We start from the raw sequence: 107,505 nt of genomic DNA, 5'->3' as shown, positions 1-107,505 counted from the left end.
CCGGTTCTTCCAGATGGACGAGAAGACGACGCTCAAGACGTGGACGGTGATGGAGACCCTGCTGGGCACCATCGGCTTCCTGCTCGCCCTGGTGCTCAGCCTGCTGCTGTGACCGCACGCCCCGTCGCACCGTCGCGACGGGCGGAGTGCTCGGAGGGGACCACCATGAACCGGGTCGCACGAATCGCCACTGCCGGCCTGTCCGCGGTGGCCGCTGTCGCCGCCCGGGACCTGCTCCAGCGCCAGCACACGCTGCTGCGCAACTTCCCGGTGATCGGGCACGCGCGCTACCTGCTGGAATCCATCGGGCCCGAGCTGCGCCAGTACCTGGTCGCGGGCGACAACGAGGAGCGGCCGTTCACCCGTGACCAGCGCCGGTGGGTGTACGCGTCGGCCAAGGCGCAGAACAACTACTTCGGTTTCGGCACCGACAACGACCTCGAGTACACGGCCGGCTACCCGGTCATCAACCACCGCACGTTCGGTCGCGCGGTGCCGACGTCGCACGTGCAGGCCGGCCACCGGGTGGACCTGCCCTGCGCGAAGGTCCTCGGGGCCGCGCGGGGAGGGCCGGGGCGTTCCGCCCGGCCTCGGTCGTCAACATCTCCGCGATGAGCTTCGGCTCGCTGTCCGGTCCCGCCGTCGAGGCGCTCAACCGCGGCGCCGCGCTGGCCGACTGCCTGCAGAACACGGGGAGGGCGGGATCTCGGTCCACCACCGGCACGGCGGGGAGCTGGTGTTCCAGATCGGTACCGCCTACTTCGGGTGCCGGGACGAGCTCGGCCGCTTCGACCTCGACCGGCTCAAGGAACGAGTCGCCAGCGCACCGGTGCGGGCGCTGGAGATCAAGCTCAGCCAGGGGCCAAGCCGGGCCTCGGCGGGGTGCTGCCGGGCGTCAAGGTCTCGGCGGAGATCGCCTCGGCGCGGGGGTGCCGGAAGGCGTCGACTGCGTGAGCCCGTCGCGGCACGCGGAGTTCGACGACGCCGACGGCCTGCTGGACTGGGTGGAGCTGCTGGCGGCGGAGACGGGACTGCCGGTGGGCATCAAGGCGGCGGTCGGCGACATGCCCTTCTGGGAGGAGCTGACCGATCTCATGGTCGGCACCGGCCGCGGCGTGGACTTCGTGACGATCGACGGCGGGGAAGGCGGCACCGGCGCCGCACCGCTGCTGTTCACCGATTCGGTCTCGCTGCCGTTCCAGCTCGGCTTCAGCCGGGTCTACGCCGAGTTCGCGCGCAAGGGCCTGCACGACCGCGTGGTGTTCGTCGGCGGCGGGAAGCTCGGGTTGCCGGACAACGCGACCGTGGCGTTCGCGCTGGGCTGCGACATGGTGAACGTCGCGCGCGAGGCGATGCTGGCCATCGGCTGCATCCAGGCCCAGAAGTGCCACACCGACACCTGCCCGGTCGGCGTCGCCACGCAGAACACCTGGCTCACCCGCGGGCTGGACCCGGCGCTGAAGTCGGTGCGGGCGGCGAACTACGTGCGCACCCTGCGCCGCGACCTGCTGCGGCTCGCCGAGGCGTGCGGCGTCGAGCACCCGGGGCTCATCGACGCGGACGTGGTGGAGATCCTCACCGGGCGGACGGCGTCGCGGCCGCTGCGCGAGGTGTACGACTACGAACCGGGCTGGGGCCTGCCGTCGGCGGCCGACCGCGCCGAGATCGCCCGGATCATGAGCGCCGAGGCGCCGGAGGGTGGTTCCGCGCCGCCGTCCCCCGACGCCATCGACTGAGCCGCAGGTACAGGCATAGGTACCTATACCTGCGTCTCAGCGCCCAGAACGCAGGTATAGGTACCTATGCCCGGGGCCTGGGGTGGGTCAGGCCCCGGTGCCGGTGCCGCGGAGGAGGTCCTCGAAGGACGTCGTCGGGTCGGCGAACGGGTCCACCCGGCCCGAGCTCCCGGCGCGTCCGCTGACCAGGTCGGCCAGTTCGCCGGCGGCCCGCTCGATGCGACCGGCCAGGGCACGGTCGATGCCACCGGCGCCGGCCCAGTCCTCCGTCGCGGCGAAGACGGCGGTGGGCACAGAGACCGCGCGCAGGTAGGAGAACAGCGGCCGGACGGCGTGCTCGAGGGCGAGGAGTGCCGAGCGGTGCCGGCGGTCGCCCCCAACAGGACCGGCTTCCCGGTCAGCGCGTCCTTGTCCAGGACGTCGAAGAACGTCTTGAACAGCCCGCTGTAGGACGCCGAGAAGATCGGCGTGACGGCGATCAGGCCGTCGGCGCCGGTGACGGTGTCCACGGCCGTCTGCAGAGCCGTGTTGGCGAAGCCGGTGACGAGGTTGTCGGCCAGGTCGCGGGCGTGCTCGCGCAGCTCCACGACCTCGACCGTGGTGTCCTCACCGCGCGCCCTCAGGGCGTCGACGGCGGCCGCCGTGAGCCGGTCGCCCAGGAGCCGGGTGGACGACGGGTTGCTGAGGCCGCCGCTGACGACGGCCAGCGTCCGGGTGGTCATCGCGCCTGCCCCGTGACCGAGTCGGCGGGGGCGTGCACCGTGGAGTCCGTGGCGCCGCCGGCCGCGGCGACCAGCGAGGCGTGGGTCGGCGCCTCGGGAACGTGCGCCGGCTTGAGGGCCGCGAACTCGCGGCGCAGCACCGGCACGACCTCCTCGCCGAGCAGGTCGAGCTGTTCGAGCACCGTCTTGAGCGGCAGGCCGGCGTGGTCGATGAGGAACAGCTGGCGCTGGTAGTCACCGACGTAGTCGCGGAAGCCGAGCGTCCGTTCGATGACCTGCTGCGGGCTGCCGACGGTCAGCGGCGTCTGCGAGGTGAACTCCTCCAGCGACGGGCCGTGGCCGTAGACCGGCGCCACGTCGAAGTAGGGGCGGAACTCCTTGACGGCGTCCTGGCTGTTCTTGCGCATGAACACCTGACCGCCGAGGCCGACGATGGCCTGGTCGGCGCTGCCGTGCCCGTAGTGCTCGTAGCGGCGGCGGTAGAACTCGACCATCTTCTGGGTGTGCTCCGGCGGCCAGAAGATGTGGTTGTGGAAGAAGCCGTCGCCGTAGTACGCGGCCTGCTCGGCGATCTGCGGGCTGCGGATCGACCCGTGCCAGACGAACGGCGGGACGCCGTCGAGGGGCCGGGGGTGGAGGTGAAGCCCTGCAGCGGGGTGCGGAACTTCCCTCCCAGTTGACGACGTCCTCGCGCCACAGCTGCCGGAGGAGGGCGTAGTTCTCGACGGCGAGCTCGATGCCGTCCCGGATGTCCTTGCCGAACCAGGGATAGACCGGCCCGGTGTTGCCGCGGCCCATCATCAGGTCGACGCGGCCGTCGGCCAGGTGCTGGAGCATCGCGTAGTCCTCGGCGATCTTCACCGGGTCGTTGGTGGTGATCAGCGTCGTGGACGTCGAGAGCTGCAGCGCGTGGGTCTTCGCGGCGATCCAGGCGAGCGTGGTGGTCGGGGAGGAGGAGAAGAACGGCGGGTTGTGGTGCTCACCGAGAGCGAAGACGTCGAGCCCGACCTCCTCGGCCTTCTGCGCGATGGTCAGGACCGCCGTGATCCGCTCCGCCTCGGTCGGCGTGCGACCGGTGGTCGGGTCCTGCGTGATGTCGCTGACCGTGAAGATGCCGAACTGCATGACCGTCTCCGTTGCTGGTTGAAAGTGCAACTACCATCCGGCTCAACCGGCCCGACCATCGATCTATGCCCGCATCCCCGTCCCGCGAGCCGGGACCGGAGCGGGCCGCTCTGCGACGCACCGTAGCTGTCCTGGCACAGGCTGCCGAACTACGCCGGTGACATCTTCACGGTCCGGTCACGGTGGCCGACCCGGCCCACCGGTGTCTGGCACTGTCCGCCCTGGAAGCGGTTCGCGGCAGGGGAGAACGATGGTGCGGAGCAGGTCCGGTGGTGCCGTGGTCGACGCGGACGGGGAGAGCGGTCGTGCCTCCGGCACGTCGCCGCAGGCGCCCAACATCCGGGGTGACCTCGAGGAGCTGATGGACCACCGCCCGGTGTTCCGGCTGCGGCTGCAGGGATACGACCGGCTCGAGGTGGACAACTACACGGCGTGGGCCGAGGGCGAGCTGATCGCCGTCCGCCGTCAGGTCGACCACCTGTTGAGCCGGTTCGGCGAGTGCTCGGCGGAGCTGGAGATCTCGCGGCGTCTGCTCGCCGACGCCCCGCGGGGCCGGGAGTCCTTCCCGGTCTCCGAGCGGGTGCAGGAAATGCTGCGACTGGCCTCCGACGAGGCCTCCGCCCTCACCGAGGCCGGCGCGCGGGAGGCCGAGCGCATCGTCGCCGACGCCCGCACCGAGGCCGATGCCCGGCTGCGCAAGGCCCACCAGATCAAGGAGCTGGCGGTCGACGCCGCCGACGAGCTCCTGGAGCACGCCCGCCGTGATCGGGCGACCGCGGCGGCCGCGATCGATCGCGCCGAGGGGAGGCGGCGGACATCCTGCGGCAGGCAGCCGCGGAACGGGATCGGCTGGCCGCGGCGGCCGCCCGCGACCGGGAACGCGCGGCGGCCGACGCCTCGGCGCAGCTGGCCGCCGTGCAGGCGCAGGTCGAGGACGTCCGCCGCCAACGGGACCAGGCGCGGCAGTCGCTGCGCGAGCTGACCGACCGGATCGGGGAGGCGCTGCAGGCGGTGGCCGGCATGGTCCCCGAGGACGTCCCGCGGACCCACGTCATGCGGGGCAACGTGGCCGCCGAGGGCGCCGTGCCCGACGCGCGCGAGGAAGCGGACGTCGTCGTGATGGTGGGCCGCCCGGCCCCGTTCCGAACTGAGGTCCGGGCCGGGCGCCCGGGGACGCTTCCGGCTCGTCAGGGCGGGTGCTGGTGAGAGGCTGTGGCCGGGCACCGGCGACGCGGGTGGAACCGAGGGAGGCAGCGATGGACGACGTCTGTGAGGTCGTGCGGGTCGAGGGCGGGATCGTCGTCGGGCACGACGGGTCCAAGTGCGCCCAGGAGGCGCTGGTCTGGGCCGGGCGGCTGGCCCGCCGGTCGGACCTGCACCTCCACGTCGTCCGGGCCTGGGCCATGATGACCGCCCCGCAGCCGAAGAGCTGGACGCCGGGTTACGTCCCGCCCCTCCCGGAGTGGGAGAAGGCGGTGCACGACGAGCTCACGGCGCACGTGAGGGCCGCCGGCCTGGATCCCGCGGTCCGCGTGACCTGCCACGTGGTGCACAAGGCGCCGGCCCAGGGGCTGATGACTGCCGCCGAGGGCGCGAACCTGCTGGTGATGGGGGCGCGTGGGCGTGGGGGCTTCCGCGGGCTCCTCCTCGGCTCGGTCAGTGACCAGCTGGTCCACCACTCGCCCTGCCCGGTGACCGTCGTCCGCACGGGCGCCACCGGCCGCGAGATCGAGGCTTCGGCCGGCAGCGCCGTCGAGGAGTGACCGGCGCGGGCGGCTCCCCGGGGCAGGCGCCGGCGCTCGGCCGATCCCGGTCGGCGACGGGCCCGAGGACGTCGTCGATGCCGGCGGCCGGGTGCTCACCGGGCTCTCCGACGGGCGCATCGCGCGCATCGACCGGGTCTCGGGCACCGTCGAGACGGTGGCCCGCGTCCCGGGGCGTCCACTCGGGCTGGAGCTGCTGGGAGGGGTCGGCATCGCGGTTGCGGGCAGCGTGGGGAACGGCAGCGCGCCGGGCGCTCAGTCCGCCGGCGAGACCCCGTAGATCGTCCGCAGCCACACCTCGAGCAGCACCTCGACGACGCCGGCCTCGTCCACGGCCGGACCGTCGCCGCTGAAGGTCGCGTAGAGGGCCCGTTCGTTCATCGAGGTCAGGAGGATCGCCAGGTCGAGGGCCGGCGGTCCGGGTGGCGCCGCGCCGCGCGCCCGTTCCGCCTCGATCGCGACCGCGCACCGCCGTGCCCAGTCCCCGGACACCCGTGCCCAGAGCTCGCGGATCTCGGCGCTGCTCGAGCGGGCCTCCGCCCAGGCGAGGGTGAGCGCCCGGTGCGCCCGGAACGTCTCGTAGTACGTGGTGATCGTCCGGCGCCACCCTTCCCGCGGTCCGGCGGCTGGGAGGAGCGACGCGTCGAGCGTGGCGGCATCGGCCTCGGCCACCACCCGGTCGAGCAGGGTCAGCAGGACGGCGTCCTTCGAGGCGAAGTAGAAGTAGAAGGTGGGCCGGGAGATCCCCGCGCCGCGGGCGAGGTCGTCGACGGAGATGGCGCTGAGCGGTTTCTCCGTCAGCAGCCGCTCCGCGGTGGCGAGGATGGCGAGCTCGCGGTCGTCGCCCGAGGGGCGGGCGGTCCGCCGCCCGCGGGGGAGGGATCGCTCGCCGGGACGGTCACCGCCGAAGAATAGCCGGACGCACCCGTTTCTAGACACCATGTTGACTCGTTCGACAGTCCGTCGATAGCGTCGGTGCCGGAATGTTCCAGCGCCGCACCTCGCCGGTCGCGGCCGGCCCGGACCCAGGAGTGCATGCATGGCAGCGGAGCACCGCACGATCGAGCACCCAGCGCCCGAGCACGTCGACGTCCTCGTCGTCGGCGCCGGCCTGTCCGGCATCGGCGCCGCCTGCCACCTGCAGGAGGAGTGCCCGGACAGGACGTACGCGGTCCTCGAGTCGCGCGGGGCGATCGGCGGTACCTGGGACCTGTTCCGCTACCCCGGGATCCGGTCGGACTCGGACATGTTCACCCTCGGCTACGCCTTCCGACCGTGGCAGGACTCCCAGGCCATCGCCGACGGCGCGGACATCCGCACCTACATCCGGGACACCGCGCGCGAGTACGGCGTCGAGGAGAAGATCCGCTTCCACCACCAGGTCCTCTCCGCCGAGTGGTCGACCGACGAGGCCCGGTGGGCGGTGACGGCCCGCCGCACGGACACCGGCGAGACGGTGCAGCTCACCTGCTCCTGGCTCTCGGCCTGCTCCGGCTACTACCGCTACGACGAGGGCTTCCGGCCGGACTTCCCGGGCGAGGAGCGCTTCGCCGGTGAGCAGATCCATCCGCAGCACTGGCCCGAGGACTTCGACGCGACCGGCAAGCGGATCGTCGTCATCGGCAGTGGCGCCACGGCCGTCACCCTGGTGCCCAACCTGGCGGACGCGGCCGAGCACGTGACCATGCTGCAGCGGACGCCGAGCTACGTCATGTCGCTGCCCGGGCGGGACCCGCTGGCGCGGTTCCTGCACAGCTTGCTGCCGCCGACGCTGGCCTATCCGATCGTGCGGTGGAAGAACGTGCTGGTCTCCACGGCCTTCTACCAGTTCAGCCAGCGCTGGCCGGCCGCCGCCCGCACGCTGCTCCGCCGCCTGACCCAGAAGCAGGTGCCGGACGTCGACGTCGACACGCACTTCAACCCGCCGTACGACCCGTGGGACCAGCGGCTGTGCCTGGTGCCCGACGGCGACCTGTTCCGGGCCCTGCGCCGCGGGCAGGCCGCCATCGCCACCGGCCGGATCGCGACCTTCACCGAGAAGGGCGTGCAGCTGGAGTCCGGCGAGCACCTCGACGCCGACGTGATCGTCACCGCCACCGGCCTCAACCTGCTCGCCATGGGCGGCATGACCCTGGCCGTCGACGGGCGGCCGGTCGAGCTGTCGGAGACGGTCTCGTACAAGGGGATGATGCTGTCCGGCGTCCCCAACTTCTCGATGGTCATCGGCTACACGAACGCCTCGTGGACGCTCAAGGCGGACCTGGTCAACCGCTACGTCTGCCGGTTGATCAACCACCTCGGCGCCCGGGGCTACGTCTCGGCCACGCCCCTCGCGCCGCCGGAGGGCGCCGACCAGCCGTTCCTCGACCTCGCGTCGGGCTACGTCCAGCGCAGCCTCGCCGACCTGCCCAAGCAGGGCCGGCGCAAGCCCTGGAAGCTGCACCAGAACTACATCCGCGACGTGGGGCTTCTGCGGCGGGGTTCGCTGGAGGACGAGGGCATGACGTTCCAGCGGCGCGTGCCCGCCACCACCACGGAGAAGGCGGTCGCCTGATGGGCCCGTACCAGTTCGCCGGCGGCACCGCCGTCGTCACCGGGGCAGCCAGCGGCATCGGAGAGGCGCTCGCTGTCCAGCTGGCCGCGCGGGGCAGCTCCCTGGTGCTCGTCGACCGGGACGAGGACCGGCTGGGCGACGTCGCCGACCGCATCCGGGCCGCCCATCCGGCGCTGACGCTCGCCACCCACGTCGCCGATCTCTCCGACGACGACCAGACCGACGCCCTGGCGGCCACCCTGGCCGCCGAGCACCCGGAGACGGACCTCCTGGTCAACAACGCGGGGGTCGCCCTCGGCGGGCGCTTCGACCAGGTGACCCTAGAGGAGTTCGACTGGGTGATGGCGGTCAACTTCCGGGCCGTCGTCCGGCTGACCCATGCGCTCCTCCCGGCGCTCAAGGCCCACCCCGGCGCGCACCTGGTGAACGTCTCCAGCGTCTTCGGCATCTTCGCGCCCGCCGGTCAGGCCGCCTACTCGGCCAGCAAGTTCGCCGTCCGCGGGTTCTCCGAGGCCGTGCGGCACGAGCTCGCGGAGAACGCGGTCGGGGTGACCGTGGTGCACCCCGGTGGGATCAAGACGCGGATCGCCGAGAGCGCACGCACCGGCTCCGGCGTCTCGGCCGAGGAGTACGAGGTGGGTCGCAAGCAGTTCGCCAAGCTGCTGACCATGCCCCCGAGAAGGCCGCGGCCATGATCATGGCGGCTGTCGAGAAACGCCGTCCACGGCTGCTCATCGGCTGGAGCGCGAAGGTTCCCGACGTGCTCGTCCGCCTGACGCCGGGCAGCTACTGGAAGCTCATCGCCCGTGGGGCGGCTCCGGCGAAGCCGCCGGCCGCGCGGTAGCCGGAAGTCCGGTTGTGCGGGGCAGTAGAACTTCAAGAGTGCTGCCCCGCCTGGTCGAACTCGCTCCCGACGACGCCCTCTTCGCCGACTGGTGCGAGGTCTGGGCGGCCGGGCAGCGCACCGACCGCCCGGACGAGCCGCCCGCGCGGCGGCGGACCACGTTGCGCTCGGGCGGGAGCTGGTCGCGCCGGGCGGCTCCCGCGGCGGCACGCACCGGGCCGCCGTCGTCGGCGGGGCCGTCGTCGGGGCGCTGCGGCTCATCCTGCCGCAGCGCGGCGACCGGACGCTCGCGGTCCTCGACGTCGCGGTGCACCCCGCGCACCGACGCCGGGGCGTCGGGACGACGCTACTGGAGGCGGGGACCGCACTGGCTGCCCGGTCGGGGCGGACGGAGCTCATCGCCGAGGTCGACGAGCCGGCGCCCGGGGCGCCCGGGCGCGGCTTCGCGCTGCGGCACGGCTGGACGTGCGACCTCGTGGAGACCCGCCGCGACCTGGTCCTCCCCCGGACGCGGCGCGGCTGACTGCCGTCGAGGCGGAGGCCGAAAGCGCCGGAGCCGGCTACGAGGTGCTCACCTGGCGCGACCGGACGCCGGAGGCTCTCCTGGCCGACCGGGCGCTGCTCGAACAGCGCATGACGACCGACGCGCCGCACGGCGACCTGCCCGTCGCCGAGGAGCAGTGGGACGGCGCCCGGATCCGCGAGTACGAGGCCCTGCACGTCGCGCGCGGCCGCACTGTCCTGTCCGCCGGCGCCGTCCGCGAGGGAAGGCTGGTGGGGTTCACCGACCTGCAGGTGACGCTCGCCGCCCCGGAGCGTGCCCACCAGGGCGGCACGCTCGTCCTGCGCGAGCACCGCGGGCATCGGCTGGGTGCCCGGATGAAGGTGGCGGTGCTGCGCGAGCTGGTCGCGGCCTTCCCGCAGGTACGCCGGATCAGCACCTACAACTCCGACGCCAACCGGCCGATGGTGGCCGTCAACGAGTCGCTGGGATTCCGGCCGGCGGGTCAGCTGTCGTCCTGGTCGACCCACCTCTGACTCCGGACGGGCCGACGGTCGGGTTGACTGGCCGGGTGCCGGCCGATCGTCCCGTTCCCCCGGGGTCCGTCTCCCCGACCTTCGTCCGCGACCACACCCGGCCCGCCCGTCCGTCCCTGGTCCCCGAGGTGACCCTGCACGTCGCCGCGGACGTGGTGGCCCTGTGGGAGGCGATCGAGACCGAGCGCGGCGTGGCGCCGACCGACCCGCCGTTCTGGGCGGCGGCCTGGCCCGGCGGTCAGGCGCTCGCTCGCCATGTCCTCGACACCCCGTCGGTCGTACGCGGGCGGTCGGTGCTGGATCTCGGCGCGGGCAGCGGTCTGGTGGCGGTGGCGGCGGCGCTCGCGGGGGCCGGGCGGGTGGTCGCCAGCGACATCGATCCGTTCTCGCACGCCGCGGTGCCGGTCAACGCGGAGGCGAACGGTGTCGGCCCGATCGACGTCGTCGGTGACGTCCTGGGGAGGAGCCGCCCGCCGTCGACGTCGTCCTGGCCGGTGACGTCTGCTACGACCGCGTGATGAGCGAGCGGGTGCTGCCCTGGCTCGAGGCCGCCCGCGCGCGGGGCGCCGAGGTCTACCTGGGGATCCCGGGCGGCCGTACGTGCCGACGGACCGGCTCGCGGCGGTGGCGACCTTCGACGTCACCGACACCGAGTCATCGCCCCACCAGCCCACCCAGGTCCGGCGGACCACCGTGTGGCGGCTGCCGTGAGCCGCCGCCGCGAGATGCATCACGCCGCCGATTCCCGCCATGGGATTGTCACGTAACGGTAACGGCGGCTACGTTGGCCCGGTCCGGCCGGACGTTTCCGCCCCACCCGGGGTGGCCGCGCCGGACGCCGCCGAGTCGCCCGAGGCCAACCGGTCGCGGGCGAGCCGGGGACCCACCGCAGTACTGGGGTGAATCCTGCTCCGAGCTCCGCTCGGGGCGGGTAGGGCCGCTTCCCGCCCGAATCCGTCAGCTAACTCGGTAGGCGGCCACGGAAGGAACCGACGAACGGAGAGCCGCAGCCTGGTGCGCCCTCGGCGCGCCGCGCACGCAGCAGTCCACATGCACCGTTCCGCGGGCCCGCCTCGCTGACCGGTGTTCCGCCGGGCGTCCAGCCCGCGGTGCTGCCCTCGACCCCCAGTGGTGGATCGCCCGCGCCTCGTGCGCCGCAGGTCCGCCGCGTCCTGTCATCCGGAGCACACGCACCTCATGAACCTGCGCACCCTCACGTCCTCGCACGGCCGAGCCACCCGTCGTGGACACCGCCCGCCCTCGCCGGCCGTCGTCCGGCGATGTACCTCGCGACCGCCGCCGCCGGCGCTGTGCTCGTCGGCGTCGTCACCGCCGGCGAGCCGCCCGCCGAGGCCGCGCAGCTGCAGTCGGTGAGCGTCGCCGAGCAGCTCGGCATCAGCGCCGAGGCGGCCCCGGTGACCGCCGACGAGCTCCTGGCCCCGCTGGAGCAGCTCGCCGCCAGCCGCAGCGAGCGCGACGCCGAGCGTGCGGAGGCCGCGGCGGTCCAGGCCGCCGCCGACCAGGCCGAGGCCGATCGTCTCGCCGCCGAGGAGGCCGCCCGCGTCGCGGCCGAGGAAGCTGCCCGCGTCGCCGCCGAGGAGGCCGCCCGCGTCGAGGCGGCCCGTGCCGCCGAGGCCGCAGCTGCCGCGGCCCGTCCGGGTCAGGGCACGTCCGCGCCCACTGCCCCTGCCGGCTCCTACAAGGAGTACGCGATGGGCAAGGTCGGCAGCGCGAGCGAGTTCACCTGCCTGGAGAACCTCTGGGGCAAGGAGAGCGGCTGGAACCCCAACGCGCAGAACCCGACCAGCACCGCCTACGGGATCGCGCAGTTCCTGGATTCCACGTGGGCCGGCACCGGGATCGCCAAGACGTCGGACGGCTACCGCCAGATCGACGCCGGGCTCATCTACATCGAGAACCGCTTCGGCTCCCCGTGCGGCGCCTGGAGCCACTCGCAGTCCAAGGGCTGGTACTGAGCACCTGATCCAGCCGTGGCGGCGGGTGGGACGCCCGTGGCGGTGCACACCGGGACGTCGGGGTGGAGCTACGACCACCGGGACGGCGTCCTCCACCCACCGGGCACGCCGTCCAGGAACGCCGGGCGGCTGCGGAGCTGGTCGGCTGAGTTCAGTCCGGCAGGAGCCCGGCGCCGTCCTTGGCGATCAGGGCGGTGCGCACCGCGGCGTCCACGGTGGCGGCGAACGCCGGGTCGCTGCGGTCGCGCTCGAGGACGGCGTCGATCATCTCCGGCACGAGGTCCGGGTCCACGGTGAGCACCAGGGTGCCGCCGGCGGCCAGGAAGCGGACGGCGCGCTCGCCCGGCGGGAGGTCGAGGACGGCGCGGGCGTTGCCCAGGTCGTCGGAGATGACCACGCCGTCGAAGCCGAGCCGCTCGCGGAGCAGTCCGGTGACGACGACCGGCGAGAACGCAGCCTGCGCGGACGGGTCGATCTTGGGGTAGGTCGCTGACGAGACCATGACGAAGGGGTCGGCGGGGAGCGCGCCAGCTCGCCGAAGAGCGTCACCTGGGCGTCGTCGGCACCGGTCGCGGCATCGGTCACGTCCGCGGTGGTGTCGGTGTTCTGCTGCACGAGGCCGAGGCCGGGGAAGTGCTTGAGGGTCGCGGTCACCCCCGCCCGGGCCAGCGCGTCGACGACGGCGGCGACCACCGGCGCGGCGGCCTCGGGGGTGCTGCCGTACTGGCGGTCGAAGGCGCCGATGGGCTCGTTGGCCGCCTCGGTGCCGGCCGGGACGACGTCGGCGACCGGCGCGAGGTTGAGGTTGACGCCCGCGGCAGACAGCGAGGCCCCGATGTCGGCGGCGAGGGCCGCCAGCTGGGCGGGGGCAGGGCTCCCTGCGCCTGCGCGGACGGGAGCCGCTCGAACCCCGGGCCCTTGAGGGACTGGACGGCGCCGCCCTCCTGGTCGACGGCCACCCAGAGGTCCGGCCCGGGGAGACGGACTGCCAGCGCGCGGCGGTCGCGGCGAGCTCGTCCGCCGGTGCCTGCGACCGGCCGGCGAGGAACAGCCCACCCACGCCCTGCTGCGCGACGGCCTCGCCGGTGTCGAGGTCGTCCAGCGGCACGCCGGCCACGAACAGCTGGGCCACCTGAGCGCGCCGGTCGAGCCCCGCGAGGGCCGCCTCGACCCGCTGCTCCTCCGCCGATGGCTCGCTGGGCGGTGCCGTGCTCGCCGTCGGTGTCGTCGTGTCCTGCGACGTCGCCGGTCGCTCCGACGAGCAGCCGGCCACCAGGACGAGGAGCGCAGCGAGGACGGCCGGCCACGTTCGTCGGAGCATGGACGTCCTGGCCTCCTGTCGGAACCGCTCGGGGTGTCCAGCCCAGTCTGCCCGGATGCTGACGACGATCAACCGGCTCATCGGAGAGCGGCCCGTGATCCGGGCGCGGCACCGGCGAGACCGCGCGTCGGAGCGGCGGCCGCCTGGCGGCCGCTGAGCGCGCGCACGTCGCCGGTGTCATGCTCGCCCTCCCTGGCGGGGAGTAATACGGTCGGGGCATGGGTGGCGAGCAGGAGCAACCAGAGCCCCAGACCGCGACCGGCAAGCTGGTCGGGCGGTCCATCGACGAGTTCGTGGGCCAGCTGCGAGGGTTCACCGACCGCGCCCGGTCCTCGCCGGCGCCGTCCCGTCGAGGCTGCACCTGCCGGCACTCCCCAGCCCTCCGGGCGCGATGTCGGCAGCCCAGGTCGGGGCGGTCGCCACGACGGTCAGGGCGCAGCGGCAGTCCATCGCCGCGATGCGGGCGCAGCTGGACGCCTTCGACCAGCAGCTGGCCGTCTTCGAACGGATCCTCGACCCGCTCGAGGAGTGGAGCGCGACCTGGGCCCAGCTGGAGAAGGCCGTCGGTGACTTCGTCCGGCCCGCCGGCGACAGTGGCAAGCCGCCGGAGGCCTAAAGGCCGTCGTCGCCCTCCCGGGGCCTGCGGCGCAGCAGGCCGGTCACCGAGCCGACCCGGTCCTGCGCGACCCGCAGCCCGTGGATCAGCGGCACCAGATCCTCCTGGATGCGCCGCAGCGTGTCGGGGACGGTGTCGACCACCGGGTCGTCCAGCACCCGGCCCACCCGCTCGATGCCGGGCCTCAGCGCGCGCACCGGCTCCTCCAGCTCGTCCACGAGGTCCTCGAGGCGCTCGGCGATCCGCTGCGCGGAGGCGATCGTCGCGTGCGCCATCGTCGTCGCCTCGGTCAGTTCCTTCACCGTGCCGTTGAGGTCGCTGAGCGTGCGGGGCAGCTGGGCCAGCGCTTCGGTCTGGGTCTGCAGCAGGGCAAGGAGCTCGCTGAGCCCGGGGATGCGGGGCATCCCGAGCCCGCGGAAGGGATCCACGTCAGCAACCGTCCGTGACGGTGGTCCGCGACGCAACCCCACGGCTCCGGTCGTCGCGGCCGGTCACCCGGACGGGAACTCCCCGGACTCGACGAACCGCTCGGCGACGTCGCGGACCTTGGTGTTGGTCTCCATCGAGATGCGCGCCAGCGCCTGGAACGCCTGGTCCGCGGTCAGCTTGAACCGCTCAATGAGAATGCCCTTGGCCTGGTCGATCACCGCCCGCGAGTCCAGCGCGGCCTGCAGGTGCTCGGCCCGCTCGACGGCGATCTCGTACAGGTACATGTTCGAGACCGGGACGACGGCGTAGGTGGCGAACCGAGCCACCAGCTCGCGGGTCCGGTCCACCGGGGCCGACGACGCCCGCGCGTACACGTTGAGGGCGCCTCGCACCCGTTCCTGAACCGGGAGCGGGACCGACAGGACCGTGTCGCAGCCGCGCTCGGCGGCCTCGGCGGCGACCTCCGGCCACTGCGTCGCCGCCCGGGTGTCGGGGATCTCGGTGAGCTGCCCGGTGCGTGCGGCGGTCATGCAGGGGCCGTCTCCCAGGCGGTACTGCGTCTGGTCCAGGTCGTCGGCCAGCTGCCCGCTGGCGGCGACGGTGGCGGGCCCGCGCTCGCGGAGGATCGTCACCGAGGTGACCGGCTCGCCCGGCAGGACCCGGCCGGCCAGGGCGGTCACCGTGTGCAGCACCGACTCGAGGGAGTGGTCGGCGAAGGACAGTCGCCCGAGCTCGTCGAAGGCCGACTGGACGGCGGCCGCCGAAGGGTCGTTCTGGGGGCGGGTCACGCGTGGTTCTCCGTGTGGGTAGCACCGGACGAACATGCCGGCGGTCAGGCACCGGACCCCGTGGCTTCCAGGGTCTGGTCGAGGCGGGGCGGAAACCCCGGTCGCGCGCCGGCTGTGTGACGCACTCCGCGGAGAAGCATAGTCACCGGCGCGCACGCCGGACGGGAGGCGGCCCGGACGTCCGCGCCCCGCTGACCTTGGCGGTCAGAGCCAGGTGGTGATCCGGACCGTGGTGCCCTGCTCCGAGGAACGCAGCTGCACGAGGTCGCAGAGCTGGTTGACCAGGAAGACGCCGCGGCCGCCCTCCTGCTCCGGCGACGGCATGAGCCGGCCGACCAGCGGGTCCTTCACCTGTCCCGTGTCGCTGAACTCCACCACGGCCGCGCCCGGCTCCACCCACATCGCGACCGTGCCCCTGCCGCCGCCGTGCACGACGCTGTTCGTGGCCAGCTCCGAGGCGGCGAGCTCGAGCACCTCCACCTTCTCCTCCGGCAGCCCGACGGTGCGGGCGTACTGGGCGACCGTCCGGCGCGTGGCCGGCACGTCGCCCGGCCCGTAGATCCCGCGCAGCACGGCGTCGGTGGGGCGGGGCAGCTGGGCCCGGAACATGACGTCCGCCTCGTCCGGGGCGTACTCCTCGCTGGGCCGGCGCCCGGTGGCCGTCGACCGGACGGGGTGGGTCTGCAGCGCGCCGCGGGTGACCGCACGGGGCAGGTGCGCCTCGTCATAGGGGCAGAGGAGCCGCCACGCCGGTCCGCCGTCGAAGGCCTGGTCGAGCAGCAACTCGTGCAGCCGGCACTCCGCGAGCTCCACGGTGCGCCGGCCCACGTAGGCGGGCTCACCGACACCGCGCAGCCGCCGTCCGGCGGCGGTGTGCTCGGTCAGGATCCGGTCCCAGACCGCGATGATCCCGGCCGGGTTGCGTCCGACCTCGGCCATGTCGAGGAACTCCACGGACGCGGCGTCCTCGCCGAGCGCGTTCGTCAGCAGATCCAGACGTGGCCGGGGCAGGGCGACGACCACCGACTCCCCGAGGGCGAGTCCTCGCGCACGAACGGCAGGAGGCCGGCGAGGAAGTCGTCGTCCCCGCGGTAGAACAGCGCTTCGTGCTGGAAGCCGGTCGCCGGCTCACCCAGGACGGCGGTCACGCGGCCGCCTCGGTGAACCGGACCGGCGCCAGCCGGTCGAGCGCGAGCACCCGCCACATCCGTCGGAGCAGCGGTGACGCTCCCTGCACCACGAGCACGGTGGAGCGTGCGCGGAGCTCCTGCGCCCATCGGGCGATGGCCCGGGCGCCGGCGACGTCGACGAAGTCGACCTGTGCGACGTCCAGCACCGCGTCCGGACCCTGCACCGGCGACGACACGAGCACCCGGCCGAGCCGGTCGGCGGCGAAGGTGTCGATGCTCCCGGTGAGCACGACGCGGCCCCCGTCGACGAACAGCTGGAAGGGCGGAAGGCCCGTGTCCGAGAGCGCCGGCGGGTGCGCCCACGCGGAACGGTCGTCGTGTCGCTCGATCGGGTCGTGCGCCGGGGAGCGGTGGCCGGACGTGCCCGCAGACGGAATCCCGGTCGATGTTCCGTGTGCGCCCACCTACTCACCGTAGGCCGGTTCACCGACAGAAGACAGGGCCGACGGACACCTCACAGCCGGCGCACAGGCTGGTCAGAGGGCCCGCAGGATGTCCTCGACCCGTTCTCGCGCGTCGCCGAACAGCATCCGGCTGTTCTCCCGGAAGAACAGCGGGTTCTGCACGCCGGCGTAGCCGGTGTTCATCGACCGCTTGAAGACGACGACGTGACCGGCCTCCCACACCGTGAGCACCGGCATGCCGGCGATGGGGCTGCCCGGGTCGTCGGTGGCGGCCGGGTTGACGGTGTCGTTGGCGCCGATGACCAGCACGACGTCGGTGTCGGCGAAGTCGTCGTTGATCTCGTCCATCTCGAGGACGACGTCGTAGGGCACCTTCGCCTCGGCCAGCAGCACGTTCATGTGCCCGGGCAGGCGCCCGGCCACCGGGTGGATGCCGAACCGGACGTCGACGTCCTTGGCCCGCAGCTTCCGGGTGAGCTCGGCGACGGCGCCCTGTGCCTGGGCGACCGCCATGCCGTACCCGGGGGTGATGACGACGGACTTCGCCTCGCGCAGGAGGTCGGCGGTGTCCTCGGCGGAGATCTCGGTGTGCTCGCCGTAGTCGCGGTCGTCGGCGGAGACGCTGCCCTCGTTGCCAAACCCGCCGGCGATCACCGAGATGAACGAGCGGTTCATCGCCTTGCACATGATGTAGGAGAGGTAGGCACCCGAGGAGCCGACCAGGGCCCCGGTGACGATCAACAGGTCGTTGCCCAGCAGGAAGCCCGACGCGGCCGCGGCCCAGCCCGAGTAGCTGTTGAGCATGGACACGACGACGGGCATGTCGCCGCCGCCGATCGAGGCCACCAGGTGCCAGCCCAGGGCGAGGGCGATGACCGTGACGACCGCCAGCACCAGCAGGTTCGGCTCGAGAACGAACACGACGGTGAGCGCGACGAACGCCACCAGCGCGCCGAGGTTGAGCAGGTTGTGCGCCGGCAGCATCAGCGGGTTGCTCTTGACCCGGCCGGACAGCTTCAGGAACGCCACGATGGAGCCGGTGAAGGTGACCGCGCCGATGAAGACCCCGATCGAGACCTCGGCGGAGTGGATGCCGAGCAGGTCCGGGGCGACCTCGGTCTGCTCGTCGAGGTTCCCCTCCACCGACAGGTAGCCGTTCCAGCCGACCAGCACGGCGGCCAGGCCCACGAAGCTGTGCAGCAGGGCGATCAGCTCGGGCATGCCCGTCATCTGCACCTGGCGAGCCCGCCACAGGCCGATCACGGCGCCGACCGCCACCGCCACGAGCATCAGGGTCAGGCCGGAGGCGCTCAGGCTCCGGGAGGCCAGCCCGACCGTCGCGGCGAGCGCGATGGCCATGCCGGCGATGCCGTAGACGATGCCGGACTTGGCCGTCTCGTGCTTGGACAGCCCGGCCAGGCTCAGGATGAAGAGCAGGGCCGCGACGATGTAGGCCGCCGACGCGGCGGTGGTGGCGGTCATCGTCAGCCTCTCGTGAACATGCCGAGCATGCGGCGGGTCACGGCGAAGCCGCCGAAGACGTTGATGCTGGCCACGAGGATCGCGATGAAGGCCAGTGTGGTGACCACGGCGTCGCCGTGGCCGATCTGCAGCAGGGCGCCGACGACGATGATCCCGGAGATCGCGTTGGTCACCGACATGAGCGGCGTGTGCAGGGCGTGGTGCACGTGCCCGATCACGTAGAAGCCGACCACGACGGCCAGGGCGAACACGGTGAAGTGCTGGATCAGCTCGTTGGGGAGAAGGCGGTGATCCCGAACAGCACCGCGGCACCCAGCCCGACCAGCGCGAACGTCCGGCCCGGTGCGGGTGGCTTCGGTGGTGGCGCGGGTTCCACCGGCGCCGCGGCAACCGGGGTCGGCGCGGCCGAGACCTGCACCGGCGGCGGTGGCCAGGTCTTCTCGCCGTTCCGTACGACGGTGATCGCCCGCTGGACGACGTCGTCGAAGTCGAGGACCAGCTCGCCGTCCTTGCCCGGCGTCAGCAGGGTGAGCAGGCTGACCAGGTTCTGGCCGTAGAGCTGGGAGGCCTGGGCCGGCAACCGGCCGGGCAGGTCGGTGTAGCCGATGATCGAGACACCGTTGCCGGTCACCACGATCTCGTCGGCGACGGAGCCGGCCACGTTGCCGCCCTGGGCGGCGGCCATGTCGACGATCACGCTGCCGGACTTCATCGAGGCGACCATCTCCTCGGTGATCAGCCGCGGCGCCGGCCGCCCGGGGATCAGTGCGGTGGTGATGATGATGTCGACGTCGCCCGCCTGCTCGGCGTACATCTGCGCGGCCCGGCGGTTGAAGTCCTCGGACATCTCCCGCGCGTAGCCGTCGGCGCTCACCTGCTCCTCGGCGTCCGGGACGGCGACGTACTCCCCGCCCAGCGAGCGCACCTGCTCGGCCACCTCGGGCCGGACGTCGGAGGCACGCACGATCGCGCCCAGGCTGCTGGCCGCGCCGATCGCGGCCAGCCCGGCGACACCGGCCCCGACGACGAGCACCTTGGCCGGTGGCACCTTGCCGGCCGCGGTGACCTGGCCGGTGAAGAACCGGCCGAAGGTGTGCGCCGCCTCGATGACCGCCCGATAGCCGGCGATGTTGGCCATCGAGCTGAGCACGTCCATCGACTGGGCGCGCGAGATGCGGGGACCGCGTCCACCGCCAGCACGGTGATCGGGCGGGCGGTCAGGGCGTCGACCAGGTCGGGGTTCAGCCCCGGGCTCAACAGGCTGACCAGCGTCGCACCGTCCCGCAGGCGGGGATCTCCTCGGCGGCCGGGGCGTTGACCCGCAGCACGACGTCGGCCTGCCACGCGTCGTCCGCCGTTCCGACGGTGGCCCCGGAGTCCGCGTACGCCTCGTCCGGGAAGCTCGCGGCCGCGCCGGCGTCGGCCTCCACGACGACGTCGTAGCCGAGGGCCCGCAGCTTGGCGACGGTGGCCGGCGTGGCGGCCACCCGTGTCTCACGGGCGCGGGTCTCCCGCGGAACTCCGATTCGCAACGTGGCGCTCCATTCGTCGCCGGGGAGGCTCCGTCGCCTGCCCTCGGTGGCTGTCGTACGCAGTGCGGTCGTGCTCGGTGCCGTCGTCCTCGGTGCTGTGCCGGTGGATCGGTCGATCCTGGGGGATCATGCCGGGCCAACGGCCGAACCCTCCTCCAGGGTCCGGGGAAGTGACAGGTTCCACATCGTCTGCTGTCCGGCTCGCCCGGTCCGGGCTGCGGTACCCACCTGACCGGGTGACCTCGGGCTCACGCGAGGCCGTTGACGTGCACCCCGGCGGCCCGCAGCTCCGCGATGCCGGTGAGCCGTGTCCCGTCGGTCTCGTCGAGCTCGAGGTTCACCAGCGAGCGGGTCCGCAGCAGCGGTGTCAGATCGGTCAGCGGGTGGGCGAGCTGGAGTTCCTGCAGCAGCGGGGCGTCGGCGAGGCCGCCGACGTCGACGATCCGGTTCCGCGCCAGCCGGAGGGTGCCCACGGTGGGCAGCCCGGCCAGCGGCGCGACGTCGCTGATCGCGTTGCCGGAGAGGTCGAGCTCGCGGAGCGCGTCGTGCCCGGCGAGGGGGCCGATGTCGGTGACCTGCGCGGCGGCCAGTCCGAGCGCGTGGAGCGTCGTCGTCCCCGCGGGCGGGGTGAGGTCGCTGACCGGGTTCTGCGACAGCCCGAGGTCGAACAGCTCGAGAAGTGCCAGCGGTGACAGGTCGCTGACGGCGTTGTCGGTCAGCGTGAGCGTGGTGAGGCGCTCCAGGGACGCCAGCGGCGCGAGGTCGGCGATCTCGTTGCCGGGGGCGTCGAGGTCGTCCAGCGCCGTCAGCTCGGCCGACGGGGCCAGCACGGCGGCGGCCGCGGACCAGCGCGAGGGCCGCACGGGAACGGCGGACACGGCGGTACCTCCTGGTCCGGCGGCCGGCTCGGGTGCCGCGGGACGCGTCGCCGACGTGCCTCGACCCTCGGACGCCGGCTCCCCCATCGGGGGAGTCGAGCACGTTCAGGTGAAGGGAGAGGGGTGCACACGCCGATCCAGTCCTCAGCAGGGCTCCGGTCCTGCTCGGCCAGGTCCGTCCGGACCCGGCCGGGCGAACCGGGCGGGCCCCGCCGACGCCGACCACCTGGCGACGTCCTGAGCAGCGGAGGGAGGACCGTGTCCGTCTCGATCAGCACGCCACCCGACGACGACATGGTGCCGCCGGAGATCGTCGCCACGGTCTTCTACAGCGCGACCGTGAGCGACAACCTCGCCCTGCTCGTCGCCGAGAGCGTCGGCGGTACGCAGCGCCTGACGTGGGGCAACGAGGGCGCGATGCAGCTCCTCGGCTACGGCCTGGAGGACCTGCGCACGCTGCCGGCCGCCCACCTGTTCCCCACCCTCGGCGGCGGTGAGCTCAAGCTCCTGCTCCGCCGGGAGCGCACCGCCCGCATGACCCTGCCGGTCCGCATGGCCAACGGGGCCACCGTCGACGCCGTCGTCATCACCACCCCCGCCCCGGGCGGCCGCATGTGGACCATGCGCATCCTCGACACGGCCAACGAGCAGGAGCGCGCGCTGCGGGCCACCGCCGACGCCCACGAGCGCCGCTTCTCCGCGCTCACCGAGCGCTCACCGATCCCCACCCTGCTCTCGGAGCAGGGGATGCGGCTGGCGCACGTCAACGACGCCTTCTGCACCCTGGTCGGGCTGCGCGCCGAGCAGCTGCTCGGCACCGGCTGGATCGACACGATCCACGAGGACGACCTCGACGGCGTCATCGAACAGGTCGCCGCCGCCCTCGACGGCGCGGAGGTCGAGACCCAGGCCCGCCTCGTGCGCGCCGACGGCTCCGTCCGGACGACGGTCATCCGCTTCGCCCACCTGTTCACACCGGGCATGGGCGCGGGCTTCGTCGGCACCATCGAGGACATCACCGACCGGCTGGCGTTCGAGGCCAAGCTCGCCCACCAGGCCAACCACGACCCGCTCACCGGTCTGCCGAACCGCACCCTGCTCGCGCAGTACGTGGCAGACCGCTTCCACGTGGGCACCAGCGGTCTGGCCTGCCTCTTCCTCGACCTGGACAACTTCAAGGTCGTCAACGACTCCCTGGGCCACACCGCCGGCGACGAACTGCTGGTCGAGGTGGCCGCCCGCCTCGGTGCCACCGTGCGCCCGGGCGACCTGGTGGCCCGGTTCGGCGGCGACGAGTTCGTCGTCGTCTGCGAGAACGTGGACGAGGAGGCGGCGGTCGCGCTGGCCGGGCGGGTGTCCGAGGCGCTGGCGCGGCCGATGCGCCTGGGTGGGGTGGACATCCGCCCGTACGCGAGCGTCGGCGTCACCGTGCAGACGGCCGAGCACGTCCTCGCCGAGGAACTCATCCGCGACTGCGACATCGCCATGTACCAGGCGAAGGCCAGCGGCAAGGGGCGGGTGACCGTCCTCGACCAGCAGGCCCGTGCGCAGGCCCGGGACAAGCTGCGCCTGGTCACCGAGCTGCGCGACGCCATCGAGCGCCGCGAGATCGTCATGTACTACCAGCCCATCTTCAGCACCCGGGACGGCCAGCCGGTGGCCGTCGAGTCGCTGGCCCGCTGGGACCACCCCGAGCGGGGACCGGTCAGCCCCACCGTCTTCGTGCCGCTGGCCGAGGAGAGCGGCCTGATCACCGGGCTGGGCCGGCTCGTCCTCGACGAGACCTGCCGGCAGCTCGCCGAGTGGGACCACCTGCTGGGCGTGGGCACCGTGGGCCGGGCGAACGTCAACGTGTCGGCGCTCCAGCTCGACGACAACCTCGCCGCGCAGGTCGCCGCAGCGCTGGAACGCCACTCCCTGGCGCCGTCCCGGATCCAGATCGAGATCACCGAGTCGGCCCTGATGAAGGACCCGACCTCGGCCCGCGAGGTGCTCGAACAGCTGCGCGACCTGGGCGTGGAACTGGCCATCGACGACTTCGGCACCGGCTACTCGTCGCTGGCCTACCTGCGGCACCTGCCGGTCGACTGCCTCAAGGTCGACCGCTCGTTCGTCGCCGAGCTGGCCGACGGTCACTCCGAGATCGCCTCGGCGGTCATCGCGATGGCCCGCAACCTGAACCTGTGCACCGTGGCCGAGGGGTGGAGACCGTCGAGCAGGCCGAGGAGCTGACCCGCCTCGGCGCGACCTACCTCCAGGGCTTCAGCCTCGCCCAGCCGATGAGCGGCGGGCACACCGCGGCGTGGTTCGCCGCACACTCGGAGGACACGCCATGACCGTCACCCCGTTCCCCGGTGCGGACACCGCGCCGGGGCCGGTCTTCGACATCGAGGTGATCCTGGCGGGCATCGACACGATGGCCGTCCAGAAGCCGGTCGCGGCGCAGATCGTCTCCGTCGCCAACTCCGACGACACCGACGCGAAGACCCTCGCCCGGATCCTGTCCTCCGACATCGCCCTGGCCGGCCGGGTGATGAAGCTGGCCAACTCCGCCTACTTCGGCATGCGCGGCCGGGTGACCTCGTTGCAGTTCGCCGTCACCGTCGTCGGCTTCACCACCGTGCGCACGATGGCCACGGTGGCGCTGACGGACCTCGACGACGAGTCGCGCCTGCCCGGCAACTTCTGGGACGTCACGACCAGCCTGGCGCTCGGTGCCTCGACCCTGGCCCCCGCTTCGGCGAGCGGCCGCCGGACTCCCTGTGCCTGGGACTGCTCGCCCAGCTCGGTGCGGCGCTGCTGCACCACAACGACCCCGAGGGGTACGCCGAGATCGTGGCCGCACATCCGACCTTCCGCAGCCGGCGGGCGGCCGAGACGCGGCGGTACGGGATCAACAGCCTGCGGCTCACCGCCGTCGCGCTCGAGCAGTGGGGCTTCCCGGCGGCGATGACCACCCCGCTCAAGGAGATCGACGACTACCAGACGATGGACGGCGCGCTGCTACGTGCCGCGTTCGAGGTGGCCGCGCGACTGACCATCGACGACTACGAGGACATCCCGATCTCGCGGCTGACCCTCGGCCGGCTCCGCGAGGACGACCTCGTGCCGATCCTGGACCAGGTGCGCGGCGAGGCCGCCGAGCTCAAGCACGCCATGCTCGGCCAGTCCGCCGACGATCCGGAGTCGAACCCCGAGGGCTGGGTGCTCTGAGGACGCCCGCCGTCCTCGGCCCCGCGCGCTGACGGTGGGCGCAGATGCGCACGTCCGGACGCCGGAACTGCGCCTCAGCGCCCACTGACGGTGCCTCGGGCGCGGTTCTCCCGGTGGGGCCGCCCTCGCCGGCCGGCCAGAGTCGTCGTCCGCCTCGCCCGTCAGGCATAGGTACCTTTACCCGCATTTCCGGCCCGGATCTGCAGGTATAGGTACCTATGCCTCAACGAGGTCAGGCGTAGGGGGCGCCCAGGGGGTCGACCGTCTCGTGGTCGGTCACCGTGGCGGCCAGGCGGTCGGCGGCCCAGTCGCCGTCACCGAGCAGGTGGTCGATCGCGGTCAGCCGGCTGGTGTAGTGCCCGACGGAGTACTCCGCGGTCACGCCGATGCCGCCGTGCAGCTGGATCGCCTCCTTGCCGATGTGCCGGCCGGCGCGGCTGGTCTGCAGCCGGGCGCGATCAGCCGCCGAGACGACGTCGCCGCCGGCCTCCTGCACCATCGACGCCCACAGCGTGGTGCTGCGGGCCAGCTCCAGGGACACGTACATGTCCGCCGCCCGGAAGGTCAGCGCCTGGAACTTGTTCAGGGTGACGCCGAACTGCTTGCGGGTCTTGAGGTACTCCGCCGTGGTGCGCAGCGCGGTGTCCATGGCGCCGATCGCCTCGTGGCCGTAGGCGATGCGGGCCTCGGCCAGCGCCCGCTCGATGGCCGCGGTCTGGTCGCCGCCCGCACCGAGGGCGACGGCGGGGGTGCCGTCGAAGCGGACGTTGGCCGCGCGGGTGCCGTCGTGCGTCCGGTACCCGGTGCGGGTCAGCCCGGAGGCGTCCCCTGCACGAGGAACAGCCCGGTGCCGCCCTCGATCGCGGCCGACACCACCAGCACGTCGGCGCGGGCGCCGCTGGGCACCGGCTCCTTGACGCCGGTCAGCGTCCAGCCGTCGCCGGCCTGCGTGGCGGTGACGCCCTCGGCCGTCGACGTCCAACGGGTGCCGGGCTCGGCGTGCGCGAAGACGGCGATCGTCGTCCCCTCGGAGATGGCCCCGATGAGCTCGCCCCTCTGCTCCGCCGTGCCGACGGCGGCGACGAGGCCACCGGCCAGGACCACGGCCTCGATGAACGGCTCGGGGGCCAGGACGCGGCCGATCTCCTCGGCGACGATCGCCACCTCGATCGGTCCGGCGCCCATGCCGCCGTCCTCCTCGGCGAAGGGCAGGCCCAGCAGGCCCATCTCGGCCAGCCGCGCCCAGGTCTTCTCGTCGAAGCCCGGATCCGTCTTCACCACGGTTCGGCGCTGCTCGCTGTCGGAGTAGGCGCGGGCCAGCAGGCCGCGCACCGCCTCGCGGAGGTCGTTCTGCTCGCTGTCGAAATCGAAGTTCACTTCTCGTCTCACAACCCCAGGATCGAGCCGGCGATGATGGTGCGCTGCACCTCGTTGGAGCCCCCGTAGATGGAGACCTTGCGGTAGTTCAGGTACGACGGCGTCGCGACGCGGGCCCAGTCGGGGACGTCCGAGCCGTCCTCGGCGAAGGACGCCAGCGAGAGCGGCCCGGCGATGTCGACGACCAGCTCGGTGGCGGCCTGCTGCAGCTCCGAGCCCCGCAGCTTGAGCACCGACGACGCCGGGTGCGGCTTGCCGTCGGCGGAGTTGGCCACGACGCGCAGGGCGGTGAGCTCCAGCGCCACCAGCTCGTTCTCCAGCTCGGCGATGCGGGAGGCCATGCGCGGGTCCTCGGCCAGCGGGCGGCCGCCGGAGATGATCGCCTGCGCGTGCTCCTTGGCCTGGGCGATGAGCCGCTTGGTCGCGCCCACGCGGGCGATGCCGACGCGCTCGTTGCCCAGCAGGAACTTGGCGTAGTCCCAGCCGCGGTTCTCCTCGCCGATGAGGTTCTCGGCCGGCACGCGGACGTCCTCGAAGAAGACCTCGTTGACCTCGAAGCCGCCGTCGAGCAGCTCGATCGGGCGCAGCGTGACGCCGGGGGTGTCCATCGGGAAGACCAGCATCGAGATGCCGCGCTGCTTCTTCTCCGCGGTCGGGTCGGTGCGGACCAGGCAGAAGATCCAGTCGGCGTGCTGGCCCAGCGTCGTCCAGGTCTTCTGCCCGTTGACGACCCAGTCGTCGCCGTCGCGGACGGCGGTGGTGCGCAGCGACGCCAGGTCGGAGCCGGCGTCGGGCTCGGAGAAGCCCTGGCACCACCAGATGTCGAGGTTGGCCGTCTTCGGCAGGAAGCGCTCCTTCTGCTCCTGGTTGCCGAAGGCCGCGATGACCGGGCCGATCATGCTGGCGTTGAACGCCAGCGGCTCGGGCACCGACGCCAGCTGCATCTCCTCGCGCCAGATGTGGCGCTGCAGCGGCGTCCAGTCGCGACCGCCCCACTCCACCGGCCAGTGCGGCACGGCCAGGCCGGCAGCGTTGAGGACCTGCTGGGCCTCGACGTACTGCTCCTTCGTCGGGTGCCGGTGTGCCGCGACCGTGTCGCGGATCTCCTGGGGCACCTGCGTGGTGAAGAAGGTCCGCATCTCTTCCCGGAAGGCTTCGAGCTCCGGGGACAGCTGCAACCGCATCGGTCCTCTTTCCTTGACGGCTGCCGCTCCTGTGGTGCTGCCGTCTGCGTTCGGGTCGAGCCGACGATCCCACATTCCTTACCGGCCGGTAGCTCCGGGCCGGGGTCGGAGTGGCGCCGTTCTGCGCGGCATCTCGTTCGCCGGGACGCCGGAGGCGCGTGGCGTGCGCCTGACGCCTCTCTCCGCGCCGTCCCTGGAGGACCTGGCGTGAGTGCGTCCGGCGGAGGAGTGGCGATCGAATGCGACGACGTCGTGGCGATCAGCGGCTGATGGCCACGACGTCGTCGCACTCGGCGGGGCCCAGCTATCCGAGGGGAGGCCGGTGTAGTTCTCGGCGAGCTCGCGGGCGGCGGCCTCCGACGAGCACACCCGGCGCAGCTGGGAGAGCTGCAGCTCGGCGTCGAAGTCGTCACCGGAGCGGTGCAGCATCGACGTCATGAACCAGGAGAAGTGGGTGCACCGCCAGACGCGGGCCAGCGCCCGGTCGGAGTAGCTGTCGACCAGGTCGGTCCGCCCCTCCTTCAGCAGCCGGACCAGCGCCGAGGCCAGCAGCGTCACGTCGGCGACGGCGAGGTTGAGCCCCTTGGCCCCGGTCGGCGGGACGATGTGCGCGGCATCGCCGGCGAGGAAGAGCCGCCCCTCCGCATCGGCGCGCTGACGAACGAGCGCATCGGCAGGATGGACTTCTCCGTGACGGTGCCGGTGGTGATCTCCCAGCCGTCGAGGGCGAAGCGCGTCGCGAGGCCGTCCCAGATGCGGTCGTCGGACCAGTCCTCGATCTTCTCGCCGGGGTCGACCTGCAGGTAGAGCCGCGACACTGTCGGCGAGCGCATCGAGTAGAGCGCGAAGCCGTCGGGGTGCCAGGCGTAGATGAGCTCGTCGGTGGCCGGCGCCGCGTCGGCCAGGATGCCCAGCCAGGAGTAGGGATAGGTGCGCTCCCAGGTCCGCCCGGCGGTGCCCTCCTGCACGACCGCCCGCGACGGGCCGTGGAAGCCGTCCGTGCCGGCGATCGCGTCGCACTCGAGCACCTGCGGGTTGCCCTCGGCGTCGGTGAACCGGATGCGGGGGAGTCGGAGTCGACGTCCTCCGGGACCACGTCGGAGACGTCGAACAGCAGCGGCGGACCGCCGTCGAGCTGGGCCTTGATCAGGTCCTTGGTGACCTCGGTCTGCCCGTAGACCCACACCGTGCGCCCGCACAGCTCCGGGAAGTCGAGCTTGTGCCGCGTCCCCGGGTACTGCAGGTAGATGCCCGAGTGCTCGAGGCCCTCGCGGTGCAGCCGGTCGCCGAGTCCGGCGTCGGTGAGCGTGTCGACCGTGTGCTGCTCGAGGATGCCGGCCCGGATCCGCGCCTCGACGTACTCGCGCGAGCGGTTCTCGAGCACGACGTTGTCGATGCCCTGCAGCGTCAGCAGCCGCGAGAGGAGCAGGCCGGCCGGGCCGGCTCCGATGATGCCTACCTGGGTGCGCACGGGGCCGAGTGTGATCGCGGAGACCGTCGCCTGGGAACCCGAACCTTCCGGTCAGTGGAAATCGCGCGTACGGGCGAGCTCGCGTCCGATGCCACGGGCGGCGACCTGCAGCACGGGCACGAGGCGGGGAAGGTCCCGCCGGTGCGGGGGACGACGATGCCGAGGGCCGCCACGACGACCGGGCCCCTCCGCACCTCGACCTGCACCGGCACCGCCAGGGACGCCGCACCCGGCGACATCTCCTCCGACGTCCGCGCGTACTGGCGGCGGCGGACCTCGGCGAGCTCACGGCGGATCCGGCCGGGATCGACCAGCGTGTGCCGGGTCTGGCGGGTGAGCGAGCGCAACGCCTGCTCCACCACGTCCGGCGGCGCCGCCGCCAGCAGCACCTTCCCGACCCCGGTCGCGTGCAGCGGCAGCCGGCTGCCCACCTGGCTGACGATCGGCACCGATTCGCGGCCGGAGATCCGCTCGACGTACAAGGCCTGCAACCCCTCGCGGACGGCCAGGTGCACGGTGTCGCGGATGGTGGTGTGCAGGTCCTGCAGGAACGGTGCCGCCACCTGGCGCAGCTCCAGCTGGACCGGCGCCAGCAGCCCGAGGTCCCAGAGCTTGCGGCCGATCTCGAAGCGGCCGTCGGAGCGCCGGGTCAGCGCTCCCCAGTCGGTCAGCTCCCCGAGCAGCCGATGGGCGGTGGTGAGCGGGATGCCCGACCGCTCGGCGATCTCGGTGAGGGTTAGCCGCGGCGCTGTGCTGTCGAAGGCGTCGAGGATGGCGAGTGCGCGGGAGGTGACCGAACGACCCGGTGCGCTGCTGCGGCCGGCCATCGCTCCTCCTCCCGCCCAGTGGAAGTCCGGGCTTGGGGAGAGTAGCCGGTCGCCGTACGGTCCCGGCATGACCGGGACCACATCCGGTAGTCGGCTGCAGCTGCCGAGCTACCTGCGCGAGGACGTCTCGCTGCGCACCCCCGTCGGCTTCCCCGACTACAGGAGCACCGGCCTGCGCGCGCCGCTGCGCACGCCGATCGACCTGCCGCACCGGCTGACCGAGGTGACCGGCCCGGTTCTGGGCGAGGACCGGGTGAAGCCCGAGGACGCCGACCTGACGCTGCGCAACGGTGGCGAGGCGGTCGGCCAGCGCATCCTCGTGCACGGGCGGGTCCTCGACAGCGACGGCCGCCCCGTGCCCGACGCGCTGGTCGAGGTGTGGCAGGCCAACGCGGGCGGGCGCTACCGGCACGTCGTCGACGTCTTCCCGGCGCCGCTGGACCCGCACTTCGACGGGCTGGGCCGGGTGACGACCGACAGTTTGGGCCGCTACGAGTTCATGACGATCAAGCCCGGCGCCTACCCGTGGGGCAACCACCACAACGCCTGGCGGCCGGCGCACATCCACTTCTCGCTGTTCGGGCGGGCGTTCACCCAGCGGCTGGTCACCCAGATGTACTTCCCGGACGACCCGCTGTTCGGCCAGGACCCGATCTTCAACTCGATCCCGGCCGCGGCGCGGCACCGCGCGATCAGCCAGTTCAGCCTCGAGCGGACCGTGGACAACTGGGCGCTGGCGTTCGAGTGGAACATCGTGCTGCGCGGCACCGACCAGACCCCGTTCGAGACCGAGGACGACGGAGACGTGGCGTGATGACGACGAACCCGCTGGACGTCCCCGACGTCACCGAGCCCTACCAGCCGCTGCCCGGGCGGAGCCGCAGCACCGGCTTCCTGGACGGGCCCCTGCGGCTGGGGACGAGCCCGAGCGCGACGGTCGGGCCCTACCTCGCGATCGGCCTGAGCTGGCCGGACGGCGAGCTGGCCGCAGCGGAGGGCACCTCGGGCGCCTTCTGGATCCGGGGCAGGATCTTCGACGGCGCCGGCGACGTCGTCCCCGACGCCATGGTCGAGACCTGGCAGGCCGACCCCGACGGCGGCTTCCCGTCGCCGGAGGACCCTCGCGGGGCGGCGTCCTACCCGGGCTTCCGCGGGTACGCGCGGGCGGAGACGCTCACCGGCGAGTACCGCATCCACACCCTCAAGCCGGGCCGGGTGCCCGACGGCGAGGGCGGCGTACAGGCGCCGCACATCGACGTCTCGGTGTTCGCCCGCGGCCTGCTCGACCGGGTCGTCACGCGCATCTACTTCGCCGACGAGGCCGAGGCCAACGCCGAGGACGTCGTCCTGCGCGGACTGCCCGAGGACCGGCGCGGCACGCTTCTGGCCGAGCCGACCGACGACGGCTACCGGTTCGACATCTTCCTCCAGGGCGACCGCGAGACCGTGTTCTTCGCCGTATGAACCGCGCCGGCATCGGTCGCTCGGGTGCGAACACCTCCGTGACCGGGACGTGCAGGTGACTGGACTGTTCGGCGGGACCTTCGCCCGAGGCGGCGCCGCGGCAGCCGTCTCCGACCCGGCGTGGATCGACGCGCTGCTCGACGTCGAGGCGGCCCTGGCCCGCGCCGCGGCGCGGACGGGGCTGGTCCCCACCACGGCCGCCGACGCCGTGACGCGCGCCTGCTCCGAGCCTGCGGGCCTGGACCTCGCGACCGTCGTGGCCCGCGCCGCGGACGCCGGCAACCCGGTGCCGCCGCTGGTCCGGGTGCTGCAGGACGCCGTCGGCCCGGACGCGGCTCGGGCCGTGCACGTCGGGGCGACCAGCCAGGACGTGCTCGACACCGCCCTGGTCCTGGTCGCCCGCCGCGCGATGTCGGCGATCGACCGCGACCTCGCCGTCGCCACCGAGGCCGCCGCAGAGCTGGCCCGCACCCACCGCGACGACGTCGTCATGGGCCGCACCCTGATGCAGCAGGCGCTGCCCACCACGTTCGGCCTGAAGGCCGCCGGCTGGCTGGCCGGGCTGGAGGGGCGCGCGCCCGGCTCGTGGCGGTGGACGCGTCCCTGCCCGTGCAGTACGGCGGTGCGGTCGGCACGCTGGCCGCGAGCGAGGGCTCCGGCGTGGACCTGCGCACCGCGCTGGCCGCCGAGCTCGGGCTGGCCACCACCCCGGTCCCGTGGCACACCGTCCGGTTGCCGATCGCCGACCTCGCCGGAGCGCTGGGGGCGGCGGCCGGCGTGCTCGCCACCGTGGCCGTCGACGTCGTCCTCATGGCGCAGACCGAGGTCGGCGAGGTCAGCGAGGGCGGATCCCGCGGCGGCTCGTCGGCCATGCCGCACAAGCACAACCCCGTCGCCGCCATCTCGGCCCGCGCCTGCGCCCGCCGCGCGCCGGGGCTGGTGGCCACGCTCTTCGCCGCCATGGAGCAGGAGCACGAGCGCTCCGCCGGCGCCTGGCACAGCGAGTGGCCCACCCTCGGTGACCTGCTGGCCACCGTCGGGTCGGCGGCCGCCTGGCTGGCCGAGTGCCTCGCCGACCTGCGGCCCGATGTCGCCCGCATGGCCGACAACGTGGCGGCGGCGCGGGACCCGGAGCTCGCGGGGGCGCTGGCCGACGCGCTCGCCCCGTCGCTGGGTCGCGGCGCCGCGCACGACGCCGCCGCGGAGGCGGTCCGCGAGGCCCGGGGTTCCGGACGTCCGCTGACCGAGGTCCTCGCCGGCCGTTCCGACGTCGACGTCGCCGCGCTGCTCCGGGGCGGGCCCGACGTCGGCGAGGCGCCGGCCCAGGTCGACGCCGTCCTGACCGAGTACGACCGCCGCACGGGAAGGACGTCATGACCGCCGTCGAGGTCTCCGCCACCGAGACGGGGCCGGCCGACGCGCCGGTCGTCGTCCTCTCCAACTCCCTCGGCGCGACCCGCGCCATGTGGGACCCGCAGGTGCCGGCACTGGCCGAGCGCTTCCGGGTGATCACCTACGACACCCGGGGGCACGGCCGGTCGCCGGTGCCCCACGGCCCGTACTCCCTCGACGACCTGGTGGACGACGTCGTCGCCCTGCTGGACCGGCTGGGTGTCGGGCGGGCGCACGTCGCGGGGCTGTCGCTGGGCGGGATGACCGGCATGCGGCTGGCCGCACGCGAGCCGGACCGGGTGGACCGGCTGGTCCTGCTGTGCACGGCGGCGCTGCTGGGGCCGCGGCAGAACTGGCAGGACCGGGCACGGACCGCCCGCGCCGAGGGCACCGGGGTGCTCGCGCCGGTCGTCGTCGGCCGGTGGTTCACGCCCGGGTTCGCCGCTGCCGAGCCCGCCACGGTCGCCCGGATGGAGGCGATGATCGCCGCCCAGCCCGGCGAGGGGTACGCGGGCTGCTGCGAGGCGATAGCGGACATGGACCTGCGGGCCGACCTGCCCACCATCAGCGCGCCCACGCTGGTGATCAGCGGCCGGGAGGACCCGGCGACGCCCCGGAGCACCAGCAGGCCATCGTCGACGCGATCCCGGACGCCGAGCTGCTGACGGTGAGCCCGGGCGCGCACCTGGCCAACGTCGAGCAGCCGCTACGGGTGACCGGCGCACTGCTCGAGCACTTCGACACGGCTGGAGGTACCGCATGAGCGAGCCGACCACGGACGACGAGCGCCGCGAGGCCGGCATGCGCACCCGGCGGGAGGTGCTGGGTGATGTGCACGTCGATCGCGCCGTCGCCGGCACGACGCCGTTCACCGCCGACTTCCAGGACTTCATCACCCGCACCGCGTGGGGCGACCTCTGGCAGCGTCCCGGGCTGGCCCGTCGCGACCGCAGCCTTATGACGCTGGCGATCACCATCGCGCTGCGGCACTGGGAGGAGTTCGCGCTGCACGTGCGGGCAGCGAAGAACAACGGGCTGACCGACGAGGAGATCGGCGAGGTCATCCAGCACGCCGCGATCTACGCCGGCGTCCCCGCGGCGAACCACGCGTTCAAGGTGGCTGCCCCGGTCCTCGAGGAGCTCCGGGGCACCTCCGCCTGATCGCGCCGGAGCGCCGGTCAGGGAGCGTGGGACGGCGATCGGCGGAAGAGTGGGCGCGCATGGACCGCACCTTCACCACCCGGCCCGAGCTGGTCGGCTCCTTCGGCATGGTCGCCTCGACGCACTGGCTGGCGTCCGCGGTCGGGATGGCGGTGCTGGAGAAGGGTGGCAACGCCTTCGACGCGGCCGTCGCCACGGGGTTCGTCCTCGAGGTCGTCGAGCCACACCTGAACGGACCGGCCGGAGACGCGCCGATCCTCGGCTGGGACGCCGCAGCGGACCGCGCGTTCACCGTGTGCGGCCAGGGCCCGGCACCTGCGGGCGCGAGCATCGCGGCTTTCCGTGACCTCGACCTGCACCTCGTTCCCGGGACCGGTCTCCTGGCCGCATGCGTCCCGGGTGCCGTCGGTGCGTGGCTGCGGCTGCTGGCCGACCACGGGACGCTCCGCTCCGCGAGGTGCTCGGCTACGCCATCGGGTACGCCCACGGCGGCTACCCGGTCGTGCACCAGATCAGCGAGACGGTGGCCGGGGTGGAGTCGCTGTTCCGGGAGCACTGGCCCACCTCCGCGGCGACCTGGCTGGTCGACGGCACGGCCCCGCGACCGGGCACGGTGCTGCGGAGCCCCGTGCTGGGCGCGACGTTCGAGCGGATCCTCGCCGTGGCCGAGCGTGCGTCCGGTGACCGGCTCGAGCAGATCGAGGCCGCGCACCAGGCCTTCTACGCCGGCTTCGTCGCCGAGGCGATCGTCGAGTTCTGCGCCGGCCAGGAGGTCTACGACTCCAGCGGACGACGGCACCGGGGCTGCTCTCCGCGGAGGACCTGGCGACGTGGCGACCGCCGGTCGAGGAACCGACCTCGGTGGACTACTGCGGGTACACGGTGCTCAAGGCCGGCCCCTGGTCGCAGGGGCCGGTCTTCCTGCAGCAACTGGCCATCCTGCGCGGCGTCGACCTGGCCTCCGCGGGCCCGCTGTCGGCGGACTTCGTCCACCTGGTCACGGAGTCGGCGAAGCTGGCCTATGCCGACAGGGAGGCCTTCTACGGAGACCCGTTGTTCGCCGACGTGCCGATGGACGCGCTGCTCTCCCCGTCCTACAACGACGAGCGTCGGAGGCTGATCGGTGAGCGCGCCGACGTCGGCCCGCTCCGGCCCGGGGTCCCGGGTGGACAGGCACCGCGGCTGGCCGACCTGCCGCGGGCCGGAGCCGCGCCGCGGGCTGCCGGGGCGGGTGAGCCGACGATCGACCCGTCGCCGGCGGTGGACGGTGACACCTGTCACCTCGACGTCGTCGACAGGTGGGGCAACATGGTGTCCGCCACGCCGAGCGGTGGCTGGCTGCAGAGTTCACCGGTGATCCCCTCGCTGGGGTTCGCGCTCGGCACCCGTGCGCAGATGTTCTTCCTCGACGAGGGGCTGCCGAACTCCCTCGCGCCCGGGAAGCGGCCGCGCACGACCCTCACGCCGTCCTCGCCCTGCGGGACGGGCGTCCCTACCTCGCCTTCGGCACGCCCGGCGGCGACGGGCAGGACCAGTGGTCCCTGCAGTTCTTCCTCCGGCACGTCCACCACGGGATGAACCTGCAGGAGGCGGTCGACGCGCCGGCCTTCCAGACCATGCACTTCCCCTCGTCGTTCTACCCACGGGAGGCGTCCCCGGCCGGCTCCTGATCGAGGACCGGCTCCCGGCCGGGGTGCTGCCCGACCTGCTCGCCCGCGGACACCTGGCCGAGACGGTCGGCGCCTGGTCCCTCGGTCGGCTCAGCGCGACGAGCCAGGACGGGCAGGGGTGTTCCGGGCGGCGGCCAACCCCGGGGCATGCAGGGTTACGCGGCCGGTCGCTGATCGACCTCGGAGGAGCGGAACACCGGCTCGGCGTTGCGGGCCGGCCTCGGGATGCCGTCGGCCTCGGTGACCGCGGCGGCCATGACGTGTGCGCCGTCCTGGCGGGTGCCGGTGCGCGGGCGGGTCAGGCCCGGACGAAGTCCAGCGGCACCGAGCGCGTGCCCCACTCGGCCCACATGGCCATCTCGGGCGAGCCGGCGAGCGTGAAGCTCGCGCTGCGGGCGAGCGCCTCCTCCAGCGTGATCGTCATCATCATGCGGGCCAGCGGCGCGCCGGGGCAGCTGTGCGTGCCGCGGCCGAACGAGATGTGCTGGGCGATGTTGGGGCGATCCAGGACGAACTCGTCGCCCTGCGGGAAGACCCGTTCGTCCCGGTTGGCCGACGTGTAGACGAGCGCGATGGGATCGTCCTTGCGGATCAGCTGCCCGCTCACCACGACGTCCTCGCGAGCCGTCCGTGCCATGCCGCGGTACGGCGAGTAGAGGCGCAGGAACTCCTCGACCGCAGCCGGGACGAGCGTCGGCTCCGCCCGCAGCCGCTGCTGCAGGTCGGCGTCCCGGCTGAGATGGACGAACATGTTCCCGGTGAACACGCTGGGCGCGACCATGCCCGTGACGATCAGCTGCCGGACGCAGCCGAGCACCATGTCGGCGGGCAGCGGGCCGCCCTGGTACTCGGCCGCGAGGAGCGCGGCCGTCAGGTCCTCGTCCGGGTCGTAGGCGTTGGTCCGGCGGTCCTCGATGATCGATCCCGCGATCTCGTAGAGCCGCCTGCTGAGCTTCTTGACCACCTCGTGGTCGAGCACCTGGATGGCGTCGACGTACGTGCCGCTCACCTTCTTGATCTCCTCGGCGGTGTCCACCGACAGGTTGAAGAAGCGGGCGAAGACGTGCGCCGGGAACTTGTGGGCGTACTCCTTGCAGACGTCGGCCCAGCCCCGGTCGATGAGCGGGTCGAGGAGCTCGATGGAGGCGGCCCGGACCTTCGGCTCCAGGGCGCGCATCTTCGGTGGCGTGAAGAAGGCGTTGATCACCCGCCGGTAGGCCATGTGGTCCGGCGGGTCCAGATGCAGGGGCGGCCGGACGCCGGTGAACGCGAACTTCGGGATCGCGTTCTGCTTCGACGTCGTGAAGTTCTCGATGTCGGTGATCACCCGGAGCACCTCGTCGTACCCGAGCGCTGCCCAGAAGCCGCCGTACTCCTGGCTGCGGGCGATCGGGCACTGCGCCCGCAGGTCCCGGAACTCCTCGTGCGCGCTCGTGAACGTCTCGTCCGGGCGCACCGGGTCGAAGTCGTGGGCCGCTCGCCGGGTGTCGTCCGCAGTCATGGAGGCAGGCTAGACCGGTTGAGGACAATTTCGCCAGACCGTTGACGGGCGTCCACAGTTCGGCAAACATATGCCGCAGCCGAACACGTGATGGCCATCACCAAACCGAGACGGCGGCTGATCGGAACACGCGTGATCATCCAGCTCGCACGGCGCGCACAGAGAGACAGGTCGACGCGATGACGCCCGACACGCCCACCGCTTCCTCGACGCCGGTCGTGGAGGTGAGCAACCTGGTGAAGCGTTTCCGTCGCGAGAGCGGGGCCGTGGTGAATGCGATCGACGACGTGTCGTTCGAGGTCGCGGCGGGGGACTTCGTCGTCCTGCTGGGCCCCAGCGGCTGCGGGAAGACGACGTTGCTCCGGGCCATCGCCGGCCTCGAGACACCCGACCAGGGCGCCATCCGCATCGGCGGGCGGGCGGTGTTCTCGGCGGCCGACCGGGTGGAGGTGCCGCCGGAGCGCCGGGACATCAGCATGATCTTCCAGTCCTACGCGCTGTGGCCGCACATGACGGCGTTCAAGAACGTCGCCTATCCCCTGCAGAGCCGGCGGGGCCGCAAGGTCGCCAAGGACGAGATCGCCCGGCGGGTGCGGCAGGCGCTGGAGCTGGTCGGGGTCGGGGAGCTGGAGACCCAGTACCCGGGCCAGATGAGCGGTGGCCAGCAGCAGCGGATCGCGCTGGCCCGCGCCCTGGTCAACAACGACGAGCTCGTGCTCTTCGACGAGCCGCTCTCCAACGTCGACGCGAAGGTCCGCGAGCAGCTGCGCTTCGAGCTCGTCTCCATGCAGCGCAAGCTCGGCTTCTCGGCGCTGTTCGTCACGCACGACCAGACGGAGGCCATGGAGCTGGCGCACCGGATCGCCGTGCTCGACAGCGGGCGCATCGCCCAGTTCGGCACCCCCAGGAGATCTACCACCGGCCGGCCACCCGCTACGTCGCGAAGTTCATCGGCGCGATCAACGAGGTCCTCGGCACGGTCTCCGCGATCGAGGGAGACGGCGTGGTCGTCGACACCCCGTACGGGCGGTTCGTGGGGACGGGCGTGGGCCGGCGGTTCGCCGTCGGTGACCGGGTGGCCGCGATGTGGCGTCCCGAGCGAGGAGTCCTCGGTCGCGAGGAGCCCGGCACGGTGAACCGGTGGCCCGGTCGGGTCAAGGCGCCGCTGTTCGTGGGCTCGCACACCGAGTACCTGGTGAGCGTCGGCGCGTCGGAGAGCGACGTCCGGCTGTGGAGTCCGAGGTCGGACGTCGTCCCCGCCGGCTCGGAGGCCTGGGTGTCCGTGGCCGCCGACGACGTGCTCGTCCTGCCGGCCGACGATCCGACCCCGCCGGCAGCCGTCGCCTCGTCCACCTCCGATGCCCCCGCGATGGTGCCGGCGTCGTGAGCGCCGCCGACGTCTTCCTGGGACGGGTTTCCGACCGGGCCCGGCGCGCCCGCCGGCTGCCCGGCGCCTTCGACGCGACCACCCTGGCCATCGCCGCCGTGCTCATCGGCATCGTCGTCGTCCCGCTGGCGCGCGTCCTCGTCCGGCTCTTCTGGGTCGACGGATCGCTCACCCTCGAGCCCATCCGACGCACCCTGGCCATCCCGGACCTCGGCAAGCTGCTGCTCGACACGTTCGTGCTCGTCATGGCCAGCGCGCTGCTCGCGTTCGTGATCGGCGTGGCGCTCGCCTGGCTCAACGAGCGGACCAACGCCCGCATGGGCCTGCTCACCGACGCCCTGCCGCTGCTGCCCTTCCTGCTGCCACCGGTTGCCGGCGCGGTGGGCTGGACCATGCTGCTGTCACCCCGCGCCGGACTGCTCAACAGCTGGATCCGCGACTTCTTCGCCTTGTTCGGCGTGGACATGCGCGAGGGCCCCTGGACATCAACTCCTGGTACGGGCTGATCATGGTGATGGCGTTCTACGCCGTGCCCTTCGTCTTCATGAACGCCTCGGCGGGGCTGCGCAACCTCGACCCGGCCCTGGAGGAGGCCTCGCGTCTGTCGGGCGCGAGCACGTTCCGCACGCTGCGCAAGGTGACCCTGCCGGCGGTCGCCCCCAGCCTCGGCGCCGGCTTCCTGCTGGCCGTCTGGTTCGGCGTCGGGATGTTCTCGATCCCCGCCATCATCGGTACGCCGGCGAACATCGACGTCATCTCCGTCCGGATCGTCGAGCTGCTGACCTTCACCTTCCCGCCGCAGACCGACCTCGCGATCGGTCTCTCGGGCTTCGTGGTCCTCTTCGTCGGTCTGGCCTACTGGCTCCAGCTGCGGATCCTGCGGCGCGGCCGGTACGCCACGGTGGCCGGCAAGGGCGCCCGCGCGAAGACGATCGACCTGGGCACCTGGAAGTGGCCGGCCAGGCTGCTCGTGCTCGGCTACGTCCTCGTCTCGACGATCCTGCCGATCGTCGCGCTGGTCCTGGTCTCGCTCAACGGCTTCTGGACGCCGAACATCGCCTGGGACAACCTCAGCTTCGCCGCGGTCACCGAGGCGGTGTTCCAGGACGCGACCACGCTCAAGGCACTGCGGAACAGCCTGCTCCTGGGGCTGGTCGGCGGACTCATCGGCATCCTCGGCGCGGCGATGATCGCCCTCTACGTCGCCCGCAAGCGCACGGCGCTGGCGAAGGGCATCGATGTCGCGGTCAAGCTGCCGGCCGCCATCTCCAACATGGTGATCGCCGTCGGCATCCTGCTGCTCCTCGCCGGGGCGCCGTTCCACCTGACCGGCACGTTGCTCATCCTGCTCATCGGCTACCTGGCGCTGTACCTGCCGCAGGCGTCGATCGCCGCCGACGCGGCGGTGAGCGGCGTCGGCAAGGAGCTGCCCGAGGCCTCGGCGATCTCCGGGGCGCGACCGTCGCGCACGTTCCGCAAGGTGTACGTGCCGCTGATGATCCCGGGTCTGGTCGCCGGGTGGGCGCTGCTGTTCATCCGCATCGTCGGCGACCTCACCGCGTCGGCCATCCTCGCCGGGACCGCGAACCCGGTGGTCGGGTTCCGCATCCTGGAGGTGTTCACCAGCGGGTCCTTCGCGCTCCTCGCTTCGCTGTCGACGGTGCTGGTCCTCATCACGGCCACCGTCCTGGTCGTCGTCCTCGCCTACACCCGCCGCGCGTCCAAGCTGGGCGTCAGCACCCGGGTCGGAGGCGTGTGATGGCGACCCCGGTCCTGGCCGACGAGGCCGGGTTCCTCGCTCCCGATCCCGGTCTGCGTCCGGAGAGCCTGCTGTTGACGTTCTTCGGTGTGCACGTGCTTGGACGGCCGGTGATGGTCGCCTCCACCGGTGTCCTCGACGTCATGGCGCGCGTCGGGGTGTCGCCGCACGCCACCCGCTCGGCGCTGACCCGGATGGTGAAGAAGGGACTGCTGGTCAACCACCGCCGGGGCCGGCCGGTCTACTTCGGCCTGACCCCGCGGTCGGAAGAGGTCCTCGCCGACGGCGGCGTCCGCATCTGGCGCAGCGGCGCGGTCAACCGGCACTGGGACGGCCGGTGGACCCTGTTGAGCTTCTCGCTGCCGGAATCGTGGCAGCGGCAGCGCCAAGAGTTGCGCTCCCGGTTGCTCTGGGCGGGCTTCGGTCCGCTCCAGGGCGGCTTGTGGGTGGCGCCGGCGGCGGTCGACGTCGCGCGCCTGCTCGACGGGCTCGAGGCCGCCCAGCACGTCCGGGCGTTCCTCGCCTCCCCGGCCGGCGGCACGGACGTCGCGGCGATGGCGGCGGACGCGTGGGACTTGCCGCAGCTGGCCGGGCACTACGAGACCTTCATCGAGCGGTGGGACGGCGGGGTCGCCGACCGCGCCTACGCCGATCCTCTCGGCCGTCAGCTGGCGCTGCAGGCCGAGTGGCTGCGCGCGATCCGGGCCGATCCCCGGCTGCCGGTCGGACTGCTCCCCGCGCCGTGGCCGGCGGAGCGGGCGCAGGAGCTGTTCCACCGGCTGCACGCCGAGGTCGAGGTGCAGGCGCGGGCGACGGCCGCGCAGCTGCTGGACACCATCCCGGTGCCGGTCCGATGAGCGACTTCGACCCGCTGGCGTCCGACGCGCCGGACGACGCCCACGCTATGTACGCCGAGCTGCGCGCCCAGTGCCCCGTCGCGCACAGCGACGCCTACGGCGGCTTCTGGGCGCTGACCCGCTACGACGACGTGGCGGCGGCCGCGTCGGACTCGCGCACCTTCATCTCCTCGGTGCGCGCCGTCGTGCCCAGCGACCCCGCGGCCTGCGCCGTCCGCCGCTGAACTTCGACGCCCCGGCGCACACGCCCTACCGCAAGGCGCTCGACCGCACCCTGCAGCGGTCCCGGATCGCGAAGCTGGAGCCGCGGTTGCGCGCGCACGCGGCGCGTGAACTGGCCCCCATGATCGCGAGGGGACCGGTGACGTGGCGCAGGAGTACGGCGCGCGGTTCCCGGCCTGGGTCACCACCGAGTGGCTCAACCTGCCCGAGGAGATCGCGCCGCAGCTGGCCGACACCGCGACCGCGTGGGTCCGCGCCTGGCGTCGGATGGACGGCCCGGTGGTCAACGAGATGAGCGAGCGCATGTACGGCATCGCCCGCGACCTCGTGCGTTCCCGCCGCGAGGCGCCGCTGCCCGTCGAGGACGACCCGGCCAGCTCGCTGCTGGCCGAGCGCGTCGACGGCCGGCCGCTGGACGAGGAGCACCTGGTGGGGGCGCTGCGCCAGAGCCTGGTCGTGGGCATGGTCGCGCCGCCGATCCTGCTCGGGTCGATCTGCGTGCACCTTTCGCGCGACCGGGAACTGCAGCACCGGCTGCGCACCCAGCCCCACCTCCTGCCGGCGGCGGTCGAGGAGTTCCTCCGCCTCTACACCCCCTACCGCGGCTTCGCCCGGACGGCGGCGCACGAGGTCGAGCTGCACGGCCGGACGGTCCGTCCGGCCGAGCCGGTGACCCTGGTGTATGCCTCGGCCAACCGGGACGCCGACCAGTTCCCGGACCCGGACGACTTCGTGCTCGACCGGCCCAACATCGCCTCCCACCTCGCGTTCGGCCGCGGTCGCCACCGCTGCGCGGGCATGCCGCTGGCCCGCCTGGCCGTGCTCGTCGCCCTGGAGGAGCTGCTGGCCGGAACGGGCGGTTTCGAGCTGGACGGTCCGCTGGAGGGGGCCCGGATGCCCGAGATCGGTTACGTGTCGGTGCCGCTGCGGCTCACGGCAGGAGCGGCGTGAGCGCCGGGCGTCCCCTGTCGGGGATGGTCGTGGTCGACCTGACCAACGCCCTGGCCGGTCCGTACGCGACGTTGCTGCTCGCGGGTCTCGGCGCGCGGGTGGTCAAGGTCGAGAACCCGCACCGCGGCGGCGACCCGGCGAGGAACAACTCGCCCTACATCACCGACGAGGGCCTGGCGGTCCGCCGCAGCGCACCGCAGGACATGTCGGTCTCGATGCTCGTCCGCGGCCGCGGCAAGGAGAGCGTCACCCTCGACCTGCGCGATCCCCGGGGCCGGGAGGTGCTCGCCGACCTCGTGCGGCAGGCCGACATCCTGGTCGAGAACTACAGCGCCGGCGTCACCGCGCGCCTCGGCATCGACCCCGGCTGGGCGCACGGCATCAAACCCCGGCTGGTCTACACGTCGATCAGCGGCTTCGGTGCCGACGGCGGGCCCGGGACCGGCAAGGCCATGGACACGATCGTCCAGGCGCTCTCCGGCGTCATGATGACGTCCGGCGCGCCCGGGGACCCGCCGGTCCGGCTCGGCCTGCCGATCGCCGACCTGCTGGCGCCGCTGTACGGGGTGATCGGCACGGTGTCGGCGGTGGTCCAGGCCCAGCGCACCGGCGTGGGGCAGCACGTCGACGTCTCCATGCTCGGCGCGCTCACCTCGCTGGTCGCCTGCGAGCCGTTCGACGCGTTCGAGCAGATCGGCCTGCCGCTGCGCACGGGCGCGACGGTGCCCCGGCTCGCGCCGTTCGGCACCTTCCAGGCGAAGGACGGCTGGTTCGCGCTCTGCGCGCCGGTCGACCCCTTCGCGCACGGCCTGCTGCGGGCCATCGGGCGGCCGGACCTGGTGGAGGACGAACGGTTCGCCGGACGGGACGGCCGGGTGGCGCACGCCGACGAGCTGCACGGCCTCATCTCCGACTGGGCGGCCGGCCGACCGGTCGCCGACGTCGTCGCCGTCCTCGACGCCCACGGCGCTCCTGCCGCCGAGGTGCGGGATCCCAGCGCCGCGGTCCGCGATCCGCTCGTCCTCGCCCGTGGCGAGGTCGTCCGGCTCGACGACCCGGGCGATGGCGGCGCGGAGCTCTACGGCACCGGTGTCCCGATCGTCTTCGGCGGCCGGCCCAGCGGCTTCGCCGGGCCGGCGCCGCAGCTGGGTGAGCACTCCCGGTCGGTGCTCCGGGAGCTGTGCGGCTACGACGAGGAACGCATCGACGCCCTGGTCGCCGCGGGGTGGTCTGAGGTGCGCGCGTCCGACCGCCTCGCCGAGCTCTACGCCGGCCGTCCCGAGCACCTGCGCGCCCTGGCGGCGGAAGGCCGGCCGGTGGTCGGGGTCGTCGGCGCCGACGTCCCCGCCGAGCTCGTCGAGGCCTCCGGGGCTGTCCCGTACCGGCTGCACGGCTCGCCCGACCTGGTGTCCGACGAGGCGCGGGCGATCCTCGGCGCGGCGCTCGACCCGGTCGCGCACTCGGTGCTCACCCGGCTGCTGGACGGCTCGCTGGCGTTTCTGACCGGCCTGGTCGTCTCCCGCGACGCGCAGTCCTCGCTGCAGCTGTTCTACGCGCTGCGCGAGCTGCGGCGCATCGAGCCGGCCCGCCCCTTCCGCCGGTCGTCCTGCTGGACCTGCTGCACCTGCCGACGCCGCACACGGCGCGCTACGACGAGGTGCGGCTCGGGCAGCTCGCCGATCAGCTGGCGGGCTGGACCGGGACGCCGGCGACGCCCCAGCGGCTGGCCGAGGCCGTCGGCGCGGTGGGGCGGGTGCGCGCCCTCCTGCGCGAGGTGAGCGACCTGCGCACCCGAGGACGGCTGACCGGCGTCGCAGCGCTGCACTCGATGGGGGTGGCCACGGCGCTCCCGGCCGCCGACGCCGTCCCGCTGCTCGAGCGGGTGGTCGCCGAGGCGGCGGAGCCCCGGACCGCGCGCCGGGTCTTCCTCACCGGCAGCGGCCAGGACACCGACGATCTCTACCGCGCGCTCGAGAGGGACCTCGGCTGCCTGGTGGTGGGGAGGACCACGAGTGGGGCGTCCTCGCGCTGCCCGCCGAGCCGGCCGCCCCGGACCTGGCGTCCCTGGCGCTCGCCTACCGGGACCGCGGACCGGCCGCCCCGACCGCGTCGATCGCCCGACGGGCCGCGGCGACCGCGGAGCGGGTGCGGGGCAGCCGCGCCGATCTGCTGCTGGCCGTGGTCCGGGAGCACGACGAGGCGCCCGCGTGGGACTTCCCGGCCCAGGAGGCGGCGGCCGGCGTCCCGGCCGTGCAGCTCGCCCGGCAGCCGTACCGCACGGACGCCGACGAGCTGCGGGGCGCTCTCCGGCTGCCCGCAGGGAGCCCCGCGTGAGCCGGCTGGCCGCGGCCACCGCCGCGACGGCCTACCAGAAGGAGTGGTTCGCCGGCATCCGCGCCCGCGTCGCGGCCGGGGAACCGCTCGCCCTGGTCAACGCCGACGCCCCGCAGGAGCTGCTGCGGGCGATGGACATCCCGTACGTGGTCAACCAGTGGTGGGCGTCGGTGGTCGCCGCCAAACAGCGCGCCGACGAGTCGCTCCAGGTGCTGCGCGACCGCGGCTATCCCGACTACAGCCGCCAGTACGACGCGGTCTCCCTCGGCTCGCACTTCCTCGCCGATGCCCCGTGGGGCGGGCTGCCGCAGCCGACGGTCGTCATCGCGGAGAACAGCGGCGACGCGGCACGCAAGGTCTTCGACCTCTGGGACGAACTGCCGGGGACCGACTTCTACCCGCTGGAGCGTTCCTCCGCCGTCCAGGCGCCGCCGCGGTGGTGGGAGCTGGTGCCGCACCGCTGGGAGGAGGCGTTCGGCCCCGAGCGGATCGACCTGCTGGCCGGCGAGATCACCGACCTGGCGGCCTGGCTCACCGAGCGCACCGGCCGCGTCCTCGACGTCGACCGGCTGCGGACGGTGATGGACCTGGTCAACGAGCAGGCAGAGTGGAACCGCCGCACCCGGAACCTGCTCGCCGGGACCCGCCCGACACCGGTGCGGGTCGGCGACACCATCCCGGCGGTCATGATCCCGCAGTGGCACCGCGGCACCGAGTGGGGCCGCGACGCCGCACGCCGCCTCCACGACGAGGTCGCCGGCCTCGCCCGGACAGGGGCCGCGGTGGTGCCCGGCGAGCGGCTGCGGCTGATGTGGCTCGGCCGCGGGCTCTGGTACGACCTCGGCCTCTACCGCCGGTTCGAGGAGCGCTACGGCGCCGTCTTCGTGTGGTCGATGTACCTGGCGATCGCCGCCGACGGCTACCTCCGCTACGGCCCCGACCCGGTGCGGGCGCTGGCCGGCCGCTTCGCCGGGATCACCGACCAGCTCTACACCCCGCCGTGGAGCACCGACTGGTACGTCAAGGAGGCGCAGGCACACGGCGTCGACGGCGTGGTGCACCTGGTGGCCGACGACGTCCCCGGCAGCTGGTTCACCACCAGGGCGCTCGAGGACGCCGGAATCCCGGTCCTGGAGATCCACGCCAGCAACGCCGACCCGCGCACCGGGGGCCCGACCTCATCGACGCGGCGGTCAGCGAGTTCATCGAGGGTCGGCTCGGCGAACGGCCCGACCCCGGAGGGAGGCCGCCACTGCAGGCCGACGTGCGCACCAGCTGACGACCCGCACCGTCATTCCTCGCCAGACCCGCACCGACGCGGGAGAAGAAAGGACACGCCAATGCGCACCAGGAACACGAGCACGGGCGCTCTGGGTGCGGGCTCTGCCGCACTCATGGCCCTCACCATGGCCCTCACCGCATGTGGGGAGGGGACGACAACGGTGGCGGCGACGAGGTGGCAGCTCCCACGCTGGACAGCTCCGCCGAGCTCGACGAACTCGTGTCCGCGGCCCAGGAGGAGGGCTGCCTCACCGTCTACGGAACCGTCGACGAGTCGATCCTGCAGGCGGTCACGGGCGCGTTCACCGAGCAGTACGACGTCCCGGCGTCGTTCGTCCGGCTGGTCTCGGCGGACCTGAGCCAGCGCTTCGCCACGGAGGCGCAGGCGGGCGCGACCGTCGCCGATGTCGTCCTGCTGACCGCCTCCCCTTCTACGGCGAGGCGCTGGACAACGGCTGGCTCCAGCCCGTGGACGAGGCGGAACTGCCGGCGTTCCCGGGGAGTTCCCGGAGGACTACACGGCCGACGACGGTGCCACCCCGGTGGTGAGCCTCGTGCCGACCACCATGGTCTACAACACCGACCTGGTCTCGGAGCCGCCGACCTCGTGGGAGGCGTACGCGGACCCGGCGAACAGGGGCGAGCTGCTCCTCGCCGAGCCGTCGTCCTCGCCGGCCAACGTCGCGTTCTGGGCCCTGATGCGCGAGGAGTACGGCGACGAGTTCCTCGAGGCCGTCGCCGCCAACGAGCCGCGCTGGTACAACTCCGCCGTCCCGGCCACCCAGGGCGTCGCGGCAGGAGAGGGATCGCTCGGGTTCCCCGGCGTCGCCGCGATCGTGGCCGGCCTGCAGGAGGCGAACGCCCCCGTCGACGCCGCGGCCCCGACGCCCACCACGGGCCCGGAGATCGGCCTGGGCCTCGCCGCCGAGAGCCCCTGCCCGAATGCCGGAAAGCTCTTCGCCAACTACCTCCTGTCGGAGGACGGCAACGTGTATTTCAACGAGGTGTCCGACGCGATCTCGCCCTACGGCGAGGACGCGCAGGACTTCTCCCGGCCGACCCCGGTGCCCGACGCCGAGGCGGCGGAGATCAGCGCCCTGCTCGGCGCGCCCTGATCGAGGGTGGCTGCGCCGGTCGCCGTACTGGCGCAGCCACCGCCGTCCCGGGACGGCAGTACCGGATCGACCGATGATCTGCCGCCGGCACCTGCCGGAGGCGCCTCCCGCCGGTGATCCGGCGGTTTCCACCGACCCTTGCGGGTCCGATCGAGGGATGTTCGCATGCTCCGACGACGAAGCCTGCTCGCCACCGTCACGCTCGTGGCGGCCGGAGGGATCGGGCTCGCGCCGACCGCCGCCGCCGAGGAGGTCACCTGCCAGAACCAGCCGGACGGGACAGCCGTCTGCACGGGGGCGACGACGGCCGCGGACGGCGCGCAGGCGCCGTTCCGCTACGAGGTGCCCGCCGACTGGAACGGCACCCTGCTCGTCTGGAGCCGGGGAGGGCCGGTGCCGACGCCGCCCATGCCCGGTCCCGAGAACCTGCGCTCGACGCTGCTCGACCAGGGGTACGCCCTCCTGGCCTCCACCTACTCCCGATTCGGCTGGGCCGTGGAAGAAGGGCCGGCCGACCAGATGGCCGCGCTCGACGTCTTCGAGGCCGGCGTCGGCCGCCCGGAGCGCACCATCGCCTGGGGCGGGTCGCTCGGCGGGGTCATCACCGGCGCGATCGTCGAGCGATTCCCGGACCGCATCGACGGGGCCATCCCGCTCTGCCACGGGCTGGGCGGCACGGTGGCGCAGTGGAATCAGCTGCTCGACGCGACGTTCGTGGTGGACGAGCTCATCGCCACGGAGGACGACCTCGACCTGGTGGACCTGCCGCCGTTCCCAGGTGCCGCCCCGCCCGACGCCACCACCGCCTCCGCGCTGCTCCAGCAGGCGCAGTCGACCCCGGAGGGGCGGGCGCGGATCGCGCTGGCCACGGCCATGAACAACTCACCGCTGTGGGTGGATCCGGCCGATCCGCGGCCGGAGCGCAGGGACCTGGCTGCCCAGCAGGTGCAGATGCACGACGCCCTGCAGAACGCCGTGCGGCTCGGCATGGGGGTGCCGCGCCAGGAGCTGGAGTACCGCGCCGGTGGCAACTTCTCGTGGAACGTCGATGTCGACTACCGCGAGCAGCTGCAACGGTCCGGTCACCGGCAGCTCGTGCAGCGGCTGTACCGCGAGGCCGGGCTCGACCTGCATGCCGATCTCGACCGGCTCGCCGCCGCGCCGCGGATCTCGGCCGACCCCGGCGCCGTCGACTACGCCAAGGCGCACATCGCACCGAGCGGCGACCTGGCGGTGCCCGTGCTGACCATGAACACCACGGGTGACGCCTCCGCCCTGGCCTCGCACAGTCGCACGTACGAGGACGTGGTCCGCCGGGCCGGGAGTGCGCCGATGCTGCGCACCACGTACGTGGACGCACCCGGGCACTGCACGTTCACCGCGGCAGAGTACCTGTCGGCGTTGCGCACCATGGAGCATCGGCTGGACACCGGGCACTGGGGAAGTGCGGCCACGCCACGCGCGATGAACCGGGTCGCCGAGGCCAGCGGGGTGCCGGGCCCGGCCCGCTTCGTCCGGTACACCCCCGAGCGGCTGCTGCGTCCTTGCACCGCGGGGAGGAGTGCCCCGGGCAGCCCTGACCGCTCACTCCTGCGGGGGCGCCGCCGTCGGCGCCGCCCCGCAGGCGCGCGGGATGGGTGAGGATGGATCGGATGGAACCGGTGCAGGACGTGCAGCCGCAGGACGACGAGGTCGTCCTGCGGCCGGAGAGCCTGCTGCTGACCTTCTACGGGGCGCACGTCCTGGGTCGCCCGGTCATGGTGGCCACTCCCAGCCTCATCGACGTGATGGAGCGGGTGGGCGTCTCCCCGCACGCCACGCGCTCGGCGATCGCGCGGATGGTCACCCGCGGCCGGCTGGTCGCCCGGCGACGCGGCAGGCAGGTGTACTACGGCCTCACGGCGGCGTCGATCGAGGTGCTCAACGACGGGTACGTCCGGATCTGGCGCACCGGCGCGGTCAACCGGCACTGGGACGGCCGGTGGACGTTGCTGAGCTTCAAGCTGCCGGAGTCCTGGCAGCGTCAGCGGCATGAGCTGCGGACCCGGCTGCTCTGGGCCGGCTTCGGTCCGCTCCAGGGCGGGCTGTGGATCGCGCCGTCGGTGCCCGACCTGGACCGGATCCTCTCGGGGCTGGAGGCGGCCGAGCACGTCCGGGCGTTCGTGGCCCAGCCGCACGCTGCGGTCGACGTCGCCGGGATGCTCGGCGACGTCTGGGACATCCCCGGCCTGGCCCGCCGGTACGAGCGGTTCCTCGAGCGGTGGGACGGCGGGGTCGCCGACCGCACGCACACCGAACCGCTCGGCCGCCTGCTGGCGCTGCAGGAGGAGTGGCGGCTGGCCATGCGCCAGGAGCCGCACCTCCCGGTGGAGCTGCTTCCGCAACCGTGGCCGGCGGAGCGCGCCCAGGAGCTCTTCCACCGCCTGCACGCCGAGATGGAGGTGCAGGCCCGCGCCGAGGTCGCCCGGGTCCTCGACACCATCCCGGTGACCGAGGGCGAGCAGGACGCGGCGGACGTCGACGGGGCCTGACCGATCCTCCGGTCGGGCCCCGTCGCGATGCTCCCGCGGCTGTCGTCAGGCCGTGGCACCTGCCTGACTGCGCGCCGCGGTCCGCTCCTCGCTCGTTCCTCGCTGCGATGCTCCCGCGGCTGTCGTCAGGCCGTGGCACCTGCCTGACTGCGCGCCGCGGTCCGCTCCTCGCTCGTTCCTCGCTGCGATGCTCCCGCGGCTGTCGTCAGGCCGTGGCACCTGCCTGACTGCGCGCCGCGGTCCGCTCCTCGCTCGTTCCTCGCTGCGATGCTCCCGCGGCTGTCGTCAGGCCGTGGCACCTGCCTGACTGCGCGCCGCGGTCCGCTCCTCGCTCGTTCCTCGCTCGTTCCTCGCTGCGATGCTCCCGCGGCTGTCGTCAGGCGTAGAAGCGGAAGACCGGCTCGGCGATGCACACCGGCTTGGCGACGCCCTCGGCCTCGATCACGGCGGCGACGGTCACCTGCAGGCCGCCGGCCACCTCCTCGACGTCCTTGAGCGTGGCGGTGAGACGCAGCTTCGAGCCGACCGGCACGGGTGAGGGAAGCGGACCTTGTTGAGGCCGTAGTTCACGCCCATGGAGGCGTCGCTGACGACGAGCACCTCCGACCACATCGGGATGAGCAGCGACAGGGTCAGGTAGCCGTGCCCGATCGGGCCGCCGAACGGGCTCTCCTTGATCGCGCGCTCGACGTCGACGTGGATCCACTGGTGGTCGCCGGTCGCGTCGGCGAAGAGGTTCACGCGGTCCTGGGTGACCTCGACCCACTCGCTGGTGCCGAGCTCCGTGCCCTTCAGCGCGGGCAGCTCGGCCATGGTCGTGGTGGTGCTCATGCGGAGGTCTCCTTCGTGGGCAGGTAGCGGTCGCGCAGGTCGGGCTTGCGGACCTTCCCGGTGGCGGTCTTCGGCAGCTCGTCGGCGAGCTGCACGTGCTTGGGCACCTTGAAGGCGGCGAGGCGGGCGCGCAGCTGCGTCTGCACGTCCGCCGGGTCGAGGACGACGCCGGGTGCAGGGACGACGACGGCGAGACCGACCTCGCCCCACTTCTCGTCGGGGACGCCGATGACCGCGACCTCGTCCACCCCGGGCAGCTCGAGCAGCGCGGACTCGACCTCGGCCGGGTAGATGTTCTCCCCGCCGGAGATGATCATGTCCTTGTAGCGGTCGCGGATGTAGAGGAAGCCCTCGTCGTCGAGCGATCCCGCGTCGCCGGTGTGGTACCAGCCGTCGACCAAGACCTCGGCGGTGCGCTCGGGGTCGTCCCAGTAGCCGGCCATGACGTTCGGCCCCTGCACGATCACCTCACCGACCTCGTCGACGCCGACGTCGGTGCCATCCGGGCGGACCACCCGGAGGTCGGTGAAGAACAGCGGCTTGCCGGCGGAGCCGATCTTGCGCTCGGCGTCCTCGGAGGCCAGCGCGGTGCAGCCCGGCGAGGCCTCGGTCATGCCGTAGCCCTGCTGCATGGTCACGCCGCGGTCCTGCCAGGTGCGCAGCGTCGGCAGCGGGAGCGGCGCCCCGGCGGCGCCGATCGAGCGCAGCGCCGAGAGGTCCCGGGTCGAGAACTCCGGCTGCCGGGCCATCGCGTCGAGCATGGTCGGCACGGCGAAGAACGAGTTGACCCGCTGCTCCTCGATGACCGCGAGCGTTCCGGCCGGGTCGAACCCCGGACGACGACGGCGCAGCCGCCCTGCAGCAGGGACGGGTTGACCGTGCCGTTCAGCCCTCCGATGTGGAACATCGGCGCGAGGGCGAGGGTCCGCTCGGTCGGTCCGAAGCCGAAGCCCAGTGACTGGTTCACCGCGTTCCACGTCATGTTGCCGTGGGTGAGCACCGCGCCCTTGGGCCGCCCGGTCGTGCCGGAGGTGTACATGATCAGGCAGGGGTCGTCCAGCGCCACCTGCTCGTCCCGGGGCACCGGGTCGGCGGCCGCCAGCAGGTCCTCGTAGGGAAGCGAGTCCGCCCCGCCCTCCAGCGGCGGCTCGGCCGCGACCCAGGCCCGCACGTCCGGCAGCCGACCGCGCAGCTCGTCCGCCATGCCGCCGTGCTCGCGGCCGTGCACGACGACGATCGCCCCGGAGTGGCTCAGCACGTACTCGGCCTCGGGTGCCGCGAGCCGCCCGTTCACCGGCACCCAGATCGCGCCCAGCTGTCCGCAGGCGTAGAGCGTCTCGAGCGCCGACGGGTGGTTGAAGCTGATCCAGGCCACCCGGTCGCCGCGGCCGACGCCCAGGCCGGCCAGGGCCGCCGCGGTCCGCCGGACGCGCTGGGCGAACTCGCCGTGCGACGTCGTCGTCCCCTCGAACCAGATCGCGTCCCGGCCGGGCGAGATGCGCAACCGGCGCTCCGGCCAGGAGCCCAGCCCCGCGTTACGCACGGCCCAGACCGAGCGCGCGCACGGCGTTGTCCTTCATGATCAGCGGACGGACCTCGTCCTTGATCTCCAGCTTCGCGAAGTCCGACACCCAGCGTTCCGGGAGAGCAGTGGGTAGTCGGACCCGAACAGCACCTTGGTCCTGAGCATCGTGTTGGCGGCGCGCACGAGCTGGGGCGGGAAGTACTTGGGCGACCAGCCAGAGAGGTCGATGTAGACGTTGGCCTTGTGCTGGGCGACGGCGATCGCGGCGTCCTGCCAGGGCACGGAGGGGTGCGCCATGATCACGGTCAGCCCGGGGAAGTCGGCGGCGACGTCGTCGAGCAGCATGGGGTCGGAGTAGCGCAGCTTGATCCCGCGCCCTCCGGGCAGGCCGGAGCCGATGCCGGTCTGGCCGGTGTGGAACAGCGCCGGGACGCCGAGTTCCTCCAGCTCCGCCCACAGGGCGTAGTGCCGCCGGTCGTTGGGCTCGAACGCCTGGATGGACGGGTGGAACTTGAATCCACGCACGCCGTGTTCCTCGACCAGCCGCCGGGCCGCCCGGACACCGGCGGCGCCCCGGGCCGGGTCGATGGACCCGAAGGGGATCAGCACGTCGGCGTGCTCGGCGGCGGCCGCGGCGATCTCCTCGTTGGAGAGGGTGGGGTGCCCGGTGGCCAGCTCCGAGTCGACGGTGAAGACGACGGCGGCCATCTGCTGGGCCCGGTAGTGCGCGGCGATCTCCGGCACGGTCGGGTGGTTCGGCTCGCCCTTGAAGTACTTGGCCGCGGCGCCGAGCAGCTCGTCGTCCATCGAGAGGTGGCCGTGCAGGTCCTGCTCGACGTGCACGTGCACGTCGATGGCCACCAGGTTCTCGAGGTCCAGACTCATCTCGGCGGCTCCGGGAACTGCTGGCCGACGGTCTGGTGGGCAGGCGCGAACGTCTCCGCCCAGATGCCGGCGATGGCGTCGGCCGACCAGCCGGTGCCGTCGGCGAGCGCGACGGCGACCTCGGCGGGGTGCGACCACAGGGCCAGCCGGTCGCCGCCGATGCCGATCGCCTGGCCGGTGATCGAGCTCGCCGCGTCGGAGGCGAGGAAGGCGACGAGACCGGCGGCGTCCTGCGGTGTGCCGAAGGACAGCTCCTGGCGGGCGTAGGGCGGCAGGGGTTCGCCGGCGTTCAGCGCGTCGACGTAGGGCTTGAGGAAGGGCACCGTCTCGGTCATGGCGGTCGCGGCCACCGGGACGATCGCGTTGACGGTGATCTCGGCGCGAGCCAGCTCCATCGCCCAGGTGCGGACCATGCCGACGATGCCGGCCTTGGCTGCCGCGTAGTTGGTCTGCCCGAAGTTCCCGACCTGCCCGGTGGGGAGCCGACGCAGATGATCCGGCCGCCCTCGCCCTGCTCGCGCAGCCTGACGGCGGCGGCACGGGTGCAGGTGAACGTGCCGCGCAGGTGCGTGGTGATCACCGCGTCGAACTGCTCGTCGGTCATCTTCCACAACGTGGAGTCCCGCAGGATGCCGGCGTTGTTCACCAGGATGTCGAGGCGGCCGAAGTCGGTGACCGCGCGGTCGACGAGCGACTGGGCGGCCTCGCTGCTCCCCACCGGGACCACCTCGGCGACGGCCGTGCCGCCGGCGTCGGTGATGGAGCGGACGGCCTCCTCGGCGACGGAGGCGTCGACGTCGTTGACCACCACCGCCGCACCCGCTCGGGCCAGCTCCGCGGCATAGGCGAGACCGAGGCCCCTGCCGCTGCCGGTGACGATCGCTACCTTGCCGGACAGATCCACGGAACTCCCTCGTTCGGAGCGGACGGTCGGGACATCGTCGACGCTAGGCCGATATCGTGGAGATTGTCAACGATGGAGGACTGATGGAACCGACCGTGAACGCGCACGCACTGAACGACGACGTCGGATTTCTGCTGTCCCGGGCCAGCGGGCTGTTCGTGCGCGCCACCAACGCTGCGCTCGTGTCGTACGGCCTGCGCGTGCGGTCGTACTCGGTCCTGCTGCTGGCGTGCGAGGCGACGGAGGGCGTGTCCCAGCGGGACCTCGCCGAGGTGCTGGGCCTGGACCCCAGCCAGGTCGTGCTGCTGGTCGACGAACTGGCCGAGTCCGGCCTGGTCGAGCGCCGACCGTCGGACCAGGACCGGCGGACCAAGCTCGTCGCGGCCACCGAAGCGGGGCACACCTTGCGCGTGCGGGTCCTCCCGGAGGTCGACGCCGCGGTGGCCGCCCAGCTCGGCGACCTGACGAGCACCGAGCAGTTCCTCCTGCGCGACCTGCTCGGCCGGCTGGTGCGGCGCACCGGCTCGACCCCACCGGCCTGAGTGGGCACGATCGGGTCGCGATGTGCGCCGGGGACTAGCGGCGCGCCCGTGTGACGTGCATCATGCCTATTATCAATCGTTGACAGTCTCACTGAATTCGGAGACGACATGAATCGCCGCTTCATCCCCGCCCTCGCCGCATCGATGCTCGCCCTCGCCGCCTGCGGAGGTGGCGACGACGGTGACTCTCCCGATGCCGCCGCCACAGGTGACAGCGGGGAACTGCGCGAGGTGACGGTCGGAATGCTGCCGATCATGCCCACCGCCGCCCTGTACGCGGGCATCGAGGAGGGCTTCTTCGAGGACCGCGGCATCGAGGTGACCGTCGAGACCGGCCAGGGCGGCGCCGCGCTCCTGCCGGCCGTGATGGCGGGTCAGATCGACTTCGCGACCAGCAACCCGGTCTCCCTGCTGCAGGCGCGCGGCGAGGGGCTCGACGTCCGGGTGATCGCGCACTGGACCTCCGCCCTGTCCGAGGGCGAGGGTGACATCAACGGGGTCGTGGCCGCCGCCGGCTCCGGGATCGAGTCCGCCGCCGACCTCGAGGGCAAGCGCGTGGCGGTCAACACGCTCAACGGGATGGGTGGTCTCACGATCTCCGAGTCGGTCCGCCAGGACGGCGGCGACCCGGAGTCGATCCAGTTCGTCGAGCTGCCCTTCCCGGACATGCCGGCCGCGCTCGAGGGTGGCAACGTCGACGCCGTGTGGGTGCCCGAGCCGTTCCTCAGCGGCCTGCAGGCAGCCGGGAACGTCGTGGCCTCCTACTCCAGCAAGGAGTCGGTCACCGGACACCCGACGCAGCTCTTCTTCACCTCCGGCCAGCTGGTGGAGTCCGACCCCCAGCTCGTCGAGGACTTCACGGCCGCGGTGGAGGAGACCCTCGAGTTCGCCGACGCGAACCCCGACGCGGTGAAGGCGCAGATCCCCGAGGTGCTGCCCCAGCTCCCGCCGGAGGTCGCCGAGAGCGTGCGCCTCGAGGAGTTCGGCACCGACCTGCGGCGCGACCAGATCGAGCAGCTCGGGGAGCTGATGGTCGAGGAGGGTCTGCTGGAGGAGGACGCTGACGTGGACGGGTTGCTCCCGGAGGAGTGACCTCCGCCGAACCGTCGCCGAGGGCCCGTTCGCAGTCGCGGACGGGCCCTCGGCCTGCCCGGGGCGCGCCCGCCGGGCGGCGGCCTCATGCTGGCCGCCGTCCTCGTCGCCGCACTCAACCTCCGGGGAGCGATCGCCGCGGTCGCGCCGGTGCTGCCCGAGCTCCGCGCGGAGCTCGGGCTCACGCCGACGACGGCGGGTCTGCTGACGACGCTCCCGGTGCTCTGCTTCGCCGGGCTGGCGCCGGCCTCGGCGTGGCTCGGCCGGGCGGTCGGCACCCGCGCGGCGGTGCTGGGCGGACTCGTGACGATCGCCGTCGGCTCGGTGCTGCGGGTCCTCGACGGTCCGGTCGTCCTGCTGGGCGGCACCTTCCTCGTCGGCGCGGCCATGACGGTGGGCAACGTGCTCCTGCCCGTCGTCGTGAAGTCGGAGTTCCCCGAGCGAGCCGGGCTGGTCACCGGGCTCTTCACCGGCACCCTCGCCGGCGGTGCGGCGCTGACGCTCGCGCTGACCGCCCCGGTGGCCGCTGTCTGGGGCTGGCGGACCGGGCTCGGTGTCTGGTCCCTGGTCGCGGTGGTCGCGGCGGTCGTCTGGCTGCTGGCGACCCCTCGGCGCCCCGCACTGATGGCGCACCGGGTGCCGGCGGGTTCTCCGGGCGGTGGTCGCGGGTCCGTCTGGCGCTCCCCGGTCGCCTGGGGGTGGCGGTCCTGCTGGCCACGCAGTCGGCGCTCTACTACGCGTTCACGACCTGGCTGCCCAGCATGCTGGTCGACGAGGTGGGGCTGACCCTGCGGGCGGCCTCCGTCGCCGCGTCGGTCTTCCAGGTGCTCGGCATCCCCGGCGCGCTGCTCGTGCCGCTCGTGCTCGGCCGGCTGCGCGCCCAGCGTGGCCTGGCGCTGGTCGTCGCGACGAGCTGGGGGCTGGTGCCGCTCGGCATGCTGCTCCAGCCGGGGCTCTGGGCGGTGTGGGTCGGGGTCGGGGGCCTGGTGCAGGGGGCCGGGGTCTCCCTCGCCTTCGCGCTGGTGGCTGTGCGGGGTGCCGACGAGGACGCCGTGGGACGGCTGTCGGCCATGACGCAGCTCGTGGGGTACTCCGTGGGCGCCGCGGGGCCGCTCGTCGTCGGCGCTCTCCTCGCCGCCGGCGGCGGCTGGTCGGGGCCGTTCGGTCTGCTGGTGCTGGTCGCGACCGTCTACGCCGCGGCGGGGTGGGTGGCCGGCCGCCCGGTGCAGGTCGGCGGCTGACCCATGCGCGCCGAGTGTCGGCCCACGGCTGGTTCCCGGTCCCGGTGACAGCCGCCGGCCGACACTCGAGGCGGCCGATTCAGACGGTGGCGGGGAGGGGCATCGTCGGGACGTCGTCGGCGACGGACATCGGCGCGCCGGTGGCGGCCACGACCTCGTCGACGGTGACCCCGGCGGCCACCTCGCGCAGGACCAGCCCGTCCTCGGTGACGTCGATGACGGCGAGGTCGGTGATGATCCGGTCGACGCACGCCTTGCCGGTCAGCGGCAGGGTGCACTCCTCGACGATCTTGGGCGTTCCGTCGCGGGCGACGTGCTCCATCATGATGATCACGCGCCGGGCGCCGTGGACCAGGTCCATGGCCCCGCCCATCCCGTTGACCATCTTCCCGGGGATCAGCCAGTTGGCGAGGTCGCCGCGGGTGTTGACCTGCATGGCCCCGAGGATCGCGACGTCGAGGTGCTTGCCGCGGATCATCCCGAACGACAGCGCGGAGTCGAAGAAGCTCGCCCCGGGCAGGATCGTGACGGTCTCCTTGCCGGCGTTGATGAGGTCGGGGTCCTCCTCGCCCTCGAAGGGGTAGGGGCCGACGCCGAGGACGCCGTTCTCGCTATGCAGGACGACGTGGACGCCGTCGGGCACGTAGTTGGGCACGAGCGTCGGCATGCCGATGCCGAGGTTCACGTACTGACCGTCCTCGAGCTCGAGCGCGACCCGGGCGGCGAGCTGTTCGCGGTTGAGCGCCATCAGGGGAGGCCTCCTCGCCGGCTGCGGCCGGAGCATCGGTTCGGTCGGTGCGCGGCCGGGTGGTGCGCTTCTCGATCTTCTTGCCCTCTGCGCCGACCACGACGACGCGGTCGACGAAGACACCGGGCAGGTGGACGTCCTCCGGGGTGATCTCGCCCGGCTCGACGAGCTCCTCGACCTCGGCGATCGTGACCCGCCCGGCCATGCCGGCCAGCGGGTTGAAGTTCCGCGCCGACTCGTGGAACACGAGGTTGCCCTGCCGGTCGCCCCGGGCCGCACGGACCAGCCCGAAATCGGCGGTGAGCGCGGTCTCCAGCACGTACTGCTGGCCGTCGAACACCCGCACCTCCTTGGGTGCGCTGGTCTCCACCACGTTGCCCTCGGCGTCGTAGCGCACGGGGATGCCGCCCTCGGCGACCATGGTGCCGACGCCGGTGGGCGTGTAGAAGGCCGGGATGCCGGTGCCGCCGGCGCGCAGCCGCTCGGCCAGCGTGCCCTGCGGGGTCAGCTCGACCTCCAGCTCGCCCGAGAGGTAGAGCCGGGCCAGTTCCTTGTTCCCGCCGACGAAGGAGCTGATCGTCCGCGAGATCCGGCCGGCGTAGAGCAGGACGCCCAGAGCCTGGTCGTCCACGCCGCAGTTGTTGGAGATGGTGGTCAGGTTGCGGGTGCCCCGCTCGAGCAGCGCGTCGATGAGCGCGATGGGCACCCCGCAGAGCCCGAAGCCCCGACGGCCAGCGTGGCGCCGTCGGCGATGTCGGCGACGGCGTCCCGCGGCGAGGCGACGACCTTGTCCATGGTTCAGCCCCTCCGGACGCCGGGAACGGCCGGCGGGACGACGTCCCGCATCTCGTCCGTGCGCGTTCGAGCCACCAACGTGCTCCCATCGGTCGGGGGTGCGGTCGGCGTCAGTATCCCTGCCGGGTCCAGCGGTTCCGAGGCGCCGCCCCCACTGGCCGGAAGCAGCCGTTCCCGATCCCGGGAACCGTGCCGCCTCCGGCTGCGTTGCGGCGGGCATGGAACTGACCTGTCCCAAGTGTCACGGGAGCATGCGGACCTACGAGCGCAACGGCGTGCACGTGGACCAGTGCACCGACTGCCGCGGCATCTTCCTCGACCGCGGTGAGCTGGACCGGCTGATCGACGCCGAGAACGCCTGGCACGGCGGGGCCGCAGCCGCGCCGGCGACGGACCGGGGCCAGCACGGGCGCACGGAGCACCGGGAGGCCGAGCACCGGGCGAGAGAGGACCGGGACGGCGAGTACCGGGAGAGCGAGCACCGGCGGTCCGAGTACGACCGGTCCGGCCACCAGCAGGCCGCCACGGGCGGGCTCGGGGAGTGGTCGGCGAGGTCCTCCGCCAGGTCCAGGGGTCCAAGCACTCCTCGCACTCCTCCGATCCGTACAAGCGGCGGAAGAAGGAGTCCTTCCTGGGCGACCTGTTCGGCTGAGTCCGGGCCGGCGCGGGTGGGCCGGGAGCGGTCAACCCAGGCGGATGGTCAACCGGACGTGCGCGCCCTCGTCGTCGCCGGAGATGTCGACGTGGTCGCACAGCTGCCGGGCCAGCCATAGGCCCATGCCACCGCGGGACAGGTCCTCGCCGTGCGCCGGGCCGTAGCCGGCGAAGGGGTCGTCGAACCCCGGGCCCTGGTCGTCGATCGCGCAGACGATCCGGTCCGTGCCGATCCAGAGCCGCAGGCTGACCGGTGGCCCTCCGTGACGGACGGCGTTGGAGGTCATCTCGTCCACGGCGAGCAGGTAGTCCTCGACCGTGTCGCGAGACACCTCGACCGTCGCCAGCTCGGCGGCCACGGCGTGCCGCAGGCCGATGAAGTCCCCGACGTCCTTCGCCCAGAGGCGCGGGGTGGTGTCCTCCAGCGGCTCGGCGGGGACGGGCAGGGAGCGGAGGTAGTCCGCGGGCGCCATGAAATCCGGATTGGACGCACGCCCCGCCGGCCCATGGATGCACGAGTGCGTCCGGCGGGCGGACTCCACGACGGAGACGGGCAGGCGCTGGGAGTCGAAGACGCACAGACCCCACAGCGGCCACTCGCCCAACGCCACGTTGATCACCGACTCGTACCGCTGCCATTCCAGCCAGTCGCGCTCGGTGCTGCCGAAGTCGACCTCGCCGACGACGCGGACACGGGACGCTCCTCGGCGGTGCGCTGCTCGGCCAGCCGCCGGAAGGTCGTGATCGCCGACGGCGTGCGCGCCCGGTACACGTCGCCACGCTCGAGCACGTGCACCCGCGGGTCGGCGCCGACGGCATCCCGCAGGATCGCCGCGGTGTCGCCGCCGGTGGCGATCACGGCCGCCTCGCCGGCGGCCAGCCCGTCCAGGAGGAAGGGGACGGCGACGTCGGTCAGCTGCTGCCGGTCGTCGTAGATCAGCGCGTCGTGGAGGTAGCGGTCGGCGGGCAGGGCTGCCCAGTCGACCACCGACGACCCGGTCACAACCCACCTCGGAGACTCGTGCTGCCACCCGGAGCGGGTGCTGCCGACCCACGGTAGGCGATGGTCGAGCCGGAGGGGCGGTGGGCGCCGGGCAGCGCGGTCAGCGGACCGATCGCCCGGTTTCGCCCCCGTGCAGGCGGGCACGGGACGGGGGACATGCGAGCGCCGCACCATCGACGGGAGACGATCCATGGCCATCGCCACCACCAACCCGGCCACCGGCGAGACGCTGAAGACCTACGAGGCCCTCTCGCCCGAGGCGCTCGAGGACCGGCTCGCCCGCGCCGCCGCGGCGGCCGCGACCTACCGGCGCACCTCGCCGGACGAGCGGGCCGCCTGGCTGAACGCAGCGGCCGACGTCCTCGACGAGGACGTCGACACCGTCGCCGAGCTGATGACCACCGAGATGGGCAAGACCCTGGCCGCGGCGAAGGCCGAGGTCGCCAAGTGCGCCAAGGCGCTGCGCTGGTACGCCGAGCACGGCCCGGCGCTGCTGCGGCCGGAGAAGAAGGACGCTGAGGCCGTCAAGGCCCAGGACGCCTACGTCGTGCACCAGCCGATCGGCGTCGTCCTGGCGATCATGCCGTGGAACTTCCCGCTCTGGCAGGCCATGCGGTTCGCCGCCCCGGCGCTCATGGCCGGCAACGTCGGCCTGCTCAAGCACGCCAGCAACGTGCCGCAGACCGCGCTGTACCTGGAGGAGCTCTTCGGCAAGGCGGGCTTCCCCGACGACGTGTTCCAGACCCTGCTCATCGGCTCCTCGACGATCGAGCAGGTGCTGCGCGACGACCGGGTGGCCGCCGCGACCCTCACCGGCAGCGCTCCGGCCGGGCAGTCGGTCGCCTCGATCGCCGGTGACGCGCTGAAGAGGACGGTGCTGGAGCTCGGCGGCAGCGACCCGTTCATCGTGATGCCGTCGGCGAACCTGGATAAGGCGGCGGAGGTCGCCGTCACGGCGCGCAACCAGAACAACGGGCAGAGCTGCATCGCGGCCAAGCGGTTCTTCGTGCACCGCGACGTGGCCGAGGAGTTCACCCGGCTGTTCACGGAGAAGATCGCCGCGCTGACGGTCGGGGATCCGATGGACGAGGACACCCAGGTCGGGCCGCTGGCCACCGAGTCCGGCCGCGACGACGTCGAGAAGTACGTGCAGGACGCCGTCGACAAGGGGGCGACGGTCCTGACCGGCGGCAAGCGGGTGGACCGGCCGGGCTGGTTCTACGAGCCGACCCTGCTCAGCGGGATCACCCCGGAGATGGACCTGTACTTCGAGGAGGTCTTCGGTCCGGTGGCCGCGCTGTTCACCGTCGACTCGCTCGGTGCGGCGATCGACATCGCCAACAGCCACCCGTACGGCCTCGGCGCCAATCTGTGGAGCGAGGACGAGGGGAGCGGGCCGAGTTCATCGCCGACGTCGCCGCCGGGATGGCGTTCGTCAACGGGATGGTCACCAGCTACCCGGAGCTGCCCTTCGGCGGGGTCAAGCAGAGCGGCTACGGACGCGAGCTGACCGAGGTCGGCATGCGCGAGTTCATGAACGCCAAGACCGTCTGGATCGGCCCGCCGAGCAGCGAACAGGGGAACGGCGACACCGCCGGCGCCGCTGCAGAATGACGGCGTGACGCACCGGAACGGCCACCCTTCGGCGGCCCGCGCCGAGCGCGCGAGGCGTGGGGAAAGGTCGTCCTCGATCAGTGCAGTCGGGACCGCCAGTCGGCGGGCACCCGGCCGCGGGGCCCGGGCGCCGGCTGGTCGGCGGGGTGGTGCTGCGGCGGGGCGAGGGCGACGCCGGGCACCGGCTGCTCGGTCGAGAAGTCCCAGAACCAGTCCTCGCCCGGCTCGAAGCTGCGCATCACCGGGTGCCCGGTGGTCGCGGCGTGGGCGCGGGCGTGCCGGTCCGGCGAGGAGTCGCAGCAACCGATGTGGCCGCACCTCGCGCAGCGGCGCAGGTGGAACCACCAGCCGCCGGTGTCCTCGCACTCGACGCAGCCGGTTCCGGACGGCGGCACCGCCGGGTCGATCGCCTGTTCGGTCATCCGCTCGCTCCCAGCCGGAGGGACGCACGTGGTGGAACGCGGGACCCACGGTACGGACGGCACCGACCCCGAGGAACCCTCCGTGATCCGGGGTCGAGGTACGCGCCCGAGGGCCGCCCCGCTGGGACAGTGGACGGCGTGTTCGACGTCGACTGGATGGGCCTGCTGACCCGTGAGGTGCTCCGCGAGCGGGCGGCCGTACTGATCGCCGAGGCCTGCGCCTGGTCCGTGGGGATGTCCGACCAACCGCACCACCTCCGGTCGGGGGCCGGATCGTGGCGACCGGGCTGACGGTGGGCGAACGGGCGGCGCACGGCCTGGCGCTCAGCGGTGACGAGGACGGGCGCCTCGACCTCGGGGACGCACGGCCGGGCAGCTTCCAGGACGCGCTGAACTCCGTCGACGCCGCGGGCACGGTGGCCGCCGACCGGTTCGACCTCGACGTCCTCCATCCCTTCGTGCACGCGACCTGCCTGGCCGCCGCCGAATGCGCGCGGCGCACCCGCCGGGCGGACTGGGACGAGCTCGCCGACGACGTGGGGAGGACCCGGCCGACCTCGACGACGTCGTGCGGGCGGGTGGCTGGGAGGCGCCCCTGCGCATCGACGCGGAGCACCTGGTGCTCGCCGCCCTCCGGGACGTTCCCCTGATCGAGGTGGAGGCCGAGGGCCTGCCGCTCTCCCTGGTGCGCGCCGCCGAGGCCGTCACCCGCGCGGCCACCGCGCCGGCCGACCAGGGGTCGGCGGACGACGACCTGGCCGGCTCGCTGTTCCTCGCCGAGGCCGCGGTCACGGCGACCGGGGCGCCCCTTCCGCTGGCACCGGAGACCGCCGAACGGCTGGCGGCGGAGCTGCTGGCGCACGGGCTGGAACCGGAGGAGGTCGTCGGCCTGCTGCCGCACCTCCCGGTGCAGCCGGCCACCGCCGACGAGGTCGTCGCGATCCTCCGGGCGACCGGGATCGGCTGACGGAGCGCGGCTCGCTCAGAGCTCGGCGGCGACCAGGGACTCCAGCACGAGGTCCGGGTGCTTCTCCTTGAAGACCCGCAGGCCCCACTTGTCGCCGAAGACCGCGATGTGCTCGCCGTTGGTGCGCTGCAGCACCTCGGCGTTGCGTGCCGTGGCGACCACGGGTGCCGAGGCCTCGTCGGTGCGCATCGCGATGCTGTAGGGCAGCCGGTCGAGGTCGACCGCGGCCCCGAACTCGTGCTCCATGCGGTGGGTGGCCACCTCGAACTGCATCGGCCCGACGACGGCCAGCACCGGCGCCTGGTCGCCGCGGCGGTCCGAACGGAGCACCTGGACGACGCCCTCGGAGTCCAGCTGCTCGATCCCGCGGCGGAACTGCTTGTGCTTGCCGGTGTCGCGGCCACGACAGACAGCGAAGTGCTCGGGCGCGAAGGTGGTCAGCGGCGGATAGGTCACCGGCTTCTCGGCGTACAGCGTGTCGCCGACACCGAGCGCCGCCGCGTTCACCAGTCCGACGACGTCACCGGGGTAGGCGACGTCGATGCTCTCGCGCTCCCGGCCGAAGACGTGCTGGGCGTACTTGGTGGCGAACGGCCGGCCGGTGCGGGCGTGGGTGACCACCATGCCGCGTTCGAAGACGCCCGAGCAGATGCGGATGAAGGCCAGCCGGTCGCGGTGCGCGGTGTCCATGCCCGCCTGCACCTTGAACACGAAGGCGCTGAACGGGTCGGTCAGCTCCCGCCGGTCTCCGTCGTCGGTGGGCACGCCCGTGGGAGCCGGCGCCTTGCCCACGAGGGTGTCCAGCAGGGCGCCGACGCCGAAGTTGGAGACGGCGGAGGCGAACAGCACCGGCGTCGTGACGCCGTCGAGGAACAGCGACTGCTCGTGGTCCTGGCCGCTCGCGCCCAGCAGCTCGACCTCCTCGACCGCCTGCTGCCAGGCGTCGCCCTCCCGGGCCAGCGCGGCCTCGGCCGACAGGGTTTCCTCCGGCGCGATGGTGGCCCCGCCGGCGGTCCGGGTGAAGCGCCGGTAGCTGCCGTCGGCGCGGTCGAGGACGCCGCGGAAGTCGCCGGCGATGCCGACCGGCCAGGTCAGCGGGGTCGGCGTCAGCCCGGTCCGCTCGCTGATCTCGTCCATGAGCTCGAGCGCGTCCTTGCCCGGGCGGTCCCACTTGTTGACGACGGTGAGCACCGGGATGCCGCGGTGCCGGCACACCGCGAACAGCTTCATGGTCTGGGCCTCGAGCCCCTTGGCGGCGTCGATGAGCATCACCGCGGCGTCGACGGCGGTGAGCACGCGGTAGGTGTCCTCGGAGAAGTCCGAGTGCCCGGGGGTGTCGAGCAGGTTGATGACCGCGTCCCGGTACTCGAACTGCAGCGCCGCCGACGTGATGGAGATGCCGCGGGCCTTCTCCATGTCCATCCAGTCCGACACGGTGCCGCGGCGGCCGGCCTTGCCGTGCACCGCGCCGGCCTGCCCGATGACCCTTGCGTGCAGGGCCAGGGCCTCGGTGAGCGTCGACTTGCCGGCGTCCGGGTGGCTGATGACGGCGAACGTCCGTCGTCGTGAGGCCTGCGCGACGACGTCCCCGGGGGTGCGGTCCGCTCGTCGACCGCGCTCATCGGGGACCGGTCAGGGCAGCACGGGACCGACGGAGGGCGAAGGGGACACACCACGACAGTAATCCGGTGCCGTCGCCGGGCGGTCGCTCAGACCTCGGTGACCTCGAACGTGCGCGTCGGCGACACGAACTCCTCCTGGGCGGCGACCAGCAGGATCTCCCGCGAGCCGGCGTCCTCCGTCCGCTGGAGCAGGCCGAACACCGACGCGGAGGCACGCGAGAGCGCCTCACCGGCCGAGCGGGTGTCCAGCCAGTGGGCCAGGAACAGGGCCGCGATGGCGTCACCGGCGCCGTTCACGGAGACGTCGAGCTTCGGCGTCCGCACCCGGAAGTGCCGGCCGCCCTCGGAGGCGAGCAGGTCGATCGCGTCGTCCGGGGTGTCGTCGGTGACCAGCGACGTCGTGAGCACGGCGCGCGGGCCGAGTGCCTGGACGGCGGCGACCGCGTCCTTCACCTCGGAAAGTGACCGCGTGGCGGTGCCCGACAGCAGGTCGAGCTCGAAGTGGTTCGGCGTGACCACGTCGGCCGCGGGCACCGCGACGTCGCGCATGAGCTCCTCGATGCCCGGGCGGACGAAGACGCCCCGCCCCACGTCGCCGATGACCGGGTCGCAGGCGTAGACGGCGTCGGGGTTGGCCGCCCGCACCCGGCCGACCGTCGCGACGACGGCGTGCCCGATGTCGGCCGAGCCGAGGTACCCGGACAGGACGGCGTCGCAGCTGCCGAGCACGCCGCGGTCGGCGATGCCCTGCACGACCTCCTCGACGGCCTGACCGTCGAAGACCCGGCCGGTCCACTGCCCGTACCCGGTGTGGTTGGAGAACTGCACGGTGTGCACCGGCCACACCTCGATGCCGAGGCGTTGCAGCGGGAAGACCGCCGACGAGTTGCCGACGTGCCCGTACGCGACGTGGGACTGGATGGAGAGGACGCTGACCACGGGGAGAAGGTAGACAGCCGCGCGGTCCGGAGGACACCCGGGCGTCGCGGCACCGGTCGTGCCCGGGCCGGATCGTGGCGACGCGGGAGGCCGGGGGTCCTGGTCGCGGTCGTCCGGCAGGAACACGGTGACGCTCCCGTGACGGTGGCGCGGTGACCCTTGCCTCCGAGGCCGTCCGGTCTCGGGGGACAGCTGCCCGTCCGCAGCCGCACGAGCGAGGCTTTCGATGACCCTGGCCACCTACGTGGAGATGCCCAGCCCGCGCCGAGCCGTCGACGACCCGGCCGACGACCTGCTCCCGGCGGAACTCACCGTCGCGTTCGGTGCCGGGGACGCCGCCGTCCCCGGCTCGGTGCCGCTGCACGACTTCATGCGGACGGCGGGCACCCTGACCCACGCTGAGCGCATGGTCATCGTCGACCAGGCGATGCTGATGCTCGAGGGCAACTACGTACACCTGCCGCTGAAGTCGGCGATGCACGCGGTGAACCCGGTCCAGCGGCTGCGGCTGCTGCGGGCCCGCCTCCTGCGCCAGACCGACGCGACGATGGAGCCGGAGCGGTCCTTCCACCAGGAGATGTCAGCGATCTTCCACTCGGTGCGCGACCTGCACACCAACTACCTGCTCCCGCAGCCCTTCGCCGGGATGATCGCCTACCTGCCGTTCCAGGTGGAACGCTGCGCCGAGGACGGCCGGATCACCTACGTCGTCACCCGGCTCGCGCAGGGCCTCGCCGCTCCGACGTTCACCGTCGGCGTCGAGATCACGCACTGGAACGGGATGCCGATCGAGCGGGCGGTCGCCGTCAACGCCGACCGGTTCGCCGGGAGCAACGCGGCGGCCCGTCTGGCCCGCGGGGTCGACTCGCTCACCATCCGGGCGCTGCGGCTGCACCTGCCGCCGGACGAGGAATGGGTGACGGTCAGCTACCTCGACCGCGACGGCGTCCGGCGGGAGCTGCGCGAGCCGTGGCTGGTCGCGCCCAACGCCCCGGCGATGGCCGACGCGGAGGTCCTGACCGAAGCCGCGGCGTCCCAGGGCCTCGACCTGCACGCGGACGAGACCGGCCGCGCCCGCGCCCTCCTGTACGCCCCGCACGCGGTCCAGCAGACGCTCGGCACCCTGGCGGTCGAGCTGTCGACGGAGCCTGCGGCGACCGGCGCGGACGTCCCGTCCTCGATGCCGCTGGTGTTCCGGGCGCGCAGCGTGCCCACCGCCGGCGGCACCGTCGGGCACCTGCGGATCTTCACCTTCAACGTGCCCGACCCCGGAGCGTTCGTCGCCGAGTTCGTCCGGCTCGTCGAGCTGCTGCCGCAGGACGGGCTGATCCTCGACGTCCGGGGCAACGGCGGCGGGCACATCCTCGCCAGCGAGTTCACCCTGCAGACGCTGACCCCGCGCCGGATCACGCCGGAGCCGGTGCAGTTCGTCTGCACCCCGCTCAACCTCGAGGTCTGCCGCCGGCACCGGGGCAACCCGACCGGCCAGATCGACCTGGGGGCCTGGTTCCCCTCCATGGACCAGTCGGTGGAGACCGGGTCCATCTACTCCTCGGCGTTCCCGATCAGCCCGGAGACCGGCGCCAACGCCGTCGGCCAGCGCTACTTCGGGCCCGTCGTGCTCGTCACCGACGCCCGCTGCTACTCCGCGACCGACATCTTCGCGGCGGGCTTCCAGGACCATGCGATCGGCCCGGTGCTCGGTGTCGACGACACCACCGGTGCCGGCGGGGCGAACGTCTGGACCCACGGCCTCCTCAAGGCACTCCGGGACGTCCCGGCCGATCCGGACTCGCCCTACCGGCCGTTGCCGAAGCAGGCCGACATGCGGGTGTCGATCCGGCGCACCCTCCGGGTCGGTGCGCTGGCGGGCACCCCGGTCGAGGACCTCGGCGTGCGGGCCGACGTGCGCCACGAGATGACCCGGCGGGACGTGCTCGAGGGCAACGTCGACCTGATGGCGGCGGCCGCCGCGCTGCTGGCGGGCCGTCCCCGGCGCAGGCTGGACCTCCTCGCCTCGGTCGACGGGGCCGGCGTCCTCACCCTGCAGCTCACGCTGGCCGGCATCGACCGGGTCGACGTCTACGTCGACGGCCGGCCGCGCAGCAGCACCGACGTCACCGACGGTCCGGTGTCGATCCCCGTGCCGGGCTCCGAGGGCGCGACGGTCGTGCAGGCGCAGGGCTTCGCGGCGGGGAGCTCGTCGCGGCACGCATCCAGACGCTCTGAGGCCTCAACGCCGGCCGGTCGCCGTCGACGGCGACCGGCCGACGCTGGTCCGCAGGGCTGCCACGACCACGCCGGTGAGCACCGCCCCGGTGGCGTTGAGCAGGGCGTCGACGGGGAGACGACCCGCCCCAGGGGAGCACCCACTGCAGGAGCTCGATCCCCGCAGCGACGGCGGCAGCGGCGGGCGCCAGTCGGCGGGCCGTCCCCAGCTCCGGCCACCGGAACACGGCGAGCGCCGCCATCGGGGCGAGCAGGGCCAGGTTGCCGACGAGCTGCAGCATCGCGGTCTCCGACGTCCATCCGGTCGCGTACCAGTGCAGCTCGGACAGCGGCGCGCCCCACTCCCAGCCCCGGCCGGTCGGCATCAGCGTGAGCAGCGCGACCACCATGGCAGCGAGGCCGAGTCCGGCATCGAGCGCGCGGCGGGTCGGCATCACGAGCCCGCCCCGGGCATCGTCCAGGTGGCTTCCTCGGCGTGCGCGGTCGGCGGGTCGACGAGCCATCGGTGCGAGTCGTCCATACCCCGCACTGTCGTCGTCGCGGCAGTGAGCGGGCTGACAACCGCCTGGGCATCGGCTGGAAGGTCTCCCGGCCGGCGCCCGAGCGGGGCCGCTCACCGTGCGGACCGGCTCGTCCACGATCATGACCGGGTGACGACGAGCGGTCCGGGCACGGTGCGCGACGCCGTTCCGGCGGACGCCCTGCGGTGCGCCGAGATCTACGCTCCCTACGTCCGGGACACGGCGATCTCCTTCGAGAGCGAGGCGCCGTCGGCGGAGGAGATGGCGGAGCGGATCTCCGCGGCGCAGCGCGACCACGCCTGGCTGGTGCTCGAGGACGCCGGCGTGGTGACCGGCTACGCGTACGGGGGCCGTTCATGAGCCGGGCGGCCTACCGGTGGTCGGCGTCGGTCAGCGTCTACCTCGACGGGACGCGTCGCGGGTCCGGCGGCGGCCGGGCGCTCTACACCGCCCTCGTCCACCGGCTGGCCGAGCGGGGGATCCGTACCGTGCTGGCCGGGGTGGCCCTGCCGAACGAGGCGAGCGAGGGCCTGCACCGGGCGCTGGGCTTCGTGCCGGCCGGCACGTACCGCCGGGTGGGCTGGAAGCACGGGCGCTGGCACGACGTCGTCTGGTACCAGAAGGAGCTGGTCACCGACTGGTCCGCACCGGGCTGACCTGGTCCCGACCACGGGAGGCGCCCGCCGCCGGTCAGGCGGTGGCCGAGCCGTCCACCCCCGCCGACCGAGCTCCACGTGCGGGCGGGACTGCCAGAGCGCCCACTCGGCACTCACCTCGCCCGCGGTGCACAGCAGTCGGGGAGGTGGTCCTGGACCAGTCGTTCGGTCGAGGTCTCCGCGGCGTGCACGGTCACGTTCATTGCGGCCCGCACCATCCCCGCGCCGTCCCGGACCGGGACCGCCACCGAGCGGACGCCGGGCGCCAGCTCCTCGTCGGCCAGCGCCCATCCGCGGGCCCGGATCTCGGTCAGCTCGCGGTGCAGCTGCTCGGGGGCCGTCCGAGGTAGGGCGGCAGGCCGGCCCGGCTCGGGGCGGCGAGCGCTGCCTCGAGCTCGTCGGCGGACAGGGCGGCCAGCAGCACCTTGCCCTGCGAGGTCTGGACGGCGGGGAAGCGGGTGCCGATCTCGACGCGCAGCGCGATGATCTTGGGCACCGCCACCCGTGCGACGTAGACGATGTCGGGACCGTCCAGCTGGGCCATCGAGGAGGACTCCCCGGTGGCGGCCACCAGGGCCTCGAGGTGCGGCCGGGCGATGTCCCAGAGGCCGAGGGAACCGACGTAGGCCATGCCGAGCGTGAGCACCTTCGGGGTGAGGGCGAAGGTGCCGGCCGAGGAGCGGACGAAGCCCAGCTCCTCCAGGGTCAGCAGCAGCCGCCGGGCCGTCGGCCGGGCCAGCCCCGCGGCCGCGGCGACCTCGCTGAGCGACATCCTCCGGTGGTCGGCGTCGAAGCACGACAGCACGTCGAGCCCCGCGCGAGCGCCTCCACGAAGTCGGGCCCGGTGCCTCGCCCTGCCATCCGATGTCCTCCCTCACCCCGACCCCGCCGCAGGTCCCCGCCGCGCGCGTGGAGCGGTGGGGGCAGCGGGGTCCTCCTCCCTTCAGCGGCCGAGGACGCGCTCCTCGCCGCCGGCGCGCTTGGACTCGTCCTCGTAGTCGGAGTACTGGTAGGGGTTGGCCAGGATCTCGGCCTCCGCCTCGGGCCGGTCGGGGAACATCCCCTGCTGCCAGGCGTCCTCGCCGCACGCGCCCTTGAGGTGGTCGATGGTCGACTCGATCTCCCGGCGCACCGGGGCCAGGTCGATGCCGACCAGCTCGTGCGCGTACTTCACGACGCGGCCGTTCACCAGCACGGTGTGCACGTCACCGCGCTGGGCCTGGAAGGCCACGTGCCCGTACGGGTTGAGCAGCGGGAAGGACACGGGGAGGCGTCGTTCTTGATGAGCACCACGTCGGCCTTCTTGCCGGGCTCGAGGCTGCCGAGGTCGTCGCGGCCGATGGCGTGCGCCCCGCCCCTGGTCGCCCAGTCCACGACGTGCTGGGCGCGCAGCCGCAGGTGGGTGATCGTGTCGCCCTTGAGGTGCGCGGTCAGGTGCTCGGACATGCGGTCGGCGTTCAGCGTCGAGCGCATCGCGGAGAACATGTCCCCGCTCCACCAGACGCTGGTGTCCACCGACAGGGAGACCGGGATCTTGTACTGCAGGACCTGCTCGGTGGGGGCGTGCCCCTGTCCGGCGCTGCACTCGGACTCGGTCGCCACCGAGATCGAGCCGCCGGTGGCCGCGATCCGTTGGTAGCTGTCGCGGGTCAGGGTCGAGGCGTGCACGTACACGGTCTCCGGCGTCATGAAGCCGTGCTCGTGCATGAGCCGGATGCCGTCGTCGTTGGTCGCGCCCCACACACCGGCGTGCGTGGTCACCGGGATGCCGAGGTCGCGGGCGACCTCGAACGCCGCCTTCTCCGGGAAGGCCGGGTCGCCGGTGACGTCGAAGGCGATCTGGACGCCCATCATGTCGTCGCCCGCGTCGCGCAGCCGCTCCAGGATCGAGCGCACGGCGGGATCGGTCGCCCACTCCCACGGGCCGGCCTGGATGTTGCCGTAGGCCATGACGAACCGGCCCGGGACCGACCGCAGTGCGTCGATCGCCGCCTCGCCGTGGTCCACCGTGTGCAGGTTGTGCGACCAGTCGACCGTCGTCGTGACGCCGGCGTCCAGCGACTCGATCGCGGCGAGCCGGTTGCCGGCCGCGATGTCCTCGGGGCGGAACTTCTTGCCGTGCTCGAGGTAGTACCAGACGAAGTACTGGGTCAGCGTCCAGTCGGCGCCGTAGCCGCGCATCGCCGTCTGCCACATGTGGCGGTGGGTGTCGATCATCCCGGGCATCACGATGCCGCCCCGCGCGTCGATCTCCTGGGTGCCCTCGGGCACCTCGAGGCGGGATCCCACGGCGGCGATGCGGTCGTCGACCACGAGGACGTCGGCATCGGTCAGCACCGTCCCGGCGTCGTCCATGGTCAGCACCGTGCCGCCGCGCAGGACCACCGGGCGGCCTGGCTCGGGGGCGGGCTCGGAATGGGTCATCGTCTCCTCCTCGGACGTCCGCGGACTCGCATCCGGACGATCGTCCGCAGAGCGGCGAGCGGGTGCGATGCGGGTCACTTTCGTGCCGCCTGCCGGGGCTGTCAAGAGGGCGCTGCGGGGGCGGACGCGTCGGCAGGCTACCGGTTGACAGCTCCCGTCCGCGGTGAAGAGACTGCCCGCAGGAGGGCGGACATCCGTCCGGAGATCTTGCTGAGGAGACCCCGCGCCCATGACTCCAGGACCGGCCCTCCCCGGAGCGACCCCGGGCCGCGGACCGCTGGCCGGCATCCTCGTCGCCGACTTCTCCCGCATCCTCGCGGGGCCCTACAGCACCATGCTGCTGGCGGACCTCGGCGCGGAGGTGGTGAAGGTGGAGGGCCCGGCGGGCGACGACACGCGCACCTGGCAGCCGCCGGTCAGAGACGAGGTGTCCACCTACTACCTCGGCGTCAACCGGAACAAGCGGTCGGTCGCCCTGGACCTCAAGGACCCGGACGACGTCGCGCTCGCGCAGGAGCTGGCTCGGCGGGCCGACGTCCTGGTCGAGAACTTCAAGCCCGGCGGGCTGGGTCGCTTCGGGCTGGACTACGACAGCGTCGCGGCGGTGAACCCCGGCGTCGTGTACGCCTCGATCAGCGGCTTCGGCAGCGGACCCGGTGGGGCCGCGCTGCCCGGCTACGACCTCATCGTGCAGGCGATCTCGGGCTTCATGAGCCTGACCGGGGACCCCGAGGGGAGCCCTACCGCGCGGGCGTCGCCCTCTTCGACGTCATGGCCGGCCTGCACGCGACCATCGGCGTGCTGGCCGCGCTCAACCACCGGCACGAGACCGGCGAGGGGCAGCACATCGAGGTGAACCTGCTGGCGTCGGCGCTGTCGGGCCTGGTGAACCAGACCAGCGCCTACGTCGCCGGTGGCGTGGTGCCGTTCCGGATGGGCAACAGCCACCCGAGCCTCTTCCCCTACGAGCCGCTGCCGTGCGCCGACGGAGACCTGATCATCACCGCCGGCAACGACGGTCAGTTCCGCCGGCTGTGCGGGGTGCTGGGGCTGCCCGAGCTGGTGGACGACCCGCGGTTCCGGCGCAACGAGGACCGCACGGCCAACCGGGACGAGCTGCGGCCGCTGCTGGTCGAGCGGCTGCGGACCCGGTCGAAGATGGACTGGTTCCGCGAGATCATCGGTGCCGGCGTGCCGTGCGGACCGATCAACACCATCGACCAGGGCGTCGGGTTCGCCGAGGAGATCGGCCTGGACCCGGTGGTCAGCGTGGGGAGGGTGCCGCTGCCGTGCCGTCGATCCGCAACCCGATCACGTTCTCCTCGACCGCCCCCGACTACCGGCTGCCGCCGCCGACGCTCGACGAGCACGGCACGGAGATCCGGTCCTGGCTGACGCGCGCCGGCGAGGAGGCTTCGTGACCGACCAGCCGGTGTACCCGACCGCCCTCGGGGCCTCCAGCCTCGAGACGATCACCCTGCTCGGCAGCGACCTCGCCCGCGACGTCATGGGCACCGTCGGTTTCGGTGAGCTGTCGTTCTGGCTGGCGACCCAGCGCCGGCCCACGGCGGGGAGACCCGCGTCTTCGAGGCGGTCCTCGCCGCACTGGCCGACCACGGGTTCACCCCGACGGCCATCGTCACCCGCCTGACCTACCTGTCGGCGCCCGACTCGATCCAGGGCGCGCTCGCGGCGGGCCTGCTCGGCGGCGGCTCGCGGTTCCTGGGCGTCACGGAGGACTGCGGCCGCTTCCTGCACGACGTGCTCACCCGGAGCTCTGCTGCCGACCCCGCCCGCCCGCTGCCCACGGACGACGCCGGCTGGGACGCCCTCGCCCTGGAGACGGTGACCGCGCAGCGGGCCGCGGGCCGCTTCGTCCCCGGGCTCGGCCACCACGTGCACAAGCAGGGCGACCCCGGACCCCGCGGCTGATGGAGATCGCGACCGAGGAGGGGCTGGTCGGCCCGCACCTGTCGCTGTTCGCCGCCATCGGCCGGGTGCACGAGCAGGTGCTCGGCAAGCGGCTGCCGCTCAACGGCGCCGGCGTCTGCGGCGCGGCCCTGGCCGACCTCGGCCTGCCGCTGGAGCTGCTGCGCGGGTTCGCGCTGCTCGCCCGCACGGCCGGTCTGATCGGGCAGCTCGCGGAGGAGCTGCGCCACCCGGTCGCCAACGACGTCTTCCTGTCGGTGGACCTGAACAACCGTCCGGTCGACCCCGACCCGTTCGTGCCCGCGCCGCTGACAGCGGCCGGGGACGACGCGACCGCCTGAGGAGGCCGGTGTGCGCGCTGCCGTCCTGACCACACCCGGGAGGCCCCGGCCTACGGCGAGCACCCCGATCCCGTGCCGGCCGCGGGCCGCAGCGTCGTCCGCGTGACGGCGGCGCCGATCGTGCCGCTGGACCAGCTGGCGGCCTCCGGCACCTCGTACTTCGGCCGCCCCGCGGTGCCGTACGTGCCCGGCGTGCAGGGGTGGGCGTCGTCGAGGAGTCGGCGGCCCATCCGGCCGGGACGCGCGTCTGGTTCGCCACGAGCGCCGGGATGGCTCCGGGCGACGGCAGCCTCGCCGAGCGGTGCGCGGTGGCCGACGCCGACCTGGTGCCGGTCGACGCCGACGTCCTCGACGCGCACCTGGCCGCGCTGGGCCTGTCCGCCGTGGCTGCCTGGATGGTGCTCACCGGCCGGGCGCGGCTCGGGCCGGGGAGACCGTCCTCGTGCTCGGCGCCGGCGGGGCGGTCGGCCAGGCGGCCGTCGGCGCCGCCCGGGTGCTCGGCGCCGGCCGGGTGGTCGCCGTCTGCCGGTCGGCGGAGGCGCAGCAGCGTGCCCGCGACCTGGGCGCCGACGCGGTCGTGCCACTGGCGGGGGACGCCGACGCGCTCAGCGGCCGGTTCGCCGACGCCTGCGGGGGCCGGGCGGACGTCGTCGTCGACCCGGTGTTCGGGGCGGCGGCCACCGCTGCGTCCCGGGTGCTCGCCGAGGGCGGGCGGCTGGTGAACCTGGGCGGCGCCTCGGGCGACGTCGCGGAGTTCTCCTCGGCCGTGCTCCGCAGCCGCTCGGCGGAGGTTCTCGGCTACACGAACAACGCCCTGACCCCCGCCGAGCGGGCCGACGCGCTCACCGCGGTCGCGCGGCACGCCGCCGAGGAAGCATCGCCGTGGCGCACGAGGTGCTGGCGCTGGACGCCGTGTCCGAGGCCTGGGCCCGCCAGGCAGCGGGGCAGGCCACCGCCCGCCTGGTCCTGGCACCCTGACCCCGACCGCTCGCGTCCGGCGCCCGCCGGCCGCACCACCACCGATGGAGGAAGCCGTGCAGCTGGTCACCGAGGACAACATCACCGACCTGGCGGTGGAGCGCTGGGCCACGGCGACGGACCCGCGCCTGGCGGAGCTGATGACGGCGCTGGTCCGGCACCTGCACGACTTCGCCCGCGAGGTCCGGCTCACCGAGGCGGAGTGGATGGCGGCGGTGCAGTGGCTGACCGCCACGGGCCGGATCAGCAACGAGAAGCGCGAGGAGTTCATCCTCGCCTCCGACGTCCTCGGCCTCTCGATGCTCGTCGTCCAGATGAACCACCGGCTGGACCCGGCCGCCACGCCGGCGACGGTGCTCGGCCCATTCCACATCGAGGGCTCCCCGGAGCTGGGGTTCGGCGGGGACATGTCGCAGGGCCTCGCCGGCGTGCCGCTCTACCTGCACGGCACCGTGCGCGACCTGGCCGGCGCCCCCGTGCCGGGGCGGTGCTCGACGTCTGGCAGGCCGACGACGAGGGCGTCTACGAGGCGCAGCTGGGCGAGGTCGACGAGGCGCGGCTGCGCGCCAAGTACGCGGCCCGCGAGGACGCCAGGTACTGCGTCCGCACGATCGCGCCGAAGGGCTACACGATCCCGATGGACGGTCCGGTCGGCGACCTCGTCTCGCGCACGGAGATCAGCCACTTCCGCCCGGCGCACATCCACGTCCTGATCAACGAGCCAGGCTTCGAGCCGCTGATCACCCACCTGTTCCAGGAGGGTGCGGAGTACCTCGACAGCGACGTCGTCTTCGGGACCAAGCAGGAACTCGTGGTCCGGTTCGACGAGCGCGAGCCGGGACCCACTCCCGACGGCGGCACCTCCGACGTCCCCTGGCTCGAGGCGCGCTACGACTTCGTGCTGCAGCGCCAGGCGTGACCGCCGGGCGATGACTCCTGGCCCGTCCGCGGGGCGGAGCGGAGGAACCTGAGCATCCGCGGTGAGCTCCCGGCTACCGCTGCTGTCGGCGCGCGATGACGACCAGGACGCCGATGACGACGACGAGCGGAGCCCAGGAGGGCAGCCCGAACGGCCCCAGCAGGGCCCCGGCGACGAACAGCAGGAGCCGGAAGGCGACCAGGAAACCGATCAGGAGGACGATCCAGAACAGCACCGGCCGCTCCATCTGCATGCGGCGCAGGTAGTCCATGGCCCCTCCTCGTTCGTGATCGGCCCAGCGATGTCGTGGGCATGGTCCGGAGCTCACCAGCCGGTCGTCCGCGCGTGCGGCTCGGCCATCGGGAGCATCGGCAGCACGGTGACCCGACTCAAGCGCAGTGCAGTCGACAACGCCCGCCGCTGGACGTGCGTTCCCGCACGCCGTCCTCAGGCGTCGATGACGATGGGGATGACCAGCGGGCTGCGCCGGTAGGTGCGGTGCGCCCACTGGCCGACGGCACGCGAGATCAGCTGCTCCAGCTGCGTCGCGCCGCCGACGCCCTCCTCGGCCGCCTTGGCCAGCGCCTTCTCGACCAGGGGGACGACGGCGTCGAAGGTCTTCTCGTCGTGGACGAAACCGCGGGCGAGGAAGTCCGGCGGCTCGGCCAGCAGGCCGGTGTCGGCGTCGACGATGGCGACGACGGTGATGACGCCCTCCTCGGCCAGGTTGCGCCGGTCCTTGAGGTGGGCCTCGGTCGCCCCGCCCACGGTCTGCCCGTCGACGTACACGTTGCCGGCCGGGACCTTGCCGCTGATCCGCACCCGGCCGTCCACGAGGTCGACGGCGAACCCGTCCTCGGCGATGACGACGCCCTTGGGATGCACCCCGGTGCGCACGGCCAGCTCGCCGTTCGCCTTGAGGTGCCGCCACTCGCCGTGCACGGGCATGACGTTGCGGGGCTGGACGAGGTTGTAGCAGTACACGAGCTCACCGGCGCTGGCGTGGCCGGACACGTGCACCTTGGCGTTGCCCTTGTGCACGACGTTGGCGCCCCACCGGGTCAGCTCGTTGATCACCCGGTAGATCGCGTTCTCGTTGCCCGGGATGAGCGAGCTGGCCAGCAGGACCGTGTCGCCCTCGGTGATGCGGATGACGTGGTCCCGGTTGGCCATGCGGGACAGCGCCGCCATCGGCTCGCCCTGGGAACCGGTGCAGACCAGGCAGACCTGGTTGGCCGGCAGCTTCTCCAGGACCTTCATGTCCACGACCAGGCCGTCGGGGACGTTGAGGTAGCCGAGGTCGCGGGCGATGCCCATGTTGCGGACCATCGACCGGCCCACGAAGGCGACCTTGCGCCCGTGTGCGTGCGCCTGGTCGAGCACCTGCTGGATGCGGTGCACGTGGCTGGCGAAGCTGGAGACGATCACCCGGCGGGGCGCGGTGCGGAAGACCTTCTCGATCGCCGGGACGAGCTCGCCCTCCGACGTCGTGAAGCCGGGCACCTCGGCGTTGGTCGAGTCGGTGAGGAACAGGTCCACGCCCTCCTCGCCGAGGCGGGCGAAGCCGCGCAGGTCGGTGATCCGGCGGTCCAGCGGGAACTGGTCCATCTTGAAGTCGCCGGTGTGCAGGACGAGACCGGCCGACGTGCGGATGGCGACGGCGAGCGCGTCGGGGATCGAGTGGTTGACCGCGAGGAACTCCAGCCCGAACGGCCCGAAGTCGACCAGGTCCTCCTCGGCCACCTCGACGGTGACCGGCCGGATCTTGTGCTCCTTGAGCTTGGCCTCGATGAACGCCAGTGTCAGCTTCGACCCGACCAGGGGGATGTCGGCGCGCTCCCGCAGCAGGTAGGGCACCCCGCCGATGTGGTCCTCGTGGCCGTGGGTCAGCACGATCGCCACGACGTCGTCGAGCCGGTCCCGGATCGAGCTGAAGTCCGGGAGGATCACGTCGATGCCCGGCTGGTGCTCCTCGGGGAAGAGGACGCCGATGTCGACGATCAGCAGCTTGCCGGCGTGCTCGAACACGGTCATGTTCCGACCGATCTCGCCGAGGCCACCCAGGGCGATCACGCGCAGGCCGCCGTCGGGCAGGGGCGGCGGGGTGCGGAGCTCAGGGTGCGTGCGACTCATGACCGGAACGGTACGGCGGGGTGTCGACGCCCTGGCAGGGCCCCTGGCTGCGGAGGCACGACCCCGGAAAAGCAGAACGGGGGCCACGACGCGATGCGTCGTGACCCCCGAACCGGACGATCAGATGGCGCGAACGTTCTCCGCCTGGGGGCCCTTCTGGCCCTGGGTGACGTCGAACTCGACTGCCTGTCCCTCGTCGAGGGACTTGTAGCCGTCGGAGACGATGGCGGAGTAGTGGCAGAAGACGTCGGCGCCGCCGCCGTCCTGGGCGATGAACCCGAAGCCCTTCTCCGCGTTGAACCACTTCACAGTGCCCTGAGCCATGCTGTTCTCATTCCGTGCAGGGGTGTCCGGACCGGCTAGTGCTGGTCTTCGGGTCGCTGCACCACCGGCAGGACCGAGAGGAACGTCAGGCAGAAGACGACTGCGGACGTTCAAGAACGAGGCAGAGGCACAACAGCGACCGAGGAGAACCCTACGCTGTCCGGAACGGTCGTGGGAACTTCCCCCTGATCAGCGTGTTCTGGGCCCGACCGCTCACCCGTCGGGGGCGGTCCAGGCGGGGCGACCGGTGCCGGGGCTGCGTCACCGAGGGGTCCGTGCCATCGTGCTACGGAGGTCCGGGGCCCCGGGTCCCGCTCCGCCGCCTCCGGAAGGGCTGCATGAACCAGCAACTGGTCGATCGACTCCGCTTCCTGCGCGCATTCGCCGCCAACCCACGCCAGGTGGGCGCGATCCTGCCCACCTCCCGGCTCGCCGTGCGCGACATGCTCGACATGGCCGACGTCCCCGGGGCCGACCTCGTCGTGGAGCTCGGGGCCGGAACCGGCTCGCAGACCGGGGAGATCCTGGCCCGCATGGGCCCGGGCGCCCGTCTCGTCGCCCTGGAGATCGACCCCCGGCTGGCCACCCTGCTCGAGAAGCGCTTCGACGACCCGCGCCTGCAGGTCGTGTGCGACTCGGCGGAGAACCTGCGCGACCACCTGGGCGAGGACCTGGCTGACGTGCTCGTCTGCGCGCTGCCGTTCACCTCCCTGGAGCCGCGGCTGCGCCGCCGCATCCTCGACTCGCTCCCCGCTGCCCTGGGGCCGGACGGCGCCGCGCTGGTCATCCAGTACTCGCCGCTCATCCAGTCCGAGCTGCGCCGGTTGTTCGCCGACGTCCGCAGGCGCATCTCGCCGCTGAACGTGCCCCCGCTTTCCTCTTCGCCTGTCGCCTCACCCGCGACGCCGGCTGAGCCCGCGGGCGCCCCGGAGCCACCACCGCCTCCGTGGTCGAGACCGGCCGGGTCTCCGCTGACCGGCGCTCAGGGAGCGGTGCCCCGGACGGCCCACGCCCGGGCGGTCAGCGCGATCGAACCGTCGTCCGCCACCGGCAGCCGCTCCCGGACGGCGTCCCGCAGCGTGAGCTGCTGGTCCGCGGGCAGCGCGGCCAGGTGCGCGGGCGCGAACCCCGTACCGCCGAGGAAGCCGGACCAGAACTCGTCGAAGGTCCGGTAGACCGTGGGGACGACGATCTCGGTGGTGTCGACGCCGGCCAGCCCGGCCGCCGCGAGCATGGCCCGCAGCGCCTGGGGGCGGCAGAAGCCGAAGCGCACGGCCCCGTGCATCGTGGGCTCGGCGAGACCGAGGTCGAGCACCGTGTCCCAGTAGGCGGTCATCAGCTGCATCCCGTCCGGGTAGTCCCAGACGTAGGCGGCGACGGTGCCTCCGGGGCCGACCGCGCGCCTCATCTCGCACAGCACCGCGGTCCGTTCGGCGACGACGTTCAGCATCAGGCCCGAGACGGCGACGTCGAACCAGCCGTCCCCGACCGGGAGGGCTCGGGCGTCCCCGACGCCGAACCGGGCGCGCGGGTCGGGGACTGTCGCGGCGGCGCGGGCGACGAAGCCTGGGGAGGGGTCCACGCCGACCACGTCGGTGGGCGCGGCGGTGGACAGGATGGCCCCGGCGAGCGCGCCGGTGCCGCAGCCCACGTCCAGCCAGCGGGCGCCGGGTGGCCGGTCCAGCCAACGGAGGAAACCGGTCGCGACGAGCCGGCTCCAGCGCCCGACGTAGGCGTCGTAGCTCGCGCCGCTGGACCACACGCCCATGCCGCCCGACCGTAGCGGCCGGGCGGCCGCGTGCGAGCGGGTCCGTGCGCGGTCAGCGGCGGGTGGCCAGTGCCGCGATCTCGTGGGCGGACTCGACGGTCGGCGCCGAGGCCAGGGCGCGGGCGAGGGCCCGCTCCTCGCGCAGGTGCCGGCGGGTGGCGCGACGGGCGGCGAAGGTGGTGTGCAGGCGGGACATGGTGCGACCTCTCGGTTCTATCGGGTGGCGGTTGCCAGTTCAGAGACGGCCCGGGGAGCGACGGATACCGGCACCCCGGCGGTGCGGAGCGGCGCGGAGACGGCGAGGACGTCGTCGTCGGCCGTGACGGTGGCGGCGGGCAGGAGACGGCGGACCAGCCGCAGGGCCGGCGCGTTGCCCGGCTGGACGGTGGCGGTGAGGGTGCGGACCCCCGCTGGGCGGCGAGCCCGGTGAGCGAGGTGAGCAGCTGCCGCCCGATGCCGGCGCCCTGCCAGGCGTCCTCGACGAGGACGGCCAGCTCGGCGGTGGTGGGGTCCTCGAGCGGTCGGTCGTAGCGGGCCACCCCGACGACCTCACCGCCGACCACCGCGACGACCGCCTCGCGCAGGTCGTGGTCCACGGTCACCAGGTGACGGACGGTCGCGTCGGGGAGCCGGTGCACCGGGGCGTGGAAGCGGCGGTAGACCGTCTCCCGGGAGAGGCGTGACCACAACCGGCAGAAGAGCGTCCGGTCGTCGGGCCGTACCGGCCTCGTCGTGACCTCGATGTCCATCCCGGCCTCCTGGGTTCGCAAAACGAACTGTCCTCCTCCGATCATGGTTCGTCAAGTGAACTCAGCCGGGTCTAGACTGCCGGTGTGACAGACGCCTCCTGGGACCGGTCCCGCTGCTCGGTGGCGGGCACCCTGGCCGTGGTCGGGGAGAAGTGGAGCCTGCTCGTGCTGCAGGAGGCCTTCCTCGGCGTCCGCAGGTTCGCCGACTTCCAGCGGCAGCTCGGCGCTCCGAAGGCAGTGCTGACCGACCGGCTGGGCACGCTCGTCGAGCAGGACATCCTCCGCCGGGTGCCGTACCAGGCCGAGGGCGAGCGCCAGCGCCACGAGTACCGGCTGACGACGAAGGGGATCGACCTCTATCCGACGCTCGTCGCCCTGATGCAGTGGGGCGACAAGTACCTGGCCGACGACGTCGCGCCGCTGGCCCTGGAGCACCGGGACTGCGGCGCGGCGGTCCACCTCGGCCTCGTCTGCGCCGACGGGCACGAGCTGGCGAGCGCGCGCGAGGTCCGCCCGGTGCCACAGGCGGCGGAGGTCAGCGCGGGCTGAGCGTCGGGCAGGCAGGCTCGACGGTCGGTGATGTGCGTGCGTGGCGGCTTCTTCGGTCAGAACCCGCCGCCACCGCACACTGCTCCGGCCGCACGGCGGCGGTCAGCGCGGGCTGAGGGACTCCACGGTGCGGACGAAGTCGGCCGCCCGCTCCTCGTAGTTGCGGTAGCGGCCGAAGCTCGGGGCCGCAGGGGAGAGCAGGACGACGCCGTCCGGGCGAGCCCACTGGAACCCGGCGCGTACGCCCTCGGCCAGGTCGGTCACCTCGAGGACGTCGACGTCCGGCGCACCGGCGCGCAGCGCCGTCGCGATCCGCGGGCCGCTGTCGGGCAGGCAGATCGCCAGCAGGTCGGCCCGGCCGGTGAGCCCCGCGGCCAGCGGCGCGTAGTCGATGCCGCGGTCGTGGCCGCCGACGAGCAGGGCGACCCGCCGCCCGCGGAACGCGTCCACGGCCGCCAGCGTCGGCAGCACGTTGGTCGAGAGGCTGTCGTCGACGAAGTCCACGCCGTCGATCCGGCCCACCGGGCGCAGCCGGCTGCCGAGACCCGCGAAGTCCGTCGCCGCAGCCGCGACCCGCTCGTCGTCGTCGGCGCCCGGCACCCCCAGCTCCACCAGCGCCGCGCGGGCGACCAGGGCGTTGCGCACGTTGTGCTCGCCGAGCAGCCCGAGGCCCGCCGTCCAGCCCGGGTCGTCGCCGGCGCGCACCCAGCGCACGGCGGGGCCGAGCAGGTCGGCGTGCTCGCGCAGCAGGGCGCTGTCGCCGTCGGCCACGACGGTGCGCACGCCGGGGCGGCGGCACAGCGAGAGCTTGTCGCGGTAGTAGGCCTCGATGCCGCCGTGCCAGTCGAGGTGGTCCTGGCTGAGCGAGGTGACGGCGACGACGGCCGGGCCGAGCGCCACGTCGGTCGCCTGGTAGCTGGAGGTCTCCACGACCCACCAGTCGACGTCCTGCGGAGCCTCCGGATCCCACGGCGCGGTGCCGAAGTTGCCGCCCAGCAGCACCCGCTGGCCGAGGCCCGTCGCCAGGTGCCCGGCGATCGCGGTGGTCGTGCTCTTGCCCTTGGTCCCGGTGATGCAGACGACGCGCTCCCGGTCGGCCTCGGCCAGCCACAGCCCCAGTCCGCCGACGACGGGGACGCCGCCGGCCTCCAGGGCCCGCAGGTCCTCCCGGCTGCGGGAGATGCCGGGCGACTTCACGACCACGTCGCACGCCGCGAGCGCCTCGAGTCCGCCCGCCTCGGTGCCCACGACGTCGCCGGTGGCCGGCCGGTCGTCGACCAGGACCTGCGGAGCGACGCCGAGCGCGTCGAGCTTGCGGAGGTTGGCCCGGCCCTCGACCCCGAGCCCCCAGACGCCGACCCGGCGTCCGCGCAGGTCAGACCAGGAGATCGTCGGCGGCATACGGCGCTTCGATGAAGTGCTCGCCCATCGGGGCGAAGTAGCGGTCGGCCGGCGCCGGAGCGGCGGGCTGCTCGGCGCGCAGCTGCGCCAGGACGGGGTTGCCGGCGCGGTCGGGCCGGGCCGCGGTCAGCTCGAGCGCGATGCGGCACTCGCCGACGTCGCCGACGCACTCGAAGGGCTTGGTGGCGGCGGTGTCGCCGAGCAGCCCGCGGAACTTCGGCAGCATCTCCAGCCGGTCCAGGGGTTCGCGGCCGCCGAACACGGCGCGCAGCTGATCGGCGGGCACGAACGGCGCGAGGATCAGGTCGATGAAGGTGCACTTGTCGCACTCGCCGCACCAGGCGGAGGCGCGCAGCGACGGGTCGACGTGGAAGGCGCGGTTGCAGCTGCGGAAGACCGGGTGGTACTCGGTCAGCTTCGCGAACCGCTCGGCGACCCACAGCTCGCTGTAGGGGCGGAGCGCGGAGAAGTAGCGGAAGCCGGGCAGCACGGCGTCCAGGAGCCCGCGGAAGCCGGCCTCGAAGTCCAGGGACTTCGAGTACTGGTGGTTGATCCCGCGCCCGTCCACCTCGATCGTGGGGGACGACGCCGACCACTCGTTGCTCATGATCACCGCGCTGCGGGAGTCGAGGACCGCGGCCAGGACGGCGATGGCCGACAGGACACCGGTGACCGGGACGTGCCCGTTGAGGAAGCCGAGCTCTCGGCTGCGCAGGACCTGGGGGTCGAGGGTGCGGCTCGCCCGGACGATGGGCAGCCCGGTGACGGCGGCGGCATCCTCGATCGGGTCGAAGCGGCCCACGATGAACAGGCTGCTGTCGGGAAAGTGCCGCTTGGTCTCCTCGACGACGACGACGGAGTCGATCCCGCCGCCGAAGGGGATCAGCGGCCGCTCCTCCGGCAGCTGCCACGGCACGGGCTCGGCCAGGTCGGTGCGGCCGCCGACGATCTGCAGGTCGTCGATCGGGAGGTCGTTGACGTAGCTGAACTCGCCGAGCCCCTGGAGGTAGAACTCGCGCAGGAAGGCGATCTCGTCCGGCGTGACGGGGGTGTCGCCGAGGTCGATGACCGGGGGCGCTGCCGTCTTGTAGTAGGAGATGCCGCTCAGCAGGAAGAGGATGCGGGCCGCCGCGGCGACGCCGGGTGAGTCCCAGTCGAACTTCCCCGGGAGGTGGACGACCTCCTGGAAGGAACGCCCGTCGAGGGAGTACCGCGAGGTGATCTCGCCGGTGGCGGGGAGATGTCCACGCCCTCGTAGGTGAACGTCTCGCCTCGGCGGTCATCGCGCTTCATCGCCGTCGAGCCTACCCGCCGGACGCCACCGCCCCGGCCCCGCGAGCGGGCGCCGTGCAGGTCAACGGCGCCGTCCGGACCGTGCCCGGCCGGCACGCACGGCCACGGTCAGCGCGGTCGCGGCCAGGACGGCGACGGTGGACCGATCGGAGAGGAGCGAGCCGACAGAGAGCCAGGAGAGCGCCGACCCCAGGGACAGGGCCGAACCGACCGATCAGCGGCCCTGGCGGGCGCGGTACCGGGCCGCCCGGCGGGCGGAGGCGGCGCGCCGGCGTTCGCTCTCGCCCGCCTCCCGGACCCGTGCCGCCCGGTCGCGGGCGGCGGTCGCCGTGCCGGCGGGGTAGCCGGCACGCTTCACCCGGTTCTCGGTGGTCTCCGGCATGTAGGCCAGCGAGAAGAAGAGCCCGAGGAGGACGCCGCCGAGCGCCGTCATGCCGCGGATCCAGAACTCGCCCGGGACGAGCACCAGGACCAGGGCGATCGGCACGGCGAGCTGGGCCATCGACCGGGCGACGTGGCGCAGCGCCCAGGTGCGGGTCGTCGTGTCGTGCAGCACCCAGGTGCTGAAGCGGGCGGGCAGCGCGCCGCCGAGGGCGTACCAGAACCAGCGGAGCGGGCCGGGCCGCTGCACGTGCGGGGAGGGGTGACGTCGGTGGCCATCAGCTCGCCGTCCCGGAGCGGGCCGGCCGGTCCAGTGCGCGCTGCGATGCGGCGATGACCTGGGTGAGCGCCCCGTGCAGGGCGGTCAGCTCGGCCACGTCCATGCCGAGGCGGTCGACGATGCCGGCCGGGATGCGCTCGGCCTCGTCCCGCAGCGCCCGGCCGGAGTCGGTCAGCGCGATCGCCAGCGAGCGCTCGTCGCGGGGATCCCGGTCCCGGCGCACGAGGCCGCCGGCCTCGAGCCGCTTGACCAGCGGCGACAGCGTGCCGGGGTCGAGCTGGAGCAGGTCGCTGAGCCGCCGGACCGACAGGGCGCCGTGCTGCCAGAGCGCCAGCATGACCAGGTACTGCGGATGGGTGAGCCCCATCGGATCGAGGAACGGCCGGTAGACGGCGACCACGTTCCGCGCGGCGACCGAGAGTGCGTAGCAGACCTGGTGCTCGAGGGCGAGAGGGTCGACGGACGGCTCGGCGGGCATATCGTTAGCCTACCAATGGTTGGGGCACCAATCATTGTGTCGTCCCGCACGCCGACCGGGGCGACCCGAGGGGCGCGACGCCAGGCGGTGCCCTGAGGTCGAGCTGTCGCGATGCCGACACGTCGACACGTCGACGGGTCGCCATGTCGAGTTCAGCGACCGAGGTGCCTCCGCACCGCGGCGACGACCAGCCGGTGGTCCTCCACCTGGGGCAGGCCGGACACGACGACGACGCCGATCGGCCCGACCCCGCGCACGAGGACCGGAAAGGCGCCGCCGTGGGCGGCGTACCGGGCCGGGTCCAGACCGAACTCCGCCTCGAACGTCGTCCCGCGCTCGATGCTGGCCTGCCGGACGTAGAGGCTGCTGTGGCCGAAGCGGTGCACGACGCGGCTCTTGCGCCGGATCCACGAGTCGTTGTCCGGGGTGGCGCCGGTCAGTGCGGCGTGGAAGAGCTGGTGCCGGTTGCGGGTGATGTCCACGGCGATGGCCAGCCCCTGCGCCCGCCCGTCGGCGACCAGGGCGGAGCCGAGCTCCCAGGCGTCGTCCGCACTGAAAGCGGGGAACTGGAGTTCTTCTTCCTCGGCAGCGAGCTGGGCGAGGGAGGGAGCGGCGTCGGTCATGCTGCCTTCCTACCGGCCGAGAGGTTCGGTGCGGTACCGGCGGGCACACGGACGCCCGCCGGTGCGCAGGATGGACGAGGAGTCCCGCCGGCGTTCCTGACGCCGGCCTTCGGCACGGCCCAGCCGCCGGAGGGGCTCTCCGGGGCGATCCGGAAGCGGTCCTGTGCCCGATTCAGCGAGGGGCGCCTATCCCACCGGATGCTGCTGGTCCTGGGAGGCCGAGTCGACGCCTGGGAGGAGCACCTCCGCTCGCTCGCCAGGATCCGACCGGACAACCCGCTCACCCGGACCGGCGTGGGCGCGGAGCTCGCCCACCATGGGCTCCGCTCCCGACGGTGCTCGTCGCCGGTCCGTGGCTCGCGGTCGCGGGCGGCGCCGTCGTGGGCGCCCGGAGACTGGTCCGCGCCGTCCGTCGCCGACGTATCTGCCGGACGTCCCGGCTCTCTTCTTTCCCGACGGTCGCGCACCGGGCGCGACCCTCGGACGGAGAGGAGATGACCATGGTCGGGATGCCCCAGTCGACGGCCCTGATGACGCGGACGCCGGAGGTGACCCTCACCGATCCGGTCGAGCCTCCGCCGCCGTCCCGGCTGCCCGGTGCCGCCCTCGTGGACCGCGCCGTGGAGGTCAACCAGCGGATCGCCCCCACGCTGCTGCGCCTGGCCCTGGCCGTGGTCTTCGTCTGGTTCGGCGCGCTGAAGGTCGTCGGCTCCAGCCCGGTGCACGACCTGATCGCGCAGACGCTGCCGTTCCTGGACGCCGACCTGACCGTGCCGGCCCTCGGGGTGGTGGAGATCGTCCTCGGCCTGGCGCTGGCGGCGGGGTGCTTCCCCGCATCACGCTGCTCGTGCTGTGCGGGCACCTGGCCGGCACCTTCCTCACCTTCGTCACCGCGTCGGAGCTGATGTGGGCCTCCCGCTCGAGCTGACCGCCGACGGCGAGTTCGTGGTGAAGAACCTGGTGCTGATCACCGCGGCCCTGGTCCTCATCGGCTGGTACAGCGACCGGGCGCAGCACCGCCGCACCGCCTGAGCCCACCTGCATCCGGCGCCGGAGCCCCGACGGGCTCCGGCGCCGCGCCGCGCGTGATGCTTCCCGTACGTATCGATTGTCGTTATGGTCTGCACCATGTCGACGGCGAAGCCCCTGTTGGGTCCGAGGTCCGCAGGCTTCTACGCCCTGCTCCTGACGGTCGGCGGGGTGGTCGCAGCGCTCACCGCACTCGGATTCCTCTACGTCGCGGTGACACGGGACGCCGCAGACGTCACCGTGTTCCTGACGAACGCCGCGCGACTCGATCTCGACGAGGGCCTCGACCTTCCCGAGGGGCGGTCCTGCTGGGGAACCTCGTCGGCGTGGACCTGCACGTCCCCGACCTGCCGCTGGGTCTGCGACTGCTGGCCCACAGCGGCAACGTGCTGCTGTTCCTGTCCATCGCCGCCGGTGCTCTGGCACTCGCGCACGTGCTGCGCGCCGTCCGTGCCGGGCGACCGTTCGCCACCGGCACCCCCGCGTTGCTCGTCGTGGTCGCGCTGGCGGTCCTGGTCGGGGGCGGGCTGGCGCCGGTCCTGCGCGACGCCGCGGCGCTCGCGGGGCTGGACCACCTCGGCCTCACGGGCGAGGACTCGCCGTTCCTGGCCCAGATGTCGGTGCCGCTGACGCCGGTGCTGCTGGCGGTCGCGGTGCTGGGCATCGCCGAGGCGTTCCGCCGAGGCGCGGCGATGGCCGACGACGTCGCCGGACTGGTGTGACGGACGGGCCCCGCGACACCGACACCGCCGCCCATCGCATCGTCTGCCGGCTCGACACGCTGCTCGCCGAACGCGGGATGACGCTCACCGAACTGGCCGACCGCGCAGGGGTCTCGGTGGTCAACCTGTCGGTGCTCAAGAACAACCGGGCGCGCGCCGTCCGGTTCTCGACCCTGACCGCGGTCTGCGACGCCCTCGGCTGCCGACCCGGCGATCTCCTCGACGTCGCTGCGGATCGCTGACCGGATCCAGGCGGGGCCGCGCGCGGAAACTCGCTGGCGACCGATCAGTTCCACGCGCACCCTTCGTCTGACAGTGGACAGGAGCAGGGCGGGGGACGAGGTGAGGAGCCCGATGACGACGCACGCGCCGCTGGCGATCGAGGCGACCGGTCTGGAGAAGTCGTTCGGCAACACGCACGCCGTCGCCGGGGTCGACCTGGCCGTCCCCGAGGGGGCCATCTACGGGGTGCTGGGGCCCAACGGCGCCGGGAAGACGACGGTCATCCGCATGCTGGCCACGCTCATCCCGCCCGACGCCGGCACGGCCCGTGTCCTCGGGCACGACATCCGCACCGAGGGCGACGCCGTGCGCAGCCTGGTCAGCCTGACCGGGCAGCTGGCCTCGGTCGACGAGGAGCTGACCGGCCGGGAGAACCTGATCCTGCTGGGCCGGCTGCTCGGACTCTCCCGCGCGGCGTCCCGGAACCGCGCGGACGAGCTGCTCGAGGCCTTCGGCATCTCCGAGGCGGCCGGCCGGCTGGTCAAGCACTACTCGGGCGGCATGCGCCGGCGGCTGGACATCGCCGCGAGCATCGTCGTCACCCCGCAGCTGATGTTCCTGGACGAGCCGACCACCGGGCTGGACCCGCGCTCGCGCGGGCAGGTCTGGGAGATCGCCCGGGCGCTGAAGGCGGGCGGGACGACGATCCTCCTCTGCACGCAGTACCTGGAGGAGGCCGACCAGCTGGCCGACGGGATCGCGGTCATCGACCGCGGCCGGGTGATCGCCGAGGGCACGCCCGCCCAGCTCAAGGCGTCGGTGGGCGCGGGCGGCCTGCACGTGCGGCTGCTCGATCCCGACCGTCGTCCCGACGCCGCCGGCATCCTCGAGCGCGCCGTCGGCAGCGTCGTCCTGGAGCCCGACCCGGCCGCTCTCTCCGTGTCCTGCTCCGACGCGGCGCTGGCCGCCGACGGGGTTGCCGCGCTGGCCCGCGCCGGGCTGGGGATCGCGGAGTTCTCGCTCGGCCAGCCCAGCCTGGACGAGGTCTTCCTGGCCCTCACCGGCCACCTGGCCGAGGAGCACGACCCGACCCTCGAGGAGCAGCCGTCATGAGCAGCGCCACCTCGGTGACCGACGGCGCCGACACCGCCGCCGTCCGCCAGGCCATCGCGACCACCGCCCGCCCGCCCCGGCCCGGGCCGCTGTCCACGGCGCTGACCTTCGGCTGGCGGGGGATGCTCAAGGTCAAGCACGTCCCGGAGCAGCTCCTGGACGTGACCGTCACCCCGGTCATGTTCCTGCTGATGTTCACGTACCTGTTCGGTGGCGCGATCGCCGGCTCCACCAGCGCCTACCTGGACTACACGCTGCCGGGGCTGCTGGTGATGTCGGTGCTGTTCACCACCGTCTACTCCGGCGTCTCGCTGAACACCGATCTCACCAAGGGCGTCGTCGACCGCTTCCGGTCCCTGCCCATCTGGCGACCGGCCCCACTGCTGGGCTCGCTGCTGGGCGACAGCGTCCGCTACGTCATCGCGGGAACGGTGATCATCACCGTCGGCGTCGCGCTGGGGTACCGGCCCGATGCCGGCGTGGGCGGCGCGGTCGCGTCGCTGGCCCTCGTCGTCGTCTTCTCGTTCGGGCTGTCGTGGGTGTTCTCGGTGCTCGGCCTGCTGCTGCGCTCGCCGAACGCGGTCATGAACGCGGGCTTCATGGGGATCTTCCCGCTGACGTTCCTCTCCAACGTCTTCGTCGACCCGGAGACGCTGCCGGGGCCGCTCCAGGCGTTCGTGGACGTCAACCCGATCTCGATCCTGGCGACGGCCTGCCGGTCGCTCATGGACGGCACCCCGGACGGGGAGGCGATCGTCATCTCGCTGGTGGTCGCCGCCGCACTGGCGGCGATCTTCCTGCCGATCACGACCCGGCTCTACCGCAGCCGCTGACCGGACGTGCCGGGCGGCGTGTGCGCCCGGCACGGTCGCGGGTAGGAGCCCCGCATGGCATCGACATTGGTGAGACCGCGGTCCGGCAAGGTCATCGCGGGGGTCTGCGCGGCGCTCGCCGACCGGTTCGGGGTCTCCCGCGGGCTGATGCGGCTGGCCTTCGTGCTCTTCGGCCTCTTCGGCGTCGGCGAGCTGGCCTACATCATCCTGTGGATCATCGTCCCCAAGGCCCCCTGAACGGGCCCGGAGGGGCTCAGCCGCGGGGAGCGGGGTCGAGGCGTAGGCGAGCAGCTGCCAGTCGCCGGTGTCCCGGGTCCACACCGCCAGTGCCAGGTTGTCGATGGTCTTCGGTGCGCCCTCGACGGTCAGATCGGAGGTCATGCGGCCGATGACCACGACGGTGTCGCCGACGACGTCCACCCGCTCCACCGCGTGGTCGACCCGCTGGTAGACGTAGTAGCCGCTGCTGATCTTGGCCAGGTACTCGGTCCTGGTGTCCCGCACGCCGCTGGAGTGGGCGTAGCTCAGCCGGTCGTGGAACAACGCCTCCAGCGTGGCGAGGTCGGGACCGAGGAGGGCCTGGTACCTGCGGTTCTCACCGGCCAGCACGTCGGCCACGAGGTCGTCGGTCATTGCCAGCAGCGCCCGGAGGTCATGCTCGACACCGTAGCCCGCGCCGGGGTCAGGGCTTGACGGCGAGAACCGGCCGGTCGGCGTCCAGCAGGATCCGCTGTGCGCTGCTCCCCATGAGCAGTTTCCCGACGGGGAGCGCTTGCGCAGCCCGATCACGATCACGGAGGCGTCCACCTCTCGCGCGATCCGGAGGACCTCGTCGGCTGCGTCGCCGGAGTGCGCCTCCTGCCGGATCTCCAGGGAGACGCCGTCGGCGTCGGCGCGCTCCACCATGCGGTCGACGACCTGCACGGGCGCGACGTCGATGCTGACCGGGGCACCGCCGCGCGGGGAGTTGAGGACGAGGAGCGGTTCGGACCGGCGCCGCGCTTCCGCGAGGGCGGCGCCGAACGCGGCATCGCCTTCCGGCGTGGGCACGTAACCGACGAGGACGGTCATACCAGCTCCTTGGTGTCGCTCGGGTGGTCGGCGGGGCGCCGGCGGGAGAGGGCGCTGCGGATCATCGGGACGACGATCACCAGCAGGAAGACCACCAGCAGGGTGCCGGAGATGGGCCGGGTGAAGAAGCCGACGGCATCGCCGTCGAAGATCAGCAGCGACCGGCGCAGCGAGTCCTCGAGCAGGGTGCCGAGGACGAAGGCCAGCAGCAGGGGGCCCGGGTCGAAGCCGACCTTCTTCATCAGGTAGCCGAGCAGGCCGAACACGATGACCAGCACGATGTCGAACGCGCTGTTGTTGACGGTGTAGACGCCGATCAGCGTGATCAGGACCGTGATCGGCGCCAGGATCGCAGGGCGCACCCGGAGGATCTTCACGAACAGGCCGACCAGCGGGATGCTCATGATCAGCAACAGGATGTTGCCGATGTACATCGAGTTGACCACGCCCCAGAAGAGCTCCGGCTCGTCGGTGACCAGCCGCGGGCCGGGCGGGACGCCCTGGATGAGCAGCGCGCCGAAGATCACGGCCATGGTGGCGTTGGCGGGGATGCCGAGCGTCAGCAGCGGGATGAACGACGACGTCGCCGCGGCGTTGTTCGCCGTCTCCGGTCCGGCGACGCCTTCGACGGCGCCCTTGCCGAACCGTTCCGGTGTCTTCGACCGCTTCTTCTCCACCGCGTAGGCCGCCAGCGAGGAGAGGGTCGCGCCGCCGCCGGGCAGGATGCCGAGGACGAAGCCGAGCACCGAGCCGCGGCCGATCGCTCCCGAGGACTGGCGCAGGTCCGCACGCGAGGGCCAGACGTTGGCGACCTTGGCCGGGGCCTGCGCGGCGGTGTGCCGCTGCTCCAGGTTGTAGAGGATCTCGCCGAGGCCGAACAGGCCCATGGCGATCGGCACGAAGTCCAGGCCGTCGGCCAGGTTCAGGTTGCCGAAGGTGAACCGCTCGCCGCCGGTGAAGGCGTCCCGGCCGACGGTGGCCAGCAGCAGGCCGATGACGGCCGCGGCGACCGCCTTGAGCCGGCTGCCGCTGCTGACGGTCGCCACCAGGAGGATGCCGAGGAGGGCCAGCGCGGTGTACTCCGGTGGCCCGAAGTCGAGAGCGAAGCCGGCGACGACGGGGGCGAGGAACGACAGGGCGACGATCGAGATCGTGCCGCCGACGAACGAGCCGATCGCGGCGATGCCCAGAGCGGTGCCGGCCTTGCCCTGGCGGGCCAGCGCGTGGCCGTCGAACACCGTGACCACCGACGACGCCTCGCCGGGCAGTTTGAGCAGGACCGAGGTGATCGTGCCGCCGTACTGGGCGCCGTAGAAGATGCCGGCCAGCATGATGATCGAGGTCACCGGCTCGAGGCCGATGGTGATCGGCAGCAGGATGGCGATGGTCGCGGCGGGGCCGAGGCCCGGCAGCACGCCGACCAGCATGCCGACGACGACGCCGATCAGGCAGTACAGCAGGTTGGTGGGTTCGAGGACGACGACGAAGCCGTCCAGCACCGGGGCGAGATCCACTCGGACGCTCCTCTAGAACAGGTGCGGGATGGGGACCGAGAGGGCCGCCACGAAGATGAGGTAGAACGCGGCCACCACGCCGACGCTGGTGATGACCGAGCTGCGCCAGCCTTCCCCGCCGAGGAAGCGGAGCCAGACGAAGGCCAGCAGGGCCGCGGGGATCTCGAAGCCGATGCCCTCGATGACGGCGACGAAGGCGACCATCGTCGCCAGGCCGGCCAGGACCAGCCAGGAGCCGCGGGAGAAGCGCTCGGCGTCGGTGGTAGTGCGAGCGGTCGCCGCCAGCGCGACCCCCAGGACCACGAGCAGGACGCTCAGGATCAGCGGCCAGGTGCCGGAGCCGGGGTTGCCGGCGCTGCCGGCGCCCAGCGAGAGCGAGCCGACCAGCGCGGCGGCGCCGAGGGCGACGACCAGTGCGGCCACCACCAGGTTCGTGGTCGCACCCGCCGGCGGCGGACGGTGCTCCGCGTCGTGCTCGAGCTGGTGGACGGCGTCCTCGAGGTCGTGCAGCGTCGAGGGTGTGCGGTCCCCGTCGTCGGTCGGCCCGGCGGAGGACGGGCCGGCGGCGCGCCCCTGGGGGTGGCCCCGGCGGCCGTGCGGCCGCCGGGGCTCCCCGGGGTGGTTCCCCCGTCGTGCTCAGAACTCACTACTCGCCACCGAGCTCGATGCCGTACTCCTCGACGACGGCGCGGTACTTCTCGAGGTTCTCGGTCCAGCGCTCGCGGATCTCCTCACCGTCGAGCTCGTTCGGGGTGAGCAGGTTGTCCTCGTTGAACTGCTGGTAGCCCTCGTCGTCGAACGCCGTCTGGAAGGCGTCGCGCAGGGTCTGCATGACGTCGTCCGGCACGCCCTGCGGAGCGAAGACGGCCCGCGACTGCTGGACCGGGACGTCGTACCCAGCCTCGACGGCGGTCGGGGTGTCGGGGAGGTAGCTCGGGCGCTCCTCGGCGAAGGTCACGATCGGGGTGAGCTCGCCGGCCTCGATCTGCTCGATGGCCTCACCGAGCTGGATGGAGCCGACGTCCACCTGGCCACCCAGCACGGCGGTGAGCGTGGGGGAGCCGCCGTCGAAGGGCACGGCCGTGGCGTCGATGTCCGCCTGGGCGAAGAGCAGTTCCTGGGAGAGCTGGCTGCCGGTACCCACACCGGTCGTGCCGAAGGTGATCGGGCGGCCGGCGGCGGCGAGGTCCTCGACGGACGTGAAGCCGGATCCCGGCGCGGTGACGAGGACGTAGTCGTCCAGGGAGAGACCCGTGACGATGTCGAAGTCGGCGATGTCGGGAGCATCCTCGGTGGCGAGCGGGGTGATGTACGCGAGGCTGCCGTTGTAGACCATCAGGGTGTGGCCGTCCGGCTCCTCGCCGGCCAGGGACTGGGCGGCCAGCGCACCGTTGGCGCCGGGCTGGTTCTCGACGGTGACGGCGACGCCGAGCTCGTCGGAGAGGATGTCGGCGGCCGCACGGGCGATCAGGTCGGTGCTGCCGCCGGGGTCCTGACCCACGAGCATCGTGATCGGGTCCCCGCCGGGGAACTCCTCGCCCTCCGCGCTCGACCCGCCGCCGACGTTGCCGCCGCACGCGGCGAGCGAGAGGGCCAGCGCGAGTCCGGCACCGGTCGTCGCCCAGCGGCGCGCACGGTGGTTGGTGGTCATGTCGATCTCCTCTACGAGCAGCGTGTGGACGGTCGTGCGCCTGTGAGTGGCGTCACTCGGCCCGGGTGCAGCGGAGCGTATGGAGGCCAGTGGATGCCTGTCCAAGAGCAATGAGGCATGGGTTGATACCTTGCGTGCATGGCCTTCACGCTGGAGCAACTTCGTGGATTCCTGGCCGTCGCCGAAGAGCTCCATTTCGGACGGGCGGCCGAACGGCTCAGGATGACCCAGCCGCCGCTCAGTCGCCAGATCCAGAAACTGGAGCGGGCGGTCGGAGCGCAGCTGCTCGAGCGCGACAATCGGAGGGTGGCGCTCACCGCCGCCGGGGAGGTCTTCCTCGGCGAGGCGCGGAGGCTCCTCTCGTTGGCCGAGACCGCTCCCGAGCTCGCCCGCCGGGTGTCGTCGGGCTCGCACGGCGTCGTGCGGATCGCGTTCACCGCGGCGTCCACGTACGGAACGCTCGGGCGGCTGCTCAACGAGGTGGACCGCGGGCTGCCCGACATCGGCCTGGACCTGCAGGAGATGGTCACGCGGGAGCAGATCGCCGCGCTGCTCAACGAGGAGGTCGACCTCGGGCTGGCGCGGCCACCCTTCGACGCCGACACCTTCGGCTCCCGCCTCCTGCACCGCGAGGCGCTGCTCGTCGCCGTCCCGGCCGGGCACCGGCTGCTGGAGCTGGGGCGCGACGTGGTGGCCGACGACCTGTCGGCGGAGCCGGTCGTCATGCACTCGCCAACCCAGGCGCGCTACTTCTACGACCTCGTCGTGAGCATGGTGCCGACCGCGTCGGGCAACGTCGTGCACACGGTCAGCCAGGTCCTCACCATGCTCTGGCTGGTCGCCGCCGGCCGCGGGATCGCCTTCGTGCCCGCCTCGGCGGCGCGGCTGCCCATCGAGGGCGTCGAATTCGTCCGGCTGGAGACCCCGGTGCCCGACCCCGTGGAGCTGCACCTGCTGTGGGTGCGGGAATCGCGCAACCCCGCGCTGTGGCGGGTGCTCGAGCTGCTGGAGCGGGTCGACGCCTCCTTCTGACGGAATGGACGATGCCGGCAGGGAATCGATCGATGCGAAACAGCTCTTGGACACGCATCGTCGGAGGTTCTTACGGTGACGCCGACCACCGCTCGTGTCACCGGCGCCCCGCCGTCGGACTCCGGGCGGACCCGTCGGACCCCGAGGACCTGATCCCGTGACGCTGTTGCCCCCGACGCTCTCGCCGACCGTCTGAAGTCCGGCCTGCTCTCCTTCCCGGTCACCCATTTCGACGCCGACCTCCGCGTCGACGAGGCCCGGTACCGCGACCACCTGGCCTGGCAGTCGAGCTTCGACGTCGCCGGGCTGTTCGCGGCAGGCGGGACGGGCGAGGGGTTCTCGCTGACCTCGGCGGAGATCGACCGCGTGCTGCGCATCGCCGTGGAGGAGTCAGGAGACCGCGTCCCGGTCCTCGCCCCGGCCACCGGCAGCACCGCGCAGGCGGTCGCCCAGGCGCAGGCGGCGCAGGAGGCCGGCGCCTCGGGGCTCCTGCTCTTCCCGCCCTACCTCACCGAGGCGAGCCAGGCCGGACTCGTCGAGCACATCGGTGCGGTGTGCCGGGCGACCGACCTCGGCGTCATCGTCTACAGCCGCGCCAACGCCGTCCTCACCGACAGCACCGTCGCCGAGGTGGCCGACCGCAACCCCACCCTGATCGGGCTCAAGGACGGCGTCGGCGACATCGAGCAGATGACGCGGACCTACGCCAAGGTCGGCGACCGGCTGATCTACGTCGGGGGCCTGCCCACGGCCGAGACGTTCGCGCTGCCCCTGCTCCAGCTGGGGGTGAGCACCTACTCCTCGGCGCTGTACAACTTCCTCCCCGAGTTCGCGCTGCGCTTCTACGCGGCCGTCCGTGCCCAGGACCGGGTGGCGGTCTACTCGATGCTCAACGACTTCGTGATCCCCTACATCGACATCCGGGACCGGACCAAGGGGTACGCGGTCTCCATCGTGAAGGCGGGACTGACCGCGGTGGGCCGGGACGGCGGCCGCGTGCGCCCGCCGTTGACCGACCTGACCGAGGCGGAGCTCGCCGAGCTGACCACGCTGGTGCACAAGGTCTCGTGACGGCCGAATTGCTCGAGCCCGCACCCCGGAGGACCGCATGACCGGCCGGACGCCCACCGTCGCCACCGTCGAGGTGGTCCCCGTCGCGGGGCACGACAGCATGCTGCTGAACCTCAGCGGCGCGCACGGACCCTTCTTCACCCGCAACATCGCGATCGTCACCGACAGCGGGGGCCGGGTCGGGCTGGGTGAGGTGCCCGGTGGTGAGGCCATCCGCCGCACCATCGAGGACGCCGGGGCGCTCCTCGTCGGGCAGTCGATCGCCGCCTACGGACGCCTGCTGCGCGAGGTCTCGGCCACCTTCGCCGACCGGGACGCCGGCGGCCGCGGCCTGCAGACCTTCGACCTGCGGACGACCATCCACGCGGTCACCGCCCTGGAGTCCGCACTGCTGGACCTGCTGGGTCAGCGCCTCGGGGTCCCCGTGGCCGAGCTCCTCGGGGACGGCCAGCAGCGCGACAGCGTCCCGATGCTCGGCTACCTCTTCTACATCGGCGACCGGACGGCGACGGACCTGCCCTACCTGGCCGAGAGCGACCCAGCGGACGACTGGGAGCGGCTGCGGCGCGAGGAGGCCATGACGCCCGAGGCGGTCGTGGCCCTGGCCGAGGCCGCGCAGGCGCGGTACGGGTTCACCGACTTCAAGCTCAAGGGCGGCGTGCTTCCCGGCGAGCAGGAGGTCGCCGCCGTCCGGGCGCTGGCGGAGCGGTTCCCCGACGCCCGCATCACCCTCGACCCCAACGGCGGCTGGCTGCTCGCCGACGCGATCGAGCTGTGCCGCGGCCTGGGCGACGTCCTCGCCTACGCCGAGGACCCCGTCGGAGCCGAGGCCGGCTTCTCCGGTCGGGAGACGATGGCCGAGTTCCGCCGGGCGACCGGCCTGCCGACGGCCACCAACATGATCGCCACCGACTGGCGGCAGATGGCCCATGCCGTCCGGGCCGACGCCGTCGACATCCCGCTGGCCGACCCGCACTTCTGGACGATGCGGGGTCGGTGCGCGTCGCGCAGCTGTGCGACGACTTCGGACTGACGTGGGGCTCGCACTCCAACAACCACTTCGACATCTCCCTGGCGATGTTCACCCAGGTCGGTGCGGCCGCCCCGGGCTCCATCACCGCCCTGGACACGCACTGGATCTGGCAGGACGGGCAGCCGCTCACGCGTTCCCCGCTGCAGATCCGGGACGGCGCCATCGCCGTGCCGACCGCCCCGGGTCTGGGCGTCGAGCTGGATCGGGACGCCCTCGCCGCCGCGCACGAGCTCTACCGGGAGCACGGGCTCGGCGCGCGCGACGACGCCGTCGCCATGCAGTACCTGGTGCGGGGATGGACCTTCGACCCCAAGCGTCCGTGCCTCGTCCGCTGAGCACCGACACCGCGTCCCCCGAGAGCATGGAGAGCCCCGTGACGTCGACCGCCGTGCCCGCAGCCACCAGCCCGTCCACGGCCTCCGCGGTCGTCGACCGCATCGAGTCGGTGACCTTGTCGTCGGTGACCCTGCCGCTGCCCAACCCGATCAGCGACGCCAAGGTCTTCACCGGCCGACAGCGGCCGATGACGGAGGTCGCCTTCCTCTTCGCCGAGATCCGCACGGAGGCAGGGCTGGAGGGCGTCGGCTTCAGCTACTCCAAGCGGGCCGGTGGGCCCGCGCAGTTCGCCCATGCCCGGGAGGTCGCACCCGACCTGATCGGCGAGGACCCGAACGACATCGCCCGCCTCTGGACCAAGCTCGTGTGGGCCGGCGCGTCCGTGGGGCGCAGCGGCGCCTCGACGCAGGCGATCGCGGCTGTCGACGTCGCCCTCTGGGATCTCAAGGCCAAGCGGGCCGGCCTGCCGCTGGCCAAGCTGCTGGGCGCGCACCGGGACTCGGTGCGCTGCTACAACACCTCCGGCGGCTTCCTGCACGAGTCGATCGAGCAGGTGAAGGACAACGCCACCCGGACGCTGGAGAGCGGCGTCGGAGGCATCAAGATCAAGGTGGGGTTGCCGGACTCCGCCGAGGACCTGCGCCGGGTCCGGGCGGTGCGCGAGCACCTCGGGGACGCCGTCCCGTTGATGGTGGACGCGAACCAGCAGTGGGACCGGTCGACGGCCATGCGGGTCAGCCGCCGGCTCGAGGAGTACGACCTGGTGTGGATCGAGGAGCCGCTCGACGCCTACGACGCCGAGGGGCACGCTCAGCTCGCCCGTTCGCTGGACACCGCGATCGCCACGGGGAGATGCTCACCAGCGTCGCCGAACACTACGAGCTCATCCGCCAGGGCGCCGTCGACATCCTCCAGCCCGACGCCCCCGCGTCGGCGGGATCACCCAGTTCCTGAAGCTGGCGACGTTGGCCGAGCACCGCAACCTCGGGCTCGCACCGCACTTCGCCATGGAGATCCACGTCCACCTCGCAGCCGCCTACCCGATCGAGCCCTGGGTGGAGCACTTCGACTGGCTGCACCCGCTGTTCAACGAGCGGCTCGAGACCCGCGACGGGCGGATGCACCTGTCCGACCGTCCCGGCCTCGGTGTCACGCTGACCGAGCAGGCCCGCGCGTGGACGGTCGACCGCGTGCACGTCGACGCCCCCGCTGAACCCGCCCACCCTCCGGAGGAACCCCATGGCAGACGTGATCAGCATCGATCCCCGGACCGGCGAGACCGCCGAGGTCGTCGCGCAGGAGACCACCGGCGCCGAGGTCGAGCGGCTCGTCGCCGCGGCCCTCGCCGCGGCACCTGCGCTCGACGCGATGGGCCGGGCCGGCCGGGCCGGCCTGCTGCGTGCGCTGGCCGACGCGCTCGAGGCCCGCAGGGACGACGTCGTCGCCGTCGCCGACCGGGAGTCCGGGCTGGGCCCGACCCGGCTGAACGGCGAGCTGACCCGCACCGCCTACCAGCTCCGCCTGTTCGCCGACGTCCTCGAGGAGGGCAGCTACCTCGAGGCGACGATCGACCACGCCGGCCCGACCCCGATGGGCCCGCGGCCCGACCTGCGCCGCATGCTCGTGCCGATCGGCCCGGTCGCCGTCTTCGGGGCCAGCAACTTCCCGCTCGCGTTCTCGGTGCCCGGGGGCGACACGGCCTCCGCCCTGGCCGCGGGTTCGCCGGTGGTCGTCAAGGCGCACGGTTCCCATCCGGCCACCTCCCAGCTGGTCTTCGACCTCATGGCCGAGGCCGCGCGCGGCGCCGGCGCCCCGGACGGGACGCTGGGCCTCGTGCACGGCGTGCAGGCCGGCGCCGACCTGGTGGCCCACCCGGCGATCCGCGCCGTGGGCTTCACCGGTTCGGTCAACGGCGGCAAGGCGCTGCTGGCGATCATCGAGCAGCGGCCGGACCCGATCCCGTTCTTCGGCGAGCTGTCCAGCCTCAACCCGGTCGTCGTCACGCCGCGCGCCGCTGCCGAGCGGGGCGCGCAGATCGGCGGCGAGCTCGTCGGGTCGTTCACCCTCGGCGCCGGGCAGTTCTGCACGAAGCCGGGCCTGGCCTTCGTCCCGGCCGGCCCCGAGGGCGACGCCGTCGTCGACGCGATGGCGGAGGCGGTCCGCGGCGCGGCGCCGCAGACGCTGCTCAACGAGGGCATCGCCGGCTCGTTCGGGCGGATCTCGTCCGGCCTGGCCGACCTTCCGGACGTGCGGACCGTGGCGCAGGGCAGCGCTCCCACCGGCCCCGGGTTCCAGGCCACGCCACTGCTCCTGACGACCTCGGCGGCCCAGCTGCCGCACGAGGTGACCGAGGAGTGCTTCGGCCCGGTCGCCGTCGTGGCGCGGTACGACGACGAGAAGGCACTGTTCTCGGCGCTGGACCGGATGCCGTCGTCGCTCACCGCGACGGTCCTGCGCGGGGAGGGCGAGACCGACCTGCCGCTCGCGGTCTCGCAGGAGCTGCGCACGCGCGCCGGCCGCCTGGTCTACGACGCCTACCCGACGGGCGTGGCGGTCTCGTGGGCCCAGCACCACGGCGGGCCCTGGCCGTCGACGAACTCCCAGCACACCTCGGTGGGCACCACCGCCATCCGCCGGTTCCTGCGGCCGGTGACCTGGCAGGGCGCCCCCAGGAGGTCCTGCCCGAGGAGCTGACGGAGGACTTCCGGGGCATCCCGCGGCGGATCGACGGGAAACTGCAGCTCCCCGGTGACTGAGCGGGTTGCGCTCGCCACCTCCGAACGCGGGTTGCGGGTGGACCCGGACCTGCCGCTGGCCGCGTCGGCGTTCCGGGATGCCGGCTCCCCGGTGGCGCGGCTGCGGTGGGACGACGACGCCGTCGACTGGTCGCGGTTCGAGCTCGTCGTCGTCCGCTCCTGCTGGGACTACGCCTGGCGGCTCGAGGAGTTCCTGGCGTGGGCCGGCTCGGTCCCGCAGCTGCGGAACGCCGTCGAGCTGCTGCGGTGGAACAGCGACAAGGTCTACCTGCGCGACCTGGAGCGGGCGGGCCTGCCGGTCGTGCCGACCGTCTGGGACCCCTGGGACCCGGGCGGCCTGCCGGAGGCGGGGAGTGGGTGGTCAAGCCGTCGGTGTCCGCCGGCTCGCGGGACACCGCCCGCTGGGCCGACCCGTCCGCGGCGCTCGCCCACGCGGCGGAGCTGATCGCGGCCGGTCGCACGGCGATGCTGCAGCCCTACCTCGCCAGCGTCGACGAGGCGGGGAGACCGCGATGCTGTTCATCGGCGGTCGGTTCTCCCACGCCGTCCGCAAGGGCCCGTTGCTCCGGCAGGGGAGGGCGTGCGGCAGGACCGGGACAGCCGGGGGACCTGCGCCGTGTGCAGCCGACCGTCGCCCAGCGGGAGCTGGCCGGGTCGGTCTTCTCCTCGATCGCCACCCTCGTGCCCGGCGCGGCGACACCGCTGTACGCGCGGATCGACCTCGTCGACGACGCCGCCGGACGGCCGGTGGTGCTCGAGCTCGAGCTGACCGAGCCGAGCCTCTTCCTGCCCCAGGCCCCGGAGGCCGCCGGATCCCTCGTCCGCGCGGTGGAGGCGGAACTGCAGCGGTGACCGGCGTGCTGGGCGGTTTCGCCGCCCTCGCCGCGGTGATCGCCGTCGGCTGGGTGGTGGGACGGTTCGGCGTCCTCGGGGCCGAGGCCCCGGGCATCCTGTCCCGGCTGTCCTTCTTCGTCGCGACCCCGGCCCTGCTGTTCCTCACCCTGGGCCGCGCCGACACCCATGCAGTGCTGTCGTTCGCGCTGGTCGGGACGGCGGGCAGCGCCGTGCTCACCGCACTGCTCTTCGCCGCCCTGGCCCGGTGGCGATGGCGGCTGCCCGCCGCCGAGCTCGCGGCGGGTGCGCTGTCGTCGTCCTACGTCAACGCGGGCAACCTCGGGATCCCCGTCTCGGTGTACATCCTCGGGGATGCCTCCTACGTCGCCCCGGTGCTGCTCTTCCAGGTCCTGGTGATGGCCCCGCTCGGCCTGGCGGTGCTGGCCGGCTCGGGATCGGACGGTTCGGCACCCTCCTGGCGCACCCTCCTGGCTCAGCCGCTGCGGACGCCGGTCGTCATCGGCTGCGCGCTGGGGCTGCTGCTCGCGGCGAGCCGGTGGGAGCTGCCGTCGCTGGTCCTCGAGCCGATCGAGCTGATCGCGGCGCTGGCGGTGCCGGCGGCGCTGCTCGCGTACGGGATGACCCTGCACGGGGCGCCCCGTCCCGCCGCCGGCGCGCTCGCCGGCCAGGTCTGGCTGGCCGTCGCCCTGAAGAATCTCGTCATGCCGGCGATCGCCTATGCGCTGGGCCGCTGGGGCGCGGGCCTCGACGGCGTCGCGCTGCTGGCCGTCACGGTGACCTCCGCACTGCCCACCGCGCAGAACGTCTTCGTCTACGCCGCCGCCTACGACCGCGGCACGCTGCTGGTGCGGGACGTCATCCTGCTGAGCACCGTGCTGTCGGTGCCCGTCCTCGTCGGCATCGCGGTGCTGCTCGGTGAACCGGTGTTCTGATGACTGCTGCTCGGATGAGAGGAGAGGCCGTGGTACCCGCTGCGGTGGAGGAGTTCGACGCCGTGCTCGTCGGTGGCGGCGTCATGAGCGCCACCCTGGGCATGCTGCTGGCCGAGCTGGAGCCCGGGTGGCGGATCGCCGTCGTCGAGCGCCTGCCGGAGGCCGGGCTGGAGAGCTCGAACGCCTGGAACAACGCCGGCACCGGCCACGCCGGACTCTGCGAGTTCAACTACACGCCCCGGCGGCCCGACGGCTCCGTCGACGTGTCGATGGCGGTGCGGATCGGGGAGCAGTTCGCGGCGTCGCTGGTGTTCTGGGCGCACCTCGTGGAGCAGGGGCTGCTCGGGGCGCCGCGGGACTTCGTCCGCCCGGTGCCGCACCTGGGCTTCGGTCACGGCGCCGACGGTGTGGCCCATCTGCGGGGCCGGTGGAACGCCCTGCGCGAGCACCCGCTTTTCGCGGAGACGGCGTTCAGCGAGGACCGGGACGTGCTCGCCGGTTGGCTGCCGCTGATGTTCGGGAACCGACCCGACGAGGGGCCGGTCGCGGTCACCCGGTCCGGCCAGGGCACCGACGTCGACTTCGGGGTGCTGACCCGCCGGCTCCTCGACGCCCTGGCGTCCCGGGGCGGGGCCGTGCGGCTCGGGCAGGAGGTGACGTCGCTGGACCGGTCGTCCGGGGCCTGGCACATCGGGATCCGGGAGCGGGCGTCGGGGGCATCCCGCCGGCTCCGGGCGCCGTACGTGTTCGTCGGTGCGGGCGGCGGGACGCTGCCGCTGCTGCAACGGGCCGGCGTGCCCGAGGTGCGGCGGTACGGCGCCTTCCCGATCAGCGGTCAGTTCCTCCGCACGGCCCACCCGGACCTGGTGGCGGCCCACCGGGCCAAGGTCTACGGGCACCCGGCGCCGGGAGCGCCGGCGATCTCCGTCCCGCACCTCGACCACCGCACCGTGGACGGTCGGGAGTACCTCATGTTCGGCCCCTTCGCGGCCTTCTCGCCGCGGTTCCTGCGCACCGGGCGCCGCACCGATCTGGTCCGCTCCGTCCGCCGGGGCAACCTGCCGGTGCTCCTGGCCTCCGCCCGCGACAACCGCTCGCTGATGGCCTACCTGGTGCGGCAGGTCGCCCAGACCGACCGGGCCCGGCTCGAGGCCCTGCGGAGTTTCGTCCCGGAGGTCTCGGCGGGGACTGGGAGCTGGTCACCGCCGGGCAGCGGGTGCAGGTCCTCAAGCTGCAGGGCTCCCGCGGGGCGATGGTCGGCTTCGGCACCGAGGTCCTCACCTCGGCCGGTGGGTCGCTCGCCGCCCTGCTCGGCGCCTCGCCCGGCGCCTCGACGGCAGCGGCGACGATGGTCGACCTGCTGGCGGCCGGCTTCCCCGACCGCGTGGCCGGCTGGGCGCCCCGGCTGCACCAGATCGCACCCACCGCCGCCGGCGGGACCACACCCGACCCCGACGACCTCGCCGCCCGAACGCGAGCGGCCCGCCGGGTCCTCGGCCTCGACCCGGCGGCCGTCGACCGACGGAAGGACCCCGCATGACCGTCCCCGCACTGACCGACCGGCTCCGCGAGGTGGTCGGCGACGCCGGCCTGGTCACCGACCCGGTGCAGCTGGGTGGGTACCTGAGCGACTGGCGCAACGCCTGGTCGGGGACCGCCGCGGCCGTCGTCCGGCCGGGCAGCACCGACGAGGTCGCCGCGGTCGTGCGGATCTGCAGCGAGGAGGGGACGGCGGTCGTCCCGCAGGGCGGCAACACCGGGCTGTGCGGCGGGGCGGTGCCGGACGCGTCCGGCCGGCAGGTCGTGGTCTCGCTGGACCGCATGCGGCGGGTGCGGTCCGTCGACCCGGTCAACCAGACGATCACGGTGGAAGCCGGCGTCGTCCTGCAGACGGTGCAGGAGGCGGCCGCTGCCGAGGGCCGCCTGTTCCCGCTCTCCCTGGGTTCGGAGGGCAGCTGCACCATCGGCGGCAACCTGTCGACGAACGCGGGCGGCACCGGAGTGCTCCGGTACGGCACCATGCGCGACCTCACGCTCGGGCTCGAGGTCGTGCTGCCCGACGGCCGGATCTGGAATGGGCTCCGCGGGCTGCGGAAGGACAACACCGGCTACGACCTCAAGCACCTGTTCATCGGCGCCGAGGGCACGCTGGGGCTGGTCACGGCCGCGGTGCTGAAGCTGTTCCCGGCCCTCCGCAGCCGGGCGACGGCGTGGGTGGCCCTGGCCTCGGCCCAGGCGGCGGTCGACCTGTTCGGCACCGTGCGCACGCTGTGCGGCGACCGGCTGACGGGGTTCGAGATCATGTCGCGGCAGAGCGTGGACTTCGTGCTGCGCCACGCCTCGGGCACGCGCGACCTCTTCCCCGCCGTCCACCCCTGGTACGTGCTCGTGGAGCTGGGCGACACCCTGCCCGACGCGGGCCTGGACGGGCTGCTCGAGGCCGCACTGGCGGAGGCGTTCGAGCGGGACGTGGCCCGCGACGCGGTCGTGGCGTCCGGCTCGGCGCAGGTCGCAGCGTTGTGGGCGCTGCGCGAGGGGATCTCGGAGGCGCAGAACGCCGAGGGCTCGAGCCTGAAGCACGATGTGACCGTCCCGGTGACCAGCATCCCGGCCTTCGTCGAACGGACGGACCTCGCTCTCCGGGCGGCCGTCCCGGGGATCCGGATCGTCACCTACGGCCACATCGGCGACGGCAACCTGCACTACAACCTGAGCAAGCCGGTGGACTCCGACGACGACGCCTTCCGGGGCCGGGCCGACGAGCTCGCCCGGATCGTCTACGGCTCGACCAGCAGTTTCGCGGGCAGCATCAGCGCCGAGCACGGCCTGGGGCAGAGCAAGCGCGACGTCATCGCCGACTACAAGGACGGGCTCGAGCTGGAGCTGATGCGCAGCCTCAAGCACCTGCTCGACCCGCGCGGTCTGATGAACCCCGGCAAGGTCCTCCCGGCCGGGTAGCGGACGTCCGGCGGTCCGGGAGCGCCAGCGATCCGTCACCGCACCGTCACGGAGATGGTGCGGCGGGCGAGCGCGCGACTTCTCCGGGTGACGGAGCGCCGTCGGACGCTGCGTGGCGGGCCGCCTGCACGCGCCTCTCTGGAACCTGTCGGTGGTGGCGAGAACTCTTCCTCCTGCCGAGCAGTCCTGCCGGCGGAAAGGGGAGCGGAGCCGCTCGTTCCCGCGGTCGGTCTCCATCCCGGGTCTGAGGGGAACAGTGATCGATCCGCGCTTCTCGGCAGAGTCAGGCTCGCCGGTCGACGGCCGCGTGGGGGCGGTGATCCAGCCCGAGACCACCGGTCGTCAGATCGTCGTCTTCGCCGACGAGGACGACGCCCCGGGGTCGACTGGGGCCGCGCCGGCATCTCCGAGGTCGCCGACTCCCGCGACTTCGAGTCCGGCGGCCTGCCGTCGGGGACGATCCACGACGCGCAGGCCACGGTCTTCGGCCAGCTCGGCATCGCCGTCGTGGCCGCCGATCCGACCCAGGTGGCCATGCTCCAGTCCGCAGACGCCCCGGGCCGTCGGGTGCTCTCGGTCTCCCCGGAGCTGGTCCACCACGTGCTGCAGGACGTGCTGGAGTACACCCGCGCCTACCGCGACGGGGTCGACGACCTGGCCCAGCGGGTCCTGCACGCCGCCGACGGCAACGGCCACGGCGCGGTCACCGGGGCCCGTGCGGCGCCGCTGTTCGAGGACACGCCGCAGGCCACCTGGGGCATCCAGGCGGTCCGGGCCGACTCCTCGCCCCGGTCCGGCCGGGGGATCGGGGTCGCCGTCCTGGACACCGGCTTCGACCTCGAGCACCCCGACTTCGCCGGACGGAACGTGACGGCGCAGTCGTTCGTGCCCGGCGAGCAGGCGCAGGACGGCCACGGGCACGGCACGCACTGCATCGGGACCTCCTGCGGACCCCGCTCGCCGTCGACCGGACCGCGCTACGGCGTCGCCTACGAGGCGGACGTCTTCGTCGGCAAGGTGCTCAGCGACGCCGGCAGCGGCACCGACGGGGGATCCTCGCGGGCATCGACTGGGCCGTGGCCAACGGCTGCCCGGTCATCTCGATGTCGCTGGGTGCCGACGTCATGCAGGCGCACCCGCCGTACTCCGCGGCCGGCGCCCGGGCGCTGGAGAAGGGGTCGCTGATCATCGCGGCGGCCGGCAACAACGCCGACCGGCGCAGCGGCAAGCCGGGCTTCGTGGGCGCTCCGGCGAACAGTCCCGAGATCATGGCCGTCGGCGCGCTGGACCAGCAGCTGGAGATGGCCTTCTTCTCGGCCCGCAGCCTGCCGGCCCGCGGTGGCCAGGTCGACATCGCCGGGCCGGGGTTCCAGGTCCTCTCGTCCTGGCCGATGCCGACGCGCTACCGCTCGATCAGCGGGACGAGCATGGCCACTCCGCACGTCGCCGGCATCGCGGCGTTGTGGGCCGAGGAGACCGGGCGTCGTGGGCTGGAGCTCTGGGCGACGCTCTGCCAGGAGAGCGAGCGGTTGATGATGCCGTCGGTCGACGCGGGCTGCGGGCTGTGCCTGGCGCCGCAGTGAGGCAGCTCGCGGGCGTAGGTTGCGCGCCATGACCCACGTGAGCGTCACGGTCGGCGACGGTCACCGCGACAGCCTGGACGGCGTCGTCGAGAGCCTGCGCGCCTCCGGCCTGGAGGTCGAACAGGTGCTCGGCACGCTGGGGATCGTCACCGGTTCGGCGCCCGACGACACCCTCGACGCCCTTCGGGGCGTCGAGGGCGTCGCCTCGGTGGACGCGCAGCTGACCCATCAGCTCCCGCCACCGGACGCGCCCGTGCAGTGAGCTGGGCTGAGGCCGGTTCGTGCGTGATGACGCCCACCGACGGATGCGCCGCCGCGCACGTGGCGGCGGGGACGGCCGGGGCGCTTCTCAGATGCTTGTGCTCTGCCCCGCTCAGCGGGGCAGAGCACAAGCGTGCGGTCGCCGGGTCGCGCCGACGTCTCGGCCGCCGCTCAGACAGCGTTGCGGCGGGCGACCTCGCCCAGCCACGCGAGGCTCGGCTTCGGTGTGCGGGTGAACGTCTCCCGGTCGACGGCGACCAGGCCGAAGGTGGGTGCGAAGCCGAGCATCCACTCGAAGTTGTCCAGCAGGCTCCAGTGCACGTAGCCGCGCACGTCGACGCCGTCGGCGATCGCGGCCGCCAGGCTCCGCAGCGCCTCGTCGGTGAACGCGATGCGGTCCTCGTCGTCGGCCGTCGCGATCCCGTTCTCGGTCACGAGCAGCGGCGTGTCCGGCAGGACTGCGGCCGCGTGGCGGACGGCGGCGCCGAGGGCCTGCGGCCGGCGCTCCATGCCGTGGGCGAGGGTCTGCTGGTCCGCCGGCGGTGCGATGAGCCCTTCGGAGCCGAACCGCTGGGCGGTGTCGATCTGCAGGCCGACGAAGTCGTCGCCGTCGGTGGCCCGCAGGAACTGGTCCATCATCGCAGTGCGTGCGGCCTGCTGTCGGACGTCCGTCCAGATCAGGGGCCGGTTGTCGTCGTGCTCCCGGCCTGACGTGGAGGTCTGTTCCCTCCGGGTGCATTCGGCGTCGGTGTGACGGTCACCGACCTACGCCCGACGCCGTCGGACCCCGCCGCGCTGCGCTCAGCTCTGCTGGTCAGACCTCAGGCGAGGTCGACGCGGACGGGGATGCTCTCCCACGCGCGCAGCGTGTTGTTGTGGTGCCGCGTCGTCGGACCGGCGAGCTCGATGGCCTTCACCCGCCGGGCGAGGGCGGACAGCAGCGCCTCCGACTCCAGCCGGGCGACGTGCTGGCCCGCGCACTGGTGGAGCCCCATCCCGAAGCCCACATGGCCGGACGGGTCGCGGCCGAGGTCGAAGGAGTCGGGATCGGTCCAGCGCCGCGGATCACGGTTGGCCGCGGCGAGGAACATCAGGATCTTGCTGCCGTCGGGGACGACGTGCTCGCCCACGCGGACGTCGGTCGTCGCCGTCCGGAAGAACGTCTGCACCGGCGACTCCCACCGGACCGCCTCGTCGAAGGCGATCCGCGCCAGGGACGGCTCGGCGCGCAGACGTGCCCACTGGTCGGGGTTGGTGGCGAAGGCGTACAGGACGGCGGACAGCCCGTGGACGGTCGTGTCGACGCCGGCCGTCAGCAGGGAGCGGACGATCAGGGGGCCTGCTCCGGTGTGATGTCGCCGCGGTCACTGGCCGCCCAGATGTCGGCGCCGAAGCCCTCGGGCGCCAGGACGTCGCGCTGGCACTGGTCGTTCACCCAGCCCGACAGCTCCGCCACCCGCGGCGCACCCTTGGCGACCAGGTCGTTACTGGGGCCGAAGGCGTTGAAGGCGTGGTCGCCGTAGGGCAGCAGGTTCTCCCGCCCCTCCTGCGGGATGCCGACGGCGTCGGGGAACACGCGCAGCGGAAAGGCCTCGGTCAGGGACCGGACCGCGTCGAACTCGGTCGCGCCCGCGAGCACCTGGTCCACGAGCTGCTCGGCATCGGCGACCCAGCCCTCCCGCAGGCGGCGGAGCGCGCGCGGGCTCAGGACCTTGGTGAGCACGCTGCGGGGCGCGTCGTGGCGCGGCGGGTCGGCCTCCAGCAGCAGGCTCGGCGGGCGCCACGGCTTCTCGTAGCGGAAGTTGCTGAGGCCGACGCCGGCCGCGGACTGGAACTCCTGCCAGTTCACCAGCGCGTCGTGCACCTCCTCGTACCGGGCGAGCGCGTAGACGTCGTACTTCGACAGGTGCACCACCGGGCCTGCCTCGCGCAGCGCGGCGTGCAGGGGGAGCGGGTCCTCCAGCACGTCGTGCGAGAACGGGTCGGCGTCGCTGGTGGGGAGGGCGGTCCCGGCGTCGAGCGTGGTGGTCACGGCAGTGCCTCCGGTCGAGAGATGTCCGAGGTCGGAAGTCAGGGGTCGAATGTCAGAGGTCGAGGACGAGGCGTTCGTCGGAGGACCGGGAGACGCAGATGTACATGCAGTCGCCGGCGTCGCGCTCGTCGTCGTCGAGCAGCGCATCGCGGTGGTCGGGCCGGCCGGCGAGCACCGTCGTCTCGCAGGTGCCGCAGATGCCCTGCCGGCAGGAGGACAGCACCTCGACGCCCGCGGCGCCGACGGCGTCCAGCACGGTCATGTCGGGGGTGACGGTGACCGTGCGGCCGGTGCGGGCGAGCTCCACCTCGAAGGGGCGTCGCGCACCGGGGCGGCGCGCTCCTCCGCGACGAACCGCTCGGTGCGCAGCGCGTGCGGCGGCCAGTCGGCGCACACCGCCTCGATTGCGGCGAGCAGCGGCGCCGGACCGCAGCAGTAGATCCGCACCCCGGGCCGGGGCTCGCCGAGGAAACCGCGCAGGTCCAGCAAGCCCTGTTCGTCCTGGGGGCCACCTGCACCCGCTCGCCGTACGCGGCCAGTTCGTCCAGGAACCCCATGGATGCCCGGTGTCGGCCGCCGTAGAGCAGCCGCCAGTCGGCCCCGAGCTGTTCGGCCTGCCGCACCATGGGCACCAGCGGGGTGATGC

General features: G+C 73.1%; 121 protein-coding genes, 26 pseudogenes and 1 riboswitch (1 of these 148 only partly in view). Of the genes and pseudogenes, 86 read left to right on the top strand and 61 right to left on the bottom strand.

What is annotated here, in order from left to right; all coding sequences use genetic code 11:
* The 3 genes in view from U6N30_RS16410 to U6N30_RS16400 are tightly spaced (at most 53 nt apart) and all read left to right on the top strand, a layout consistent with a single transcriptional unit that may run on beyond the window.
* Positions 1–112, top strand: the final stretch of a protein-coding gene (locus tag U6N30_RS16410; RefSeq protein ID WP_324273081.1) for a GntP family permease. Its footprint begins 1,367 nt before the window's first position; 112 of the gene's 1,479 nt are visible here — the last part of the coding sequence; the start codon falls outside the window, past its left edge; it ends in the stop codon at positions 110–112.
* 53 nt (positions 113–165) lie between these two features.
* Positions 166–615: a hypothetical protein gene (locus U6N30_RS16405; protein WP_324273080.1), complete on the top strand. Its 450-nt coding sequence runs from the start codon at positions 166–168 to the stop codon at positions 613–615.
* On the top strand, positions 612–1,736 hold the full coding sequence (locus U6N30_RS16400) for an FMN-binding glutamate synthase family protein (RefSeq protein ID WP_324273079.1): 1,125 nt from the start codon (positions 612–614) through the stop codon (positions 1,734–1,736). Before U6N30_RS16405 ends, U6N30_RS16400 begins: the two co-directional genes overlap by 4 nt.
* A gap of 23 nt (positions 1,737–1,759) precedes the next feature.
* On the opposite strand, the gene U6N30_RS16395 is transcribed toward U6N30_RS16400, so the two are convergent.
* The 3 genes and pseudogenes from U6N30_RS16395 to U6N30_RS16385 all read right to left on the bottom strand — a co-directional run.
* On the bottom strand, positions 1,760–2,458 hold the full coding sequence (locus U6N30_RS16395; RefSeq protein ID WP_324273078.1) for a CE1759 family FMN reductase: 699 nt from the start codon (positions 2,456–2,458) through the stop codon (positions 1,760–1,762).
* Positions 2,455–3,228 (bottom strand): LLM class flavin-dependent oxidoreductase, encoded by a 774-nt coding sequence (locus tag U6N30_RS16390; protein WP_324278336.1) that lies wholly within the window; start codon positions 3,226–3,228, stop codon positions 2,455–2,457. Before U6N30_RS16390 ends, U6N30_RS16395 begins: the two co-directional genes overlap by 4 nt.
* Positions 3,175–3,583 (bottom strand): annotated as a pseudogene (locus U6N30_RS16385) (LLM class flavin-dependent oxidoreductase); the annotation flags it as partial. The pseudogene U6N30_RS16385 and the gene U6N30_RS16390, both read right to left, overlap by 54 nt.
* Positions 3,584–3,860: 277 nt before the next feature.
* Between U6N30_RS16385 and U6N30_RS16380 the strand changes: the two are divergent.
* From U6N30_RS16380 to U6N30_RS16365, 4 genes are read left to right on the top strand one after another with little or no spacing between them, the layout of a single operon-like run.
* Positions 3,861–4,565 carry a DivIVA domain-containing protein gene (locus tag U6N30_RS16380; RefSeq protein ID WP_324273077.1) on the top strand — a complete coding sequence of 235 codons (705 nt, stop codon included), beginning with the start codon at positions 3,861–3,863 and terminating at the stop codon, positions 4,563–4,565.
* On the top strand, positions 4,499–4,789 hold the full coding sequence (locus U6N30_RS16375) for a hypothetical protein (protein WP_324273076.1): 291 nt from the start codon (positions 4,499–4,501) through the stop codon (positions 4,787–4,789). The genes U6N30_RS16380 and U6N30_RS16375 overlap by 67 nt, the downstream gene beginning before the upstream one ends.
* Before the next feature lie 50 nt (positions 4,790–4,839).
* Positions 4,840–5,346, top strand: coding sequence for a universal stress protein (locus tag U6N30_RS16370; RefSeq protein WP_324273075.1), 507 nt, complete (start codon positions 4,840–4,842; stop codon positions 5,344–5,346).
* Between the two features lie 43 nt (positions 5,347–5,389).
* Positions 5,390–5,626 (top strand): hypothetical protein, encoded by a 237-nt coding sequence (locus U6N30_RS16365; RefSeq protein WP_324278335.1) that lies wholly within the window; start codon positions 5,390–5,392, stop codon positions 5,624–5,626.
* Here U6N30_RS16365 and U6N30_RS16360 read toward each other — a convergent pair.
* Complete coding sequence (locus U6N30_RS16360; protein WP_324273074.1) at positions 5,602–6,288, bottom strand: TetR/AcrR family transcriptional regulator; 687 nt, start codon at positions 6,286–6,288, stop codon at positions 5,602–5,604. The two genes, U6N30_RS16365 and U6N30_RS16360, sit on opposite strands and share 25 nt — an antisense overlap.
* Before the next feature lie 97 nt (positions 6,289–6,385).
* On the opposite strand from U6N30_RS16360, the gene U6N30_RS16355 reads away from it, so the two are divergent.
* From U6N30_RS16355 to U6N30_RS16325, 7 genes are all read left to right on the top strand, one after another.
* On the top strand, positions 6,386–7,900 hold the full coding sequence (locus tag U6N30_RS16355) for a flavin-containing monooxygenase (protein WP_324273073.1): 1,515 nt from the start codon (positions 6,386–6,388) through the stop codon (positions 7,898–7,900).
* Entirely contained in the window at positions 7,900–8,595 is a 696-nt protein-coding gene (locus tag U6N30_RS16350; RefSeq protein ID WP_324273072.1) for an SDR family NAD(P)-dependent oxidoreductase, read from the top strand. Before U6N30_RS16355 ends, U6N30_RS16350 begins: the two co-directional genes overlap by 1 nt.
* On the top strand, positions 8,592–8,744 hold the full coding sequence (locus U6N30_RS16345; RefSeq protein WP_324273071.1) for a hypothetical protein: 153 nt from the start codon (positions 8,592–8,594) through the stop codon (positions 8,742–8,744). The genes U6N30_RS16350 and U6N30_RS16345 overlap by 4 nt, the downstream gene beginning before the upstream one ends.
* A gap of 91 nt (positions 8,745–8,835) precedes the next feature.
* Positions 8,836–9,267 (top strand): GNAT family N-acetyltransferase, encoded by a 432-nt coding sequence (locus U6N30_RS16340; RefSeq protein WP_324273070.1) that lies wholly within the window; start codon positions 8,836–8,838, stop codon positions 9,265–9,267.
* Between the two features lie 44 nt (positions 9,268–9,311).
* Complete coding sequence (locus tag U6N30_RS16335) at positions 9,312–9,782, top strand: GNAT family N-acetyltransferase (RefSeq protein ID WP_324273069.1); 471 nt, start codon at positions 9,312–9,314, stop codon at positions 9,780–9,782.
* A 128-nt stretch (positions 9,783–9,910) separates the two neighbouring features.
* A complete protein-coding gene (locus U6N30_RS16330) occupies positions 9,911–10,300 on the top strand; it encodes a class I SAM-dependent methyltransferase (RefSeq protein WP_324273068.1) in 390 nt (129 codons plus the stop codon).
* 326 nt (positions 10,301–10,626) lie between these two features.
* A riboswitch (cyclic di-AMP (ydaO/yuaA leader) is annotated at positions 10,627–10,773 on the top strand.
* A gap of 289 nt (positions 10,774–11,062) precedes the next feature.
* Positions 11,063–11,758, top strand: a complete 696-nt coding sequence (locus tag U6N30_RS16325; protein ID WP_324278111.1) for an aggregation-promoting factor C-terminal-like domain-containing protein — start codon at positions 11,063–11,065, stop codon at positions 11,756–11,758.
* 151 nt (positions 11,759–11,909) lie between these two features.
* Here the strand turns inward: U6N30_RS16325 and U6N30_RS16320 are convergent, their stop codons facing one another.
* Both U6N30_RS16320 and U6N30_RS33980 read right to left on the bottom strand, forming a co-directional pair.
* Positions 11,910–12,260, bottom strand: a complete 351-nt coding sequence (locus tag U6N30_RS16320) for a glycoside hydrolase family 3 N-terminal domain-containing protein (RefSeq protein WP_324278110.1) — start codon at positions 12,258–12,260, stop codon at positions 11,910–11,912.
* Between the two features lie 89 nt (positions 12,261–12,349).
* Positions 12,350–12,814 (bottom strand): annotated as a pseudogene (locus U6N30_RS33980) (glycoside hydrolase family 3 N-terminal domain-containing protein); the annotation flags it as partial.
* 656 nt (positions 12,815–13,470) lie between these two features.
* Between U6N30_RS33980 and U6N30_RS16315 the strand changes: the two are divergent.
* Entirely contained in the window at positions 13,471–13,695 is a 225-nt protein-coding gene (locus U6N30_RS16315) for a hypothetical protein (protein WP_324278109.1), read from the top strand.
* On the opposite strand, the gene U6N30_RS16310 is transcribed toward U6N30_RS16315, so the two are convergent.
* The 10 genes from U6N30_RS16310 to U6N30_RS16265 all read right to left on the bottom strand — a co-directional run bounded on the left by U6N30_RS16310 (position 13,692) and on the right by U6N30_RS16265 (position 20,398).
* Positions 13,692–14,123, bottom strand: coding sequence for a hypothetical protein (locus U6N30_RS16310; RefSeq protein ID WP_324278108.1), 432 nt, complete (start codon positions 14,121–14,123; stop codon positions 13,692–13,694). The genes U6N30_RS16315 and U6N30_RS16310 overlap by 4 nt on opposite strands.
* 63 nt (positions 14,124–14,186) lie before the next feature.
* Positions 14,187–14,912, bottom strand: coding sequence for a GAF and ANTAR domain-containing protein (locus tag U6N30_RS16305; RefSeq protein ID WP_324278107.1), 726 nt, complete (start codon positions 14,910–14,912; stop codon positions 14,187–14,189).
* 204 nt (positions 14,913–15,116) lie between these two features.
* Positions 15,117–15,935 (bottom strand): sensor histidine kinase, encoded by an 819-nt coding sequence (locus tag U6N30_RS16300; protein ID WP_324278106.1) that lies wholly within the window; start codon positions 15,933–15,935, stop codon positions 15,117–15,119.
* Positions 15,896–16,060, bottom strand: a complete 165-nt coding sequence (locus U6N30_RS16295) for a hypothetical protein (RefSeq protein ID WP_324278105.1) — start codon at positions 16,058–16,060, stop codon at positions 15,896–15,898. The genes U6N30_RS16300 and U6N30_RS16295 overlap by 40 nt, the downstream gene beginning before the upstream one ends.
* On the bottom strand, positions 16,057–16,332 hold the full coding sequence (locus U6N30_RS16290) for an STAS domain-containing protein (protein WP_324278104.1): 276 nt from the start codon (positions 16,330–16,332) through the stop codon (positions 16,057–16,059). Before U6N30_RS16290 ends, U6N30_RS16295 begins: the two co-directional genes overlap by 4 nt.
* Before the next feature lie 246 nt (positions 16,333–16,578).
* The gene (gene pntB, locus U6N30_RS16285) at positions 16,579–17,988 is read right to left on the bottom strand and encodes a Re/Si-specific NAD(P)(+) transhydrogenase subunit beta (RefSeq protein WP_324278103.1); all 1,410 of its coding nucleotides are present in this window, start codon (positions 17,986–17,988) and stop codon (positions 16,579–16,581) included.
* Positions 17,989–17,990: 2 nt separating this feature from the next.
* Positions 17,991–18,239, bottom strand: a complete 249-nt coding sequence (locus U6N30_RS16280; RefSeq protein WP_324278102.1) for a proton-translocating transhydrogenase family protein — start codon at positions 18,237–18,239, stop codon at positions 17,991–17,993.
* Positions 18,240–18,253: 14 nt separating this feature from the next.
* Positions 18,254–19,144, bottom strand: a complete 891-nt coding sequence (locus U6N30_RS16275; protein WP_324278101.1) for a Re/Si-specific NAD(P)(+) transhydrogenase subunit alpha — start codon at positions 19,142–19,144, stop codon at positions 18,254–18,256.
* Positions 19,145–19,241: 97 nt separating this feature from the next.
* Entirely contained in the window at positions 19,242–19,520 is a 279-nt protein-coding gene (locus U6N30_RS16270; RefSeq protein WP_324278100.1) for a hypothetical protein, read from the bottom strand.
* Between the two features lie 248 nt (positions 19,521–19,768).
* Positions 19,769–20,398, bottom strand: a complete 630-nt coding sequence (locus U6N30_RS16265) for a leucine-rich repeat domain-containing protein (protein ID WP_324278099.1) — start codon at positions 20,396–20,398, stop codon at positions 19,769–19,771.
* 258 nt (positions 20,399–20,656) lie between these two features.
* Here U6N30_RS16265 and U6N30_RS16260 point away from each other — a divergent pair, with 258 nt between their 5' ends.
* From U6N30_RS16260 to U6N30_RS16240, 5 genes and pseudogenes are all read left to right on the top strand, one after another.
* A complete protein-coding gene (locus U6N30_RS16260; RefSeq protein ID WP_324278098.1) occupies positions 20,657–22,630 on the top strand; it encodes a putative bifunctional diguanylate cyclase/phosphodiesterase in 1,974 nt (657 codons plus the stop codon).
* The gene (locus U6N30_RS16255; RefSeq protein ID WP_324278097.1) at positions 22,600–22,734 is read left to right on the top strand and encodes a hypothetical protein; all 135 of its coding nucleotides are present in this window, start codon (positions 22,600–22,602) and stop codon (positions 22,732–22,734) included. Before U6N30_RS16260 ends, U6N30_RS16255 begins: the two co-directional genes overlap by 31 nt.
* Positions 22,731–22,988, top strand: a pseudogene (locus tag U6N30_RS16250) (HDOD domain-containing protein); the annotation flags it as partial. The gene U6N30_RS16255 and the pseudogene U6N30_RS16250, both read left to right, overlap by 4 nt.
* 95 nt (positions 22,989–23,083) lie before the next feature.
* A pseudogene (locus tag U6N30_RS16245) lies at positions 23,084–23,305 on the top strand (hypothetical protein); the annotation flags it as partial.
* 42 nt (positions 23,306–23,347) lie between these two features.
* Positions 23,348–23,611, top strand: coding sequence for a hypothetical protein (locus U6N30_RS16240; RefSeq protein ID WP_324278096.1), 264 nt, complete (start codon positions 23,348–23,350; stop codon positions 23,609–23,611).
* Between the two features lie 232 nt (positions 23,612–23,843).
* Here U6N30_RS16240 and U6N30_RS16235 read toward each other — a convergent pair whose 3' ends face one another.
* The 6 genes and pseudogenes from U6N30_RS16235 to U6N30_RS16210 all read right to left on the bottom strand — a co-directional run bounded on the left by U6N30_RS16235 (position 23,844) and on the right by U6N30_RS16210 (position 28,539).
* The gene (locus tag U6N30_RS16235) at positions 23,844–24,260 is read right to left on the bottom strand and encodes an acyl-CoA dehydrogenase family protein (protein ID WP_324278095.1); all 417 of its coding nucleotides are present in this window, start codon (positions 24,258–24,260) and stop codon (positions 23,844–23,846) included.
* A gap of 161 nt (positions 24,261–24,421) precedes the next feature.
* On the bottom strand, positions 24,422–24,988 hold the full coding sequence (locus U6N30_RS16230) for an acyl-CoA dehydrogenase family protein (protein WP_324278094.1): 567 nt from the start codon (positions 24,986–24,988) through the stop codon (positions 24,422–24,424).
* 8 nt (positions 24,989–24,996) lie between these two features.
* Positions 24,997–26,172, bottom strand: coding sequence for an acyl-CoA dehydrogenase family protein (locus tag U6N30_RS16225; protein ID WP_324278093.1), 1,176 nt, complete (start codon positions 26,170–26,172; stop codon positions 24,997–24,999).
* 78 nt (positions 26,173–26,250) lie between these two features.
* Positions 26,251–27,200 (bottom strand): annotated as a pseudogene (locus U6N30_RS16220) (4-hydroxybenzoate 3-monooxygenase).
* 167 nt (positions 27,201–27,367) lie between these two features.
* Positions 27,368–27,643, bottom strand: a pseudogene (locus tag U6N30_RS16215) (FAD-dependent monooxygenase); the annotation flags it as partial.
* Positions 27,628–28,539, bottom strand: a complete 912-nt coding sequence (locus tag U6N30_RS16210; protein WP_324278092.1) for an IclR family transcriptional regulator — start codon at positions 28,537–28,539, stop codon at positions 27,628–27,630. The pseudogene U6N30_RS16215 and the gene U6N30_RS16210, both read right to left, overlap by 16 nt.
* Between U6N30_RS16210 and pcaH the strand changes: the two genes are divergently transcribed.
* The 8 genes and pseudogenes from pcaH to U6N30_RS16165 form a co-directional block, all read left to right on the top strand.
* A complete protein-coding gene (gene pcaH, locus U6N30_RS16205; RefSeq protein ID WP_324278091.1) occupies positions 28,538–29,284 on the top strand; it encodes a protocatechuate 3,4-dioxygenase subunit beta in 747 nt (248 codons plus the stop codon). The genes U6N30_RS16210 and pcaH overlap by 2 nt on opposite strands.
* On the top strand, positions 29,284–29,934 hold the full coding sequence (gene pcaG / locus U6N30_RS16200) for a protocatechuate 3,4-dioxygenase subunit alpha (protein ID WP_324278090.1): 651 nt from the start codon (positions 29,284–29,286) through the stop codon (positions 29,932–29,934). Before pcaH ends, pcaG begins: the two co-directional genes overlap by 1 nt.
* 49 nt (positions 29,935–29,983) lie before the next feature.
* Positions 29,984–30,442: pseudogene (locus U6N30_RS16195) on the top strand (lyase family protein); the annotation flags it as partial.
* A gap of 77 nt (positions 30,443–30,519) precedes the next feature.
* Complete coding sequence (locus tag U6N30_RS16190) at positions 30,520–31,311, top strand: lyase family protein (RefSeq protein ID WP_324278089.1); 792 nt, start codon at positions 30,520–30,522, stop codon at positions 31,309–31,311.
* Positions 31,308–31,991 carry a 3-oxoadipate enol-lactonase gene (gene pcaD / locus U6N30_RS16185; protein WP_324278088.1) on the top strand — a complete coding sequence of 228 codons (684 nt, stop codon included), beginning with the start codon at positions 31,308–31,310 and terminating at the stop codon, positions 31,989–31,991. Before U6N30_RS16190 ends, pcaD begins: the two co-directional genes overlap by 4 nt.
* 94 nt (positions 31,992–32,085) lie before the next feature.
* A complete protein-coding gene (pcaC, locus tag U6N30_RS16180) occupies positions 32,086–32,487 on the top strand; it encodes a 4-carboxymuconolactone decarboxylase (RefSeq protein WP_324278087.1) in 402 nt (133 codons plus the stop codon).
* A 59-nt stretch (positions 32,488–32,546) separates the two neighbouring features.
* Positions 32,547–33,190 (top strand): annotated as a pseudogene (locus U6N30_RS33975) (gamma-glutamyltransferase); the annotation flags it as partial.
* Positions 33,191–33,243: 53 nt separating this feature from the next.
* Positions 33,244–34,055 (top strand): annotated as a pseudogene (locus tag U6N30_RS16165) (gamma-glutamyltransferase); the annotation flags it as partial.
* A gap of 400 nt (positions 34,056–34,455) precedes the next feature.
* On the opposite strand, the gene U6N30_RS16155 reads toward U6N30_RS16165, so the two are convergent.
* A complete protein-coding gene (locus tag U6N30_RS16155) occupies positions 34,456–35,658 on the bottom strand; it encodes a cytochrome P450 (RefSeq protein ID WP_324278086.1) in 1,203 nt (400 codons plus the stop codon).
* A gap of 179 nt (positions 35,659–35,837) precedes the next feature.
* Here U6N30_RS16155 and U6N30_RS16150 point away from each other — a divergent pair, with 179 nt between their 5' ends.
* From U6N30_RS16150 to U6N30_RS16090, 14 genes and pseudogenes are all read left to right on the top strand, one after another.
* The gene (locus tag U6N30_RS16150) at positions 35,838–36,794 is read left to right on the top strand and encodes an ABC transporter ATP-binding protein (RefSeq protein ID WP_324278085.1); all 957 of its coding nucleotides are present in this window, start codon (positions 35,838–35,840) and stop codon (positions 36,792–36,794) included.
* Positions 36,791–37,045: a TOBE domain-containing protein gene (locus U6N30_RS16145; protein WP_324278084.1), complete on the top strand. Its 255-nt coding sequence runs from the start codon at positions 36,791–36,793 to the stop codon at positions 37,043–37,045. Before U6N30_RS16150 ends, U6N30_RS16145 begins: the two co-directional genes overlap by 4 nt.
* Entirely contained in the window at positions 37,042–37,551 is a 510-nt protein-coding gene (locus tag U6N30_RS16140) for an ABC transporter permease family protein (RefSeq protein ID WP_324278083.1), read from the top strand. Before U6N30_RS16145 ends, U6N30_RS16140 begins: the two co-directional genes overlap by 4 nt.
* A 2-nt stretch (positions 37,552–37,553) precedes the next feature.
* The gene (locus U6N30_RS16135) at positions 37,554–38,804 is read left to right on the top strand and encodes an ABC transporter permease (RefSeq protein WP_324278082.1); all 1,251 of its coding nucleotides are present in this window, start codon (positions 37,554–37,556) and stop codon (positions 38,802–38,804) included.
* On the top strand, positions 38,804–39,661 hold the full coding sequence (locus U6N30_RS16130) for a PaaX family transcriptional regulator (protein ID WP_324278081.1): 858 nt from the start codon (positions 38,804–38,806) through the stop codon (positions 39,659–39,661). Before U6N30_RS16135 ends, U6N30_RS16130 begins: the two co-directional genes overlap by 1 nt.
* The gene (locus tag U6N30_RS16125) at positions 39,658–39,885 is read left to right on the top strand and encodes a hypothetical protein (RefSeq protein WP_324278080.1); all 228 of its coding nucleotides are present in this window, start codon (positions 39,658–39,660) and stop codon (positions 39,883–39,885) included. The genes U6N30_RS16130 and U6N30_RS16125 overlap by 4 nt, the downstream gene beginning before the upstream one ends.
* Positions 39,886–40,027: 142 nt before the next feature.
* Complete coding sequence (locus tag U6N30_RS16120; RefSeq protein WP_324278079.1) at positions 40,028–40,834, top strand: cytochrome P450; 807 nt, start codon at positions 40,028–40,030, stop codon at positions 40,832–40,834.
* A gap of 23 nt (positions 40,835–40,857) precedes the next feature.
* Entirely contained in the window at positions 40,858–42,612 is a 1,755-nt protein-coding gene (locus U6N30_RS16115; protein ID WP_422678119.1) for a CoA transferase, read from the top strand.
* A pseudogene (locus U6N30_RS33970) lies at positions 42,510–42,785 on the top strand (2-hydroxyacyl-CoA dehydratase family protein); the annotation flags it as partial. The gene U6N30_RS16115 and the pseudogene U6N30_RS33970, both read left to right, overlap by 103 nt.
* Before the next feature lie 194 nt (positions 42,786–42,979).
* Positions 42,980–43,168 (top strand): hypothetical protein, encoded by a 189-nt coding sequence (locus tag U6N30_RS16110; RefSeq protein WP_324278077.1) that lies wholly within the window; start codon positions 42,980–42,982, stop codon positions 43,166–43,168.
* Positions 43,165–44,808, top strand: coding sequence for a 2-hydroxyacyl-CoA dehydratase family protein (locus U6N30_RS16105; protein ID WP_324278076.1), 1,644 nt, complete (start codon positions 43,165–43,167; stop codon positions 44,806–44,808). The genes U6N30_RS16110 and U6N30_RS16105 overlap by 4 nt, the downstream gene beginning before the upstream one ends.
* Positions 44,809–44,904: 96 nt before the next feature.
* A complete protein-coding gene (locus tag U6N30_RS16100) occupies positions 44,905–45,564 on the top strand; it encodes an ABC transporter substrate-binding protein (protein ID WP_324278334.1) in 660 nt (219 codons plus the stop codon).
* Positions 45,565–45,729: 165 nt separating this feature from the next.
* Positions 45,730–47,205: an alpha/beta hydrolase family protein gene (locus U6N30_RS16095; protein WP_324278075.1), complete on the top strand. Its 1,476-nt coding sequence runs from the start codon at positions 45,730–45,732 to the stop codon at positions 47,203–47,205.
* 11 nt (positions 47,206–47,216) lie between these two features.
* Positions 47,217–48,095, top strand: coding sequence for a PaaX family transcriptional regulator (locus U6N30_RS16090; protein WP_324278074.1), 879 nt, complete (start codon positions 47,217–47,219; stop codon positions 48,093–48,095).
* Positions 48,096–48,551: 456 nt separating this feature from the next.
* On the opposite strand, the gene U6N30_RS16085 is transcribed toward U6N30_RS16090, so the two are convergent.
* The 5 genes and pseudogenes from U6N30_RS16085 to U6N30_RS16065 all read right to left on the bottom strand — a co-directional run bounded on the left by U6N30_RS16085 (position 48,552) and on the right by U6N30_RS16065 (position 52,240).
* Complete coding sequence (locus U6N30_RS16085) at positions 48,552–48,926, bottom strand: MaoC family dehydratase (protein WP_324278073.1); 375 nt, start codon at positions 48,924–48,926, stop codon at positions 48,552–48,554.
* Positions 48,923–49,243, bottom strand: coding sequence for an AMP-binding enzyme (locus tag U6N30_RS16080; protein ID WP_324278333.1), 321 nt, complete (start codon positions 49,241–49,243; stop codon positions 48,923–48,925). The genes U6N30_RS16085 and U6N30_RS16080 overlap by 4 nt, the downstream gene beginning before the upstream one ends.
* Before the next feature lie 171 nt (positions 49,244–49,414).
* A pseudogene (locus U6N30_RS16075) lies at positions 49,415–50,469 on the bottom strand (AMP-binding protein); the annotation flags it as partial.
* Positions 50,462–51,330 (bottom strand): annotated as a pseudogene (locus U6N30_RS16070) (amidohydrolase family protein). The pseudogenes U6N30_RS16075 and U6N30_RS16070, both read right to left, overlap by 8 nt.
* 2 nt (positions 51,331–51,332) lie before the next feature.
* Positions 51,333–52,240, bottom strand: a pseudogene (locus tag U6N30_RS16065) (SDR family oxidoreductase).
* Positions 52,241–52,323: 83 nt separating this feature from the next.
* On the opposite strand from U6N30_RS16065, the gene U6N30_RS16060 reads away from it, so the two are divergent.
* From U6N30_RS16060 to U6N30_RS16045, 4 genes are all read left to right on the top strand, one after another.
* A complete protein-coding gene (locus tag U6N30_RS16060; RefSeq protein ID WP_324278072.1) occupies positions 52,324–52,782 on the top strand; it encodes a MarR family winged helix-turn-helix transcriptional regulator in 459 nt (152 codons plus the stop codon).
* A gap of 108 nt (positions 52,783–52,890) precedes the next feature.
* Positions 52,891–53,874 carry an ABC transporter substrate-binding protein gene (locus U6N30_RS16055; RefSeq protein WP_324278071.1) on the top strand — a complete coding sequence of 328 codons (984 nt, stop codon included), beginning with the start codon at positions 52,891–52,893 and terminating at the stop codon, positions 53,872–53,874.
* Positions 53,875–53,961: 87 nt separating this feature from the next.
* Positions 53,962–54,660, top strand: coding sequence for an MFS transporter (locus U6N30_RS16050; RefSeq protein ID WP_324278070.1), 699 nt, complete (start codon positions 53,962–53,964; stop codon positions 54,658–54,660).
* Positions 54,636–55,115, top strand: coding sequence for an MFS transporter (locus tag U6N30_RS16045; protein ID WP_324278069.1), 480 nt, complete (start codon positions 54,636–54,638; stop codon positions 55,113–55,115). The genes U6N30_RS16050 and U6N30_RS16045 overlap by 25 nt, the downstream gene beginning before the upstream one ends.
* Positions 55,116–55,194: 79 nt before the next feature.
* Here the strand turns inward: U6N30_RS16045 and U6N30_RS16040 are convergent, their stop codons facing one another.
* The 3 genes from U6N30_RS16040 to U6N30_RS35470 are packed head-to-tail and all read right to left on the bottom strand — an operon-like array spanning position 55,195 to position 56,658.
* The gene (locus tag U6N30_RS16040) at positions 55,195–55,800 is read right to left on the bottom strand and encodes a 3-oxoacid CoA-transferase subunit B (RefSeq protein WP_324278068.1); all 606 of its coding nucleotides are present in this window, start codon (positions 55,798–55,800) and stop codon (positions 55,195–55,197) included.
* On the bottom strand, positions 55,727–56,569 hold the full coding sequence (locus tag U6N30_RS16035) for a CoA transferase subunit A (protein ID WP_324278067.1): 843 nt from the start codon (positions 56,567–56,569) through the stop codon (positions 55,727–55,729). Before U6N30_RS16035 ends, U6N30_RS16040 begins: the two co-directional genes overlap by 74 nt.
* Positions 56,518–56,658, bottom strand: coding sequence for a hypothetical protein (locus U6N30_RS35470; protein ID WP_324278066.1), 141 nt, complete (start codon positions 56,656–56,658; stop codon positions 56,518–56,520). The genes U6N30_RS16035 and U6N30_RS35470 overlap by 52 nt, the downstream gene beginning before the upstream one ends.
* A gap of 218 nt (positions 56,659–56,876) precedes the next feature.
* Here U6N30_RS35470 and U6N30_RS16025 point away from each other — a divergent pair.
* A pseudogene (locus U6N30_RS16025) lies at positions 56,877–56,948 on the top strand (zf-TFIIB domain-containing protein); the annotation flags it as partial.
* Positions 56,949–57,341: 393 nt separating this feature from the next.
* On the opposite strand, the pseudogene U6N30_RS16020 reads toward U6N30_RS16025, so the two are convergent.
* A pseudogene (locus U6N30_RS16020) lies at positions 57,342–58,489 on the bottom strand (anti-sigma factor RsbA family regulatory protein).
* A gap of 16 nt (positions 58,490–58,505) precedes the next feature.
* Here U6N30_RS16020 and U6N30_RS16015 point away from each other — a divergent pair.
* Both U6N30_RS16015 and U6N30_RS16010 read left to right on the top strand, forming a co-directional pair.
* Positions 58,506–59,825 (top strand): aldehyde dehydrogenase family protein, encoded by a 1,320-nt coding sequence (locus U6N30_RS16015; protein ID WP_324278065.1) that lies wholly within the window; start codon positions 58,506–58,508, stop codon positions 59,823–59,825.
* Entirely contained in the window at positions 59,741–59,929 is a 189-nt protein-coding gene (locus U6N30_RS16010) for an aldehyde dehydrogenase family protein (RefSeq protein ID WP_324278064.1), read from the top strand. Before U6N30_RS16015 ends, U6N30_RS16010 begins: the two co-directional genes overlap by 85 nt.
* Before the next feature lie 77 nt (positions 59,930–60,006).
* Here U6N30_RS16010 and U6N30_RS16005 read toward each other — a convergent pair whose 3' ends face one another.
* Entirely contained in the window at positions 60,007–60,351 is a 345-nt protein-coding gene (locus tag U6N30_RS16005; protein WP_324278063.1) for a UBP-type zinc finger domain-containing protein, read from the bottom strand.
* A gap of 138 nt (positions 60,352–60,489) precedes the next feature.
* Here U6N30_RS16005 and U6N30_RS16000 point away from each other — a divergent pair, with 138 nt between their 5' ends.
* From U6N30_RS16000 to U6N30_RS15990, 3 genes are read left to right on the top strand one after another with little or no spacing between them, the layout of a single operon-like run.
* Positions 60,490–60,642: a hypothetical protein gene (locus tag U6N30_RS16000; protein WP_324278062.1), complete on the top strand. Its 153-nt coding sequence runs from the start codon at positions 60,490–60,492 to the stop codon at positions 60,640–60,642.
* The gene (locus U6N30_RS15995) at positions 60,627–61,001 is read left to right on the top strand and encodes a hypothetical protein (protein WP_324278061.1); all 375 of its coding nucleotides are present in this window, start codon (positions 60,627–60,629) and stop codon (positions 60,999–61,001) included. The genes U6N30_RS16000 and U6N30_RS15995 overlap by 16 nt, the downstream gene beginning before the upstream one ends.
* Positions 60,971–61,318: a hypothetical protein gene (locus U6N30_RS15990; RefSeq protein ID WP_324278060.1), complete on the top strand. Its 348-nt coding sequence runs from the start codon at positions 60,971–60,973 to the stop codon at positions 61,316–61,318. Before U6N30_RS15995 ends, U6N30_RS15990 begins: the two co-directional genes overlap by 31 nt.
* Before the next feature lie 15 nt (positions 61,319–61,333).
* Here U6N30_RS15990 and U6N30_RS15985 read toward each other — a convergent pair.
* Positions 61,334–62,884: pseudogene (locus U6N30_RS15985) on the bottom strand (peptide chain release factor 3); the annotation flags it as partial.
* Positions 62,885–63,027: 143 nt separating this feature from the next.
* Positions 63,028–63,879, bottom strand: a complete 852-nt coding sequence (gene pdxY, locus U6N30_RS15980; protein ID WP_324278059.1) for a pyridoxal kinase PdxY — start codon at positions 63,877–63,879, stop codon at positions 63,028–63,030.
* Between the two features lie 226 nt (positions 63,880–64,105).
* Here pdxY and U6N30_RS15975 point away from each other — a divergent pair, with 226 nt between their 5' ends.
* The 3 genes from U6N30_RS15975 (at position 64,106) to U6N30_RS15965 (ending at position 67,285) form a co-directional block, all read left to right on the top strand.
* Positions 64,106–66,481: a S41 family peptidase gene (locus U6N30_RS15975; protein WP_324278058.1), complete on the top strand. Its 2,376-nt coding sequence runs from the start codon at positions 64,106–64,108 to the stop codon at positions 66,479–66,481.
* A 277-nt stretch (positions 66,482–66,758) separates the two neighbouring features.
* Complete coding sequence (locus tag U6N30_RS15970; RefSeq protein ID WP_324278057.1) at positions 66,759–66,989, top strand: GNAT family N-acetyltransferase; 231 nt, start codon at positions 66,759–66,761, stop codon at positions 66,987–66,989.
* Positions 66,986–67,285, top strand: a complete 300-nt coding sequence (locus U6N30_RS15965; RefSeq protein WP_324278056.1) for a GNAT family N-acetyltransferase — start codon at positions 66,986–66,988, stop codon at positions 67,283–67,285. Before U6N30_RS15970 ends, U6N30_RS15965 begins: the two co-directional genes overlap by 4 nt.
* Before the next feature lie 113 nt (positions 67,286–67,398).
* Here the strand turns inward: U6N30_RS15965 and U6N30_RS15960 are convergent, their stop codons facing one another.
* The 4 genes from U6N30_RS15960 to U6N30_RS15945 form a co-directional block, all read right to left on the bottom strand.
* A complete protein-coding gene (locus U6N30_RS15960) occupies positions 67,399–67,569 on the bottom strand; it encodes an IclR family transcriptional regulator domain-containing protein (RefSeq protein WP_324278332.1) in 171 nt (56 codons plus the stop codon).
* A gap of 26 nt (positions 67,570–67,595) precedes the next feature.
* A complete protein-coding gene (locus tag U6N30_RS15955; RefSeq protein WP_324278055.1) occupies positions 67,596–68,057 on the bottom strand; it encodes an IclR family transcriptional regulator domain-containing protein in 462 nt (153 codons plus the stop codon).
* A gap of 171 nt (positions 68,058–68,228) precedes the next feature.
* Entirely contained in the window at positions 68,229–68,480 is a 252-nt protein-coding gene (locus U6N30_RS15950) for a hypothetical protein (RefSeq protein WP_324278054.1), read from the bottom strand.
* Complete coding sequence (locus U6N30_RS15945) at positions 68,471–69,709, bottom strand: amidohydrolase family protein (RefSeq protein ID WP_324278053.1); 1,239 nt, start codon at positions 69,707–69,709, stop codon at positions 68,471–68,473. Before U6N30_RS15945 ends, U6N30_RS15950 begins: the two co-directional genes overlap by 10 nt.
* Positions 69,710–69,938: 229 nt before the next feature.
* On the opposite strand from U6N30_RS15945, the pseudogene U6N30_RS33965 reads away from it, so the two are divergent.
* From U6N30_RS33965 to U6N30_RS15920, 4 genes and pseudogenes are all read left to right on the top strand, one after another.
* Positions 69,939–71,104: pseudogene (locus tag U6N30_RS33965) on the top strand (CaiB/BaiF CoA transferase family protein).
* A gap of 22 nt (positions 71,105–71,126) precedes the next feature.
* Positions 71,127–71,360, top strand: coding sequence for a hypothetical protein (locus U6N30_RS15930; protein ID WP_324278050.1), 234 nt, complete (start codon positions 71,127–71,129; stop codon positions 71,358–71,360).
* Between the two features lie 110 nt (positions 71,361–71,470).
* Positions 71,471–71,641, top strand: coding sequence for a hypothetical protein (locus U6N30_RS35465; RefSeq protein WP_324278049.1), 171 nt, complete (start codon positions 71,471–71,473; stop codon positions 71,639–71,641).
* Positions 71,641–71,979, top strand: coding sequence for a citrate synthase family protein (locus tag U6N30_RS15920; RefSeq protein WP_324278048.1), 339 nt, complete (start codon positions 71,641–71,643; stop codon positions 71,977–71,979). Before U6N30_RS35465 ends, U6N30_RS15920 begins: the two co-directional genes overlap by 1 nt.
* Before the next feature lie 50 nt (positions 71,980–72,029).
* On the opposite strand, the gene U6N30_RS15915 is transcribed toward U6N30_RS15920, so the two are convergent.
* Positions 72,030–72,209 (bottom strand): hypothetical protein, encoded by a 180-nt coding sequence (locus U6N30_RS15915; protein WP_324278047.1) that lies wholly within the window; start codon positions 72,207–72,209, stop codon positions 72,030–72,032.
* 71 nt (positions 72,210–72,280) lie between these two features.
* Between U6N30_RS15915 and U6N30_RS15910 the strand changes: the two are divergent.
* From U6N30_RS15910 to U6N30_RS15900, 3 genes and pseudogenes are all read left to right on the top strand, one after another.
* A pseudogene (locus U6N30_RS15910) lies at positions 72,281–72,790 on the top strand (zinc-binding dehydrogenase); the annotation flags it as partial.
* A gap of 211 nt (positions 72,791–73,001) precedes the next feature.
* Positions 73,002–73,238: pseudogene (locus U6N30_RS15905) on the top strand (dioxygenase); the annotation flags it as partial.
* The gene (locus U6N30_RS15900) at positions 73,160–73,876 is read left to right on the top strand and encodes a dioxygenase family protein (RefSeq protein ID WP_324278331.1); all 717 of its coding nucleotides are present in this window, start codon (positions 73,160–73,162) and stop codon (positions 73,874–73,876) included. The pseudogene U6N30_RS15905 and the gene U6N30_RS15900, both read left to right, overlap by 79 nt.
* 73 nt (positions 73,877–73,949) lie before the next feature.
* Here the strand turns inward: U6N30_RS15900 and U6N30_RS15895 are convergent, their stop codons facing one another.
* From U6N30_RS15895 to U6N30_RS15885, 3 genes are all read right to left on the bottom strand, one after another.
* The gene (locus U6N30_RS15895; RefSeq protein ID WP_324278045.1) at positions 73,950–74,147 is read right to left on the bottom strand and encodes a hypothetical protein; all 198 of its coding nucleotides are present in this window, start codon (positions 74,145–74,147) and stop codon (positions 73,950–73,952) included.
* 176 nt (positions 74,148–74,323) lie between these two features.
* A complete protein-coding gene (locus U6N30_RS15890) occupies positions 74,324–76,009 on the bottom strand; it encodes a ribonuclease J (protein WP_324278044.1) in 1,686 nt (561 codons plus the stop codon).
* A 120-nt stretch (positions 76,010–76,129) separates the two neighbouring features.
* Positions 76,130–76,333 carry a cold-shock protein gene (locus U6N30_RS15885; RefSeq protein WP_324278043.1) on the bottom strand — a complete coding sequence of 68 codons (204 nt, stop codon included), beginning with the start codon at positions 76,331–76,333 and terminating at the stop codon, positions 76,130–76,132.
* A gap of 338 nt (positions 76,334–76,671) precedes the next feature.
* Here U6N30_RS15885 and U6N30_RS15880 point away from each other — a divergent pair.
* Positions 76,672–77,046 (top strand): annotated as a pseudogene (locus tag U6N30_RS15880) (class I SAM-dependent methyltransferase); the annotation flags it as partial.
* A gap of 269 nt (positions 77,047–77,315) precedes the next feature.
* On the opposite strand, the gene U6N30_RS15875 reads toward U6N30_RS15880, so the two are convergent.
* From U6N30_RS15875 to U6N30_RS33955, 3 genes and pseudogenes are all read right to left on the bottom strand, one after another.
* Positions 77,316–78,101: a class I SAM-dependent methyltransferase gene (locus U6N30_RS15875; RefSeq protein ID WP_324278042.1), complete on the bottom strand. Its 786-nt coding sequence runs from the start codon at positions 78,099–78,101 to the stop codon at positions 77,316–77,318.
* Positions 78,102–78,153: 52 nt separating this feature from the next.
* Entirely contained in the window at positions 78,154–78,297 is a 144-nt protein-coding gene (locus U6N30_RS15870) for a hypothetical protein (protein WP_324278041.1), read from the bottom strand.
* A 220-nt stretch (positions 78,298–78,517) separates the two neighbouring features.
* Positions 78,518–78,850: pseudogene (locus tag U6N30_RS33955) on the bottom strand (GNAT family N-acetyltransferase); the annotation flags it as partial.
* 84 nt (positions 78,851–78,934) lie between these two features.
* Here U6N30_RS33955 and U6N30_RS15865 point away from each other — a divergent pair.
* A complete protein-coding gene (locus tag U6N30_RS15865; RefSeq protein ID WP_324278040.1) occupies positions 78,935–79,399 on the top strand; it encodes a winged helix-turn-helix transcriptional regulator in 465 nt (154 codons plus the stop codon).
* Between the two features lie 102 nt (positions 79,400–79,501).
* Here U6N30_RS15865 and murD read toward each other — a convergent pair whose 3' ends face one another.
* The 6 genes and pseudogenes from murD to U6N30_RS15840 all read right to left on the bottom strand — a co-directional run bounded on the left by murD (position 79,502) and on the right by U6N30_RS15840 (position 83,855).
* On the bottom strand, positions 79,502–80,800 hold the full coding sequence (gene murD / locus U6N30_RS15860; protein WP_324278039.1) for a UDP-N-acetylmuramoyl-L-alanine--D-glutamate ligase: 1,299 nt from the start codon (positions 80,798–80,800) through the stop codon (positions 79,502–79,504).
* Positions 80,775–81,290, bottom strand: coding sequence for a MurL C-terminal domain-containing protein (locus tag U6N30_RS35460; RefSeq protein WP_479690616.1), 516 nt, complete (start codon positions 81,288–81,290; stop codon positions 80,775–80,777). Before U6N30_RS35460 ends, murD begins: the two co-directional genes overlap by 26 nt.
* Positions 81,276–82,025 (bottom strand): annotated as a pseudogene (locus U6N30_RS35455) (MurL-like N-terminal domain-containing); the annotation flags it as partial. The gene U6N30_RS35460 and the pseudogene U6N30_RS35455, both read right to left, overlap by 15 nt.
* Before the next feature lie 282 nt (positions 82,026–82,307).
* Entirely contained in the window at positions 82,308–82,724 is a 417-nt protein-coding gene (locus tag U6N30_RS15850; RefSeq protein WP_324278037.1) for a DUF5313 family protein, read from the bottom strand.
* A gap of 28 nt (positions 82,725–82,752) precedes the next feature.
* Positions 82,753–83,232: a MarR family winged helix-turn-helix transcriptional regulator gene (locus U6N30_RS15845; RefSeq protein WP_324278036.1), complete on the bottom strand. Its 480-nt coding sequence runs from the start codon at positions 83,230–83,232 to the stop codon at positions 82,753–82,755.
* 152 nt (positions 83,233–83,384) lie between these two features.
* On the bottom strand, positions 83,385–83,855 hold the full coding sequence (locus U6N30_RS15840; RefSeq protein ID WP_324278035.1) for a heme-degrading domain-containing protein: 471 nt from the start codon (positions 83,853–83,855) through the stop codon (positions 83,385–83,387).
* Positions 83,856–84,355: 500 nt separating this feature from the next.
* On the opposite strand from U6N30_RS15840, the gene U6N30_RS15835 reads away from it, so the two are divergent.
* The 7 genes from U6N30_RS15835 to U6N30_RS15805 all read left to right on the top strand — a co-directional run bounded on the left by U6N30_RS15835 (position 84,356) and on the right by U6N30_RS15805 (position 88,011).
* Positions 84,356–84,760 (top strand): DoxX family protein, encoded by a 405-nt coding sequence (locus tag U6N30_RS15835; RefSeq protein WP_324278034.1) that lies wholly within the window; start codon positions 84,356–84,358, stop codon positions 84,758–84,760.
* 1 nt (position 84,761) lies between these two features.
* A complete protein-coding gene (locus U6N30_RS15830) occupies positions 84,762–84,887 on the top strand; it encodes a hypothetical protein (protein WP_324278033.1) in 126 nt (41 codons plus the stop codon).
* 323 nt (positions 84,888–85,210) lie between these two features.
* A complete protein-coding gene (locus U6N30_RS15825; RefSeq protein ID WP_324278032.1) occupies positions 85,211–85,606 on the top strand; it encodes a hypothetical protein in 396 nt (131 codons plus the stop codon).
* Positions 85,603–85,848: a helix-turn-helix domain-containing protein gene (locus tag U6N30_RS15820; RefSeq protein WP_324278031.1), complete on the top strand. Its 246-nt coding sequence runs from the start codon at positions 85,603–85,605 to the stop codon at positions 85,846–85,848. Before U6N30_RS15825 ends, U6N30_RS15820 begins: the two co-directional genes overlap by 4 nt.
* A 112-nt stretch (positions 85,849–85,960) precedes the next feature.
* Positions 85,961–86,941: an ATP-binding cassette domain-containing protein gene (locus tag U6N30_RS15815; protein WP_324278030.1), complete on the top strand. Its 981-nt coding sequence runs from the start codon at positions 85,961–85,963 to the stop codon at positions 86,939–86,941.
* Positions 86,938–87,774, top strand: coding sequence for an ABC transporter permease (locus tag U6N30_RS15810; RefSeq protein ID WP_324278029.1), 837 nt, complete (start codon positions 86,938–86,940; stop codon positions 87,772–87,774). Before U6N30_RS15815 ends, U6N30_RS15810 begins: the two co-directional genes overlap by 4 nt.
* Before the next feature lie 54 nt (positions 87,775–87,828).
* Positions 87,829–88,011, top strand: a complete 183-nt coding sequence (locus tag U6N30_RS15805) for a PspC domain-containing protein (RefSeq protein ID WP_324278028.1) — start codon at positions 87,829–87,831, stop codon at positions 88,009–88,011.
* 111 nt (positions 88,012–88,122) lie between these two features.
* On the opposite strand, the pseudogene U6N30_RS33950 reads toward U6N30_RS15805, so the two are convergent.
* The 4 genes and pseudogenes from U6N30_RS33950 to U6N30_RS15780 form a co-directional block, all read right to left on the bottom strand.
* Positions 88,123–88,845: pseudogene (locus U6N30_RS33950) on the bottom strand (DUF4440 domain-containing protein); the annotation flags it as partial.
* Entirely contained in the window at positions 88,842–90,359 is a 1,518-nt protein-coding gene (locus U6N30_RS15790; RefSeq protein WP_324278026.1) for a tripartite tricarboxylate transporter permease, read from the bottom strand. The gene U6N30_RS15790 and the pseudogene U6N30_RS33950, both read right to left, overlap by 4 nt.
* Positions 90,360–90,371: 12 nt before the next feature.
* Positions 90,372–90,785 (bottom strand): tripartite tricarboxylate transporter TctB family protein, encoded by a 414-nt coding sequence (locus tag U6N30_RS15785; protein ID WP_324278025.1) that lies wholly within the window; start codon positions 90,783–90,785, stop codon positions 90,372–90,374.
* A 220-nt stretch (positions 90,786–91,005) separates the two neighbouring features.
* Complete coding sequence (locus U6N30_RS15780; RefSeq protein ID WP_324278024.1) at positions 91,006–92,010, bottom strand: tripartite tricarboxylate transporter substrate binding protein; 1,005 nt, start codon at positions 92,008–92,010, stop codon at positions 91,006–91,008.
* Positions 92,011–92,148: 138 nt separating this feature from the next.
* On the opposite strand from U6N30_RS15780, the gene U6N30_RS15775 reads away from it, so the two are divergent.
* The 15 genes and pseudogenes from U6N30_RS15775 (at position 92,149) to U6N30_RS15705 (ending at position 104,828) form a co-directional block, all read left to right on the top strand.
* A complete protein-coding gene (locus U6N30_RS15775; protein ID WP_324278023.1) occupies positions 92,149–93,042 on the top strand; it encodes a LysR substrate-binding domain-containing protein in 894 nt (297 codons plus the stop codon).
* Between the two features lie 192 nt (positions 93,043–93,234).
* Complete coding sequence (gene kdgD, locus U6N30_RS15770) at positions 93,235–94,113, top strand: 5-dehydro-4-deoxyglucarate dehydratase (RefSeq protein WP_324278330.1); 879 nt, start codon at positions 93,235–93,237, stop codon at positions 94,111–94,113.
* A 37-nt stretch (positions 94,114–94,150) separates the two neighbouring features.
* Positions 94,151–95,146, top strand: a complete 996-nt coding sequence (locus tag U6N30_RS15765; protein WP_324278022.1) for an enolase C-terminal domain-like protein — start codon at positions 94,151–94,153, stop codon at positions 95,144–95,146.
* On the top strand, positions 95,110–95,481 hold the full coding sequence (locus U6N30_RS15760) for an enolase C-terminal domain-like protein (protein ID WP_324278021.1): 372 nt from the start codon (positions 95,110–95,112) through the stop codon (positions 95,479–95,481). Before U6N30_RS15765 ends, U6N30_RS15760 begins: the two co-directional genes overlap by 37 nt.
* A pseudogene (locus U6N30_RS15755) lies at positions 95,442–96,275 on the top strand (mandelate racemase/muconate lactonizing enzyme family protein); the annotation flags it as partial. The gene U6N30_RS15760 and the pseudogene U6N30_RS15755, both read left to right, overlap by 40 nt.
* A gap of 172 nt (positions 96,276–96,447) precedes the next feature.
* Positions 96,448–96,588 (top strand): annotated as a pseudogene (locus U6N30_RS15750) (L-talarate/galactarate dehydratase); the annotation flags it as partial.
* A gap of 133 nt (positions 96,589–96,721) precedes the next feature.
* Positions 96,722–98,176, top strand: a complete 1,455-nt coding sequence (locus U6N30_RS15745; RefSeq protein ID WP_324278020.1) for an aldehyde dehydrogenase (NADP(+)) — start codon at positions 96,722–96,724, stop codon at positions 98,174–98,176.
* A gap of 54 nt (positions 98,177–98,230) precedes the next feature.
* Positions 98,231–98,683, top strand: a complete 453-nt coding sequence (locus tag U6N30_RS15740) for an ATP-grasp domain-containing protein (protein ID WP_324278019.1) — start codon at positions 98,231–98,233, stop codon at positions 98,681–98,683.
* Positions 98,596–99,090 (top strand): hypothetical protein, encoded by a 495-nt coding sequence (locus U6N30_RS15735; protein WP_324278018.1) that lies wholly within the window; start codon positions 98,596–98,598, stop codon positions 99,088–99,090. The genes U6N30_RS15740 and U6N30_RS15735 overlap by 88 nt, the downstream gene beginning before the upstream one ends.
* On the top strand, positions 99,087–100,025 hold the full coding sequence (locus tag U6N30_RS15730) for an AEC family transporter (protein ID WP_324278017.1): 939 nt from the start codon (positions 99,087–99,089) through the stop codon (positions 100,023–100,025). The genes U6N30_RS15735 and U6N30_RS15730 overlap by 4 nt, the downstream gene beginning before the upstream one ends.
* Positions 100,025–101,565, top strand: a pseudogene (gene mqo / locus U6N30_RS33945) (malate dehydrogenase (quinone)). The gene U6N30_RS15730 and the pseudogene mqo overlap by 1 nt, the downstream one beginning before the upstream one ends.
* Positions 101,562–102,983, top strand: coding sequence for an FAD-binding oxidoreductase (locus tag U6N30_RS15720; RefSeq protein ID WP_324278015.1), 1,422 nt, complete (start codon positions 101,562–101,564; stop codon positions 102,981–102,983). The pseudogene mqo and the gene U6N30_RS15720 overlap by 4 nt, the downstream one beginning before the upstream one ends.
* Before the next feature lie 507 nt (positions 102,984–103,490).
* On the top strand, positions 103,491–104,168 hold the full coding sequence (locus U6N30_RS15715) for a S8 family serine peptidase (RefSeq protein ID WP_324278014.1): 678 nt from the start codon (positions 103,491–103,493) through the stop codon (positions 104,166–104,168).
* The gene (locus tag U6N30_RS15710; protein WP_324278013.1) at positions 104,087–104,566 is read left to right on the top strand and encodes a S8 family serine peptidase; all 480 of its coding nucleotides are present in this window, start codon (positions 104,087–104,089) and stop codon (positions 104,564–104,566) included. The genes U6N30_RS15715 and U6N30_RS15710 overlap by 82 nt, the downstream gene beginning before the upstream one ends.
* Positions 104,567–104,594: 28 nt before the next feature.
* Positions 104,595–104,828 (top strand): hypothetical protein, encoded by a 234-nt coding sequence (locus U6N30_RS15705; protein ID WP_324278012.1) that lies wholly within the window; start codon positions 104,595–104,597, stop codon positions 104,826–104,828.
* Between the two features lie 170 nt (positions 104,829–104,998).
* Here the strand turns inward: U6N30_RS15705 and U6N30_RS15700 are convergent, their stop codons facing one another.
* From U6N30_RS15700 to U6N30_RS15680, 5 genes are all read right to left on the bottom strand, one after another.
* Positions 104,999–105,466, bottom strand: a complete 468-nt coding sequence (locus tag U6N30_RS15700; protein WP_324278011.1) for a family 1 glycosylhydrolase — start codon at positions 105,464–105,466, stop codon at positions 104,999–105,001.
* 182 nt (positions 105,467–105,648) lie between these two features.
* Entirely contained in the window at positions 105,649–106,098 is a 450-nt protein-coding gene (locus U6N30_RS15695; protein WP_324278329.1) for a cytochrome P450, read from the bottom strand.
* 59 nt (positions 106,099–106,157) lie between these two features.
* On the bottom strand, positions 106,158–106,859 hold the full coding sequence (locus U6N30_RS15690) for a cytochrome P450 family protein (protein WP_324278010.1): 702 nt from the start codon (positions 106,857–106,859) through the stop codon (positions 106,158–106,160).
* Between the two features lie 52 nt (positions 106,860–106,911).
* Positions 106,912–107,166 (bottom strand): 2Fe-2S iron-sulfur cluster-binding protein, encoded by a 255-nt coding sequence (locus U6N30_RS15685; RefSeq protein ID WP_324278009.1) that lies wholly within the window; start codon positions 107,164–107,166, stop codon positions 106,912–106,914.
* Positions 107,118–107,348, bottom strand: coding sequence for a ferredoxin reductase domain-containing protein (locus tag U6N30_RS15680; RefSeq protein WP_324278008.1), 231 nt, complete (start codon positions 107,346–107,348; stop codon positions 107,118–107,120). The genes U6N30_RS15685 and U6N30_RS15680 overlap by 49 nt, the downstream gene beginning before the upstream one ends.
* Positions 107,349–107,505: the final 157 nt, after the last annotated feature.

This window comes from Blastococcus brunescens (assembly GCF_035320885.1).
GTDB classification, from domain to species: domain Bacteria; phylum Actinomycetota; class Actinomycetes; order Mycobacteriales; family Geodermatophilaceae; genus Blastococcus_B; species Blastococcus_B brunescens.
Note: the sequence above shows the minus strand (reverse complement) of the source record. Positions and strands in the feature narration are given on the sequence as shown.

What these genes read in the sequence shown, in the direction of transcription:
- U6N30_RS15895 (WP_324278045.1), bottom strand. Translation starts at nt 74,147, where the DNA reads ATGGACTACCTGCGCCGCATGCAGATGGAGCGGCCGGTGCTGTTCTGG.
- U6N30_RS15765 (WP_324278022.1), top strand. Translation starts at nt 94,151, where the DNA reads ATGACCGGCCGGACGCCCACCGTCGCCACCGTCGAGGTGGTCCCCGTC.
- U6N30_RS16235 (WP_324278095.1), bottom strand. Translation starts at nt 24,260, where the DNA reads ATGGACACCGCGCTGCGCACCACGGCGGAGTACCTCAAGACCCGCAAG.
- U6N30_RS16350 (WP_324273072.1), top strand. Translation starts at nt 7,900, where the DNA reads ATGGGCCCGTACCAGTTCGCCGGCGGCACCGCCGTCGTCACCGGGGCA.
- U6N30_RS16315 (WP_324278109.1), top strand. Translation starts at nt 13,471, where the DNA reads ATGTCGGCAGCCCAGGTCGGGGCGGTCGCCACGACGGTCAGGGCGCAG.
- U6N30_RS16080 (WP_324278333.1), bottom strand. Translation starts at nt 49,243, where the DNA reads ATGATCATCTCCGGCGGGGAGAACATCTACCCGGCCGAGGTCGAGTCC.
- U6N30_RS15965 (WP_324278056.1), top strand. Translation starts at nt 66,986, where the DNA reads ATGAGCCGGGCGGCCTACCGGTGGTCGGCGTCGGTCAGCGTCTACCTC.
- U6N30_RS15700 (WP_324278011.1), bottom strand. Translation starts at nt 105,466, where the DNA reads ATGATGGACCAGTTCCTGCGGGCCACCGACGGCGACGACTTCGTCGGC.
- U6N30_RS16210 (WP_324278092.1), bottom strand. Translation starts at nt 28,539, where the DNA reads ATGCCGGGACCGTACGGCGACCGGCTACTCTCCCCAAGCCCGGACTTC.
- U6N30_RS16010 (WP_324278064.1), top strand. Translation starts at nt 59,741, where the DNA reads ATGGCGTTCGTCAACGGGATGGTCACCAGCTACCCGGAGCTGCCCTTC.
- U6N30_RS16400 (WP_324273079.1), top strand. Translation starts at nt 612, where the DNA reads ATGAGCTTCGGCTCGCTGTCCGGTCCCGCCGTCGAGGCGCTCAACCGC.
- U6N30_RS15710 (WP_324278013.1), top strand. Translation starts at nt 104,087, where the DNA reads ATGTCGCTGGGTGCCGACGTCATGCAGGCGCACCCGCCGTACTCCGCG.
- murD (WP_324278039.1), bottom strand. Translation starts at nt 80,800, where the DNA reads ATGCCGCCGACGATCTCCTGGTCTGACCTGCGCGGACGCCGGGTCGGC.
- pcaC (WP_324278087.1), top strand. Translation starts at nt 32,086, where the DNA reads ATGAGCGAGCCGACCACGGACGACGAGCGCCGCGAGGCCGGCATGCGC.
- pntB (WP_324278103.1), bottom strand. Translation starts at nt 17,988, where the DNA reads ATGACCGCCACCACCGCCGCGTCGGCGGCCTACATCGTCGCGGCCCTG.
- U6N30_RS35470 (WP_324278066.1), bottom strand. Translation starts at nt 56,658, where the DNA reads ATGGACAAGGTCGTCGCCTCGCCGCGGGACGCCGTCGCCGACATCGCC.
- U6N30_RS15720 (WP_324278015.1), top strand. Translation starts at nt 101,562, where the DNA reads ATGACCGTCCCCGCACTGACCGACCGGCTCCGCGAGGTGGTCGGCGAC.
- U6N30_RS15875 (WP_324278042.1), bottom strand. Translation starts at nt 78,101, where the DNA reads ATGGGCGTGTGGTCCAGCGGCGCGAGCTACGACGCCTACGTCGGGCGC.
- U6N30_RS15890 (WP_324278044.1), bottom strand. Translation starts at nt 76,009, where the DNA reads ATGAGTCGCACGCACCCTGAGCTCCGCACCCCGCCGCCCCTGCCCGAC.
- U6N30_RS16240 (WP_324278096.1), top strand. Translation starts at nt 23,348, where the DNA reads ATGACCACCCCGCTCAAGGAGATCGACGACTACCAGACGATGGACGGC.
- U6N30_RS16095 (WP_324278075.1), top strand. Translation starts at nt 45,730, where the DNA reads ATGCTCCGACGACGAAGCCTGCTCGCCACCGTCACGCTCGTGGCGGCC.
- U6N30_RS15705 (WP_324278012.1), top strand. Translation starts at nt 104,595, where the DNA reads ATGACCCACGTGAGCGTCACGGTCGGCGACGGTCACCGCGACAGCCTG.
- U6N30_RS16225 (WP_324278093.1), bottom strand. Translation starts at nt 26,172, where the DNA reads ATGCGGTTGCAGCTGTCCCCGGAGCTCGAAGCCTTCCGGGAAGAGATG.
- U6N30_RS15835 (WP_324278034.1), top strand. Translation starts at nt 84,356, where the DNA reads ATGGTCGGGATGCCCCAGTCGACGGCCCTGATGACGCGGACGCCGGAG.
- U6N30_RS16395 (WP_324273078.1), bottom strand. Translation starts at nt 2,458, where the DNA reads ATGACCACCCGGACGCTGGCCGTCGTCAGCGGCGGCCTCAGCAACCCG.
- U6N30_RS16405 (WP_324273080.1), top strand. Translation starts at nt 166, where the DNA reads ATGAACCGGGTCGCACGAATCGCCACTGCCGGCCTGTCCGCGGTGGCC.
- U6N30_RS16130 (WP_324278081.1), top strand. Translation starts at nt 38,804, where the DNA reads ATGGCGACCCCGGTCCTGGCCGACGAGGCCGGGTTCCTCGCTCCCGAT.
- pcaD (WP_324278088.1), top strand. Translation starts at nt 31,308, where the DNA reads ATGACCGCCGTCGAGGTCTCCGCCACCGAGACGGGGCCGGCCGACGCG.
- U6N30_RS16275 (WP_324278101.1), bottom strand. Translation starts at nt 19,144, where the DNA reads ATGGACGTGCTCAGCTCGATGGCCAACATCGCCGGCTATCGGGCGGTC.
- U6N30_RS16155 (WP_324278086.1), bottom strand. Translation starts at nt 35,658, where the DNA reads ATGACTGCGGACGACACCCGGCGAGCGGCCCACGACTTCGACCCGGTG.
- U6N30_RS16355 (WP_324273073.1), top strand. Translation starts at nt 6,386, where the DNA reads ATGGCAGCGGAGCACCGCACGATCGAGCACCCAGCGCCCGAGCACGTC.
- U6N30_RS15815 (WP_324278030.1), top strand. Translation starts at nt 85,961, where the DNA reads ATGACGACGCACGCGCCGCTGGCGATCGAGGCGACCGGTCTGGAGAAG.
- U6N30_RS15920 (WP_324278048.1), top strand. Translation starts at nt 71,641, where the DNA reads ATGGAGATCGCGACCGAGGAGGGGCTGGTCGGCCCGCACCTGTCGCTG.
- U6N30_RS15915 (WP_324278047.1), bottom strand. Translation starts at nt 72,209, where the DNA reads ATGGGCCGCCGACTCCTCGACGACGCCCACCCCTGCACGCCGGGCACG.
- U6N30_RS16005 (WP_324278063.1), bottom strand. Translation starts at nt 60,351, where the DNA reads ATGACCGAACAGGCGATCGACCCGGCGGTGCCGCCGTCCGGAACCGGC.
- U6N30_RS15945 (WP_324278053.1), bottom strand. Translation starts at nt 69,709, where the DNA reads ATGACCCATTCCGAGCCCGCCCCCGAGCCAGGCCGCCCGGTGGTCCTG.
- U6N30_RS16320 (WP_324278110.1), bottom strand. Translation starts at nt 12,260, where the DNA reads ATGGTCTCGTCAGCGACCTACCCCAAGATCGACCCGTCCGCGCAGGCT.
- U6N30_RS15745 (WP_324278020.1), top strand. Translation starts at nt 96,722, where the DNA reads ATGGCAGACGTGATCAGCATCGATCCCCGGACCGGCGAGACCGCCGAG.
- U6N30_RS15775 (WP_324278023.1), top strand. Translation starts at nt 92,149, where the DNA reads ATGGCCTTCACGCTGGAGCAACTTCGTGGATTCCTGGCCGTCGCCGAA.
- U6N30_RS15885 (WP_324278043.1), bottom strand. Translation starts at nt 76,333, where the DNA reads ATGGCTCAGGGCACTGTGAAGTGGTTCAACGCGGAGAAGGGCTTCGGG.
- U6N30_RS16055 (WP_324278071.1), top strand. Translation starts at nt 52,891, where the DNA reads ATGAATCGCCGCTTCATCCCCGCCCTCGCCGCATCGATGCTCGCCCTC.
- U6N30_RS16045 (WP_324278069.1), top strand. Translation starts at nt 54,636, where the DNA reads ATGCTGGTCGACGAGGTGGGGCTGACCCTGCGGGCGGCCTCCGTCGCC.
- U6N30_RS16360 (WP_324273074.1), bottom strand. Translation starts at nt 6,288, where the DNA reads ATGGTGTCTAGAAACGGGTGCGTCCGGCTATTCTTCGGCGGTGACCGT.
- U6N30_RS15870 (WP_324278041.1), bottom strand. Translation starts at nt 78,297, where the DNA reads ATGTCCCGCCTGCACACCACCTTCGCCGCCCGTCGCGCCACCCGCCGG.
- U6N30_RS15955 (WP_324278055.1), bottom strand. Translation starts at nt 68,057, where the DNA reads ATGTCGCTCAGCGAGGTCGCCGCGGCCGCGGGGCTGGCCCGGCCGACG.
- U6N30_RS16060 (WP_324278072.1), top strand. Translation starts at nt 52,324, where the DNA reads ATGGAACCGACCGTGAACGCGCACGCACTGAACGACGACGTCGGATTT.
- U6N30_RS16135 (WP_324278082.1), top strand. Translation starts at nt 37,554, where the DNA reads ATGGTGATGGCGTTCTACGCCGTGCCCTTCGTCTTCATGAACGCCTCG.
- U6N30_RS15810 (WP_324278029.1), top strand. Translation starts at nt 86,938, where the DNA reads ATGAGCAGCGCCACCTCGGTGACCGACGGCGCCGACACCGCCGCCGTC.
- U6N30_RS16325 (WP_324278111.1), top strand. Translation starts at nt 11,063, where the DNA reads ATGTACCTCGCGACCGCCGCCGCCGGCGCTGTGCTCGTCGGCGTCGTC.
- U6N30_RS15780 (WP_324278024.1), bottom strand. Translation starts at nt 92,010, where the DNA reads ATGACCACCAACCACCGTGCGCGCCGCTGGGCGACGACCGGTGCCGGA.
- pcaH (WP_324278091.1), top strand. Translation starts at nt 28,538, where the DNA reads ATGACCGGGACCACATCCGGTAGTCGGCTGCAGCTGCCGAGCTACCTG.
- U6N30_RS15845 (WP_324278036.1), bottom strand. Translation starts at nt 83,232, where the DNA reads ATGCCCGCCGAGCCGTCCGTCGACCCTCTCGCCCTCGAGCACCAGGTC.
- U6N30_RS15840 (WP_324278035.1), bottom strand. Translation starts at nt 83,855, where the DNA reads ATGACCGACGCCGCTCCCTCCCTCGCCCAGCTCGCTGCCGAGGAAGAA.
- U6N30_RS16150 (WP_324278085.1), top strand. Translation starts at nt 35,838, where the DNA reads ATGACGCCCGACACGCCCACCGCTTCCTCGACGCCGGTCGTGGAGGTG.
- U6N30_RS16085 (WP_324278073.1), bottom strand. Translation starts at nt 48,926, where the DNA reads ATGAGCACCACCACGACCATGGCCGAGCTGCCCGCGCTGAAGGGCACG.
- U6N30_RS16115 (WP_422678119.1), top strand. Translation starts at nt 40,858, where the DNA reads ATGGTCGTGGTCGACCTGACCAACGCCCTGGCCGGTCCGTACGCGACG.
- U6N30_RS16015 (WP_324278065.1), top strand. Translation starts at nt 58,506, where the DNA reads ATGGCCATCGCCACCACCAACCCGGCCACCGGCGAGACGCTGAAGACC.
- U6N30_RS15805 (WP_324278028.1), top strand. Translation starts at nt 87,829, where the DNA reads ATGGCATCGACATTGGTGAGACCGCGGTCCGGCAAGGTCATCGCGGGG.
- U6N30_RS16125 (WP_324278080.1), top strand. Translation starts at nt 39,658, where the DNA reads ATGAGCGACTTCGACCCGCTGGCGTCCGACGCGCCGGACGACGCCCAC.
- pcaG (WP_324278090.1), top strand. Translation starts at nt 29,284, where the DNA reads ATGACGACGAACCCGCTGGACGTCCCCGACGTCACCGAGCCCTACCAG.
- U6N30_RS16090 (WP_324278074.1), top strand. Translation starts at nt 47,217, where the DNA reads ATGGAACCGGTGCAGGACGTGCAGCCGCAGGACGACGAGGTCGTCCTG.
- U6N30_RS16050 (WP_324278070.1), top strand. Translation starts at nt 53,962, where the DNA reads ATGCTGGCCGCCGTCCTCGTCGCCGCACTCAACCTCCGGGGAGCGATC.
- U6N30_RS16345 (WP_324273071.1), top strand. Translation starts at nt 8,592, where the DNA reads ATGATCATGGCGGCTGTCGAGAAACGCCGTCCACGGCTGCTCATCGGC.
- U6N30_RS16370 (WP_324273075.1), top strand. Translation starts at nt 4,840, where the DNA reads ATGGACGACGTCTGTGAGGTCGTGCGGGTCGAGGGCGGGATCGTCGTC.
- U6N30_RS15975 (WP_324278058.1), top strand. Translation starts at nt 64,106, where the DNA reads ATGACCCTGGCCACCTACGTGGAGATGCCCAGCCCGCGCCGAGCCGTC.